General features: G+C 64.7%; 79 protein-coding genes and 2 pseudogenes (1 of these 81 only partly in view). 38 read left to right on the forward strand and 43 right to left on the reverse strand.

Annotation, left to right across the window (positions count from 1 at the left end; all coding sequences use genetic code 11):
* Positions 1-631, reverse strand: the 5' portion of a protein-coding gene (locus FAZ69_RS17145; protein ID WP_136896245.1) for an HAD hydrolase-like protein. 8 nt of this gene lie to the left of the window's left edge; only the first 631 of its 639 coding nucleotides appear in the window; it begins with the start codon at positions 629-631; its stop codon lies off the left edge, out of view.
* A gap of 103 nt (positions 632-734) precedes the next feature.
* On the opposite strand from FAZ69_RS17145, the gene FAZ69_RS17150 reads away from it, so the two are divergent.
* Positions 735-1,121 (forward strand): MAPEG family protein, encoded by a 387-nt coding sequence (locus FAZ69_RS17150; RefSeq protein WP_136896246.1) that lies wholly within the window; start codon positions 735-737, stop codon positions 1,119-1,121.
* A gap of 66 nt (positions 1,122-1,187) precedes the next feature.
* On the opposite strand, the gene FAZ69_RS17155 is transcribed toward FAZ69_RS17150, so the two are convergent.
* The gene (locus FAZ69_RS17155) at positions 1,188-4,802 is read right to left on the reverse strand and encodes an indolepyruvate ferredoxin oxidoreductase family protein (RefSeq protein ID WP_136896247.1); all 3,615 of its coding nucleotides are present in this window, start codon (positions 4,800-4,802) and stop codon (positions 1,188-1,190) included.
* A 99-nt stretch (positions 4,803-4,901) separates the two neighbouring features.
* On the opposite strand from FAZ69_RS17155, the gene FAZ69_RS17160 reads away from it, so the two are divergent.
* The 3 genes from FAZ69_RS17160 to FAZ69_RS17170 all read left to right on the forward strand — a co-directional run bounded on the left by FAZ69_RS17160 (position 4,902) and on the right by FAZ69_RS17170 (position 7,531).
* Positions 4,902-5,807, forward strand: a complete 906-nt coding sequence (locus FAZ69_RS17160) for a LysR family transcriptional regulator (RefSeq protein WP_136896248.1) — start codon at positions 4,902-4,904, stop codon at positions 5,805-5,807.
* Positions 5,808-5,921: 114 nt separating this feature from the next.
* The gene (locus FAZ69_RS17165) at positions 5,922-6,815 is read left to right on the forward strand and encodes an HpcH/HpaI aldolase/citrate lyase family protein (protein WP_240702280.1); all 894 of its coding nucleotides are present in this window, start codon (positions 5,922-5,924) and stop codon (positions 6,813-6,815) included.
* 275 nt (positions 6,816-7,090) lie between these two features.
* Entirely contained in the window at positions 7,091-7,531 is a 441-nt protein-coding gene (locus FAZ69_RS17170; RefSeq protein ID WP_136896250.1) for an IQM protein middle domain-containing protein, read from the forward strand.
* Positions 7,532-7,611: 80 nt separating this feature from the next.
* On the opposite strand, the gene FAZ69_RS17175 is transcribed toward FAZ69_RS17170, so the two are convergent.
* A complete protein-coding gene (locus FAZ69_RS17175) occupies positions 7,612-8,511 on the reverse strand; it encodes a LysR family transcriptional regulator (RefSeq protein ID WP_136896251.1) in 900 nt (299 codons plus the stop codon).
* Positions 8,512-8,627: 116 nt separating this feature from the next.
* Here FAZ69_RS17175 and FAZ69_RS17180 point away from each other — a divergent pair, with 116 nt between their 5' ends.
* Positions 8,628-8,813, forward strand: coding sequence for a 4-oxalocrotonate tautomerase (locus FAZ69_RS17180; RefSeq protein WP_136896252.1), 186 nt, complete (start codon positions 8,628-8,630; stop codon positions 8,811-8,813).
* A gap of 76 nt (positions 8,814-8,889) precedes the next feature.
* On the opposite strand, the gene FAZ69_RS17185 is transcribed toward FAZ69_RS17180, so the two are convergent.
* The 3 genes from FAZ69_RS17185 to FAZ69_RS17195 form a co-directional block, all read right to left on the reverse strand.
* Positions 8,890-10,068: a CaiB/BaiF CoA transferase family protein gene (locus FAZ69_RS17185; protein WP_136896253.1), complete on the reverse strand. Its 1,179-nt coding sequence runs from the start codon at positions 10,066-10,068 to the stop codon at positions 8,890-8,892.
* Positions 10,069-10,213: 145 nt separating this feature from the next.
* Complete coding sequence (locus FAZ69_RS17190; protein WP_136896254.1) at positions 10,214-11,386, reverse strand: acyl-CoA dehydrogenase family protein; 1,173 nt, start codon at positions 11,384-11,386, stop codon at positions 10,214-10,216.
* A 30-nt stretch (positions 11,387-11,416) separates the two neighbouring features.
* On the reverse strand, positions 11,417-12,262 hold the full coding sequence (locus tag FAZ69_RS17195; RefSeq protein ID WP_136896255.1) for an HTD2 family dehydratase: 846 nt from the start codon (positions 12,260-12,262) through the stop codon (positions 11,417-11,419).
* A 158-nt stretch (positions 12,263-12,420) separates the two neighbouring features.
* Here FAZ69_RS17195 and FAZ69_RS17200 point away from each other — a divergent pair, with 158 nt between their 5' ends.
* The 3 genes from FAZ69_RS17200 to FAZ69_RS17210 all read left to right on the forward strand — a co-directional run bounded on the left by FAZ69_RS17200 (position 12,421) and on the right by FAZ69_RS17210 (position 14,245).
* A complete protein-coding gene (locus FAZ69_RS17200; RefSeq protein ID WP_136896256.1) occupies positions 12,421-13,371 on the forward strand; it encodes a LysR substrate-binding domain-containing protein in 951 nt (316 codons plus the stop codon).
* 92 nt (positions 13,372-13,463) lie between these two features.
* Complete coding sequence (locus FAZ69_RS17205) at positions 13,464-13,967, forward strand: hypothetical protein (RefSeq protein WP_240702303.1); 504 nt, start codon at positions 13,464-13,466, stop codon at positions 13,965-13,967.
* Positions 13,964-14,245, forward strand: coding sequence for a hypothetical protein (locus tag FAZ69_RS17210; protein WP_240702282.1), 282 nt, complete (start codon positions 13,964-13,966; stop codon positions 14,243-14,245). The genes FAZ69_RS17205 and FAZ69_RS17210 overlap by 4 nt, the downstream gene beginning before the upstream one ends.
* A gap of 145 nt (positions 14,246-14,390) precedes the next feature.
* On the opposite strand, the gene FAZ69_RS17215 is transcribed toward FAZ69_RS17210, so the two are convergent.
* The 3 genes from FAZ69_RS17215 to FAZ69_RS17225 all read right to left on the reverse strand — a co-directional run bounded on the left by FAZ69_RS17215 (position 14,391) and on the right by FAZ69_RS17225 (position 16,932).
* A complete protein-coding gene (locus FAZ69_RS17215; RefSeq protein WP_136896257.1) occupies positions 14,391-15,101 on the reverse strand; it encodes a hypothetical protein in 711 nt (236 codons plus the stop codon).
* Between the two features lie 206 nt (positions 15,102-15,307).
* Positions 15,308-16,123 (reverse strand): DUF2182 domain-containing protein, encoded by an 816-nt coding sequence (locus tag FAZ69_RS17220; RefSeq protein WP_136896258.1) that lies wholly within the window; start codon positions 16,121-16,123, stop codon positions 15,308-15,310.
* A 41-nt stretch (positions 16,124-16,164) separates the two neighbouring features.
* The gene (locus FAZ69_RS17225; protein WP_136896259.1) at positions 16,165-16,932 is read right to left on the reverse strand and encodes a DUF899 domain-containing protein; all 768 of its coding nucleotides are present in this window, start codon (positions 16,930-16,932) and stop codon (positions 16,165-16,167) included.
* 137 nt (positions 16,933-17,069) lie between these two features.
* Between FAZ69_RS17225 and FAZ69_RS17230 the strand changes: the two genes are divergently transcribed.
* Entirely contained in the window at positions 17,070-18,290 is a 1,221-nt protein-coding gene (locus tag FAZ69_RS17230) for a helix-turn-helix domain-containing protein (RefSeq protein ID WP_136896260.1), read from the forward strand.
* A 46-nt stretch (positions 18,291-18,336) separates the two neighbouring features.
* A complete protein-coding gene (locus FAZ69_RS17235) occupies positions 18,337-18,978 on the forward strand; it encodes a Vgb family protein (RefSeq protein WP_136896261.1) in 642 nt (213 codons plus the stop codon).
* Between the two features lie 19 nt (positions 18,979-18,997).
* Here FAZ69_RS17235 and FAZ69_RS17240 read toward each other — a convergent pair whose 3' ends face one another.
* Positions 18,998-19,534, reverse strand: a complete 537-nt coding sequence (locus FAZ69_RS17240; RefSeq protein ID WP_136896262.1) for a hypothetical protein — start codon at positions 19,532-19,534, stop codon at positions 18,998-19,000.
* An 18-nt stretch (positions 19,535-19,552) separates the two neighbouring features.
* The gene (locus FAZ69_RS17245; RefSeq protein ID WP_136896263.1) at positions 19,553-20,194 is read right to left on the reverse strand and encodes a cysteine hydrolase family protein; all 642 of its coding nucleotides are present in this window, start codon (positions 20,192-20,194) and stop codon (positions 19,553-19,555) included.
* Between the two features lie 149 nt (positions 20,195-20,343).
* Here FAZ69_RS17245 and FAZ69_RS17250 point away from each other — a divergent pair, with 149 nt between their 5' ends.
* From FAZ69_RS17250 to FAZ69_RS17260, 3 genes are all read left to right on the forward strand, one after another.
* Positions 20,344-20,901, forward strand: coding sequence for a winged helix-turn-helix transcriptional regulator (locus FAZ69_RS17250; protein ID WP_136896264.1), 558 nt, complete (start codon positions 20,344-20,346; stop codon positions 20,899-20,901).
* Positions 20,902-20,965: 64 nt separating this feature from the next.
* Positions 20,966-23,293, forward strand: a complete 2,328-nt coding sequence (locus FAZ69_RS17255) for an nSTAND3 domain-containing NTPase (protein WP_136896265.1) — start codon at positions 20,966-20,968, stop codon at positions 23,291-23,293.
* Positions 23,294-23,424: 131 nt separating this feature from the next.
* A complete protein-coding gene (locus FAZ69_RS17260) occupies positions 23,425-23,973 on the forward strand; it encodes a hypothetical protein (protein ID WP_439654776.1) in 549 nt (182 codons plus the stop codon).
* A 35-nt stretch (positions 23,974-24,008) separates the two neighbouring features.
* Here the strand turns inward: FAZ69_RS17260 and FAZ69_RS17265 are convergent, their stop codons facing one another.
* Together FAZ69_RS17265 and gcvA are read right to left on the reverse strand one after the other, a co-directional pair.
* Positions 24,009-24,770 carry an SH3 domain-containing protein gene (locus tag FAZ69_RS17265; protein WP_136896266.1) on the reverse strand — a complete coding sequence of 254 codons (762 nt, stop codon included), beginning with the start codon at positions 24,768-24,770 and terminating at the stop codon, positions 24,009-24,011.
* A 189-nt stretch (positions 24,771-24,959) separates the two neighbouring features.
* A complete protein-coding gene (gcvA, locus tag FAZ69_RS17270; RefSeq protein ID WP_136896267.1) occupies positions 24,960-25,850 on the reverse strand; it encodes a transcriptional regulator GcvA in 891 nt (296 codons plus the stop codon).
* A 223-nt stretch (positions 25,851-26,073) separates the two neighbouring features.
* On the opposite strand from gcvA, the gene FAZ69_RS17275 reads away from it, so the two are divergent.
* From FAZ69_RS17275 to FAZ69_RS17310, 8 genes are all read left to right on the forward strand, one after another.
* A complete protein-coding gene (locus tag FAZ69_RS17275) occupies positions 26,074-26,922 on the forward strand; it encodes a transketolase (RefSeq protein WP_136896355.1) in 849 nt (282 codons plus the stop codon).
* A 127-nt stretch (positions 26,923-27,049) separates the two neighbouring features.
* A complete protein-coding gene (locus FAZ69_RS17280) occupies positions 27,050-28,051 on the forward strand; it encodes a transketolase family protein (RefSeq protein WP_136896268.1) in 1,002 nt (333 codons plus the stop codon).
* A gap of 72 nt (positions 28,052-28,123) precedes the next feature.
* The gene (locus FAZ69_RS17285; protein WP_136896269.1) at positions 28,124-28,888 is read left to right on the forward strand and encodes an SDR family NAD(P)-dependent oxidoreductase; all 765 of its coding nucleotides are present in this window, start codon (positions 28,124-28,126) and stop codon (positions 28,886-28,888) included.
* Between the two features lie 112 nt (positions 28,889-29,000).
* On the forward strand, positions 29,001-30,041 hold the full coding sequence (locus FAZ69_RS17290) for a TRAP transporter substrate-binding protein (RefSeq protein WP_136896270.1): 1,041 nt from the start codon (positions 29,001-29,003) through the stop codon (positions 30,039-30,041).
* Between the two features lie 10 nt (positions 30,042-30,051).
* On the forward strand, positions 30,052-31,914 hold the full coding sequence (locus tag FAZ69_RS17295) for a TRAP transporter large permease (RefSeq protein WP_136896271.1): 1,863 nt from the start codon (positions 30,052-30,054) through the stop codon (positions 31,912-31,914).
* Positions 31,915-32,031: 117 nt separating this feature from the next.
* Positions 32,032-34,011, forward strand: coding sequence for a transketolase (gene tkt / locus FAZ69_RS17300; RefSeq protein WP_136896272.1), 1,980 nt, complete (start codon positions 32,032-32,034; stop codon positions 34,009-34,011).
* Positions 34,012-34,053: 42 nt separating this feature from the next.
* On the forward strand, positions 34,054-35,019 hold the full coding sequence (locus FAZ69_RS17305; RefSeq protein ID WP_136896273.1) for a D-2-hydroxyacid dehydrogenase: 966 nt from the start codon (positions 34,054-34,056) through the stop codon (positions 35,017-35,019).
* A 186-nt stretch (positions 35,020-35,205) separates the two neighbouring features.
* Positions 35,206-36,042, forward strand: coding sequence for a c-type cytochrome (locus FAZ69_RS17310; protein ID WP_136896274.1), 837 nt, complete (start codon positions 35,206-35,208; stop codon positions 36,040-36,042).
* A 34-nt stretch (positions 36,043-36,076) separates the two neighbouring features.
* On the opposite strand, the gene FAZ69_RS17315 is transcribed toward FAZ69_RS17310, so the two are convergent.
* The 6 genes from FAZ69_RS17315 to pcaH form a co-directional block, all read right to left on the reverse strand.
* Positions 36,077-37,003 (reverse strand): LysR substrate-binding domain-containing protein, encoded by a 927-nt coding sequence (locus FAZ69_RS17315; RefSeq protein WP_169708676.1) that lies wholly within the window; start codon positions 37,001-37,003, stop codon positions 36,077-36,079.
* Positions 37,004-37,142: 139 nt separating this feature from the next.
* Positions 37,143-37,979 carry a transporter substrate-binding domain-containing protein gene (locus tag FAZ69_RS17320; protein WP_136896356.1) on the reverse strand — a complete coding sequence of 279 codons (837 nt, stop codon included), beginning with the start codon at positions 37,977-37,979 and terminating at the stop codon, positions 37,143-37,145.
* Positions 37,980-38,076: 97 nt separating this feature from the next.
* Entirely contained in the window at positions 38,077-39,639 is a 1,563-nt protein-coding gene (hutH, locus tag FAZ69_RS17325) for a histidine ammonia-lyase (RefSeq protein ID WP_369407751.1), read from the reverse strand.
* A gap of 421 nt (positions 39,640-40,060) precedes the next feature.
* The gene (locus FAZ69_RS17330) at positions 40,061-40,936 is read right to left on the reverse strand and encodes a LysR family transcriptional regulator (protein ID WP_136896277.1); all 876 of its coding nucleotides are present in this window, start codon (positions 40,934-40,936) and stop codon (positions 40,061-40,063) included.
* 375 nt (positions 40,937-41,311) lie between these two features.
* Positions 41,312-41,905, reverse strand: coding sequence for a protocatechuate 3,4-dioxygenase subunit alpha (gene pcaG / locus FAZ69_RS17335; RefSeq protein ID WP_136896278.1), 594 nt, complete (start codon positions 41,903-41,905; stop codon positions 41,312-41,314).
* A 3-nt stretch (positions 41,906-41,908) separates the two neighbouring features.
* Positions 41,909-42,616, reverse strand: a complete 708-nt coding sequence (gene pcaH, locus FAZ69_RS17340) for a protocatechuate 3,4-dioxygenase subunit beta (protein WP_136896279.1) — start codon at positions 42,614-42,616, stop codon at positions 41,909-41,911.
* Between the two features lie 146 nt (positions 42,617-42,762).
* Here pcaH and pcaQ point away from each other — a divergent pair, with 146 nt between their 5' ends.
* Both pcaQ and FAZ69_RS17350 read left to right on the forward strand, forming a co-directional pair.
* A complete protein-coding gene (gene pcaQ / locus FAZ69_RS17345) occupies positions 42,763-43,764 on the forward strand; it encodes a pca operon transcription factor PcaQ (RefSeq protein WP_136896280.1) in 1,002 nt (333 codons plus the stop codon).
* Between the two features lie 92 nt (positions 43,765-43,856).
* Entirely contained in the window at positions 43,857-46,718 is a 2,862-nt protein-coding gene (locus FAZ69_RS17350; RefSeq protein WP_136896281.1) for an EAL domain-containing protein, read from the forward strand.
* Positions 46,719-46,746: 28 nt separating this feature from the next.
* Here the strand turns inward: FAZ69_RS17350 and FAZ69_RS17355 are convergent, their stop codons facing one another.
* The 3 genes from FAZ69_RS17355 to FAZ69_RS17365 all read right to left on the reverse strand — a co-directional run bounded on the left by FAZ69_RS17355 (position 46,747) and on the right by FAZ69_RS17365 (position 49,120).
* Positions 46,747-47,457, reverse strand: coding sequence for a DUF899 family protein (locus tag FAZ69_RS17355; protein WP_136896282.1), 711 nt, complete (start codon positions 47,455-47,457; stop codon positions 46,747-46,749).
* Positions 47,458-47,504: 47 nt separating this feature from the next.
* Positions 47,505-48,164 carry a glutathione S-transferase family protein gene (locus FAZ69_RS17360; protein WP_136896283.1) on the reverse strand — a complete coding sequence of 220 codons (660 nt, stop codon included), beginning with the start codon at positions 48,162-48,164 and terminating at the stop codon, positions 47,505-47,507.
* Between the two features lie 113 nt (positions 48,165-48,277).
* Complete coding sequence (locus tag FAZ69_RS17365; protein WP_240702284.1) at positions 48,278-49,120, reverse strand: sigma-70 family RNA polymerase sigma factor; 843 nt, start codon at positions 49,118-49,120, stop codon at positions 48,278-48,280.
* Positions 49,121-49,364: 244 nt separating this feature from the next.
* Here FAZ69_RS17365 and FAZ69_RS17370 point away from each other — a divergent pair, with 244 nt between their 5' ends.
* Positions 49,365-49,679, forward strand: a complete 315-nt coding sequence (locus FAZ69_RS17370; protein ID WP_136896285.1) for a hypothetical protein — start codon at positions 49,365-49,367, stop codon at positions 49,677-49,679.
* A gap of 21 nt (positions 49,680-49,700) precedes the next feature.
* Entirely contained in the window at positions 49,701-49,886 is a 186-nt protein-coding gene (locus FAZ69_RS17375; RefSeq protein ID WP_136896286.1) for a type 2 periplasmic-binding domain-containing protein, read from the forward strand.
* A gap of 6 nt (positions 49,887-49,892) precedes the next feature.
* Here the strand turns inward: FAZ69_RS17375 and FAZ69_RS17380 are convergent, their stop codons facing one another.
* Entirely contained in the window at positions 49,893-50,621 is a 729-nt protein-coding gene (locus tag FAZ69_RS17380) for a response regulator (RefSeq protein ID WP_136896287.1), read from the reverse strand.
* Between the two features lie 431 nt (positions 50,622-51,052).
* Here FAZ69_RS17380 and FAZ69_RS17385 point away from each other — a divergent pair, with 431 nt between their 5' ends.
* Together FAZ69_RS17385 and FAZ69_RS17390 are read left to right on the forward strand one after the other, a co-directional pair.
* Positions 51,053-51,967: a prohibitin family protein gene (locus FAZ69_RS17385; RefSeq protein WP_136896288.1), complete on the forward strand. Its 915-nt coding sequence runs from the start codon at positions 51,053-51,055 to the stop codon at positions 51,965-51,967.
* 26 nt (positions 51,968-51,993) lie between these two features.
* Positions 51,994-52,260 (forward strand): hypothetical protein, encoded by a 267-nt coding sequence (locus FAZ69_RS17390; protein WP_136896289.1) that lies wholly within the window; start codon positions 51,994-51,996, stop codon positions 52,258-52,260.
* Here FAZ69_RS17390 and FAZ69_RS17395 read toward each other — a convergent pair.
* The 6 genes from FAZ69_RS17395 to FAZ69_RS17420 all read right to left on the reverse strand — a co-directional run bounded on the left by FAZ69_RS17395 (position 52,257) and on the right by FAZ69_RS17420 (position 58,803).
* Positions 52,257-53,225, reverse strand: a complete 969-nt coding sequence (locus FAZ69_RS17395; RefSeq protein ID WP_136896290.1) for an amidohydrolase family protein — start codon at positions 53,223-53,225, stop codon at positions 52,257-52,259. The genes FAZ69_RS17390 and FAZ69_RS17395 overlap by 4 nt on opposite strands.
* Complete coding sequence (locus FAZ69_RS17400) at positions 53,203-54,150, reverse strand: YncE family protein (protein ID WP_136896291.1); 948 nt, start codon at positions 54,148-54,150, stop codon at positions 53,203-53,205. The genes FAZ69_RS17395 and FAZ69_RS17400 overlap by 23 nt, the downstream gene beginning before the upstream one ends.
* A 29-nt stretch (positions 54,151-54,179) precedes the next feature.
* Complete coding sequence (locus FAZ69_RS17405; protein ID WP_136896292.1) at positions 54,180-55,520, reverse strand: MFS transporter; 1,341 nt, start codon at positions 55,518-55,520, stop codon at positions 54,180-54,182.
* A 113-nt stretch (positions 55,521-55,633) separates the two neighbouring features.
* Positions 55,634-56,551 carry a dihydrodipicolinate synthase family protein gene (locus tag FAZ69_RS17410; protein ID WP_136896293.1) on the reverse strand — a complete coding sequence of 306 codons (918 nt, stop codon included), beginning with the start codon at positions 56,549-56,551 and terminating at the stop codon, positions 55,634-55,636.
* 3 nt (positions 56,552-56,554) lie between these two features.
* A complete protein-coding gene (locus FAZ69_RS17415) occupies positions 56,555-57,727 on the reverse strand; it encodes an L-rhamnonate dehydratase (RefSeq protein WP_136896294.1) in 1,173 nt (390 codons plus the stop codon).
* A complete protein-coding gene (locus tag FAZ69_RS17420; protein ID WP_136896295.1) occupies positions 57,724-58,803 on the reverse strand; it encodes a 4-hydroxythreonine-4-phosphate dehydrogenase PdxA in 1,080 nt (359 codons plus the stop codon). Before FAZ69_RS17420 ends, FAZ69_RS17415 begins: the two co-directional genes overlap by 4 nt.
* A gap of 133 nt (positions 58,804-58,936) precedes the next feature.
* On the opposite strand from FAZ69_RS17420, the gene FAZ69_RS17425 reads away from it, so the two are divergent.
* From FAZ69_RS17425 to FAZ69_RS17445, 5 genes are all read left to right on the forward strand, one after another.
* Complete coding sequence (locus FAZ69_RS17425) at positions 58,937-59,878, forward strand: LysR family transcriptional regulator (RefSeq protein WP_136896296.1); 942 nt, start codon at positions 58,937-58,939, stop codon at positions 59,876-59,878.
* Between the two features lie 166 nt (positions 59,879-60,044).
* Positions 60,045-61,532 (forward strand): sugar ABC transporter ATP-binding protein, encoded by a 1,488-nt coding sequence (locus FAZ69_RS17430; protein WP_136896297.1) that lies wholly within the window; start codon positions 60,045-60,047, stop codon positions 61,530-61,532.
* 46 nt (positions 61,533-61,578) lie between these two features.
* Complete coding sequence (locus FAZ69_RS17435; RefSeq protein ID WP_240702286.1) at positions 61,579-62,652, forward strand: ABC transporter permease; 1,074 nt, start codon at positions 61,579-61,581, stop codon at positions 62,650-62,652.
* Positions 62,639-63,763: an ABC transporter substrate-binding protein gene (locus FAZ69_RS17440; protein WP_240702287.1), complete on the forward strand. Its 1,125-nt coding sequence runs from the start codon at positions 62,639-62,641 to the stop codon at positions 63,761-63,763. Before FAZ69_RS17435 ends, FAZ69_RS17440 begins: the two co-directional genes overlap by 14 nt.
* A 24-nt stretch (positions 63,764-63,787) precedes the next feature.
* Positions 63,788-64,744, forward strand: a complete 957-nt coding sequence (locus tag FAZ69_RS17445; protein ID WP_136896298.1) for an SMP-30/gluconolactonase/LRE family protein — start codon at positions 63,788-63,790, stop codon at positions 64,742-64,744.
* Between the two features lie 19 nt (positions 64,745-64,763).
* On the opposite strand, the pseudogene FAZ69_RS17450 reads toward FAZ69_RS17445, so the two are convergent.
* The 3 genes and pseudogenes from FAZ69_RS17450 to FAZ69_RS17460 form a co-directional block, all read right to left on the reverse strand.
* Positions 64,764-64,967, reverse strand: a pseudogene (locus tag FAZ69_RS17450) (helix-turn-helix domain-containing protein); the annotation flags it as partial.
* Between the two features lie 72 nt (positions 64,968-65,039).
* A complete protein-coding gene (locus FAZ69_RS17455; protein WP_136896299.1) occupies positions 65,040-69,521 on the reverse strand; it encodes a DEAD/DEAH box helicase in 4,482 nt (1,493 codons plus the stop codon).
* A gap of 162 nt (positions 69,522-69,683) precedes the next feature.
* Positions 69,684-70,190 (reverse strand): metal-dependent hydrolase, encoded by a 507-nt coding sequence (locus FAZ69_RS17460; RefSeq protein WP_136896300.1) that lies wholly within the window; start codon positions 70,188-70,190, stop codon positions 69,684-69,686.
* Positions 70,191-70,460: 270 nt separating this feature from the next.
* Here FAZ69_RS17460 and FAZ69_RS17465 point away from each other — a divergent pair, with 270 nt between their 5' ends.
* A complete protein-coding gene (locus FAZ69_RS17465) occupies positions 70,461-70,958 on the forward strand; it encodes a hypothetical protein (RefSeq protein ID WP_136896301.1) in 498 nt (165 codons plus the stop codon).
* Positions 70,959-70,994: 36 nt separating this feature from the next.
* Here FAZ69_RS17465 and FAZ69_RS17470 read toward each other — a convergent pair whose 3' ends face one another.
* The 3 genes from FAZ69_RS17470 to FAZ69_RS17480 all read right to left on the reverse strand — a co-directional run bounded on the left by FAZ69_RS17470 (position 70,995) and on the right by FAZ69_RS17480 (position 74,011).
* Positions 70,995-71,708, reverse strand: coding sequence for a BPSS1780 family membrane protein (locus tag FAZ69_RS17470; RefSeq protein ID WP_136896302.1), 714 nt, complete (start codon positions 71,706-71,708; stop codon positions 70,995-70,997).
* Positions 71,709-71,820: 112 nt separating this feature from the next.
* Entirely contained in the window at positions 71,821-72,825 is a 1,005-nt protein-coding gene (locus FAZ69_RS17475; RefSeq protein ID WP_169708678.1) for a lipase secretion chaperone, read from the reverse strand.
* Between the two features lie 4 nt (positions 72,826-72,829).
* Entirely contained in the window at positions 72,830-74,011 is a 1,182-nt protein-coding gene (locus FAZ69_RS17480; protein ID WP_136896304.1) for a lipase family alpha/beta hydrolase, read from the reverse strand.
* A 290-nt stretch (positions 74,012-74,301) separates the two neighbouring features.
* Here FAZ69_RS17480 and ggt point away from each other — a divergent pair, with 290 nt between their 5' ends.
* The gene (ggt, locus tag FAZ69_RS17485) at positions 74,302-76,011 is read left to right on the forward strand and encodes a gamma-glutamyltransferase (protein ID WP_169708686.1); all 1,710 of its coding nucleotides are present in this window, start codon (positions 74,302-74,304) and stop codon (positions 76,009-76,011) included.
* 117 nt (positions 76,012-76,128) lie between these two features.
* Here ggt and FAZ69_RS17490 read toward each other — a convergent pair whose 3' ends face one another.
* The 8 genes from FAZ69_RS17490 to tssK all read right to left on the reverse strand — a co-directional run bounded on the left by FAZ69_RS17490 (position 76,129) and on the right by tssK (position 87,525).
* A complete protein-coding gene (locus FAZ69_RS17490; protein WP_136896306.1) occupies positions 76,129-77,094 on the reverse strand; it encodes a hypothetical protein in 966 nt (321 codons plus the stop codon).
* An 11-nt stretch (positions 77,095-77,105) separates the two neighbouring features.
* Complete coding sequence (locus FAZ69_RS17495) at positions 77,106-79,772, reverse strand: hypothetical protein (RefSeq protein WP_136896307.1); 2,667 nt, start codon at positions 79,770-79,772, stop codon at positions 77,106-77,108.
* Between the two features lie 57 nt (positions 79,773-79,829).
* A complete protein-coding gene (gene tssE, locus FAZ69_RS17500) occupies positions 79,830-80,246 on the reverse strand; it encodes a type VI secretion system baseplate subunit TssE (RefSeq protein ID WP_136896308.1) in 417 nt (138 codons plus the stop codon).
* 33 nt (positions 80,247-80,279) lie between these two features.
* The gene (gene tssH, locus FAZ69_RS17505) at positions 80,280-83,036 is read right to left on the reverse strand and encodes a type VI secretion system ATPase TssH (RefSeq protein WP_136896309.1); all 2,757 of its coding nucleotides are present in this window, start codon (positions 83,034-83,036) and stop codon (positions 80,280-80,282) included.
* Between the two features lie 140 nt (positions 83,037-83,176).
* On the reverse strand, positions 83,177-83,662 hold the full coding sequence (locus tag FAZ69_RS17510; protein WP_136896310.1) for an Hcp family type VI secretion system effector: 486 nt from the start codon (positions 83,660-83,662) through the stop codon (positions 83,177-83,179).
* A 73-nt stretch (positions 83,663-83,735) separates the two neighbouring features.
* Positions 83,736-85,466, reverse strand: coding sequence for an OmpA family protein (locus FAZ69_RS17515; protein ID WP_136896311.1), 1,731 nt, complete (start codon positions 85,464-85,466; stop codon positions 83,736-83,738).
* Positions 85,466-86,179, reverse strand: a complete 714-nt coding sequence (locus FAZ69_RS17520; protein WP_240702288.1) for a DotU family type IV/VI secretion system protein — start codon at positions 86,177-86,179, stop codon at positions 85,466-85,468. Before FAZ69_RS17520 ends, FAZ69_RS17515 begins: the two co-directional genes overlap by 1 nt.
* Positions 86,176-87,525 carry a type VI secretion system baseplate subunit TssK gene (tssK, locus tag FAZ69_RS17525; RefSeq protein ID WP_136896312.1) on the reverse strand — a complete coding sequence of 450 codons (1,350 nt, stop codon included), beginning with the start codon at positions 87,523-87,525 and terminating at the stop codon, positions 86,176-86,178. The genes FAZ69_RS17520 and tssK overlap by 4 nt, the downstream gene beginning before the upstream one ends.
* Before the next feature lie 510 nt (positions 87,526-88,035).
* Between tssK and tssB the strand changes: the two genes are divergently transcribed.
* The 4 genes and pseudogenes from tssB to FAZ69_RS17545 all read left to right on the forward strand — a co-directional run.
* Positions 88,036-88,551 carry a type VI secretion system contractile sheath small subunit gene (gene tssB / locus FAZ69_RS17530; protein WP_136896313.1) on the forward strand — a complete coding sequence of 172 codons (516 nt, stop codon included), beginning with the start codon at positions 88,036-88,038 and terminating at the stop codon, positions 88,549-88,551.
* Between the two features lie 124 nt (positions 88,552-88,675).
* Positions 88,676-90,211: a type VI secretion system contractile sheath large subunit gene (tssC, locus tag FAZ69_RS17535; RefSeq protein ID WP_136896314.1), complete on the forward strand. Its 1,536-nt coding sequence runs from the start codon at positions 88,676-88,678 to the stop codon at positions 90,209-90,211.
* Between the two features lie 92 nt (positions 90,212-90,303).
* Positions 90,304-92,643, forward strand: a complete 2,340-nt coding sequence (locus FAZ69_RS17540; RefSeq protein WP_136896315.1) for a type VI secretion system Vgr family protein — start codon at positions 90,304-90,306, stop codon at positions 92,641-92,643.
* Positions 92,644-92,655: 12 nt separating this feature from the next.
* Positions 92,656-92,927, forward strand: a pseudogene (locus FAZ69_RS17545) (chitinase); the annotation flags it as partial.

The following is a 92,927-nucleotide window of genomic DNA, read 5'->3' on the forward strand; positions in this document are numbered from 1 at the left end:
TGCGGGCGGAGCCAAGTCGGAGCAGATCGGCCGGCGCATGAAAGACCTCGGCCGGATCGTGACGCAGCAGCGCATCGATGTGCGTATAGCCCCACGCCACGGCGCCGAACGACATGCCGGCCTGTTGCGCGGCTTGTGCGTCGCGGATTTCGTCGCCGATGTAGAGGGTGTCCGACGGCGGGATGTGGGTCGCCTGAAGGATCCGGCGCAGGCGATATTCCTTGCCGAACAGCGTCGAGCCGCATTCGAGCGCGATGAAGTGCTCGAGCAGCGAGGCGCCGACCACCGTGCGCACGTTGTCGATCGTGTTCGACGTGGCGACAGCGAGTGCGATGCGCGCCTCGGCCATCGTCCGCAAGGTGTCGACGATGTCCGGAAACGGCTTCACTTCGTCGATGCGCTCGCGCATCACCGCCCGGAAGTCGGAGATCACGGCAGGGACGCGCCACAGCGGAAGCTGCAGCTCGCGAAGGATATCGACGGCGCTCAGCTGGCGCAGCTTCTGCTCCTCTCCTTTTTCGACCCGGCGGAAACCGTGCCTGGCCGCCAAGGCGTTGATCGAGTCGATGAACACGGGATAGGTGTCGGCGAGCGTTCCGTCGAAATCGAAGATAGCGAGTTTTACGGCCATGAGTGGTTCAAGCGTTGCGCTGTGGGGGACAATCGCGGCTGGTGACACGGCGCGATTTGCGAAATCGCCGTCATGGTAAAGGAAAGCAAGGAGGCTCATTCAAATGAATAACGTTGCGCTCGCATGCGTGGCAGTGCTGGGGCTGCTCCTGTTCGGACTCGGATTTTCCGTTTCGGCTACGCGTTTTCGCGAAAACACCGGCTCCGGCTGCGAGACGGACCCCGCGAACCTGCTGCACAAGCTTGTCCGGGCTCATGCCAACACGGCCGAATACGCGCCGTTCCTCGCTGTGCTTTTTCTCTATCTCGGCGCGCGTTCTCCTTCGGCGGTGACAGTGTCGCTGATGGTTGCGGCAACCGTCTGCCGCTGCTTGCTCGTCGTCGGGCTGATCGCGTTGCCGACGATGGCGAAACCCAACCCTTTCCGCTTCGTCGGCGCGCTGGGCACTTACTTGGCCGGTATCGCGCTATGTGTGACGCTGCTGCGTTGAGATTCGATGGACAGCGGCGGCGAGCCGGAAAGCCCGGCCGCCGCCGCGTCGGCAGTCAGGTGCGGGTCAAGCGGCGGCGCTCAACGCGCGCGCCTGCCGGTACTCGCTCAGCAGCCGCTCACGCTCGGCCGACGCTCTCCGCACCGCACGCTCTTTCACGTGACCATAGCCGCGAATGTCGTCGGGCAGGTTCGCGAGCTTGATGGCGGCGTCGAGCTTCGGCGCATCCAAAGTGGCGCAGAACTCGTCGGCCAACGCGATGTAGTCCTCGATCATCGCGCGTTCGTTGCGCCGTTCCTCGGTCTTGCCGAACACGTCGAACGCGGTGCCGCGCAGGCCCTTCATCTTCGCTAGCGCACGGAATGCCGGCAGCATCCACGGCCCGTAGCGGTGCTTGACCAGATGCCCGTGCTCGTCGCGCTTTGCAAAGAGCGGCGGTGCGAGATAGAAGCTGAGGGTGTAGTCCTTGCCCGGCTCGCCCTCGAACTGCGCGCGCAGCTTGTCGAGATAGCCGGGGTCCGAATAAAGGCGCGCGACTTCGTATTCGTCCTTGTAGGCCATCAGCTTCGCGAGATTGCGCGCGACTGCCTGTGTGAGCGGCAGGTGCGCACGCTTGGCGTCCGTTGCGCCGGCGGCAAGCTGCATTTCCTTGGCCTGGACGCGCTCGACGACGCTACGGTAGCGCGCCGCATACGCTGCGTTCTGATAGGCCGTCAGCAGCTTTTCGCGCGAAGCGACGAGCTGGTCGAGCGACTCGGCGGTCTTGAACTCGATCACCTGCTGCGACGCCGACGCCTTGCGCGGCACGAACGCTTCGAGCGCCTGCGCCCCGTGCTGCGCCACAAAACGGCCCCAATCGAACGCCAGGCGATTCTTCTCGATCGCCACGCCGTTCAACTCGATGGCGCGCACGAGGCTCACAAATTCGAGAGGCAGCCAGCCCTTTTGCCATGCGAAGCCAAGCAGCAGGGGATTGGCGTAGATCGTGTCGCCGAGCAGCGTCAGGGCGAGCGCGTTGGCGTCGATGAACGCGCAGCCAACGCCTAAGCTCGCTCGCAGGTCCTGCTCGGTCTGCGCGCCGGGGAACGACCACTTCGCGTTGCGCACGAAGTCGGCGGTCGGCGTGGCGCCGCTGTTGATCGCCGCTTGCGTCACGCCGAACTGCGTGCGCGAGAGCACGTCGAGCGACGCCGATACGATTGCGTCGCAGCCGATCACGAGCCGCGCTTCGCCGGTGGCGATGCGCGTGGCGTGCAGCGCGTCCGGGGAGGCTGCGATCTGCACGTGGCTCAGCACCGCGCCACCCTTTTGCGCGAGGCCGGCCATGTCGAGCACCGTCACGCCCTTGCGCTCCAGATGCGCGGCCATGCCGATCAAGCCGCCGATCGTCACGACGCCGGTGCCGCCGACGCCCGTCACGAGAATCCCATACGGTTTGCTTAGCGCCGGCAGCGCGGGCGGCGGCAGCGTGGCGAAGTCGGGCAGGGCATCGCCGCCGGCCGCATCGATCACGGCCTTCGGCTTGCGTACCTGCGCGCCTTCGGCGGTCACGAAGCTCGGGCAAAAGCCCTTCACGCAGGAAAAATCCTTGTTGCACGACGACTGGTTGATCTTGCGCTTCGCGCCGAGCGGCGTCTCCAGCGGTTCGACCGACAGGCAGTTCGACTGCACCGAGCAATCGCCGCAGCCTTCGCAGACGGCGTCGTTGATGAAGGCGCGCCGCGCCGGGTCCGGGTACGCGCCGCGCTTGCGGCGGCGGCGCTTCTCGGTCGCGCAGGTCTGGTCGTAGATGAGCACGGTGGTGCCCGGCACGTCGCGCAACTCGCGCTGGATCGCGTCGAGGCGGTCGCGATGATGGACAGTCACGCCCTGCGGCAGCGACACGCCGGCATCGTATTTCTCGGGCTCGTCGGTGACGATGACGAGCTTCTTCGCGCCTTCCGCGTACACCTGATGCGCGATCTGCGGCACGCTCAGCACGCCGTCGACGGGCTGTCCGCCCGTCATCGCGACGGCGTCGTTATAGAGGATCTTGTAGGTGATGTTCGCGTTCGCGGCGATCGCCGCGCGAATCGCGAGCAGCCCCGAGTGGAAATACGTGCCGTCGCCGAGATTGACGAACACGTGCTTGTCGCCCGCGAAATGCATCTGGCCGATCCACGCGACGCCTTCGCCGCCCATCTGGCTGAAGGTCTCGGTCTTGCGGTCCATCCACATCGTCATGTAGTGGCAGCCGATGCCCGCGATCGCGCGCGAGCCTTCGGGCACGTTGGTCGAGGTGTTGTGCGGGCAGCCCGAGCAGAACCACGGCTTGCGCTCGACGGTCACGCGCGGCTTGGCCGCTTCGCGTTCCTTCGCCGCGATGATCGCGACGCGCGCGACGATGCGCTCGCGCACGTCCTCGGGCAAATCGGCCTTGCTCGTGAGCCGCCGCGCGATCGCCTTCGCGATCAGCGCCGGAGACAGCTCGTAGTGCGCCGGCAGCAGCCAGTTGCCGCGCGGCACGGACCATTCGCCGCCTTCGTTGTCGCGCTCGTCGAACTTGCCGTAGATCTTCGGACGCACGTCCTCGCGCCAGTTGTAGAGCTCTTCCTTGAGCGCGTATTCGAGGATCTGGCGCTTCTCTTCGACGACGAGAATTTCTTCGAGCCCGGTCGCGAACGCGCGCGCATCCTGCGCATCGAGCGGCCACACGCAGCCGACTTTGAGCACGCGCAGGCCGATGCGCGAGCAGGTGTCGTCGTCGAGGCCGAGGTCGACGAGCGCCTGGCGCACGTCGAGATACGCCTTGCCCGCGGTCATGATGCCGAAGCGCGGCGTGGGCGAATCGAGCACGATCCGGTTCAGCTTGTTCGCGCGCACGTAGGCGAGCGCGGCGTACCACTTGTAGTCGAGCAGACGCGCTTCCTGCGCGAGCGGCGGATCGGGCCAGCGGATGTTGAGGCCGCCCGGCGGCATCTGGTAATCGGTGGGCGTGACGATCTGCACGCGGTCCGGATCGAGGTCGATCGACGCCGTGGATTCGACGACGTCGGTCACGCATTTCATCGCGACCCACAGGCCGGAATAGCGGCTCATCGCCCAGCCGTGCAGGCCGAAGTCGAGATACTCCTGGACGTTGGCGGGATACAGCACCGGAATGCCGGCCGCGATGAACGCGTGATCGGACTGGTGCGCGACCGACGACGACTTCGCCGCATGGTCGTCGCCCGCGAGCACGAGCACGCCGCCCTTCGGATCGGTGCCCGCCGAGTTCGCGTGCTTGAAGACATCGCCCGTGCGGTCGACGCCCGGGCCCTTGCCGTACCACATGCCGAACACGCCGTCGCGCTGCGCATTGGGCCAGAGATTGAGCTGCTGCGTGCCCCACACGGAGGTGGCGGCGAGGTCTTCGTTGACGCCCGGCTGGAACACCACGTCATGCGCCTGCAGATGCTTCTTCGCCTTCCACAGCGCCTGGTCGACCCCGCCGAGCGGCGAGCCGCGATAGCCGGAGATGAAGCCCGCGGTATTGAGCCCCGCACGCCGGTCGCGCTCCTTTTGCAGCATCGGCAGCCGTACCAGCGCCTGTGTGCCGCTGATGTAGACGCGGCCTTTTTCGAGCGTGTACTTGTCGTCGAGGGTGACTTGGGGGAGGGACGCCAGCGCGTCGCGCTGTTCGGCAGATAGGGGGGCGTTCATGGCTTGAAGTCTCCGGTCAAGCGATTTTGGGACGGAGTATAGGAAGCCGATCCCCTATCGTAAAATCACAAATATATAACTCCAGTATTCGAAAATCAGATGGCTAAGGACGTCACGCTGCGCCAGTTGCGCTACTTCGCCGCCGCCGCCCGGACGGGCCAGTTCTCGATGGCCGCGACCGACGAGCACGTTTCGCAATCGGCGATCACGAATGCCGTGCTGGCGCTCGAAAGCACGCTCGGCACGCGCTTGTTCGAACGCTTGCCGCAGGGCGTGGAGCTGACGCCCGACGGCCAGGATTTCTATCACCACGCGCGGCACGTGCTCGATTCGGTGCGCGACGCGATCCACAAGCCGCGCTTTCGCGCGCACGATTTGCGCGGCACGGTGCGCATCGCGGCCTCGTATACGGTGCTCGGCTATTTCCTGCCGGAATTGTTCGCGCGCTTTAGGGCGAGCTATCCCGATGTCGAGATCGATCTGCGCGACGTCGACCGGCCGGGGATCGAAGCGGCGGTGCTCGACGGCGAAGTGGATCTCGGCGTGGCGCTGCTGTCGAACGTGGAGCGCATCTCGCGCTTCGGCCATCAGGTGCTGATCCGTTCCCGCCGTCAGCTATGGGTGGCGCCGACGCATCCGCTCGCGCAGCTGAGCACGCCGTCGCTGAAGGACATCGCCCAGCACCCTTACATCCTGCTGACCGTCGACGAGGGCGAGCAATCGACGCTGCGCTATTGGGCGAAGAAACGCATGACGCCGAACATCGCGTTTCGCACGAGCTCGCTGGAGGCGCTGCGCGGGCTCGTCGCGTACGGGTTCGGCGTGACGGTGCTGTCGGACATGGTGTTCCGGCCCTGGTCTCTGGAAGGCAAGCGGATCGAGGCGCGGCCGGTGCTCGATGCGATTCCTCAGATGGATGCGGGCATGCTCTGGCGCAAGGACGCACAGCTGAGCGCGCCGGCGCTGGCGATGCAGCAGTTCCTGATTCATGCGTGCGGGAGTTGAGAGCGGCGCAATAGGTGCAGGCTATGCCCGGCAGAGACAATCGATAGTGGCCGCGAATGGCGATTCCGCGTGTAATGCACGGCCATGTGTTCACCATCGTGCCGGAGATCGTCGATGCAGTTCAATAACGCCGTCTTCGCCGCCCAGTCGTATCTCTTCGTGCCGGGTACGCGTCCTGACCGCTTCGACAGTGCGCTATCGAGCGGCGCCGATGCCGTCGTCGTCGACCTCGAGGACGCCGTCGCGCCGGCCGCGAAGGAAGCCGCGCGCAATACGGTCGCAGCCTGGGTGTCGCGCGAGCGCCCGGTGCTGATCCGGATCAACGGACGCGGCACGCCGTGGTTAGAAGAGGACGCGAAGCTGGGCGCGCTCGAGGGCGTCGCCGGCATCGTGCTGCCCAAGGCCGAGCGGGCCGACGACGTCGTCGCCGTGGTATCCGCAGCGCACAGGAACATACCCGTGTTTCCGCTCATCGAAACCGCCGCCGGGATGTGGTCGGCGATGGAGATCGCCAAGGCCCCGCTCGTCAAGCGCCTGATGTTCGGGACGCTGGATTTCATCACGGAGATGGGCATTGGCGACGGCCGGGAAGCGTTGAATCCCTATCGCGCGCAATTGGCGCTGATTTCGCGCGTCGCGGGACTGGAATCTCCGGTCGATGGGGTGACGCCCGACATTCACGACGTCGAGCGAATCGCACAGGATGCGGCGAACGGCAAGACGCTCGGTTTCGGCGCGAAGCTCTGCATTCATCCGAAGCAGGTTCCTGTCGTCCACGCCTGCTACCGGCCCAGTGAACCGGAATTGGCGTGGGCGGCGCGCGTTCTCGATGCGGCGGCGCGGGCCGAGGCGGGGGCGATCACAGCCGACGGAAAAATGGTTGATCGTCCCGTCGTGTTGCGTGCGCAGAAGCTGCTGGCGTTCGCTGCGTCGGTGCAGGCCGGCGTGGCTTCGAAGTCATCCGGAAGCAAGCGGCGAGTAAGCGGAAATTCGCTGACGGAACGGTGAATTCGCTCGCACGGCGGCGCTTCAACCCGTGCATGGGAACAATGAGGGCGTTCGACGGATTTGTGGAGCCCGGATATGAGCCCATCGCGAATATTTCATTCGAGTGTGCGCCCTGAAGCGCAGCACGATGAGCGCGCTGAACAGTCGCCGGTCGACGGGGCGGCAAGGCGCGTCGCCCGACACTGCCGACATCGCCGCCGGATGACCGCTTTGCAACTGAGCGATTGCCGCCGGAACCGTTGCCTCCTGACGCGCGTTTTCCCATGACAGTGTCTTTGCTCAAGAAGTACGCGGGTGAGGAGGCCGGAACGAGTTACGGCACGCAGGTTGCGTTTCTCGACGGCGAACAGCGCAAAGCCTACGAACTGAAAATGGAGAATGGCCGGCTTATCGGCTCAGATGGCCGTCCGTTCGACACGCGCGGAGCCACGACCACGTTTCTGGAAACGCAAGGAACGGCAATCTTCGCCATGGATGCCGCAGGCAGACTGTACGCCGCATCTGAACGCGTGGCGGGGCAGTTCCAGCATTCGAGCTTTCTTGCGGGCGGGGCGGTTGCCGCTGCAGGGGAGATCGAGGTGCACGACGGGGTCGTCAAGTTTCTATCCGGTAAGAGCGGACATTACCGGCCCAGTCCCATGCAGATCGATCAGTTCGCGCAATTCCTCGTGGCAGGAGGGCAGTCAGCGTTTGTTCGCGATCAGACACAGTGGTAGCACAAACTCCGGAGCCGGCTATCTTGTGTTCGCATCGCTTGCGTGTATGTCTGGGCAGTTTGTGAAAATGCGAGCGGAGGCTAACGCTCGCTCCGCTCCCCGAATCTCGCCATCAGAAAATCGATCGCGCTGCGCAGCTTGGCGGTTGGGCGGCGGTCCTGCGCATAGACGAGATACATCGGCGATGGCGCCATCGACCACGACGGCAAGACCGGCGCGAGCCGGCCGGCGGCAAGGTCGGTGGCCAGCACGGTCTCCGGTTGCAGCACGATGCCAAGTCCTTGCAATGCGGCGACGCGCACGGCGTCGCCGTGGTTGGCCGTGAAGCTGCCGCGCACGGCGACCTCGCGGACCTCGCCGCGCGGCCCGACCAGCCGCCAGCGGTCGCTCCGCTGCCAGTACGACATGCCGAGGCACTCGTGCTCGCTCAATTGCTCCGGCCGCCGCGGCTTGCCATGCCGGGCCAGATAGGACGGCGCGGCTGCGAGCCGTCGCCGGTAAGGCTTGAGCGGACGCGCGACGAGACCGGGCTCGTCGACCTCGCCGATATGGATGCCCAGCTCGTAGTCGTCTTGCCATAGACTCGGCGCGCCGTTGTCGAGCGTGAGGTCGACGCGGACCTCAGGGTGCGCCTCCATGAATTCGGCCAGCGCCGGCACCAGACTGTAGCTGCCGAAGCTCACCGGCGCGACGACGCGCAGCACGCCGTGCGGCGTGGCCTGCAATTCGGCGGCGCTGTTTTCGGCCAGCTCGATCTCCGCCAGCGCGTGCCTGCAGCGCTCGTAGTAGAGCTGGCCGACGTCGGACAACTGCTGGCGGCGAGTGGTGCGGTGAAGCAGCCGGGCGCCCAGGCGCCGCTCGATGGCCTGAATGCGCTTGGCCACCATCGTGGCGGACACCTGGCTTGCTTCGGCGGCCGCTGCGAAGCTGCCGCATTCCACGACCCGCACGAACATTTCCATGTCGGCGAGGATATTCATGATTCACAACCTAACGGTTTGGAGTGTCGTGAATTGTCGCATGTTTATCAACATGGGCTTTTGGCCCATTCTGTCGACTCAGCCCCAATCCCTGGGGCTTCGATGAGAGACAAGCCATGCCGACCTTACATCTGGAAATGCATCCTGGCCGCACGCTGGAACAGAAGCGCGCGTTCGTGAGCGAAGTCACGCGCGTGACGGTGGAAACGTTGAAGTGCCCTGTGGAGTCCGTCGACATCGTCATCACCGAGGTGCCGCGCGAGGCATGGGCGAGGGCGGGGAAGCTGGTTGCGGATAAGTGAGGCCGGCGACGCCGTCGAGCACGGCTGGATGAATTCGCCGGCGACGGCCTTTCGTTGGCGTCGCCGGCGGACGGATTCAGACCGCGCCGGTTTCGCGCAACTCGCCAATCTCCCCATCGCCATACCCAAGCTCGCGCAATATCGCGTCCGTATGCTGCCCAAGCGCCGGCACCGGATCCCTGCGTGGATCGTCCGCCAGCGACACACCCGGCGGGCATAGCGCGGGAATGTCGCCCGCCGGGGTGCCGACTTTGGTCCACCGCTGCCGGGCCGCCAGCTGCTCGTGCGCCCAGACCGCGTGCATGTCGTTCATGCGCGCATTCGCGATGCCGGCTTCTTCCAGGCGCTCGATCACCTGCGCGGCGGTGAGCGCCGAGAACGCCTGCGCGATGATCTGCGCGAGCGTGTCGCGATTCTCGACTCGCCGGCTGTTCGAACTGAAGCGCTCATCCGCTGCCAGCTCCGGCGCGCGGATGACGGCGTCGCAAAAGCGCTTCCACTCGCGCTCGTTCTGCAGGCCGAGCATCACGGTCTTGCCGTCGCCTGCCTTGAACGGACCGTACGGGTAGATCGTCGCGTGCGCCGCGCCGCTCTGGCGCGGCGCGGTCTGGCCGTCGATGGCGTAGTAGAGCGGGTAGCTCATCCATTCGACCATGCTTTCGAGCATCGATACGTCGATGTGCTTGCCGTGCCCCGTGCGTCCCCGTTCGATGAGCGCCGCGAGGACATTGGTGTAGCCGTACATGCCCGCGGCGATGTCGGCGATCGAGCAGCCTGCCTTGGCCGGCTCGCCTTCGGAGCCCGTGATGCTCAGGAAACCCGATTCGCTCTGAATGAGCAGGTCGTACGCTTTCTTGTCGCGGAACGGCCCGTCGAGGCCATAGCCGGAGATATCGCAGACGATCAGCTTCGGATACTTCTCGCGCAGCGTTGCGTAGTCGAGCCCGAGCCGCTGCGTCGCGCCCGGTGCGAGGTTCTGCACGAACACGTCGGCATCGGCGAGCAGCCGGTGCACGACCTCGATGGCCTCCGGCCGCTTCACGTCGAGCGTCACGCTCTCTTTCGAACGATTGGTCCAGACGAAGTGAGACGCGAGCCCGGACACGCGCTCGTCGTAGTTGCGCGCGAAATCGCCGGTGCCGGGCCGCTCGATCTTGATGACGCGCGCGCCGAGATCCGCGAGTTGCCGTGTGCAGAACGGCGCCGCGATCGCATGCTCGAACGTGACGACTTTGATGCCTTCGAGAGGGCGCATGACGCGATGCTCCTTGTCAGTACGTGCCGGGCCGCCCCAAACGTACTGACACCCCCTCGGGGGGCAGCGTGTCGGCCGGAGTTAGTGCTTCAGCACTTACTCCGGCCCCATGCACAGCAAGCAGTGAGCGTGGGGGCCGTTTCATTCAGAACGAGCGGGGCAGTCCGAGGATATGTTCGGCGACGTACGAGAGGATCAGGTTCGTTGAAATCGGCGCGACCTGATACAGGCGCGTTTCGCGGAACTTGCGCTCGACGTCGTACTCGCAAGCGAAGCCGAATCCGCCGTGGAATTGCAGGCAGGCATTGGCCGCCTCCCACGACGCATCCGCTGCGAGCAGCTTCGCCATGTTCGCCTGCGCACCGCACGGCTCGTGCGCATCGAAGCGGCGCGCAGCCTCGAAGCGCATCAGGCTCGCCGCTTCGACGTTGATGAACGAGCGCGCAATCGGAAACTGCACGCCCTGGTTCTGTCCGATGGGGCGGCCGAATACGACGCGATCCTTCACGTATTGCGAGACCTTGTCGACGAACCAGTAGCCGTCACCGATGCATTCCGCGGCGATCAGCGTGCGTTCCGCGTTGAGCCCGTCGAGGATGTACCTGAAGCCCTGGCCTTCCTCGCCGATCAGGTTTTCCGCGGGGATTTCGAGGTTGTCGAAGAACAGCTCGCTGGTCTCGTGGTTGACCATGTTCGGGATCGGCTGGACCGTCATGCCGTGGCCGACTGCGTGGTGCAGGTCGACGATGAAGATCGACATCCCTTCGCTTTTCTTCTTCACGCCGGAAAGCGGCGTGGTGCGCGCGAGCAGGATCATCAGGTCCGAGTGCTGCACGCGCGAGATCCAGACTTTCTGGCCGTTGACGACGTAGCGGTCGCCGCGGCGCTCGGCGGTCGTCTTGATCCTGGTCGTATCGGTGCCGGTGGTCGGCTCGGTCACGCCCATCGATTGCAGGCGCAATTCGCCCGAGGCGATCTTCGGCAGATAGCGTGCTTTCTGCTCGGCGGAGCCGTGCCGCAGCAATGTGCCCATGTTGTACATCTGGCCGTGGCACGCGCCGGAGTTGCCGCCGCTGCGGTTGATCTCCTCCATGATGACCGACGCCTCCGTGAGTCCCAGCCCCGAGCCGCCGTATTCCTGCGGGATCAGCGCCGCGAGCCAGCCCGCCTTGGTGAGCGCGTCGACGAACGCTTCCGGGTAGCCGCGCTCCCCGTCGATCTTGCGGAAGTATTCGGCCGGGAACTGGCTGCACAGGTCGCGCATGGCTTCGCGGATGTCCTGATACGGATCGTCGGCTTGCGTCGTCAAATGCGTCATCGAATCGGTCTCGGTCCAGGTGTTGGAAAGTCAGGCAAGCACCGCGCGTGCCGACATCGTGAGCCATCCTTCATGGTCCTGCGCCCACAGCTCGACGGACTTGCCGTCGGCTAAAGGGCGTGCGCAGACGGAGAACGAATGCCCGAGGAACGTGGGGCGCACGGCCTTGTACGCGTACTCGCGCACGACGGCTTGCGGCAGGAAGCGCGCGACCATGTCGAGCAGCAAGGTCGCGATCAGCGGGCCGTGCACGACGAGGTCGGGATAGCCTTCGACGTCCCGTACATACGTCCTGTCGTAGTGGATGCGGTGGCCGTTGAACGTCAATGCCGAATAGCGGAACAGCAGCACCTCGGTCGGGTGGATTTCGCGTCGCCACTCGGCGCCGTGCGGGGCGCGCGTGGGTGCCGGTTGCGGCTGGCCGGGACGGGCCGGTTCGCGGTAGACGATGTCGTGCTCTTCGCGAATCGCCGTCTTGCCGCTGGTCTTGAACTCGTGCGTCACCGTGACGAAGCCGAGATGTCCGCTGCGGCCTTCCTTGCGTTCGACCGACGTGACGCGCGAGACGCGTTCCACTGTCGAGCCGACGATCAGCGGCGCGTCGAAGAGCAGCCGGCCGCCGGCCCACATGCGGCGGGGCAAGCCGAGGTCGGGTAAAAATCCGCCTTTTTTCGCGTGACCGTCGGCGCCGAGCCCGGATTGCGGCGTGGCCGCCCAGAAATACGCCCAGTGCCAGATCGGCGGGAGCGGTTCGCCGCTCCTGGGCGCTTCGTCGTAGTCGAGCGTGGCGGCCAGCGCGGCTGCGTGGGCGGGGGACAGGATGTCCGTGACTGTCTGGGTGTGCTGCGGGAATTGGCCGGGAAGGGAATCGCTCATTGCCGTCTCTGACGCCGCCGGATAGGCCGGCGTATTGGAGTGGATAGGGATGGATATGAGCCGACTGTATTCGAACCCGCGCCGCGCGAGAAATACCGATTGAATGTGCCGGTCATAAGCGTACCCTATGGCCCTTTCCCAGCAAGCCATCCGTTGCCATGGACGTCCGCCAGCTTCGCTACTTCGTCAACATCGTCGACTTCGGCAGCCTCGGCAAGGCGGCCGAGAAGCTCTATGTCGCGCAGCCGTCGCTGAGCCAGCAGATCGCCAAGCTCGAGGATGACCTCGGCGTGGCGCTGCTCGTGCGCAGTCCGCAGGGCGTGAAGCCGACCGCCGCGGGGCAGGCGTTGTACCGTCACGCGCGGCTCGTGCTGCATCAGATGGAGCAGCTGCGGCAGGAAGTGCGCGAGGGCGTCGGGGCGGAATCGGGAACCGTGGCGGTCGGTTTTCCGACGACGATGGCGTCGGTTCTCGCGATGCCGGTGTTCGAGCGCGTCACGGAGCGCTATCCGGGCATCCGGCTGCAGTTCTTCGAAAGCATGAGCGGCTACCTCAACGAGCTGCTGGCGAACGGCCGCCTCGATCTGGCGATCCTGTTTCGCGATTCGAACACCTCGGGCATCACCGCGATGCCGGTGCTCGACGAGGAGCTGTACCTGATGGGCGAGCCCGGCGCGGGCGTATCGCCGCGCTCCCGCAGCTGCGAGCTGGCCGCGCTCGGGGGCGTGCCGCTGGTCGCGCCGAGCGTGTCGAACGGATTGCGGCTGTTGCTCGAGCGCACGTTCGCTCGCGAGCAGGTGCCGCTCAATATCGTCGCGGATATCGATTCGCTGCCGACGCTGCTGTCGATCGCGCAATCGGGCGCTGCCTGCACGATCCTGCCTGCTTCGTCGCTCGCGCTGCGCGCCCCTGCGGACCGGCCGAAGATACGCCGCATCGTCGATCCGGTCATTCGCCGGCCTGCGAGCATTTGCTGGCCGAATGCGTTGCCGGTCAGCTCCGCGTCGCTCGCGGTGCGTCAGACCATGTGCGAGCTGATCGAGGAACTGTGCGCGCGCGGGGTGTGGACCGGAATCGAGCTGCGTGAATTGCCGACTCCCGTTGCTTGACCGGCGCGCTCATTCCCCGAGCCACCGCCCCGACGGCCACGCGCCGCGCTCCACCGTGACGCGCATCTCGTTGACGAGCGGCGTCCCGGTTGATGACTCAAGAAAGTTTGCCGTGCGCCGATATCGAAGGTGGACCATTTTCCTCTTCGATGCTGAGATTCATGAACACGCGATTAAAGTCTTGGCTGCTGGCGTTTGCACTGAGCTGCGCATGCGCCGGCGCCGTGGCAGGCCTCAATCTGATGCTCGCCGATCAGGCGAATTTGCAGCCAGCCTGGTTGACACGTTTCCACGTGGCTTGCGCTTTTGTCGGCGCGCTGGCGATGACCCGCTTCATCCAGGGTGCTCCGGCTGCGCTGAAGGGGGAGACGGCGGGAGCCATCGTCGCGCACGGCGTGGTGGCCGCGACGAGAGTGGGTGCGGTGAAATATGTCGTGCCTGGCAAGAGCGCGTTCTTCTCGACAGGCCGCTGCATGCTGATCATTTGCTTTGTGCTGTGCTTGATGGTGCAGTTCATTCAAGCGGGGAAGTCCGTCGACAACACGGGAGGATCTCCGGCCGGAGCGGGTTCGCAGCCGCGCCGGATGAACACGTGATGCCGCCCGGCAAATCGCGGCATGACGAGCCGTCGAGTGCCGCGGCCCAGATCGCGGAGCATGGATCTCGTGGCAGTTCCGCGCGGCAGACGTTCGCTGTTTTGTTGCTTCTGTCGGGCTTCGCATCCGTGTGCTTTGGCCTCTACAGCCTCATTCAAGCCTTCGACGTGTTCAATCTTTCGATGGCATTCAAGGTGTGGTTCGCGCGCGCCGTCGTTACGCTGGCGATTGGTGTAGTTGCGCTGCACACGGGTGGAAGGCGTCTCGAGAAGCTTTAAAAAGGCTATCGCTTCTCTTTACGTTCTAACGATTGCCCAAAGTCTTTAATCCAGAGTCCGTGCAGATCTTATCTATTCTGTAGCGGAAAACGCGTAATTTCTGCTTTCTGGTGTCTTTCTGTTTTAAGTCAACGCGCGGCTGCGGTTATCGCTGGAATACGCTACGCCCCGCGCTGCCGGTCGCCTCGCTTTCGAGTTGGGCTTGTTCGGTGGCGGCTCTGGCGAGCAGTGCTTGGATGTCAGGACGGTTGACGGCGTAGCCCTTCTTGAATGCTTTCTCAAGCAGGTTCGGCAAGTTTTCCTGAACGCGTTTCCAAATTTCGTGACCTTCTTCCCTTGGCCCTATGTAGTATTGGCGCGCCGCCTGGTTGTATTCACCGAGTCTCGATGAACTGGTGACGGCCGGCCGGCCGTCTGCGTCGGGGCCGGGGTCGTACCATGATTCGTGGCCGGCGAGCTCATCGAGCGTTCTTGCGTAGAGCCGCCGGTTACGCAGGCTGGCTCGTTCAAGACCTTCCTTTCCGTCCCTGTCGCCAAAGTTGTACTTCCGCTCAAGCGCTTCTTCTTCAGCTTCGGTGGGCTCGACGATATGCTGCTCGAGCCGATGCTCTTCCATCATCAATTGCGTCGGCGGCGCATTCGGCGCGACCGCGCCGCGGGCGAGTTCATCGATCTCGCGCAACCGAGCGACCCGGGGACTGTTGTTAATCGCCGCTTGCAACTGCCGCTGGGCGGCAGCCCGAGGCCGGTTATCCATGAATGGTGCGGAGGACAAACCGCGTGCTGGCGGACGGCCCGGGCGGTCGGCTTGCGCGGGTTGTTGCCGGGTTGGACTGATGTCTTCGCGTGCCTTCATCGATAGGATTCCGTTGGGCATTCGGCGCACATCATACGTGACCGAAGATTAGGCTCGCAACTGTCAATGCGCCCCGCGAATTGCCTGGATTTGCCCCCGTAGTTCCGGACACCGCCTCACACTCAGGTCGATGAATCGGTCCTGCATCGGAACTCGCGTGGCGAGCGATATTTCAACGCGCTGTTAGTGGATCTTCGGCTGTGATGTCACCCAAGTGCCACTATTCGCATGATCAACAGCAACCCGGCAGCGACGGTCACGCCTCCGATGCCGCGCGCAACGTGCTCCCCGCCTGGCGCGAGACGTTCGACGGTGATCGCTGCCATCACCATCGTCATCGCCCGCAGATCCATGACGCCGATGACGAGCAGGATCGCCGTCAGTCCAGCGCAGCTATAGCTGCAATGGAGGCCAAGGCGCAGCCCGAAGCGCCACGCTGTAGCGGCATCCGCAGGCAACGTCCGTCCATGCCCTGGCGCTTCCCGGCAGCTTGCAAGATGGCGCGCCTTCCACTCGGTGAACTGAAGCGCGCCCGCAATCAGTACGACCGCACCCGCCGAGACCGGAACGATCCGCGCCGCCACCGGCGCTTGCATCTCGAGCTCCGCAAGCGCGACACCCGCCGCATACACCGCCGCGCCAAGCGCCGTCCACACGCAGAAATACCCGATACCCGCGAGCGCCGTCAGCGGGGCAAGGCGCGTTTCGCTCGCGCAGCCCGCAGCCACAGCCCGGCGATAGCGCCACAGCATCGGCACGAGCGACGGCAGCATCATCGCCGCCATCATCACGTCCCACATGCCGATGAACGAGGCCGCGGCGCTCGTCCACGTCTGTCCGCACATCCGCACCCACGCCATCGACATCTCCCAGCCGCCGGGCATCGGCATCCGGTTCGCGGCCGACATCGACGCGCACCAGACGATCGTCGCCGCCGCGCTCGCCGCGAACAGCAGCGCCGAGACGACGAAGAACGCGCGCTGGGACCGGTATGCCGGCCTGGAAACAATGAGTGTGGACATGGCCCGCTCCCTCGATGTGCAGACAGCGATCACGGCTCGCCTCAGCGCTTGCCGTACTCGTCGTGGCGTTGCCACCAGATGCCCGTCTCGTTGCGGCCCTTCGGGGCGCGGTCGAGCCACTGGTACATGCCCCAGAGGCCATCGAGTCCGCGCGCGTAGGTGGAGTAGGTGTGATAAACCTCGCCGTCCTCGAGCACGAATGTGCTCATGCCGGGGCGGTCGCGCCGGTACGTCTCGGCGTCCGTTCCGCAGGTGGCGGCGAACTCGACGACGGGCGCGGGGGGCGGCGTCAGGTCCATCGCATGGCCGCCGCGCCGGAAGTTGTATTCGACGCTGCCTGCGCGCTGCTGCTCTTCAGTAAACGAAACGTTGAAGTCGAAGTTGAAATCGCTGCCGACCGAGGACGCCCACGGGAACCCCCAGCCCATGCGCTGCTTGTAGGCCTGCAGCTTGGCGAGCGGCGCGCGCGACACCGCCATCAGCGTGACGTCGTGATTCGCGAGGTGGATGACGAAGCCGTCGAAGCCGTCCGCGATCGACGAGCACGACGGGCACCCAGCCTTGTAGTCCGGCCCGAACATGAAGTGGTAGACGAGGAGCTGCGAGCGTCCTTTGAAGAGGTCCGCGAGCGAGGCGCCGCCGTCTTCGGTCTCGAAGCGGTAGTCCTTCTCCACGCGCACCCATGGCAGCGCCTGACGCTGCCGCGCGAGCTCGTCGCCGCGCCGCGTCAACTCCTTTTCTGCCTTGAGCAGATCGAGGCGCGCGGCCAGCCACTCGTCGCGGGTTCCGGTTGTGTGTGTCGTCTTCATGCTTCCCTCCTTGCGGGATTCGTTGCCGCTCGATCGGTTGAGCCTGGTTCTCGCGGCAACACGTTGGTGACCGATCGTGGTGCTAGATTAGTGGCCGATATCGACAGGGTGGGAGTGACAAGTGTGGCGGGATTCGAATGGACTCTCTGATCACGGCGGCGGCGCGCGCGCTTGCCGCGGGTGATCCGCTCGGCGCGCTGAACCGCGTCGCGTTGCGCGACGACGCGCCTGCGCTCGCGCTGCGCGGCATCGCGATGGCGCAGCTCGGCGACCTCGAGCGCGCGAAGGCGCTCGTGCGCAGCGCGGCGCGCGCCTTCGGCGCGAAAGAGGCCGTGGCGCGCGCAAGGTGCATCGTCGCCGAGGCCGAGATCGCGCTCGCCGCGCGTGACCTGGGCTGGCCCGCAAAGACGCTCGACGCCGCGCGCGCGACGCTCGAAGCGCACGGCGACAGGCTGAACGCCGCGTATGCGCGGTATCTGGAGATCCGGCGTTTGCTCCTGATCGGGCGTCTCGACGAGGCCGAGCGCAGGCTTGCCGAGCTCGATCCCGCGCCGTTTCCGCCGGCGTCGCGGGCTGCGCATGAGCTCGTCGTGGCCGGGATCGCGCTGCGGCGCCTGAAGACGCAACCGGCACGCGCCGCGCTTGCGCGGGCTGCGCACGCCGCGCGTTACGCGGGGATTCCCGCGCTGATGGCGGAAGTCGAAAGCGCATCTCAAGTTCTGGATTCGCCTGCGGCGCGCTTGATTTCGCGCCGCGAGGAACGGCTCCTGCTGCTCGAGGAAGTGGAAGCGTTGCTGGCGTCGAAGGCGCTCGTCGTGGACGCCTGCCGCCTGGTCGTGCGCGACGAGGACACGGTGGTCTCGCTGGCGCGGCGTCCGGTGCTGTTCACGCTTGCCCGCGCGCTCGCCGAAGCGTGGCCCGACGACGTGCCGCGCGATGCGCTGGTGGAGCGGGCCTTCCGGCTGAGGCTCGCCGACGAATCGCATCGCGCGCGCTTGCGCGTCGAGATGGGGCGGCTGCGCGCGGAGCTCGGGACGCTCGCCACCATCAGCGCGACGCCGCGGGGCTTTGCGCTCGCGCCGTGCGCGGCGAGCGAAGTCGTCGTGCTGGCGCAGCCTGTCGACGAGGCGCACGCGGCCGTGCTCGCCTGTCTCGGCGATGGCGAATCGTGGTCGAGCTCGGCTTTGGCGCTGGCGCTGGGCGCGAGCCAGCGCACCGTGCAGCGCTCGCTCGACGCGCTGGCGGCGGCCGGCAAGGTGCAGTGGTTCGGCCGCGGGCGGGCGCGCCGCTGGGTGACGCCGCCCGTGCCCGGATTCGCGACGACCTTGTTACTCCCTGCGCCGCTGCTGGATGAGTAGGATGGACGCGTGCGTTGCCAACCACCACCTCTGCGGGGACGGAATCATGAAACGATCAGCAGCCGAAATCATCCGCGAATATGGGCCTTTTCCTGGCGTCGAGCGCGTGGGTGGCGTCACCTACGACGGTCAGCAAGTCTGGTTTGCGTCAGGCGACAAGCTGAACGCCCTCGATCCGTCGAGCGGGAAGACGAAGCGCTCGATCGACGTCGCCGCGCACGCGGGCACGGCCTTCGACGGCCGACACCTGTTCCAGATCGCCGAGGATCGCATCCAGAAGATCGATCCGCAGACCGGCAGCGTGCTTGCCACGATTCCGGCGCCGGGCGGCGGCGGGGACTCGGGGCTCGCGTGGGCCGAAGGGACGCTTTGGGTCGGCGAGTATCGGGCGCGGAAGATTCATCAGATTGATCCGGAAACGGGGGCGGTGTTGAGGACCATCGAGTCCAATCGCTTCGTGACCGGTGTCACCTGGGTCGATTCGGAGCTGTGGCACGCCACTTGGGAAGGCGACGAGAGCGAGTTGAGGCGCGTCGATCCGAGCACGGGGGAGGTGCTGGAGAGCCTCAAGATGCCGGATGGAATCGGCGTGTCGGGGCTCGAGTCGGATGGCGAGGATCAGTTTTTCTGCGGGGGCGGGAATAGCGGGAAGGTGAGGGCGGTGCGGCGGCCTGGGCGGGGGGCGTGAGATCGCTCCAGGCGTTATTTCACCGCCACTGCATCGCACGCGCCTTGTGCTCGATATCCTTGGCGAACAGCGGCGTCTCTTCCGCGTTGTGGGCGGTCAGAGCCTGCTGCGCGAATTCGCTCGCCTTGGCGAAGGGCACGCCGCGCTTTTCAAGCGCCTCTAGATAGCCGGGCGCAGTGCGGACTTCTACGCTATTGATGAACCTCGTCGTGTCGGCATCGATAGCTTCTGCGGTGAAAGACCAGATCACGACGATCTTGACGCGGCTGCCAATGTCCGGACCGATTGAGTCCGACAACGACACGAGACGGCAACGGCTCCGCTCGGCGACGTCCTCGACATAGTGCTGAATCATCAGATTGCCAACGTGCTCCACATTGATGGACATACGCTTGCCCTCAGGGGTGAGCGTTGCCGCAGCCGCAATGTGATTCTTTGAACAGGCCTGATATTCGCTGTCGGTCAAAGTAAAGACCCACTCGGTCAAGTCGATGGACGCGAGCGGTGCGTGAATCGTGGCTTCGGCCGTCGATTCGGCGATGACTTCGTTGGTCATTGGATAACCTCCGGATCTTCAGACAGAGAGCTTTGCGATGATTTCGTCAGTCGAGACAATGGCGCACGCATAAGCCGGCATGTTGAACTGTAGCGAGGCGTCCATCTCGGCTTGACCGAAGCTGCCGACAGCATCTTTCACCAGCGTGACTTCGTAGCCGAGCTCGGCCGCAAAGCGAACGGTGGATTCGATGCATGTGTTGGCGCGCATGCCGATCACGATGACTTTGCGTAGACCATGCTTCTTGAGCTGCAAGTCAAGATCCGTGTTGGCGAACCCGCTCGAGAGCCAATGTTCCTGCGCGACGATCTCACCGGGGCGAGGTTCGAAATCGGGGTGAAAACTTCCGCCCCAAGTCCCGTCGGCAAAGACACGTCCCTTGTCGGCCGAGGCCCCGATGGGCGGTATCGTTTTCCAATGGTTGTGCAGATCGCATTCGCGCCAACGATGGTGAGGGGCGATGAAAACTTGCACGCCAGCCGTTCGAGCCGCGGCAAGGATCTGCCGCATATGCTCGACGACATTGTTCGCCTCCAGGGTCGAGCGGCAGAGTTCGTAAAGCTTGCCTCCCTCCGACAGGAAGTCGTTATAGGGATCGACTATGAGCAGCCCCGTCAGCTCGGGTTCATACGTCAGCCCGGAGGCAGATTGATTTGCCATTTCGAGGATCCCTTTGGCGCGTTGACTGTGTGACTACAATATTTGAAGTCACAAAACTTGTAAAGGGCAAAAGCTGGAGCGATGGACGTCAGCGATCTTGGTTCGCAGGGTGGACTGGTTCAGAATGCGGGGTTTAGTGAGAGATCGAGATGAAACAAGAGAATACTGGCGAGACGCTTTGTCCCCTCGCTCGTGCGGCAGCCGTCATTGCGGATCGCTGGACCATCTTGATTCTGCGCGAACTTAGAATGGGGAACGACCGCTTTGACGGCATTCGGGCACAGACCGAGATGTCGCCCAACCTGCTTACCCAGCGCCTTAAAACCATGGAGGACAACGGGCTCATCGAGCGTCGGCTCTATCAAGAGCGACCCAGCCGGTACGCCTACTGCATCACGGACAAGACGCGCGAGCTTGACGGAATGATGCTGACCCTTCGCCTGTGGGGAATGCGGCACTGCGGGCTCGATCAAGAGGCTGAGGGCGCAGTGACGATGACGCATCGTCGAACCGGCGCGATCATCGACGCCGACTGGCAACCCGAAGAAGCCGACCTGCCTTTCACCTTTAGCCAAGTCGAAACCCGGATAAATCCATCGTGGGCGGCCGAACGAGCTGCTCGCGCGGAAGCCTTTTCGGTAGAGCGGAAGAACCAGGTTTCCAAACGTGCTCCGCGAAAGCGCAATGCCGTTTCCGTCGCGGATTGACCTTTCGTGTCCAACTGCATACAGGCAATCACATCGGTTTTGCCGTCCATGATGTGTCGAGACCATGGTAGTTACGACCGCTGTCATGCACGGCGGAAGTTGCTCGCCGTGTCCTGTGATTCAGGGGGGCGCTCCAGTAGAATATGAGGCTCATATTAGCTATGAGCACAATAAATTGGCGGCCGATTACCCTCTCCACACTCTTGGATGGAAAGCATTCCAAGATCTATGTCTTGCGGTCGCTCAAGAATGCCTGCAGCGTCCCATACAGCGATTTTTGCCTTCTCACGATGGAGGCCGGGATGGGGCATTCATTGGAACTTGGGAAGATGATTCCGAGGTCGTATCATCAACGATACAATGTAAATTCACCTCGATCCCGAACAACAACCTAACACGGTCGCTTATAGCTGGTGAGCTAGAAAAGGTTCCGAAGCTTGCAGCGCGTGGATTGGCCCACGACTATATTCTAATCACGAACCATTCAGTTAGTGGTGTCGCGGAATCCGAAATTGTGTCGGCATTCGAGTCTGCCGGCGCTAAGCGTTGTCGCGTGTTGGGGGGCGACTGGCTCATTAGCCAAATCCAGGAATCAGCACGTCTTCGGATGCTTGTTCCACGCTTATATGGGCTTGGGGATCTGGGTAATATTCTCGACGAGCGAGCATATGAGCAGGCCAAGATGATACTTAGTTCGCTAGGTGATGATCTTAAGAAACTGGTTGTCACAGATGCCCATCGACGCAGCGTCGAAGCGATCAGCCGTCATGGGTTTGTGCTGCTACTCGGTGCACCTGCTACTGGGAAATCGACGATTGGCGCTAGCCTCGCTGTAGGTGCTGCGGATCTTTGGGGATGTCTCACGTTGAAACCGACATCTGCGATAGGACTTCAGGAGCGCATCAATCCGAGCGAGAAGCAGTTCTTCTGGATTGACGACGCGTGGGGGGCGACGCAGTACCAAAGGACGAACATAGATGCTTGGAATCAGGTGCTTCCACACATTGCGGCGGCAATTCAAAATGGCAGCAAGTTTCTCATTACTTCTCGCAGTTATATATGGGAGGCTGCAAAAAAGGATTTAAAAATGCAGGCATTTCCATTGCTTTCGCATAGTAATGTAACGATAGAGGTTGAGCATTTGACCGCTGATGAGAGGGCTCAGATATTATATAACCATTTGAAGCTGGGCGATCAAACTCATCAGTTTCGAGCGGGCGTGAAGTGGTTTCTTCCAATGGTAGTTGAGCGGGAGGACTTTCTTCCGGAATCTGCGCGACGTCTTGGTAGTCAGCTCTTATCGAAGGGGGTTTCGATATCCGAGCAGGGGATACGAGATTTTTTCGCAAGACCAGCTGATTTCCTCTTTGAGACAGTTCGTAATCTTGCGCCTGCACACAAGGCAGCGCTTGCGTTGCTCTTCGTAAATCTCGGACGTATTTCATCACCCGTCAGTGAAACCCCGGAGCTATTGCTTGTTGAGAATGCGTTTGGAGTGACGACTCCTGAAGTTCGGAGCTCACTCTCGGAAATGAACGAGTCGATGGTCCTTCTGGCCCACGATGAGAAAGGAAGATATTGGCGCTATAAGCATCCAACTATCTTGGAAGCGATAGCGAAACTGATTGCGCTCGATCCAGAACTCGTTGAGCTCTATTTGCGAGGGGCCAAGGCTGGGTCTTTGATCAGCGAAGTGGTCTGTCCTGGAGTTGAGCTTGCTGGTGCATTGGTTATTGTTCCACCCTTGCTCTATGATTTTCTAATTGAGAAGATTTCAAAGCTTTCTCTGCACCAACTCCGCTCCTTCGTTTCGCAGCGAGCCAACGCAGAGTTTGCATCCCGCTTAGTTGTTTCGCGTCCTGATCTAATTTCGACGGAAATCTATTTCTATAGCCCAATTTCAGAGGATCCTGATAGTGATTTTATGATAAAAATGCACCAATTTGGTCTCCTCCCGAGCGAAATGAGTCGTGATTTTGGTGTGGTTATACGCGAAAAGGCAATTGAGGAAGCGGATCCAAGCCTGTTTACCTCTCTTGAGTTACGTGAGTTTATCGATCCGGAAGAGTTTGAGTCCATTAAAGACGAGATCAGGGACCGGGTGTTGAATGAAATACAGAGCCATGTTAATCGAGTGCGTGATGAATGGGACGCAAGTAATGATCCTGGTTCTCATTTTGATGAGCTCGAGAGTGCAATCATTACCATTGTTGAGGAGATCTGCCCGGAAAGGAAGGAGGAAATTGTCGGAGAAATGCAATCGTGCATTTTTTGGGCCGTACAAGAGATGGAGGATGAATATCAGTCTCCGAACGAAGAGGATGCTCCCATCTCGACAGAGGCACCATCGGATAGTGAATTTGGATTGATCTTTTCTGATATTGACGAGTAACGATGATGCGTAGGGCGCACCTAATTCCGTTTGGGAAAGTAATGTTCGTGTCGTCGAGTCGTACGGGTACTAAATTTTCCGAAGTCCGCAGTGTCAAACTGTGATGCAGCTCATCACGTATGAGGTTCGTCATGACACAGCGAGGATTGCAGCATGATGGCCTGTATATGCATCGATTCGGCGCATTGCGCTTCGCGTTCGTATGCGCGTTGCCCTTCGTCTTGAGCGCCTGCGCGCAGCCTTGGGAGCGCTTCCAGCCAGGCGCGCCGGAATCCACCGTAACCGCCGCGCTCGGCCAGCCCAAGGAAGTCTACGACCTCCCGAACGGCGGCAAGCGCTTCATGTGGCCAACGCAACCGATGGGCGAAACCACCGTCACCGCCGATATCGATGCGAGCGGCAAGGTCGTCAACGTCCGGCAAGTGCTGCAGCCATCCGAGTTCTATCGCGCGGTGCCGGACCAGTGGACGCGCGCCGACGTGCTCACCCATTTCGGCCGGCCCGAGGAGACCATGTACCTGCCGATGGTCAAGCGCGAAGTCTGGACCTACCGCTATGAGGAAGACAACACGTGGTACGAGCTCTTCCACTTCTATTTCGACGACGCCGGCGTGCTGCGCAAGACGCAGAAGAGCCCCGACCCGCTTCACGAGCACCTCGATAACGACAACATGAATTGAGCGGCGTCGGCGTCAGGCCGGAAAGCATTCCGGCGCTAGTGATTGCTCGAACGGTCTCGATCTTCGTTCCCGCCGCGCACCTGTCCACCGCCGCGCTCGACGGGTGGAGCGGCCGGGCGAGGCGCAGCCTGCGGAGGCGGCGCATGCGCATACCCTTGCTGCGGCTGCTGAGGCGCATGGCCGTAGTCGGGCCGGGGCTGCGATTGCTGCTGAGGCGGCGCGTGCGCCATGCCCGGCGGTTCCTGCGGCGGCGCATGCGCAGTGCCTTGCGGCTGCTGGGGCGGTTCGTGGACGGTTCCCTGAGGCTGCGGCGGGCCACCGCGAATAACCGGCCTCGGATTCACCGTCGGCCCGCCGCCACCCCCCTGCGGTGGTCCGCCACGCGGCGGCGGATGATGCGACCAGCGATCCCGGTCGTGATACCACGGCCGGTCGCGGTAGTAGTGATCCCAATAGTTGCCGAACGAGAAGACCACAATGGGCACCCCGAACTGCGCGCCGTAAGTGATGATCGGCTCTTGCGAGCCGTCATACGGATAGCTCAGATATCCGCCGTAGACCCACCCGCGCAGACCGGGCGCCGCGACGTCGCACCAGCTGTAATCGGCCACGCAGCCCAGCACCTCGAGCTCCTGCCCCGGCGGCAATTGCGCGACGACTGGGTAGTCCGAAGCCGGTCCGGCGTAGACATCCACCGGCGCGCTCGTATATGCCTCGGACTGCGCGAACGCCGTGCCCGCGAGCGGCATCAGGCAGACGCTTGCGGCAACGGCCCGAATGAGAGTTTTCTTGTGCATGACGCCTCCCTGAAAGACGGCTGCCTGTACGTTTTACGTGTTCTTGAAAGGTTCCGCGCAAGGCCGGCAATCTCGACCGCGGCCCACATTCCTTTGACATCCATGGTAGCGCTCGAATTGCATGCTACCGGCGGCGCGATTACGGTTTGTCAATTTTCTTACCGCCCAGCAATCTTCATGCTTCGCCCGTTACGCTTCGAGCTGCTCGAACAGCCAGTCCTGGAAGCTGCGCAGCTTAGGTAAGTCCGCGCGCGATTTGAGCAGGTTCAGCGTGTAGCCGTGGACCTTGAGCCCTGCCATCCCCAGCGGCGCCACGAGCCGCCCCGTCTCCAGCTCGCGTTGCACGAGCAGCAGGCTTTCCAGACACACCCCCAGCCCATCCACCGCCGCGCTGATCGACATGAACGAGCGGTCGAAGCGCGGCCCGCGCGTGATGTCGAGGCGCGTCTTGCGATCCAGGCGCATCCAGTCGCGCCATCCGACGAGGCAGCTTTCGCTGTGGATCAGCGTGTGGTGCTGCAAGTCGGCGGTGGCGCGAATCGGGTGCTCGCCGTTCACAAGCTGCGGCGCACATAGCGGCACGATGGTCTCCGGCGGCAGCTCCAGCACGATCGTGCCGACCGGCTGGAGCTTGCGCGCGCCGTAGCGGATGTCGACGTCGACGGCGTCGGCCGTCAGGTCGGCTGGTGTCGACGACGCGTTCAGGCGCACGTCGATGTCGGGATTGAGCGCGGAGAAGCGCGCGAGCCGCGGCATCAGCCATTGCGTCGCGAAGCTCGGGGTTGCATGCACGGTGAGGATGTCGCTCTTCGCGGCACGGCCGATATGGCGCGTCGCCGCATCGATGCGCGCGAACGCGGCGGCGATTTCCTCTGCGTATTGGCGTCCGGAGTCGGTCAGCACGACCGCGCGGTGCACGCGATGAAAGAGCCGCACGCTCAATTGCTCTTCGAGCAGCTTGACCTGGTGGCTGATCGCGGAAGGCGTGACGAACAGCTCGTCCGCGGCAAGCGCGAACGACGAGAGCCGCGCCGCCGCCTCGAATGCCTGGATCGACTTGAGGGTAATCCGATTGTGCATCACAGCATTCCGATGAATTGAATTCAGCGATGCGGCCACTTTAATTCGTTTGAGCGCGAAACCTCAAGGCCCTACGCTATTCACAACTCGCTGCAGCCTGGTTCGAAGCCTTTTAAGCAGCGCCGAGAGAGACGAACGGAGCGCGTCCGTCGTTTCATTCGCAAATGGAGACTGGCCCGCACGCCACAAAGCGCACGGGCCTCACAAGGAGACTACGGTGACTATGAGCGAAGCCGTGCGGACGGCCCCGTCCGTGCAACTCGCGGAGCGCGCCTACCGCATCCGCCGCAATGCGCTGTTGATGGGCGAAGTGCAAGGGCAGGGCTACATCGGTCAGGCGCTGGACATCGCCGACGTGCTGGCCGTCGCCTATTTTCATGCGATGACATACCGGCCCGGCGATCCCGACTGGGAAGGCCGCGACCGTTTCCTGCTGTCCAACGGCCACTACGCGATTGCGCTTTACGCCGCGCTGATCGAAGCGGGCATCGTCCCCCAGGAAGAGCTGGAGACCTACGGCAGCGACGACAGCCGCCTGCCGATGTCCGGCATGGCGAGCTATACGCCCGGCATGGAGATGTCCGGCGGCTCGCTCGGCCAGGGCCTCACGATCGCCGTAGGCCGCTGCCTCGGCCTCAAGCGCAAGGGCTCGGGCTCGTTCGTCTACACCTTGTTCTCCGATGGCGAGCTCGACGAAGGCGCGGTGTGGGAAGCGATCATGTCCGCCGCGCACTGGAAGCTCGACAACCTGATCGGGATCGTCGACGTCAACAACCAGCAGGCCGACGGCCCTTCGACGCAGATCATGGCGTTCGAGCCGCTCGTCGAGAAGCTCGAAGCGTTCGGCTGGTTCGTGCAGCGCGTGAACGGCAACGATCTCGCTGCAGTCGTCGCGGCCTTCGACGCCGCGCGCAACCATCGCGCGCCGCAGCCGCGGATGATCGTCTGCGATACGAAGATGGGCTGCGGCGTGCCGTTCCTCGAAGCGCGCGAGAAGAACCACTTCATCCGTGTCGACGCGCACGAATGGCAACTCGCGCTGCAAGCGCTCGAAGACGGGAGGAAAAAATGAACGACCCCCACGCTCACTATCGTTCGCTGTCGACCGGAGTTGGCGCTTCAGCGCTTACTCCGGTCCCATGCAACGCTCCCCCCAAGGGGGCGGATGCCTCCCTTGGGGCGGCCCGGCGGGAGGCATCATGAGCCAGGCCACCGCACAGAAGCCGCGCCTGAAGACGTCGGCGATGATTGCGTCGATCGCGGGCGAAGGGCAGGCCACGCGTTCCGCGCCGTTCGGGCATGCGCTCGTCGAGCTGGCGAAGCAGCGTGCAGAAGTCGTCGGCATGACGGCCGATCTCGGCAAATACACCGACTTGCACATCTTCGCGAAGGCCTTTCCCGAGCGCTACTACCAGATGGGCATGGCCGAGCAGCTGCTGATGGGCGCGGCAGCCGGGATGGCCCACGAGGGCGCGCAGCCGTTCGTCACGACCTACGCCGTGTTCGCCTCGCGCCGCGCCTACGACTTCATCCATCAGACGATCGCCGAGGACAACCTGGACGTGAAGATCGTCTGCGCGCTGCCTGGCCTCACGACCGGCTACGGTCCGAGCCATCAGGCCGCCGAGGACCTTGCGCTGTTCCGCGCGATGCCTAACCTCACGGTGATCGATCCGTGCGATGCGCACGAGATCGAGCAGATCGTGCCGGCCATCGCCGACCATCGCGGCCCCGTCTATATGCGCTTGCTGCGCGGCAACGTTCCGCTCGTGCTCGATCAATACGGCTACCGCTTCGAGCTCGGCCGCGCCAAGCTGCTGCGCGACGGCGCCGAGGTGCTGATCATCTCGACGGGGATCATGACGATGCGCGCGCTCGACGTGGCGAAGGAACTCGAGCAGGACCGCGTGGACGTGGCCGTGCTGCACGTGCCGACGATCAAGCCGCTCGATACGGTGACGATCCTGCGCGAAGCGCGGCGTTCGGGCCGTCTCGTCGTGGTGGCGGAGAACCACACGACGATCGGCGGCCTGGGCGAAGCCGTCGCCACCACGCTGCTGTCCTCGGGCGTGACGCCGCCGTTCCGCCAGATCGCGCTGCCCGACGCGTTCCTCGACGCCGGCGCGCTGCCGACGCTGCACGACCGCTACGGCATCTCCACCAACGCGATGGTCGACACGATCAAGGGCTGGCTCAGCTGAGCCAGCACCGCAAGACCACTGAACGACACAATGCTCGACGCCTTCATGGCGTCCCTATCAGGAGAACTCATCATGTCAGAGTCGACACTTCTCGCCGGCAAGGTCGCCGTCATCTCGGGCGCCGCCTCGCCGCGCGGAATCGGCATGGCGACGGCGCGCATGTTCGCCGCGCACGGCGCGACGGTCGCGATCCTCGATCTCGACGAGCGCGCGGCCGCCGAGGCCGCGGCCTCGATCGGCCCGGCTCATCGCGGCTATGCCTGCAACGTGACAGACCGCCAGGCGTGCTACGCGGCGGCCGAGCGGATCGTCGCCGACCTCGGCAGGATCGACGTGCTGATCAACAACGCCGGCATCACGCAGCCGGCCAAGCTGCTCGACATCGATCCGGAAAGCTGGGACCGCATTCTCGACGTGAACCTGCGCGGCGTGCTGTATCTCTCGCAGGCGGTGGTGCCGCAGATGAAGAAGCAGGGCAAGGGGTCGATCGGCTGCATGTCGTCGGTGTCGGCGCAGCGCGGCGGCGGCATTCTCGGCGGGCCGCATTACTCGGCGGCGAAGGCGGGTGTGCTCGGGCTCGCGAAGGCGATGGCGCGCGAGCTCGGCGTCGACGGCATCCGCGTGAACTGCGTGACGCCCGGCCTGATCCAGACCGACATCAACGCCGGCAAGATCAGCGATGACAAGCGCGGCGAGATCCTGGCCGGCATTCCGCTGAACCGTCTCGGCGTGCCCGACGACGTGGCCGGCGCGTTCCTGTTCCTCGCGTCCGACATTTCGTCGTACATCACGGGCGCGGTGATCGACGTGAACGGCGGGATGCTGATCCACGGATGAACCGTGGACGCTCGAAGGGCGAGTTGGAGGAGACGCACGCCTCGCCTGCATGACGGATTCGAATCACACTACACACGAAAAACAATGAAAACCCATCTTGGAGGAGCACATCATGTCGACCCAGTCGAATGCTCGCAGCGGCATCGATCGCCGCACGTTTCTGAAGGCCGGCGCTTCGCTGACCGTGGCCGCGCCGTTCCTGAGCCTCGCGCGCCGCGCCTCGGCGGCCGAGTTCTCGTATAAGTTCGCGACCGGCCAGGACCCGACGCACCCGGTCAACGTGCGCGGCCAGGAGGCGCTCAACCGCATCCGCGAGGCGACCAGCGGGCGCGTGGACATCAAGCTGTTCCCGGCCAACCAGCTCGGCTCCGATACCGACCTGCTCTCACAGGTGCGCAATGGCGGCGTCGAGTTCTTCAACCAGGCGTCGTCGATTCTCGCGACGCTGACGCCGGCTGCCGGCATCGTCAACACCGGCTTCGCGTTCAAGGACTACGACACGGTCTGGCGTGCGATGGACGGCGATCTCGGCAACTACATCCGCGCGCAGATCACGAAGTCGGGCATCGTTTCCGTGTGCCCGGCGTGGGACAACGGCTTCCGTCAGATCAGCTCGTCGACGCGTCCGCTCAAGACGCCGACGGACCTCAAGGGCTTCAAGATCCGCGTGCCGCAGGCGCCGATGCTGACCTCGCTGTTCAAGGCGCTCGACGCCGGCCCGACGCCGATCAACTTCAACGAGCTGTACTCGGCGCTGCAGACGGGCGTGGTCGAAGGCCAGGAGAACCCGCTGCCGATCATCGCGACGGCCAAGCTCTACGAGGTGCAGAAGTACATCAGCCTCACCTCGCACGTGTGGGACGGCTACTGGATTCTCGGCAACACGGCGGCATGGAACAAGCTGCCGCCCGACCTGCGGGCGATCGTGCAGCGCGAGTTCGCGCGCGCGGGCGCGGACCAGCGCGCCGACATCGCCAAGCTGAGCCAGAGCTTGCGCAACGACCTGAAGGGCAAGGGCATCACGTTCATCGACGTCGACCGCGAAGCGTTCCGCGGCGCGCTCGCGAAGACGTCGTTCTATGGCGACTGGAAAGCGAAGTACGGCCCTGAGGCCTGGGGTCTCCTGGAAAAGTACGCCGGCAAGCTCGCCTGAAGGGGACGCCATGATCACGCTCTCTTACCCGCATCATTCGCCGCGGCGCTTCGCATGCGCGCTCGACGCGGCGCTCGGGCCGCTCATCGAGATTCCGGCCGCGCTGCTCGTGGTCGCGGAGATCGTCGTGCTGCTGGCCGGCGTGACGAGCCGCTACGTGTTGCGCTCGCCGCTCGTGTGGTCCGACGAGCTCGCCGAGATCCTGTTCCTGTGGCTCGCGATGTTGGGCGCCGTGGTGGCGCTGCGCCGCGGCGAGCACATGCGGATGACGGCCGTGGTGGGCATGTGTTCGCCCGGCGTGCGCGCGTTTCTCGACATGGTCGCGATCGCCGCGCCGCTCGCGTTCCTTGCGCTCGTCATGTGGCCGGCCGTGCAGTTCGCGCAGGACGCGGCGATCGTCACCACGCCGGCGCTGAGCCTGTCCGATTCCTGGCGCGCGGCGGCGTTCCCGGTGGGCTCGGGGCTCATGCTGCTGGTGACGGTGGTGCGGCTCATCCGCGAGGCCAACTGGCGTCTCGTGGCCGCCGCGCTGGCCGCCGTCTTCGCGATCGGCTGCGCGTTCGTCGCGCTCGGGCCGGTGCTCGCCGATCTCGGCAACTACAACCTGCTGATCTTCTTCGTCGGGCTCGTCGCGCTCGGCGTGCTGTCCGGCGTGCCGATCGCATTCTCGTTCGCGCTCGCCACCTTCGGCTATCTCGCGCTCACGACGAGCACGCCGATGACGGTTGTCGTTGGACGCATGGACGAGGGGATGTCGCACCTGATCCTGCTTTCCGTGCCGCTGTTCGTGTTCCTCGGCCAGCTGATCGAGATGACCGGCATGGCCGCCGCGATGATCGCGTTTCTCGCGAGCCTGCTCGGACACGTGCGCGGCGGGCTGTCGTATGTGCTCGTCGGCGCGATGTACCTGGTGTCGGGGATCTCGGGCTCGAAGGCCGCGGACATGGCGGCGGTCGCTCCCGTGCTGTTCCCCGAGATGCAGGCGCGCGGCGCGAAACCGGGCGAGCTCGTGGCGCTTCTCGCCGCCACAGGCGCGCAGACCGAGACGATTCCGCCGAGCCTCGTCCTCATCACGCTCGGCTCGGTGACGGGCGCCTCGATCTCGGCGCTCTTCACGGGAGGCATGCTGCCCGGCATCGTGCTCGCGGTGACGCTGTGCGCGCTCGTGTTCTGGCGCAACCGCCGCGAAGATCTCTCGCACGTGAAGCGCGCGAGCCGCGCGGAGATCTTTCGCAAGCTGCTCGTCGCGCTGCCCGCGCTCGCGTTGCCGTTCGTGATCCGCGCTGCGGTGGTTCGCGGGATCGCGACGGCCACCGAGGTCTCGACGATCGGCATCGTCTACGCCGTGCTCGCGGGCCTGCTGTTCTACCGGCGCTTCGAATGGGCGCGACTGAAGCCGATGCTGATCGAGACGGCGTCGCTCTCGGGCGCGATCCTGCTCATCATCGGCGCGGCGACGGGCATGGCCTGGGCGCTCACGCAGTCGGGCTTCTCGGGCGAGCTGGCGCAGACGCTCGCGGGCCTGCCGGGCGGAGCCGTGACCTTCATGGCGGCGTCGATCGTGGTGTTCATCGTGCTCGGCAGCGTGCTCGAAGGGATTCCCGCGATCGTGCTGTTCGGGCCGCTGATGTTCCCGATCGCGAAGCAGCTCGGCATCAGCGACATCCACTACGCGATGGTCGTGATCCTCTCGATGGGCGTCGGCCTCTTCGCGCCGCCGTTCGGCGTCGGCTACTACTCGGCCTGCGCCGTGAGCCGTGTCCATCCCGATCAAGGCATGAAGCCGATCGGCGGCTACATCGTCGCGCTCGTCATCGGGCTCGTCGTGGTGGCCGCGGTGCCCTGGATCTCGACGGGCTTTCTGCATCAGTAACCCCTCCGGCGTGCTTGGCTGCGGCGTTTGCTTTTGCCGCAGCAGCACGCGACGTTTCCGCCAAACCTTGTCATTGCCGCCGCTTCATCGGAAGCGGCGCGGAAGGAGCTTTTTGCCATGCCTACGCTAGACGCCCAGCCGCTCGCGAACGCCATCCGCTTCCTGTCGATCGACGCAATCCTGCGCGCGGGCGAAGGGCACCAGGGCGTGCCGCTCGGCATGGCCGAGATCGCCACTGCACTGTTCACGCGCCACCTCAAATTCAACCCGGCCGATCCCACGTGGCCCGACCGCGACCGCTTCGTGCTCTCGAACGGACACGGCTCGATGCTGCTGTATTCGCTGCTGTACCTGACGGGCTATGCGCGCATCGGCCTCGACCAGATCAAGACGTTCCGCGAGTTCGGCTCGCATTGCGCGGGGCATCCCGAGTACGACCCGGCATGCGGCATCGAAGTGACGACGGGCCCCTTGGGGCAGGGGATCGCGAACGCATTCGGGATGGCCGTGGCCGAGGCGTTTCTCAACGCGAAGTTCGGCAGCGGCCTCGTCGACCATTACACGTATTCGTTCGTCGGCGACGGGTGCCTTCAGGAGGGCATCGGTCAAGAGATGATCTCGCTCGCGGGCCATTTGCGCTTGGGCAAGCTGATCCTCTGCTGGGACGACAACCGTATCACCGACGACGGCAGCACCGACCTCTCGATCAGCGAGGACGTGCGCGAGCGTTTCCGCGTCGCGGGCTGGCACGTGATCGACGTCGACGGTCACGACATCGACGCGGTCTCCGCCGCGCTCGAACTGGCGCGCAAGGACCCGCGCCCGTCGATGCTCGCGTGCCGCTCGATCATCGGCCGCGGCATCGCGCGGCTGCAAGGGCAGCGCGGCGGCCATAGCGGCAAGCTGTTCGACGCGGACGCCGAAGCGGCGCGCAAGCTGCTCGGCTGGCCGCACAAGCCGTTTGAAGTGCCCGAGGAAATCTTGTCGGCATGGCGCAGCGCCGGGCAGCGCAGCGATGCCGAGTATCGAGCATGGCAAGCGCGTGTGGCGGCGCTGCCTTCGGAAGAGCGTGCCGAATTCGAGCGCATTCAAGCAGGCCGCCTGCCCGACGGCTGGCGCGAAGTGCTGGAGACGTATCGGCGGCGCGCAGCGGATCACGCCGAAGCGCAGCAGGGCATCATGGTCTCCGGCGAGATCAACGGCCTGCTCGCGCCCGTGCTGCCCGAGCGCATGGTCGGCTGCGCGGACCTCGAAGCGCCGACGAGCCACAAGCGCAGCCTGCACGCATTCACCGCCGAGGACCGCGGCGGTGCCTACGTCCATTGCGGCGTGCGCGAGCACGTGATGGGCGCGATGGCGAACGGCATGGCCGCGCACGGGGGCGTGTTCGCAACCTGTGTGACTTACTTGGCGTTCTCGGACTACGAGCGGCCCGCGATGCGGATGGCCGCGCTGATGGGCCTGCCCGTCAAGTTCGTGTTCAGCCACGATTCGATCGGCCTCGGCAGGAACGGGCCGACGCACCAGCCCGTCGAGATTCTGGCATCGCTGCGCGCGATGCCGAACATGCATGTGATGCGTCCGGCCGATGCGGTCGAGGCGGCGGAATGCTGGGAAGTCGCGCTCGAGCGCAGGAGCGGGCCGAGCACGATGGTGTTCGCGCGCCAGGCGCTGCCGCCGGTGCGGCGCACGCATGTCGGCGGCAACCTCTCGCGACGAGGCGCCTACGTGCTCGCCGAAGCCGAAGGCGGCAAGCGTCAGGTCACCTTGCTGGCGACCGGCTCCGAAGTGGCGATCGCGCTCGCGGCCCGCGCGCGCTTGCGAGCGGAGGGCGTGGCGACGGCGGTGGTCTCGATGCCGTGCTGGGAGCTTTTCGACGAGCAAAGCGCGGACTATCGCGCCGCCGTGCTCGGCTTAGGCACCGTGCGCGTTGCGGTGGAAGCGGCGATGCGCTTCGGCTGGGACCGCTACCTCGGCGAGAACGGCGGCTTCGTCGGTATGGAAAGTTTCGGCGCATCGGGTCCTGCCGAGGTGCTGTTCGAGCATTTCGGCATTACGGCGAGCCGCGTCGTCGAAGAAGCCCGCCGCCGCTTGTGAGTCTCATGCAGCAAATCGAACCCAACCCAAGGAACACCCGAGATGGAAAAGATCGTCTTTCTGGACCGCGCCACGCTTGCGCCGCAGATCCGCTTGCGCGCGCCGCGCTTCGAGCATGAGCTTGTCGAGCACGAGAAGACCGCCGCGGACGAAGTGACGGAGCGGCTCACCGACGCCACGATCGCGATTACGAACAAAGTGCCGCTCACGCAGGAGGTGCTGTACCGGCTGCCGAACCTCAAGCTCATCGCCGTCGCCGCGACCGGCACCGATTGCATCGACAAGGCCGCGTGCCAGCGGCGCGGCATCGCGGTGTCGAACATCCGCGGCTACGCGCTCAACACGGTGCCCGAGCACACGTTCGCGCTGATGCTGGCGCTGCGCCGCAATCTCGTCGCCTATCGCAACGACGTGCTCGCGGGCGTCTGGCAGAAGTCGGGACAGTTCTGCTTCTTCGATCATCCGATCCACGATCTCGGCGGCGCGCGGCTCGGCATCATCGGCGAGGGCGTGCTCGGCCAGCGCGTCGCCGAAATCGGCAAGGCGTTCGGCATGCTGCCGATGTTCGCCGCGCACAAGGGCAAGCAAGACATGGGGCCGCTTTACACGCCCTGGCCGGAGGTGCTGGCGACGAGCGACGTCATCAGCATCCACAGCCCGCTCACGCTGGAGACGCGCAACATGCTGGCCATGCCCGAGTTCCGCGCGATGAAGCGCAAGCCGCTCATCATCAACACCGCGCGCGGCGGACTCGTCGACGAAGGCGCGCTCGTGCGGGCGTTGGACGAGGGGCTGATCAGCGGCGCGGGCTTCGACGTCGCCGACGGCGAGCCACCGCATCCGGACAGCCCGCTCATGCGGATCGCGGGGCGGCCGAACGTGATCCTGACGCCGCATGTCGCGTGGGCTTCGGACGAGGCGCAGCAGGCGCTCGCGGATCAACTGATGGGCAACATCGAGAACTTCGTCGATGGCAAGCCGACGAATCTGGTGCAGAGCGCGTATTGACGAGGTGACGCGAAATAAATAGAGGGCTGGCGCTTCATGCATTCGGTAGCTCGCGCGCACGGCACATGCGAGCTACTGGCCGTTCTCCGCAACTGAGATAATCCGTGCTTCGTGCCGGACCGGTTGGCGTCTGATTTCCTGGCGGCTTCGGCGATTCTGTCGCGGACGGACCATGAAGGAGAGCGAATGTTGAAGCGCGCGTGGTTTGCGGTTTTGCTGCTGACGGTTGGCATGATCGGGCATTGTGCGGCAGCGCGGTCCACTATCGAACTCACGACAGGCGGCAAGACCCGCTCGTTTACCCCGCAGGCATTGCTGGCGCGTCCGGATGCGGCCGAGATCCACGTGCCGCGCGACATCGCCTACGGCACGCCGATGACCTTTCGCGCCGTGCCGCTGGCCGACCTGCTCGACGAAGCGGATCTGCCTGCGGACAGCGTGCTCGAAGCACGCGCGACCGACGGCTTCGCCGCGCAGCTGCCGATGGACCTCGTGCGCAACCGCAATCCTGAGGCCGCCGTTGCGTGGCTTGCGGTCGAGGACCCGGCGCAACCGTGGCCGAAGCTGAAGGGCAAGCCGGTCAGTGCAGGGCCGTTCTATCTGGTCTGGGTCGGCAAGGAAGCGGCGTCCGTGCGCAGCGAGCAGTGGCCTTACCAGATCGCGCATCTCGCGACGCAACCGTCCCCGTCCGCGCGATGGCCGGCGCTCGGCGTCGATCCGGCGCTGCCGGCAACCGATCCGATCCGCGCGGGGCAAACCCTGTTCGTCACGCAATGCCTCGCCTGCCATCGGCTGAACCACGCAGGTAGCGCGGCAGCCGGCCCGGACCTCAATGTGCCGATGAATCCGACCGAGTACTTTCAGCCCGCGGCGTTGCATCGCTATATTCGCAATCCGGCGTCGGTTCGGGATTGGCCCGGGCGGACCATGCCGGGCTTCCCGCCGGATCAGTTGAGCGACCGGGAGATCGATCTGATCGCGGCGTATCTGGCGCATATGGCGCAACGGAAGGTTGGGAGATGAGGAATGACCACCCCCTCCTGCAGGTGAAGGCAGGTCAGCCGAACATGGCTGTTATGTCGCGTCCCGTCTGCTCGGCTTCCTCGATTAGCCAGTCGAGAAATTGCCTGGCTGCAGGGGAGTCCGCTACAGATTGCTTCCAGCAAATAAAGTATGGGAATGGCATGGGCAGGGCGACCTTGAATGGCAGGACAAGATCGCGTCGCTTGATGCTGTCGATGGCGAAGAAGCCCTGTCCCAGCGAAATGCCTCTCCCCCTGATTGCCGAATCGATCGCCATGCCGGAAACGGAGTAAGTGAGTGGCGCCAACACCTCGGGTAAAGGGACTCCAACCGCATGAAACCAGTTTCTCCATGTTGGAGGTGACATCTTTCCCCATCCCCATTCAACGTGAATGAGCGGGTAGCGCAAGATATCCGCCGGTTGCGAAAGCGACTCTTCCGATCGCACCAGCGAGGGTGCGCATACGGGTGCGACTCTATCGGTAAAGACGATGTGATAAGGCGTTCCATCATCCGGAGGGGGCCCGTAAGTCAGCCGGATGTCGGCACTTCTCGCGCCGATATTGGTTTCGTGATCGACGACCTCGACATGAACCTGCACGTGGGGGCAAATGGCGTGCCACTTGTCCAATCTGGAGGCAAGCCAGTGGGTCGCAACCGACGGAAATGTCATCAGGGTGAGCCGGCGGCCCGTCTGCGCCTTGAGCGCAGCCTGGGCGTCATGGAAGCACTCGAATCCCCGGGAAATGTGCGAATGGTACAGCTCGCCGAGTGGCGTCGGTCGCAGGCCGGTATTCTCCCGGTCAAAAAGCGTGACCCCGAGAAAGTCTTCAAGGACGCGAATCTGCTGACTAATCGCCCCGGGCGTAACGTGAAGCGCCTCTGCGGCGGCCACGACGCCGCCGTAACGAATGACAGCATCGAATATCTGCAAGGCTCGAAGAGGAGGAAGGCGATTCATGTCGTTGACCTGGGGGCCGCCGGCATGGCGCCTCGGATGCACTGGCGGCGGGTACGCGACATCGAAGGTGCGGTTGGAACACATGCCGCCCGGCAGTTCGACCGTCGCGAAGCCAGTCTAGCAAAGACTGGCGCGTGATTTACGGTTGCACATCAGCCTTGAACCACTTTTCCGATAGCCGCTTGACGGTACCGTCTGCAAGGGCTTCCGCGATGGCCGTGTCAAATTTCGCTTTCAGATCCGTATCCTGTTTGCGAAATCCAAGACCTTCTCCCGGCCCCCAGATCGCGCCGCCGATCGCCGGTCCGGTGATCCGGATTCGGGCGGTGTCCTTGTTGTCGGCAATTCCGGCGTAGTAGGTTACGTCGTCGAATGCCATGTCGATGCGCCCATTGACCAAGTCGAGGTCACGTTCGGCCGAGGTCTTGTAGAGGCGTACGGAAGCGATGTCCTTGAAGTTGTCGGTGATGAACTTGGTGTAGACCGTGCCGGATTGAATACCGATCGTCTTTCCTCTCAGCTGATCGCGCAGCGGGGCGATCGTGGGTCTGTCGGTCTCGGGGGCGCCTGTCAGCTTAAGGAAAGCGGTTTTTCCGGCCGTATTCGTCAATCCATGCCCATCTACCGACGCAAACGCAGCCGGCGTAGCGGCGTAGGGCTTGGAGAAGGCAATGACCTTTTCGCGATCCGGTGTGATGGCAAGCGCGTCCATCACGACATCGAATTTGCCGGCCTGCAGGCCGGTAATCAGTCCGTCGAAGTCCTGGGCGACCGTCTCGCACCGCAGGTTGATGCGTTGGCACAGATTGTCGAGTAATTCCGGCTCGAATCCGGAAATTTTTCCGCTCGGCAACGTCAGGTTCCACGGAGCGTAACTTCCTTCCAGTGCGACCTTGACGGACTTCCATTCCTTCGCTTGAGCACCGTTGCCCGTCAATGCCAGTGTGCTGAGAATCGTGACGAAAGAGACCTTCAAAGCATTTGCGAAAACCGTTTTCACACCACACCTCCATATCGTTGAATCGAACGCCCTTGAGTCAGGAATCGTTGAAGCGTTGCCGGCGGTATCGGCTTCAGCCGTGCAACGCGCCCGCGATGTTCTCGACGATGTTCAGCAAGTCGCCCTGTTCGACGAGCTTGTGCACTTCCACCATGTCCGGATAGAAGAAACGGTCGCCTTCCGCGGTCGGGGCCACTTGCCGAATTCGCGAATAGACCGCCGCCGTTGCCGGCGACGCGTCGGCGGGATCGAAGAAGTCGAGCGCCTGGGCGGCGGTGAGCAACTCGATCGCCAGGACGTGCTGCAATTTCCGGGACGTGGCGTAGGCCTTCCGCGCGGCGTGATAGGCGAAGCTCACCGGGTCTTCCTGGTTGCCGCTCGTCGGTACGCTGTCGACGCTCGCGGGTTGAGCGAGATTGCGCATCTCGCCCAGCAATCCGGCCGCCGTGTACTGAATGATCATGTAGCCGCTGTTCAGCCCCGGATCTTTTGCAAGGAACGCCGGCAGTTCGCTGAAATACGGGTTGACGAGCCGATCGGTTCGGCGCTCGGAGATCTTCGCGAGCGTCGTCATGGCGATACAGAGGAGGTCGCAGGCAATGCCGACGAACGTGCCGTCGAAGTTGGCGCCGGAAATCGCAGTGCCGTCGTCGCCGTCCGGGTAGATGACGGGATTGTCGCCGCACGATCCCACCTCGTCGAGAATCGCGTCGCGTGCGTCATCGATCGCCCGCTTGGACGCCCCGTGCACCTGAGCAATGCCGCGAAGGCTGTAGGTGTCCTGCAGTCTGTAGTCGGCAAAGCGATCGCAGAGCGCGCTGCCTGCCAGCAGCCGCCGGATGTTGTCGGCGGTGTTGCGCTGATGGACGTGCTTCTTGACCGAGTGGTACCGGGCATCCAACGAGCGTGTGGTTGCCTTGAGCGGCTGCAGGGACATCGATGCCGCAACGTCGGCAATCTTCGAAAGCTCGATCGCGTTGTAAAGCGAGAGCATGCCGATCGCGGTCACCGACGTGGTGCCGTTGGTGAGCGCAAGCCCCTCCTTGCATCGCAGCGAGTGCGGCTCTAGCCCCGCGCGCTCCAATGCTTCTGCGCCGCTCATGCGCTCACCGCGGTAATAAGCCTCTCCTTCGCCGATCAGCACGAGAGCCATATGCGCCTCGGGCGCGAGATAGCCGACCGATCCGTCGCCCGGCGCGAATGGCGTGATGCCGTTATTCAACAGGCCGGCGATTTGCTGCAGCAATTCGATGCTTACGCCGGAATAGCCCTTGCCGAGGCTGATCAGCATCATGAGGAGCGTGGCGCGAACAATTTCGCGAGGCAGCGGCTCGCCGACCGAGACGGCATGGGAGCGCACGATATTTCGCTGAAGCTGTTCCGCGTCGTTCGGGCTGATGACACGAGTCGAATTCGCGCCAAAGCCGGACGTCACGCCATAGACAAGCCGATTCTCGCTGAGAAAAAGATCGACCAGGCGGTGCGAGTTCAACACGCGTTCGCGATAGGCGGGCGAAAATGAAATCTGTGCGTCGTGCCTGGCTACGGCTATGAATTGCTCGATCGAAATCTCGGGTTCCCCGAGTTGAACTGCGAAGATCTTATTTGGCCTCGTTTGCATGTGCGCCGATGGCATTTTGAATTTCCTCCGTTGAAAGCATGAAATCAAACGAGCGGCGGTACCGGTTTTAAAGCCGAGCGCGCGCTGTAGATCATTGCTGTTCAGAGTAGCGTCGGCTACCTTGGGGCACAAACTATTTGATTTGAGGCCGGAGTTTAGTTTTTCTAAAACACGACTCCTCGGTGATTTAAATTTGCTTGCATGGGTGAATGCTTTTTATACGCCTCAATAAAGTGATGTGCGTGGATTTTGGAAGGGGTAGTAATATTCGATATTTTAAATTTTTGCCTATGGAAATCCATTTTTATCTTGCATGTTTGTATAGCCTCTTATATGGCGAAGAGGAAAATTGGGGGTAAGGCGGATGGGGCTGCTGCACGCGCTCTGGCAGTCTTGGTGGGAATGAAGAACCAACGGTCGACGCCAAAAAGCCGAATCAGCCCTCTTTCAATGCAGCGCGCACGAACGCCACAAACTGCGCCGTAACCGGATTCCGTTGCGCTCCCGTCCATACGAGCCCGACGCGCCACTTCGCATGCTTCCCGCGAAGCGGCAAGACGGCAGCATCCCGAAGCAGATGTTCCGCCTGCGAGGGAATGAACGCGACACCGGCTCCGGCAGCAACCGACGCCAACACCGACTGCACATCGTCAGCCTGTTGCGTCACGTTGGGCACGAAGCCGTGTTCACGGCACCAACCGTCGATTTGAGCGGCGAGCCCCGGTCCGCGCGCGCGCCGCAAGGCCACGAAACCGATTTCGTTCAGTTTGCCGAAGTCCGCGGGAAGGCGCACGCGCGCGAGGTTCGGCGGTAGCGCCAGCGCCAGCTTTTCGTCGATCACGCCGAGCGACGAGAGGCCGCTGGCCGCGGGCATCCGCATGAAGCCCGCATCCAGCTTGCCCGCCAGAAGGCGGCGGGTTTGCTCGGAGGAAGACAGATCGCTCAATGAGACGGCAATGCCCGGATATTGCTGACGGAAGCGGGCAATGATTTGTGGCGCGAACGTCAGCACGGACAGGCAGATGCCGATCCGCAAATGGCCGCGTCTGCCGCCGCTGGCCTCCCGTGCACGCGCGAGAATTTCGTCCGCGTCGTAGACGAGCGCCTGCGCATCGGGCAGGAACATCTCCCCGAACCGCGTAAGCGCCGCGCCGTGCCGGCCCCGTTCGAACAGCTTCCCACCCAGGCTCGCCTCGAGCGCGCCGATCTGCTTGCTCAACGCGGGCTGGCTCATGTGCAGTGCGTCGGCCGCGCGCCCGAAATGACGCAGCTCGACAACCGTCAAGAATGTCTTCAGTAGCTTGATTTCCATTCCGTGCCGTTATCGTATCGATCGAATCATTCATTTTACTAATCGATGATCGGAGCGTTCAATACGGGCATGTTCTTCGGCACGCGACTCCCCCATGTCCTCCAGAAGCGCTATAGATCAGCCCCGCCGAGCAGGCCACGGAGATGCCGCTGGTGGCAGCCCCGAGCCTGCGCCGGATCCTGTCGCCGGACGAGAGCCCCGCCCTCGTCGTCCACGCTTTGCCGCCACGGCATCCTCATCAGAGGATGCGCGCGTGCGGACAGGCGCGATCGCGGTGAGCTTCGCCGTCGTTTCCCGCAAGCACTGGCCGTAAAAAAACGGGCCGGCATCGAGCCGGCCCTGACAACTTTTCGCTTGCGTGCGGTGCGCGAGACCTTACACGTCGAAGAACACCGTCTCGCCTTCGCCCTGCATGCGGATGTCGAAGCGATACACGGTCTTGCCCGCCTGCTGATCGCGCTTGGCGATCAAGGTTGCGCGGCGCGCCGCGGGCACGGCTTCGAGCACCGGGTCCGTGGCGTTCGCCGCGGCTTCATCCTCGAAGTAGAGGCGCGTGAACGCATGCAGCAGCATGCCGCGCATCAGCACCGTCACGTTCACGTGCGGGGCGCTGCCGTCGGCGGTCTTGCCCGGCTTGACCGTCTCGATCACGAAGCGATGCTGCGCATCGGTGCCCGTGCCCACGCGGCCGAAGCCCCGGAAACCCGTGGCCGCGATCTCGTCGCGCGACGCCGGATACCGCCCGGAGCCATCTGCTTGCGTCACTTCGATCAGCGCATCGGTGACGGGATTGCCTTCGCCGTCGAACACCTGCCCGATGATCGTGATGTGCTCGCCCGGCGTTTCGGGTCCGGCGAGCACCGGCGTGAACAGGCTCTTCAGATCGAAGTTGTATTGCTGCGGGACGAGGCCGTAAGCGAAGTACGGCCCGACCGTTTGCGATGGGGTTTGCTTGAGTGTCTGGGTCATGGCTTAGCGCTCCATCGGCGTTTCGTTGCGGCCGCGCAGCACGATGTCGAACTCGTAGGCGAGCGCGTAGCTGTCTTCGGTGCGGTCGATCGAGAAGCGCGAGATCAGGCGGTCGCGCGCTTGGCTTGGCGTGCCCTGGAAAATCGGGTCGTAGGCGAGCAGCGGGTCGCCCGGGAAATACATCTGCGTGACGAGCCGCGAGCCGAAGTATTCGCCGAACAGCGAGAAGTGGATGTGCTGCGGGCGCCAGGCGTTCGGATGGTTGCCCCACGGGTAGGCGCCGGGCTTGATCGTCAGGAAGCGGTAGCGGCCTTCGTTGTCGGTGATCGTGCGGCCCGCGCCGAGGAAGTTCGGGTCGAGCGGCGCGTCGTGCTGGTCGACCTTGTGGACATAGCGCCCGGCGGCGTTCGCCTGCCAGATCTCCACGAGCGTGTTGCGCACCGGACGGCCGCCTTCGTCGAGCACGCGGCCCTCGACGATGATGCGCTCGCCGAGCGGCTCGCCGTTCTTCACGGCGTTGCGCGTGAGGTCGTTGTCGAGCTTGCCGAGGTCGTCGGCGCCGTAGACGGGCGCGTGCTGGTCACGCAGCTTCTCCTTGAGCGGAATCAGCGGCAGCGTCGGGCCGCGCTTGACCGAGGAGCGGTAGGGCGGGTGGATGTAGGCCGGATGCGACGGGAAATCGCGGTCGGTCAGGATGATGGGACTTTCCATCGGGATGTCTCCTTCACATTGTGGGGTGTTGGGAGGCCGCCGGTGCGGTGTTTTGCCACTGCGGCGCGGCGTCGTGTACAGGACTTTATATAAAGCGGAAAGTTATGCAAAATGACCTTTTTTCGTGATTCGTATAACGGTTCGTTATGCAACGTCATCTCGCGGACAGCCGCGTCAAATTCCGCCATCTCCAGTGCTTCCTGGCCGTCGCGCAGTTCGGCGGCGTGCAGAAGGCGGCTCAGAGCCTGTCGATCACTCAGCCGGCCGTGTCGAAGACGGTCGCTGAGCTCGAGGAGATCCTCGGCGTGAAGCTCTTCGAGCGCGGCCGCCACGGCGCGGCGATCACGCGCGAGGGGCAGCTTTTCGTGCCGCACGCGAGCGCCTGCGTGAGCGCGCTGCGCCTGGGCGTCGACCTGCTCGCGCGCGAGGGCGGCGGCGCGCCGGCTTCGCTCGAAGTCGGGATGCTGCCGACCGTCGCGCCCGCCCTCGTGCCGCCGGTGCTCTCGCGCTTCGCCAAGGACTGGCCGCAGGTGGTCGTGCGGCTCGTCACGTCGTCGAATGTGGAGCTGCTCGAGCGGCTGAAAGCCGGGACGATCGAGTTCGCGATCGGCCGGCTGGCGGACCCGGAGAAGATGATCGGCTTGAATTTCGAACAGCTGTTCAACGAGCCGCTGGCCGTCGTGGTCCGTGCGGGGCATCCGCTGGCGGCCGGTGCGGGACCGCTTGCTGCGTTGCCGGCCGCGTTCGGCGAGCGGTTTCCCGTCGTGCTGCCGCCGTTCGGCACGCTGATCCGGCAGTCCGCGGAAAGCCTGCTGACGATGAGCGGCGTGGCGCCGCTGGCGTCGTTTGTCGAGGTGCTGTCGGTGTCGGTGGGGCGCGCGCTGGCGCTGGAAAACGACGCGGTCTGGTTCGTGCCGCTGTCGGCGGTCGAGCGCGATCTCGACGGCGGCGCGCTGATCCGTCTGCCGCTGCCCTATGCGGGGACCGAAGAGCCGGTGGGGCTCATCAGGCGCACCGATTCGGAGCCGTCGCCGGTCGCGCGCACGCTGATCGAGGCGGTGCGCGCGGTGGCGCGGCAGCGGCTCGAGGGGCAGGCGGCGCAAGGGAAACGCAAGCCCCGCCGCTCCGCTACCCCTCCGCGTTCATAACGGGAAACCCCTAATCAAGTCCCCCGCCGCTGCGTCGTAATCCCGTTTACGCCTCTCACCAAACAGTCGTCGATAAAGGCGCTCGAACAGCCATGAGACTGAGAGATCCAGGGTCGACCAGCAGCGAAACCCGCGCCGCAGGCGCGCGGCGCACTGCCGCCGCGCTCGTTCCGCTATGGCTCGTCGCCATCGTGATCACGGTGTTCGCCTCGCTCTCCATCGCGGTGATGTCGATTTTCCTGGCCTACGTGGCGGGCGAGAGCAATTGGTCCAAGGGCCAGAAGGATGCCGTGCATGCGCTCGAGCGCTTCGCGAGCACCGGCGCCGAAGCGGACTATCAGGAGTTCCAGGCGCACCTCGCCGTGCCGCTCGCCGACCGTGCCGCCAAGCTCGAAATGAACAAGGCGAGCCCGGATCACGATGTCATCGTGAACGCGTTCCTCAACGGGAAGATCGCGCTGGAAGACATCGACGGCATGATCTGGCTCTATCGCAACTTCAGGAACACGCCGTGGTTCCACCGCGCGGCCGGCTACTGGGATGTCGGCGATATTTATCTGTTGAGGCTCGACGAGATCGGCCGTCAGCTTCACGCGCTGGTAAAAGCAGGAAAAGCCACCGATAAGGCCGCGTTCCGGCTCGTTTCCGAGCTGCGGAGCATCGACGACCATCTCGCCCCCATCGAAGACGGCTTCTCGCGCTCGCTCGACGAAGTCGCCGATCAAACGCGCGACGCGCTGATCCTCACGCTCACCACGTCGGCGCTCCTCCTGCTCGGCGTCTTCACGACGTTCATCTGGCGTTCGTTCTCGCGCGGCGAGCGGCTGAACGCGCAGTTGCGGCAGAGCGAGGAGCGCCTGAACCTCGGCTTCGAAGGGATCAACGCGGGGCTGTGGGACTGGGATGTCGAACGCGATCTCATCTATTACTCTCGCTGGCTCTACGCGCAGCTTGGCTACAGCGCCGCGGACCTGTCCATCCATTCGTCGGCCTTCACCTCGCTCGTGCATCCCGAGGACCGCGAACGCGTGCAGCAGGCGATGCGCGACCATCTGGTGAGGGACGCGGTCTACGACGTCGAGTACCGCGTCAAGATGGGCAAGGGCGACTACATGTGGTGCCGCTCGCGCGGCAAGGCCATTCGCAACGAGGAAGGCCGGGCGGTGCGGATGGTGGGGTGTCTCTTCGACGTCTCCGATCGCAGGCGCGCCGAGGCCGACGCCCAAAGCGAGCGGGAGCTCGCCGAGGTCACGCTGGCGTCGATCGGCGATGCGGTCGTCAGGACCGACGACCAGGGTCGCGTCACCTATTGCAACCAGGTCGCCGAACGCATGCTCGGCCGCACCGCGGCGGACATGTGGATGAAGACGTTCGACTCGGTCTGCGTGCTTTTCGACGGCGCGACGGGCGAGCGCAACCCGACCGGCATCGACTATCTGCGGCAGCAGGAAGACGCGCCCGATACCGGGTTGCCGCGCAATCTCTGCATCGTCCGTCCCGACGGCCAGCGGCTCGCGGTCGACTACTCGGTGGCGACGATGCGCGACGCCGAAGGCAACGCGCTGGGCACGGTGATGGTGCTGCACGACGTCAGCGCCGAGCGCAAGCACGCCGCCGAGCTCGCGTATCAGGCGACGCACGACGAGCTGACCGATCTCCTCAATCGCCGCGAGTTCGAGCGGCGGCTCGCCCGCTTGCTCGAACCGTCGTGCTCGGGTGGCCATGCCGAGCATGCGGTGATGTTCCTCGATCTCGACCAGTTCAAGGTCGTCAACGACACCTGCGGGCATGCGGCGGGCGACGAGCTCATCAAGCACGTCGCGGCGACGCTGCGCTCGTGCCTGCGTTCGAGCGACATCCTCGCGCGCCTCGGCGGCGACGAGTTCGGCATCGTGCTGCCGCACTGCATGATCGCGAACGCGCTGCAGATCGCGGACACGCTGCGCCAGGCCGTCGCGAACATTCATCTGCCGTGGACGGAGCGCGTGCTGACGACGGGCGTGAGCATCGGCGTGGTGGGGGTCGGGGCGAACCTGACGTCGTCGAAGGAAGTGATGAAGGCGGCCGACGTTGCCTGCTATATGGCGAAGGAGAAGGGCCGCAATCGCGTGCATCACTTCCGTTTCGACGACCAGGAATTGTCGGCGACGCACACGCAGATGGAGTGGGTCTCGCGCGTCAAGGCGGCGCTCGATCAGGATCGCTTCTGTCTCTACGCGCAAAGGATCGTGCCTTTGCCGCGCGGCGGGCCGGGCCGCGCAAAACGCGGCATGCACGTCGAGCTGCTGCTGCGCATGAAGGACGAGACGGGCGCCATCGTGCCGCCGTCGTTCTTCATCGGCGCGGCCGAACGCTTCAACCTGATGCCGGCGATCGACCGCTGGGTCATCGCGCGCGCATTCTCCGCGATCGCCGCCGGCAAGGACGAGGTCGATACGTGGTCGATCAATCTGTCGGGCGCGTCGCTTGGCGACGAGCGTCTGCTCGACTACATCGTTCAAGCGCAGAAACGGCACGGCATCTCGTTCGGCAAGGTGTGCTTCGAGATCACCGAGACCGCCGCGATCACGAACCTGCAGAAGGGCGTGGCGCTGATCGGCAGCCTGCGCGAGCTGGGGTGCCGCTTCGCGCTCGACGATTTCGGCGCGGGCATGTCGTCGTTCAATTACCTGAAGCACCTGAACGTCGATTACCTGAAGATCGACGGCAGCTTCATTCGCGGCATCGTCAACAGCGCGCTCGATCGCGCGATCGTGCAGTCGATCAATCAAGTCGCCCACGCGACGGGCAAGCAGACGATCGCGGAGTTCGTCGAGAACGACGCGATCATCGAGTGCCTGAGCGAGATGGACGTCGACTATGCGCAGGGGTATGGCATCGGCATGCCGGAACCGCTCGTGTTGCCCGGGCGGGTTCCTGCGCCTCAGGACGTGCTCGTCGACGAGACGGATTGATGCGCGGCCCCCGCGCGGCGAGAGAGCTTCATTCCGGATAGTCGAGTTTCGGATACCAGTCCGTGCCGCGGCCTTCGGGCGTCATGTCGAGCACAGTCCAGAGCGGCATCAGGTCAGGCGCGCCGCGGGGGTCCTGGCCGGGGTCCGCCGTTTCGAAACCCATCTCCCCGCTCCAGAAGTGACGGATCGTGCCGTCGCGCCGCGTGAAGACGTTGAGCGCCGGATCGTCGCCGCCGTCCTTGGTGATGGCGTGATAGTCGCGGCTGTAGCGGCCGTTGACGTCGGAGTACAGCTTGAGGTCGCGCCATCCGCGTTCCTTCTTGAAGGCGGCGAGCTTCTCGATCGGCGAGCGCGCCACCACGGCGAGCGCAATGCGCTGGCCGATGTCGCGCGCCTCGCCATTCCATGCGGAGAGGAGCGACGTGCACATCGGACACGGACGCTCGCGCTGCGGGCCGAACATGTAGCTGTAGACGACGAGTGTCGCTTTGTCGCCGAACAGGCCGGCGAAATCGAGCGGGCCGTGTTCGCCCTGGAAGCGGTAGTCGCCCGTCACCGCGCCGCCCGGCGGCAGCGCGCGGCGCATCTCGGCGACGCGCTCGATATGGCGGCGCAGTTCGATCTCTGCGGCGAGCAGCGCATTGCGCGCGTGGCGGTACTCGTTGCTTTCGTTAGGGAGCGTCATGCGGTTGCGCTTGACGAGTTCGGCGGCGGGGATAAGGGTTGAAGCGGATGTCATCGTCTGGCTCCTATACGGTCGAAGATGAAGCGACGTCGATCAGAGGCTCAATCGCGATCGGGCGCGCCAAGCGGAAACCACGGGCGAAACGGACGGGCTTCGTCGACGGCGCGTGCGAACGACGGCCGTTTCAAGAGCCGCTGCCGGTACGCGATGACATGCGTGAACGCGGCGTCGATGCGATGCGTCCAGTCCGCGTAGAACAGCGACGGCGCGGCGGCGCAATCGGCGAGGCTGAAGCGCTCGCCGGCGGCCCATTCGCGCCCGGCCATGGTTTTGTCGAGCCATGCATAGGCGGTGTCGAGCATCGCGCGCGCGTCGGCGCAGCCGCGCGCGTCGCGCTCGGCCTCCGGGCGCAGGGCGTCGAACACGATCTTTTGCTGCGACGTCGAAACGTAGTTGTCGAAGAAGCGGTCCATCAGGCGGACTTCGAGCGCCGCGCGCGGATCGGCGGGCAGCAGCGAAACGGGCCCGGGATAGTGCAAGGCGAGATATTCGATGATGATGGTCGACTCCTGGATCGTCCGGCCTTCGTCGACGAGCACGGGGAAGCGCTTGATCGGCCACAGCGCCGCGAACTCCTCCATGATTTGCGGGTTGTCGGGCGAGAGCTGTCTCCATTCGAACGGCGTGCCGTTTTCGTAGAGCGCGATCAGGACCTTTTGGCAGTATGCGGAAAACGGGTGGGCGTAGAGCTTGAGCGTCATGACGGGGCACCTCTGAGTGGTCGGTTGGGCTGCTTTATCCAACGACGAACGAGCGCGCGGGAAATCGACACATCGCGCCCAGGATTTTTCAAGGCTTTCGTTCTGATTTCACTTCATACGCTTTGCACGGCGAGACTGTCCATCACATAGGGCGCGTAGCGGAAATCGCGGATGGCGGCGAGGCGGTCTTCCGCCCAGTCGAGCAGGATCACGTAGGCGACATCGGCCGTGGACACGCCCGGATCGCTCGCGAGCAGCACGAGACGTCCCTCCGCCTGACCGAGCCTGACCCGGCAAGCGGGGTTTTGTTCGTAGCGCGTGAAGTAGACCGATACGTCTTTTCGTCCGGCAAGACGCACCCGGTTGACGAGATCGAGCCGCACTTCCGCGGAGAGCATGTCGCGCAGCGCATCGAAGTCGCGCGCGTTGAAGTGTCCGGCGTAGGCATTCAGGCGTTCGCGATCTTCCCCGGTAAGGGTCGGCCGGGCGTCGTCCGGCGCGGCGGCGAGTTCCTGCAGCCGAGCGCGGCCGCGATGCAGCGCCGATTTCACGGCGGCAAGGCTGACGCCGAGCATCTCCGCCGTTTCCGCCAGCGAGTAGCCAAGGACATCCGCGAGCACGACGGTCGAGCGCTGGATCGTCGACAGATGCAGGAAGTTCGCGAGGCTCGCCGCCGCCGCGACCCGCTCGTCGGCCTGCGCGCCGTGATCGGGCAGATTCGACAGCACGTCGTCGCCGGATTCGGCGTAGCCCTGCCGCTTGCGGCGGCGCAGGGCGTCGAGCGCGGCGTTGTGGGCGATGCGCAGCAGCCAGCTTTCCGGATGCTGGATCTCGCCGGCGGCGGGAAAGGCCTGGATCGCGTTGGCGAGCGCATCCTGAACCACGTCCTCCCCGTCGAAGGCCGAGCCGACCATGCGCGTGCAGTAGCGGTGCAGCCGCGGGCGCAGGTCGCTCATCAAGCGTGCCAATCCATCGGAATCCACGGCGGAAGTCTCCTTGTCGTCTGTCGATCGGAGTTGGCGCTTCAGCGCCAACTCCGATCCCATGCAAAGCGGTCGAACCAATGCCGGTAGACGTTTCCGGCAGCGAAAAGGATTCGCCCATAAAAAAATAAATTTACCCGGAATCCTTTGACGCGTTCGCATCGTCTTTCGCGGTATCGACACCCCCCGGTGCCGGTACCATCGAATGGAGAACGTCATGCAACGCGTAACTTTTGTCCGCTATGCGGTGAAGCCGGAATGCGCCGCCGAGAACGAGGCGCTTTCGCGCACCGTGTTCGCCGAGCTGCGGGAGGCGAAGCCCGAGAACGTCGTCTATGCGCTGTTCAGGAGCGGCCTCGAGTTTGTCCATGTCTTCGTGAACCTGACCGGGGACGATTCCGCGGTCCTGACAGAGCTGCCGAGCTTCAAGGCTTATGCCAAGGACGTCTCGGCGCGTTGTGAGACGGAGCCGGAGGTGACGCGGTTGGGTGTCGAGCTTCTCGAGTCGTATGGGTTCAACACAAAGCGCTGACGGCAATTCGCGCCGCCGCGCATGTTCGTGCGCGAACTGCAGACGGGGCTCCTGGCTTGCCCGTTCGAGACATCGGTGAAGACGGGCAGCTATTGGCTCACTTGGCTGAAATCGCGGCGCGTGACACCGGCGATGCAACTGTTCCGCGACTGGGCTCTCGATGAGGCGGCGCGCGAAGCCGCCGGCCAAAGCGATGGCGTCTCGTGATGGGATTCAATGCGGCTTCGCGATCCGATCGCCGTCCGGCACGAACACATAGCCACGGCTGCGCACGGTCTGAATGAAGCGCGGCGAGGACGGATTGGTCTCCAGCACGCGGCGCAGGCGCCAGACCTGCACGTCGATGCCGCGATCGGTGCCGTCGTATTGCGGACCGTGCAGCAATTCCAGCAGCCGCTCTCGCGTAAGCGTGCGCATCGGGTGATTGACGAAAATCTTCAACAGCGCGAAATCGCTGCCCGATAGCGCGAGCGTTTCGCCGTCCAGCATCAGCGTGCGCGCCTGGAAATCGAGCGTGAAGCGGCCGAACGAATAGGGCTCGCGCAGCTCCGGCGCGGCGGCGATCGCCGATGCCGCACCGCGCCGCCGCAGGATCGCTCGCACGCGCGCGAGCAGCTCGCGCGGGTTGAACGGCTTGCCGAGGTAGTCGTCGGCGCCCATTTCGAGGCCGATGATGCGGTCGATGTCGTCGGTGCGCGCGGTCAGCATGATCACCGGAATGTCGTCGCCGGCGGCGCGCAGCTTGCCGAGCGCGGTCAGGCCGTCGCCGTCGGGCATCAACTGGTCGAGGACGATCAGGTCGGGGCGCTCGAGCTCCAGGCGGTGTGTGAGCGTGTTGGCGCCATGCAGCACGGAGACATCGATTCCTTCGCGGCGGAGAAAGTCGCTCAGCAGTTCGCGAAGTTCGAAGTCGTCGTCGACGACGAGGATTTGAGTGGTCATGACATGAAAATGAACGCGCAGGGGACGGGTTCGTTAAGCGGACGGCCGTATTGGCTTACAGCGCTGTCAGCAAAGGGCGGTTTGCCTGACTCTTGAACGGAGCAGAGGGGGAAACCCGTCGCGACGGGGTGATATTTTTGGGGTATGTTGGATTGGCGGTCGTACCGTTCACGTGCTTACGTGCTTGCAACGAGCCATCGTTGCGGACCGCCGCATCCGTACGAGGTAGAACATGGGCAAAGCGAAACTGACTGCTCAACTGCCGACGGTCGACATCGAGATCACCCGGCTCGAACTCCCGGAACAGAACGCGGAAGCGATGACCATCCAGATCACCGCGACGTAGCAAAATCGAAAAGCAGTCGTAACGCGCTTCGTGTAAGTCTTAACGATTCCGGCGAAGCGTAGAGGTGGACACAACGGAAAAGCCGATGGGCTGGCTCAGAGCGGGCACAATGGAACTTTCTTTTTGTTCAACAACGATTCGTAGCCGTTTCCAATACCTCAAAATAGAGAAAACAATAATGAACATACAAGTGAAGGTACAAAACAAGCCTCGAATTGCTGGCATCGCCATTGCCGTTTTTCTGGTTTTCACACTCATCACCGGCGGGTTCGTGACCGTCGGCCCAGGCCAACGCGGTGTGCTCATGACTTGGGGGGCCGTTCGGTCTGGCGTACTCGATCCTGGCTTGCACCTCAAGATCCCATTTGCACAGTCGGTCGCGAGGATGGATGTTCAGGTGCAGAATTCCCAAGCTGCGGAAACTGCCGCCAGTCTTGATCTGCAAGACGTGACGACGACCGTGGCCACGAATTGGCACATCCTGCCTCCCGACGCCGAGTGGGTCTATCAACATATCGGCAACGAAGCGGCCTTGGTGGACAAGATCATCAAGCCCGCAATCAGTAACTCGGTGAAAGCCGTTACTGCACACTACAACGCCGAGGATTTGATTACGCACCGCGACCAGGTGCGGGGGGAGATCGAGGCGCAGATCACCAGCGAACTCAAGCCATACCGGCTCGTGGTCGATTCGGTCAACATCACTGATTTCCACTTCAGCGCGGAATACGCGCGAGCGATCGAGCAGAAACAGGTCGCTCAGCAGCGTGCCCAACAGGCGCAATACGAACTTCAGCAGGCAAAGGTCGTTGCCGAGCAGAAGATTGTCGAGGCGCATGCGCAGGCGGAAGCGCAAAAGCTGCTGCAGGAGACGATAACGCCCGAGATCATTCAGCAACAGGCTGTCGCCAAGTGGGACGGCCATTTGCCTGAGGTGATAGGGACGGGTGGCGTCCTGCCGCTGCTTGGCAACCTTGGCGCCGGAAAGCTGGCGCGATAGGAAAGCAAGGTGGATCTCGACATCGTGTGGGACACCATCGAAAACGCTCTGCCGGTCATGCGTCGCGCATCGGCTCGCGTCTCTTTGTCGATCCGGTGGACTGGTACAAGCGTCCCGCCGCCGCCCCGCTCTTGCCGCGGCTCGCGCAGGCGGTGTGGGACGAAAAGCGGATCTCGATCGATTACGAGGGCTGGGCCGCGAGCGGCAAGCGCGCGCTGGAGCCCGCCGAGCTGCGCGAGCGGCTAAGGCAGGTCGCCGAGCAGATCGCCGCGTTGAACGCGCCGGCGGGTTAACCGCTGCGCGCCTCGATGCGGTACACGCGCATCGCGTTGTCGTGCCACACGGCGCGAGCCGCGATGTCGTCGAGGCCGGCAAGCGCCTCGGCGAACAGCCGGATCAACGCCGGATAGGCTACCCGCAGCCCCGCCACCGGGAAATTGCTCGCGAACATGCAACGCTGCCAGCCGAAGATCGCAAGCGCATCGCGGATGATGCGCGTGTTCCGGGCGTCGTCCCATGCGCTGTCGCGCAGCCCGAACTCGGAGAGCTTGACGAACACGCGCGGGTTTTCCGCCAGCGCCGCCATCCCTCGCCGCCATTGGGCCAGACCTTGTTCCGAACGATCCCACGGCAGCCCTGCGTGCTCGAGCACGACTGTCACGCCCGGCGCGTTGCAAAGCAGCGCCGCCGCCTCTTCGAGATGCCAGAACGGCACGCGCAGATCCCATGCCAGCCCATGCGAAGCGAGCCGCGCCAGCGCATCGCCCCACCGCGGATCGCGCAAGGTGCCGGGGCCGTCCGGCAGCGATTCGCCGGCGCGCGCGGCCGTGCGCGGCTTGAAGCGGATGCCGCGCACGAGCGGCCAGGCGGCCTGCTCGGCAAGTTGCTCGGACGCGTCGCCGGCCAGCAGATCGGCCCACGCCACGACGGCCGACGGCAGGCTGTGCCGAGCTGCGACGGCATGCAGCCACTCGGTCTCCGCGAGCGCCTGCGAGCGCGCGCATTCCGCCTCGATATGAACGCTGGCGACGACAGGCACGCCACGCGCTGCGCGCCGATAGTCGGGAACGCCGAAATCCGCGCACAGCGGCGCGTACGGACCGAGCATGAAACGCTCGGGATCATAGTCGTCCTGCAGCCACGGATAGCGGATTCCCGACGACGACAGCAGCCACAGATGATGATGCGCATCGACGACCGCCTCGGGCATCCTTGGCTCGTCCGGCACTGCGCGATCAGCCCGGATTGGCGAGCACATACGAGGCATCCGGCTCGCGCAGCGTGCGCAGTTCGCTGACGAATTTCAGGCTGTCGAGATCGAGCTCGCGCACGAAGTCGTCCTGGAACGACACGAACGCCGAGCGCCTCGCCGGATGGAACGACAGCGCGGTCGGATTGGCCGGCAGCGCGACGCGTTCGACCTCTTCGAGATGCGCGGCATCGAACACCGATATCGATTGCTCCCCCGAGTTCGTGAGCAGCAGCAGGTCGCGGCCGTCGACGGATTGGGTACGGTAGATCCGGTTCGGGTCGCTGCGGGTCTTCACGCGGCGTCCGCAGGCCATCGTGGCCGTATCGATCGCAACGAGCGTGTCGTCGCCGCGATTGGCGACGTAGAGCGTGCGCTCGTCGCTCGACAGCGCGTTGCCCTCGGGGCGCGGCCCCGGCATCACCGCGAGCGCAGGCACGGTCGCGTCGCGCGGATGGAACTTCGTCACCGTATTCGACAGCAGGTGCACGCCGTACGCGGTGCGCGCGTCGCGCGTGAGCGTCACGAGATGGGTCTTGATGCCGCCCGACGGGATGGCCATGTTCGGCACGTCCTGCCGCGTCGGGTGATCGAACACGAGCAGCAGGTTGTCCGCCTCGCTCATCGCATAGAGCCGGCCTTCGGCATCGGTCGCCATGCCGTGCGGCCGGTAGTAGGGCCACAGATCGAGCGTGCGTGCATGCGTGCGTTCGTGCAGGTCGATCACCGCGATCCGGTGGTCGCCCTGGTGCCCGCGCGACCACGCGGTCTCGATGCCGAAAATGCCGACATAGGCAAAGCGGCGGTGCGCATCCACCGCGAACTCGTGCGGGAAGTTCGGCAGCACGATGTGCGCGAGCGCGGCCTTCGATTCCAGATCGTAGAAGCTGAAGGTATGCGCGCACTTCTGCACGAGCAGCAGGATGTCGTTCATGAGCGGTTCTCTCCGTTATATCCGTTGATTCAATGCACGGCGCGCCGCCCCGGGGAAGGGGCAGCGCTGCCGTCCTGCCGTTCCGTTTGCCCGGCGGCCGGGCCTTCGCATCGCGCGGGCAGCGTCAGCGCGAGCAGTCCGGCCACCGCGAGCACGCCGGCGAGGCTGTACACGCCGGTGGCCGCGCTCGCATGCTGGGTCAGCACGCCGACCGCATACGGTCCGCAAAAGCCGCCGAGATTGCCGAGCGCGTTGATGAGGCCGCGCGCGTTGCCAGCCGTCTCGACGCTGCACAGCTTCGGCGGAATCGCCCAGAACACGCCGGCCGCCGCCTGCAGGAACACGCCGCTGCCGACGAGGAACGCGTACGACGCGAGCATCGACGTCTCGAAGCGCACCGACAGGAACAGGCACGCGGCGAAGCCCAGGAGCGGAATCACGATGAAGACGCGGCGCTTGCCGGTGCGGTCCGACAGCCACGCGGTCGCGATCATGCCGGCCATCGTGCCGACATACGGCAGGATCGCGAGCATCCCGACCTGTCCCATGCCGCCGTGCGTGAGGTTCTTGAGCAGCGTGGGCAGCCACAACGTATAGCCGTAGATGCCGGCCTGGTAGCAGAAATTGATCGCGATGAGCAGCCACACGGTGCCGTCGCGCAGGAGCGCGCCAAGCGACGCGGCGGCCGGCCCGGCATGGCGCGCGGCGTCGCGTTCGGCGCGCAGCGCATCGAGAATGTACGCCTTCTCTTGCGGCGACACCCAGCGCGCGGCCTGCGGACTGTCGTCGGCGAAGCGCCACCAGGCGAGCACGAACAGCGCCGACAGCAGCCCCGACGCAAAGAACAGATGCCGCCAGTCGTAGGCAGCGAGGATGAAGCCGGAGAGCGGGGCCGTCACCATGCCGGCGAGCGGCACGAACAGGATCACCATCGCATTGGCGCGTCCGCGCTCGCGGTCGGGGAACCAGTTGCCGACCATCGTCAGCACGACCGGCAGCATGCCGCCCTCGGCGACGCCGAGCAGGAAGCGCAGCACGAGCAACTGCCACGGCTGGGTGACGAGGCCGGTGAGCACCGACAGCACGGCCCAGCTCGCAAGCGAATACGCGATGAACTTCTTGCCGCCGCCGCGCGCCGCGAGCCGGCCTCCGGGAATCTGCAGGAACAGGTAGCCAAAGAAGAAGATGCCTGCCGCGAGCCCGACCATGCCCGCGCCGATGCCGAGGTCCGCGCTCATGCCGCCCGGCAGCGCGAACGCGATGTTCACGCGGTCCATGTAGGAAATGATGCAGGCCATCAGCAAAGGCGGCACGACGCGCAGCCAACGGCGTTGAGGGACGGCCGGCGCCGCCGAATCGAGAGTGTCCATGCTGTCCGTCTCCTGTCAAAGCTGTCGTAGGACTTCGGGCGCGGCTTCTTGTCGGCCGCGCGCCTTTCATGCATTCAGTGCCTGCTCGCTGGCATTGTCGGCGTGAACCGGTCTTAACGCCCCCACCGCAACACCAGCGGATCGAGCCGCCGCGCCGCGTCGAGCAGCCCTTCGCGCGTGGCCGGATGCAGCTCGGGCCACGGCGCGCGCGGCCGGTCGCAGGCGATCACGCCGCCTGCCTTCATCAGCGCCTTCGCGGCCAGAAAGCCGGCCTGCCGGTTCTCGTAGTTGATGAGCGGCAGCCACCGCGCGTAGGCGGCGCACGCTTCGTCGCGCCGTCCCGCGAAGTAGGGGTCCGTGATCTGGCGGATGCCGTCCGCGAAGCCGCCGCCTGCCATCGAGCCTTGCGCGCCCGCGTCGAGATCGGCGAGCAGCGTGATGCCTTCCTCGCCGTCCCACGGCCCTTCGATCGCATCGCCGCCGAGCCGGATCAGCTCGCGCAGCTTCGCCGCCGCGCCCGGCGTCTCGATCTTGAAGTACGACACCGCCTCGATCTCGCGCGCGAGCCGCGCGAGGAACGCGGCGGAAAGCGTCGTGCCGCTCGCGGGCGCGTCCTGGATCATCAGCGGAATCGACAGCCCCGCCGATACCTCGCGGAAGAACCGCTCCATGGCTTCCTCCGGCACGCGGAACGTCGCGCCGTGATAGGGCGGCATGACCATCGCCATCGACGCGCCCAGCGCCTGCGCGCGCCGGTTGCGCTCGGCGCAGATCCGCGCGCTGAAGTGCGACGTCGTGACGATCATGGGCACGCGGCCCGCGACGTGCTCGATCGCGGTGCGCGTGAGGAGGTCGCGCTCGTCGTCGGCGAGCGCGAACTGCTCCGAGTAGTTCGCGAGCACGCAGATGCCGTGCGAGCCGGCGTCGATCATGAAATCGAGCGCGCGGCGCTGGCCGTCGAGATCGAGTGTGCCGTCCTCGCGGAAGACCGTCGGCGCGACCGGAAACACCCCTTGAAAACGCGCTTTCATGAATCACTCCACGATGTCGAACTGATCGAGGAACTCCGTCTTCAGCGTCAGGCCGAGGCCGGGCGCGTCGTCGCGCAATTGCAGGAAGCCGTTCTCGGCGACGGGTTCGCCGTCGAAGATGTAATAGAACAGCTCGTTGCCGACTTCGACGTCGAACATCGGGAAGTACTCGCTCATCGGCGAGGCGAGCGTGCTCATCGTCAGATGGTAGTTGTGCATCTGCCCCGCGTGCGGAATCACGGGCACGCTATAGGCCTCGCAGAGCGCGTTGATCTTGTGCGCCATCGTGATGCCGCCGACGCGGTTCGTGTCGTACTGCACGACCGACACCGCCTTGCGGTCCAGCAACTGCTTGAAGCCGTACAGCGTGAACTCGTGCTCGCCGCCGGAGATGGGGATGCTGGTCAGGCGGTTCAGCTCGGCGTAGCCGTCGATGTCGTCGGCGATCACGGGCTCTTCGAGCCAGCGCGGCTGGTATTTCTCGAGCTTCGGCAGCATTCGCTTCGCGTACTCGAGGTTCCAGCCCATGTAGCACTCGAGCATCAGGTCGTTGTCGTAGCCGATCACTTCGCGGATCGCCTCCACCGACTTCAGGTTCTCGACGACGCCCTGCTGCCCGTTCGCCGGGCCATAGCCGAAGCGCATCTTGAACGCGCGAAAGCCCTGGTCGAGATAGCGCTGCGCCTCGGCCTGCATCTCCTTCAGATCGGTGCGATAGAGCTTCGAGTAGTAGCAGGGGATGCGCTCCTTGGTGCGTCCGCCGAGCAGCTTGAAGACGGGCTTGCCGACGCTCTTGCCGAGCACGTCCCAGATGGCGATGTCGACGGCGGAGATCGCCGCCATGCCGATGCCCTTGCGTCCCCACGCGTGCGTCGCGCGGTACATGCGTTGGCTCAGGTACTCGTAGTCCCATGGGTCCTGGCCGGTGACGAGCGGCGCGAGGTACTGGTCGACGATGAGCTTCGCGACCTGCGGCGCGAGCGCGACGTTGCCGAGGCCGACGATGCCGTCGTCGGTCTCGACTTCGACCACCGTCCACGAATGGAAGCGGAACGTGCTCATCGTTTCCTGCGGCGCGTAGAGCAGGTCCATGGCGTTGCTGCAGAAGTTGCCTTGCGGCGGCACGGTCTTGCCTTTCCACTGGAATACGCGTGCGCGTACGGATTTGATTTTCATGCGGATGTCTCTGTCGATTCGTTGTTGATACGTGCAATAGCGAGGTCGCGGCGGCGCGCCGTGCCCATCCGGCAGGCGATCTGGAACGCCTGCCAGGTCGCGCCGGCGTCCGCGCGGCCGAGGCCGGCGATGTCGTAGGCGGTGCCGTGCGCGGGCGTCGTGATCGGCACGGGCAGGCCGCCTTGCACCGTCACGCCGCGCGAGAAGCCGAGCAGCTTGATCGCGATCTGCCCCTGGTCGTGGTACATCGTGACGATCGCCTGATAGTCGCCCGCCTGGGCCTTCAGGAAGATCGTGTCGGCGGGGAAGGGGCCGTGGAACGGTGCGTCGGTCGGCCAGTCGCGCGCTTGCAGCGCCCGCACCGCGGGGGCGATCACATCGACTTCCTCGCGGCCGCACATGCCGCCGTCGCCGCCGTGCGGATTGAAGGCGGCGATCGCGACTTTCGGCGCGGCGACGCCGTTGGCGAGCAGCGACTCGTAGATCAGCTCGGCGGCCTGCGTGATGCGCTCGACGCTCAAGTAGTCCACTGCATCCTTGAGCGGAACGTGCGACGAGATGCGCGCGGTCCACAGCTCGCCGAGCGTGTTGAATTCGCAGAAATAGCCTTTCACGCCGAGGTATTCGGCGAAGTGATGCAGCTCGTCCTCATGCTTCAGGCCGCCGAGCTTCATCGCGTGCTTGTTGAGCGGCGCGAAGCAGATCGCGTCGACATCGCCCGCGAGCGTCGCGTCCATGCAGCGGTCGAGCACTTGCAGCACCGAGCGGCCGCCCGCAGGGCCGGCCTTGCCGCGTGCGACCTGCTCGCTGGTGATCGTGTCCACGGCGACGAACGCCGGCCGCTCGACCGATGCGCGGCCGCGCACCTGCGCCAGCGACGCGACCGGCTCGGCGTCGATGCGCAACCCGGCGACCCGCTGCCCGTCTTCCCAGAGCCAGGGATCGCCGACCAGCACGATGTTGGCGCGCTCGATCGCATCCGGCCGGGCAAGCAGCCGTGCGATCAGCTCGGGGCCGATGCCGGCCGGATCGCCGAGCGTCAGCGCGACGACGGGCGGGGCGGAGGTTGCAGTCATACGTTGTCTCCAACTGAACTGGTGCGGTTGCGGCCGAAGCCCGGTCTCTCGTGACTCGGGGTTCATGCTAGGTAGACGCGGGGTGCCGGTAAATTGAAAACTCCTGATAAATCGATAACTACAGGTAATCAGCGTGGGCTCAATCGACAAACGCGACTCGACGCCGCAACTGCTCAACCGCATCCGGATGCGGCAAATCGCGCTGCTGCTCGCGGTGGAGGAATGCACGACGCTGCGCGCGGCCGCCGAGCAGATGGGCCTGACGCAGCCCGCGGCGACCAAGATGCTGCGCGAGCTCGAAGACGCGCTCGGGCAGCCGCTCTTCGAGCGGGCGGGGCGCCGGCTGCATCTGAATCCGGCGGGCGAGCGCGTGCTCGACTACTTCCGCGGGATTCGCGGCAGCATGGAGGCGCTCAACCGCGAGCTCGCGGAGCTGACGTTCGGCAGCGCGGGGCGGCTCGCGATCGGCAGCATCATGGCGGCGTCGCCGGGGCGGCTCACGGAGGCGCTCTTGCAGTTGAAGGCGCGCTTCCCGCTATTGGCGATCGAGATCGCCGTCGACACGAGCGACCGGCTGATGCCGCAGCTGCACGAGGGCGTGCTCGAAGTGGTGATCGGGCGGCATGCGGGCGGCGGCAGCGGCGAGTACGAGTTCCGCTCGGTCGACGACGAAGCGCTCGCCATCGTGGCGGGCTGCGGCCATCCGCTCGCGCAGGCGCGGCGGGTCGAGTTCGCGGCGCTGCTCGACTATCCGTGGATCGTCCAGCCGGCGGGCAGCCCGGCGCGTGAGGTCGTCGAGCGCGTATTCCGCGAGCATCACCAGCCGATGCCGCGCGGGCTCATCGAAACGGGCTCGATCCTGACGACGATGAACCTCGCCGGCAGGTCGCAGATGCTCGGTGTGATTCCCGCGACGGTCGCGCAGCGCAATGCGGAGCATGGGCTCGTCGCGGTGATCGACTACACGCTGGGGCATAAGCTGCCGTCGTACGGCAGCCTCGTGCGGCGCGATCGGCCCTTGAGCGCGCCCGCGCGGCATTTTCTCGAACTCTTTCATACGTGGGCCGAGGCATAGCAGCGCATCGGCCGCATATAAACGCAGGTTATCGATTGTTGAAATCTTTTGATTAGCGCGGCATCTGCCACGCATTCACACTGAAAAAACCAACAACAAAGTGTCGGCCTTCGGGCCGGTCCAAACGGCAGGCGGCCTGCATGCGGCGCTTGCCTGGGAGACGAATGTGTCGCCATTGCTCTCGTTCAAGAACGTCAAGAAACGCTTTGGCGGCACGCTGGCCGTCGACGGCGTGAGCCTCGACATCGAAGCCGGCACCGTGCTCGCCCTGCTCGGCGAGAACGGCGCGGGGAAATCGACCTTGATCAAGCTGCTCGCCGGCGTCTATCCCATCGATTCGGGTTCGATCGAGTTTTGCGGCGCACCGCTCGACGGCGAGCCGCCGCGCGACGCCATCGCTTTCATCCACCAGGACCTCGGTCTCATCGACTGGATGAGCGCCGCGGAAAACGTCGCGTTCGGCTGCGGCTTCGCGCGGCGCGCCGGGCTGATCGACTGGCGGGCCGTGCGGCGGCGCGCGGTTCAGGTGCTGGCGCTCGTCGATGCCGGCATCGATCCGGACACGCCCGTTGCCGAGTTGAGCCGCGCCGAGAAATCGCTGCTTGCCATCGCGCGGGCGCTCGCCACCGACGCCCGCCTGATCGTGCTCGACGAGCCCACCGCGAGCCTGCCGCAGAGCGACGTGGAGCGGCTGTTCGCCGTGCTGGCGTCGCTGCGCGAGCGCGGCGTGGGCATGATCTACGTCTCGCATCGGCTCGACGAGATCTTTCGCGTGGCCGACCGCGTCGCCGTGATGCGCGACGGGCGGCTCGTCGGCGAGAAGCGCATCGGCGAGACGAATCCCGAGGACCTCGTGAACATGATCGTCGGGCGCAAGCCGCAGGCGATCCGCGTGAGCGCGGCGCATGCCGGAGACCGCATCGCGCTCGAGCTCGAGGATGCCGTCTTCGGCGAGGTCGGCCCCGTCTCGTTCGAGCTTCGCGCGGGCGAACTGCTGGCGCTCGCGGGGTTGCGCGGCGCCGGGCAGGACACCGTGGGCCGCGCGCTCTTCGGGCAGGCCGCGCTCGACGGCGGCCGGATCCTGCTCGGCGGCGCGCCGATTCGCCCGGAGTCGCCGAGGCGGGCGATGAAGCTGGGCATCGGCTTCGTCGCCGGCGACCGGACTGGCGAATCGCTCGCGATGCCGATGTCGGTGCTCGAAAATCTCTTTCTCAATCCGCTCGCCACGGGCCGCGGCTGGTTCCAGCTGAAGAGCGCGCGCAGCGAGCATCGCGAGGCGCTGGCGCTGACGGCGCAATTCGGCGTGCGTCCGAACGATCCCGCGAGCGCCGTCGAAAACCTGAGCGGCGGCAACCAGCAGAAAGTCGTGATGGCGCGCTGGCTGCAGATCGCCACGCGCCTGCTGATTCTCGAAGAGCCGACTGCCGGCGTCGACGTCGGCGCCCGCGCGGACATCTACGCGCTCGTGAACCAGGCGCTCGGGCGCGGCCTTGCGGTGCTCTTGATCTCGACCGATTTCGAGGAGGTCGCGAACATCGCGCACCGCGCCCTCATCTTCAATCGCGGCCAGGTCATCGACACGATCGCGCGCGAAACGCTCTCGATCGGGAGCCTGCTGCAACGGGCGTCGGCGAGCGAATGCGAGCCCGCGTGACGAACGCCGACGAACGTTGACGAACGCAACGGATAAAGGAGGACTTGTGAGTTCCTTGACCCACCCGAAGAACCATCCGGAGAAAACGGCGTCGCCGCACGGCGTGTCGCACGGCCTCTCCCAGCTCATCCCCGTGTACGGCATGCCGCTCCTGATGGCCGCGCTGATCCTGATCTTCTCGATCGCGCTGCCCGATACGTTCCCGACGCGCCTGAACCTCAACTCGATTCTCTCGGACAAGGCGATCATCGCGATGCTCGCGCTGGCCGCGATGATCCCGATGCTGACGAACAAGATCGACCTGACCGTCGGCTATGGGATCGTGCTCTGGCACATCCTCGCGATCACGCTGCAATCGCGCTTCGGCTTGCCGTGGCCGGCGGCGATTGCGATCGTGCTCGCGCTGGGCCTCGCGTTCGGGTTTCTGAACGGCGTGCTCGTGGAGATGGCGAAGATCGATTCCTTCATCGCGACGCTCGGCACGGGGACGATCGTCTATGCGGTCGCGCTCTGGCACACGGGCGGGCGCCAGGTGATCGCGACGCTGCCCGACGCGTTCTACCAGATCAACGCAGCGCAGTTCCTCGGGCTGCCCGCCGCGACATGGTATGTCGCGGCGATCGCAGTGGCGCTGTGGATCGTCACCGAATACCTGCCCGCGGGGCGCTTCCTCTATGCCATCGGCGCCAATCCGCGCGCGGCCCGGCTCAACGGCATCCCCGTGCGCCGCTATGTGATCGGCGCGTTCATGGCGTCGGGCTTGCTGACCGCGTTTGCGGGCGTCGTGCTCGCCTCGAAGCTCGGCATCGGGCAGGCGAGCGTCGGTCTCGAGTTCCTGCTGCCGGCGCTCGTCGGCGCATTCCTCGGCTCGACGACGATCCGCCCGGGGCGCGTCAACGTGTGGGGCACGCTCGTCGGCGTGGGGATTCTCGCGGTCGGCATTTCCGGCATCCAGCAGATGGGCGGCGCGTTCTTCGTCGAGCCGTTGTTCAACGGCGTGACGCTGCTGATCGCCATCGGCATCGCGGGATATGGGGCGCGCAGACGGTCGCGCGCGGTCAAGCGCCGGCCGGCCGCACCGAAAACGACAACCAGGGAGACACCCAGTGAAGCTCGTTGAATCCACCAAACGAAACGCACGCCGTGCGGCGTGCGCGATGGCGGCGCTTTCGCTCATCGCCATCAACGCGCATGCCGCCGACGACTATCTGGCGCGGGCACGCAGCGCGATTGCTGCGGCGGTGCGTCCGTCGCCGCCCTGGGACGGCCCGGCGACAGGTCCGCAAGCGCAGCCGGACAAGACCATCGTCTACGTGGCCTCCGACCTGCGCAACGGCGGGGTGCTCGGCGTGAGCGACGGCGTGACCGAGGCCGCGCGCGTGATGGGCTGGAAGCTGCGCGTGCTCGACGGGCAAGGCTCGGTGTCGGGGCGCACGGCCGCGATGAATCAGGCGCTGTCGCTGAATCCGTCGGGCATCGTCCTCGGCGGGTTCGATCCGAGCGAGCAGGGCGCCGTCATCCGCAAGGCCGCGAGCCTGAAGATTCCGGTCGTCGGCTGGCATGCCGGGCCGAAAGCGGGCCCCGATCCGTCGTCAGGCCTCTTCACCAACGTGAGCACGGACCCGCTGGCGGTCGCGCGCACCGCGGCCGACTACGCGGTCGTGAAATCGAACGGCACGGCGGGAGTCGTGGTGTTCACCGATTCCTTGTACAAGGTGGCGCTCGCCAAATCGACGGCGATGGCCGACGTCATCAAGCAATGCAAGGGCTGCACGCTGCTGTCCGTCGAGGACACGCCGCTCTCGGACACCTCGACGCGCATTCCGCAACTGACGACCTCGCTGCTGCAACGCTACGGCAAGAAGTGGGGCTACGCGCTCGGGATCAACGACCTCTATTTCGACTTCATGGGGCCGGCGCTCGTGAGCGCGGGCGTGAGCCCGTCGGGCCAGCTCGTCAACCTGTCGGCGGGCGACGGCAGCGAATCGGCGTTCCAGCGCATTCGCGCGAACCGCTACCAGGCCGGCACGATTCCGGAGCCGCTGTTCCTGCATGGCTGGCAACTGGTCGACGAGCTGAACCGCGCGTTCGCCGGCCAGCCGCCGAGCGGCTACAGCACGCCGGTGCATCTCGTGACGCCCGAGAACATCGCGTCCGACGTCGGTCCCAACAATGTCTACGATCCCGCCAACCGCTATCGCGATGCGTACCGCCGCATCTGGGGCAAGTGACGGAACTCGAGGAGAAGCACGCTGATGAAAACGCAGGCGGACAACGAGATTCAACTGCTGGAAGGCGCGGTCGACGTTTATGACGCGCGGGCGACGGCGCTCTTTCCCGCCGATGCCGCGCTGGAGCGGCTTTGCACCGGCGCTGTGTGGGGCGAAGGGCCGGTGTGGCTGCGCGAGGACGCGTCCCTGCTATGGAGCGACATCCCCAACAACCGGATGCTGCGTTGGACCGAGCGCGACGGCATGACGGTCTGGCGCGCGGGCGTCGAGTTCACCAACGGCCATACGCGGGAGCCGGACGGCTCCATCCTGCACTGCTCGCACGGGCAGCGGGCGATTGTCCGCACGCGCTTCGGTGCGGCGCTGTCGAATCCCGTCGATGAGATCGTCGTCGATCGCTATCGGGGCAAGCGGCTCAACTCGCCGAACGATATCGTGGTCAAGCGCGACGGCACGATCTGGTTCAGCGATCCGCCGTACGGGATCGTGTCCGATCGGGAGGGGCACAAGGGCGACTCCGAGCTCGGCGACAACTACGTGTTCCGCTACGACCCGCGCACGCGCGAGCTCAGCATCGCGACGGACTTCGTGGAGGAGCCGAACGGGCTGGCGTTTTCGCCGGACGAATCGGTGTTGTACGTGTCCGATACGTCGGCTGCGCTGCGCACCGACGGCAGCGGCAATCACCATATCGTGGCCTTCGATGTGCTCGATGGCGAGCGGCTTGCGAACCCGCGGATTTTCGCGGTGGTGGAGCCAGGGCTTGCGGATGGATTTCGCATCGACCGGCAAGGGTGGGTCTTTACGAGCAGCGCGGACAGCGTGCAGGTCTATCACCCGGATGGCACCCGGCTCGCGCGCATCGCCGTGCCGGAGAAGGTCGCGAATCTCACGTTCGGCGGGGACGAGGGCGACGAGCTCTATATCTGCGCATCTTCGTCGCTTTATCGCATTCGCGTGAACACGAGAGGGGCGGCGTAGAGGCGTCGCTCGACGGTCGCTATGCCGCCGCGGTCTTCAATGTCGCTATGTCGCGCCGGGGCGGCGCACCGGACATGCGCGCGTATTCGCGGCTGAACTGCGATGGGCTTTCATATCCCACCGGGTAGGCGGCCGCTTCGGCGGTGGCCGCTCCCGTCACCATCAAGTGGCGCGCTTCGAGCAGGCGAAGCTGCTTCTGGTATTGCAGCGGCGTCATCGACGTTGGGAATGGCTTCGGGCGTATCGAGGTCTCGGGCGGCATGGCGATCTAGTGGCCTGGCCGCTACGCCGCGATTCAATACCGCCGCGCGAGCCGCAGCCGCGCGTCTTCCTTCGCGTGCGCGTCGAGCTCCGGCGCGTACGCGAATTTGCCGGCGATGAGCGTCGCGACCGGCGCGCCGTCGCGAAACAGCACGCGGTTGCCCGCGAGCGCGGGGACCTTGTCGCCGGGCAGCAGCGTGCCGACGAGATTGAGCGGATCGGCGCCGCAGACGCAGATCATCTGTCCGTGCGTCTGTCCGCTTTGATATTGCTTGCGCGCCTCGCGCAGCAGCGGGATCGCCTCGGGCAGCGCGAACTGCTCGCCTGAGATGCCGTTGACGAAGCGCCCGCCGCGCACCTGGCCGCGCGCTTCGAGCCGCTGCAGCACGCGCAGCAGGTCTCGCCAGCGCGGCAGCCATTCGGCCTCGCGTTCGAGCAGCAGCCAGCAGACGACGCCGTAGCGGCGCAGCAGTGTCGTCGCGATGTGTTCGAGGACCTCGGGCTCGGCGTGGCGTGCAGCGGGAGCAGGGGGGCGCGGCGTTGAGCCTTTTGTGTCCGCGTTGATGCTCGTGGCTGTTTCCTCTGCACCCGATTCCGCACGTGCCGGCCGGCGCACGAGCGCCCAGCGGCCCGCGTCGTCCATCCCGCCGATCAGCGGGCCAGCGCTGCGAGAGGGGCGGCCGCTGCGGCGTCTGGGTGCGCCGTGGCGTCCGGCGGTGGGCGTCAGCAATGCGCGCAAGCCCGCGAAGCTGTCCGCATTCACGAGCCCGGCAGCGACGAGCTCGCCGAGCGCCGTCTCGAGCTCGACGCGCAGCAAGTGCGTGTCGCCGAGCAGCTCGTCGAAGAACATCGCGCCATGCTGCGTCAGCGCATCGCGGACGCGCTGCGCGCGCGGCGACAGCTCCGGCTCGTCCGACGCATCGGCGAGCGCGTGCCATGCCGCGAGCTCGCGGCGCGGCAGCAGCACGATCGGCGTCGTGCGCACGGGCGCGCTCGCGCCGTGCGCCGAGAAGCGTCCGCCGAGGCGCGTCCACACGACCTTGCCCGAGCGGCACAACTCGTCGATCCCGGTGACCGTGTAGTCCTTGAGGCGAGCCGGCAGAATCTCCTCTTCCCAAGCCGACGCAGCCGCCTCGAAGCCTTCGAGTTGATCGGCGACGGCCGCCAGCGCCTCGCGTCCCGCGCCGCGCGTCTCTGGCGTGAGGTGTTGCCACTGGAACAGGAAGCGCATGAAGTCCGCGCGCTCGACCGGCTCGATCTCGCGCCGCAGGCGCCGCACCGTGTAGCGATGGATGCGCGCGAGCAGATGCCGCTCGCACCACTCCTCTTGCGCGGCGCCGGGCGTGAAGCGTCCGCGCATCGCATAGCCTTCGCTTTCGAGCCGCACCAGCGCCGCCGCGACCGTCGAGGCGGGCAGGGCGAGCGCGCGCGCAATCGCGGGCACCGGCTGCGGACCCAAGCCGGTCAGCCGCGCGCGCACGATGTCGACGACGGCATCGTCTTCGTTCCACGCGTCGGCAAAGCCTTTGGGCGGCGCGAGGCGCGGTTCGAGCTTCGCCTCCGGGTAGATCGCGCGCAGGCACGTGACCCGCTCCGCGGGCAGCCACAGCGCGTCGTGCTGCGCCACGAAAAGACGCGCGGCGCGCCCCGAGGCCGCGAGCGCTTCGAGCCACGCCAGCCAGCCGTCGTTGTCGCGCGCTTCCGCGCCGGTGATGCAGGCGAGGCCGGTCAGCGCCTCATGCATTTCATCGGCGTTCGTCACTTGCGGCCACGCCTCTTCTCGCACGCCCGCAATCGCGTCGGCATCGAGCGCGCCGAGGTCGTCGGCGCTTTGCGGATCGCTCCAGCGCCGCGAGAGCACCGCCTGCGTGCGGCGTTCTTCGAGCGGCGCATCGTCGAGAAACGCGTAGGGCTTCGCGTTCAGGATCTCGGCCGCGAGCGGCGACGGCGCGGGGAGCTCGCGCGTCACGAGCTCGATCTCGCCGCCTTCGATCCGGCGCAGCAGCGCGAGCCAGCCTTCGGTGTCCATCGCCTCGTGCAGGCAGTCGTCGACGGTCTGGTCGACGAGCGGATGCGACGGCAGCTCGCGCTCGCCGACCACGTTCTCCAGGCACGCGACCTGATCGGGAAACACCGCCGCGAGCAGGTCTTCGCTCTTCATCCGCTGCAATTGCGGCGCGGTCTTGCGGCCGCCCGCATAGCGCGGCAAGGCGAGCGAGGTGGTGGCGTTCCAGCGCCAGCGCACGTTGAAAAGCGGAGCGTCGAGCAGCGCCTGGATCAGGATGTGCTCGGCGCTGTTCGAGCGCAGATAGCGCCAGACCTCGTCGAGCACGAAGCTGTGACTGCCGGTGAGCGAGAGCACGATCGCGTCCTCGGTCGCCGCGGCCTGCAGCTCGAAGTTGAAAGTGCGGCAGAAGCGCTTCCTGAGCGCGAGGCCCCAGGCGCGATTGATGCGGCTGCCGAACGGCGCGTGGATCACGAGCTGCGTGCCGCCCGATTCGTCGAAGAAACGCTCCATGACGAGCGTGTCTTGGGTCGGCAGCACGGTGAGCGCGGCGCGCGCCCGTCCGAGGTAGTCGGCGATTTGCTGCGCGGCGGGCTCGGCGAGGCCGAGTTCGCCTGCCAGGAAGTCGATGGCGGGTTGCAGCGTTTGCGGTTGCTGCTGTGCCGTCGATTGCGTCCGCGCCTTCGTTTTCGTCAGCGTGCCGCCGCTCAGCAATCGATCGATCTTTCCGCGCAAGCGCGCAACCGCCGCCGACAGCTCGTCGCTGCGCCCCGGCGCCTCGCCGAGCCAGAACGGAATGTTGGGCGACTGCCCCTCGGCGTCCGCGACGCGCATGCGCCCCGGCTCCACGCGCAGAATGCGGTACGACGTGTTGCCCAGTTGGAAGACGTCGCCCGCGAGGCTTTCGATCGCGAAGTCTTCGTTGACGGTGCCGATGTTCATGCCTTGCGGCTCGAGCAGCACGGCGTAGTCCGCGTTGTCGGGGATCGTGCCGCCCGAGGTGACGGCCGTCAGCTTGCCGCCGCGCCGCCCGCGCAGGGTGCCGCTGACGGCGTCGCGATGGATATACGCGCCGCGCGGCCCGTGCCGGCTCGTGTAGCCCTCGGCGAGCATGCGCAGCACCGCGTCGTACTGCTCGCGCGTGAGCGCCGCATAGGGCGACGCGTGCTTGAAGCACTCAAAGAGCGCATCCTCGCTCCACTCCTCGCAGGCGGCTTCGGCGACGATCTGCTGCGCGAGCACGTCGAGCGGCGCGCGCGGGACGGCGAGCGCATCGAGCTCGCCGCGATTCACGCAATCGATGAGCGTCGCGCACTCGATCAGGTCGTCGCGCGAGGTCGGAAAGAGCCGCCCCTTCGGCATGCCGCCGACCTTGTGCCCCGAGCGCCCGACGCGCTGCAGGAACGGCGCGATCGCGCGCGGCGAGCCGATCTGGCAGACGAGGTCGACATCGCCGATATCGATGCCGAGCTCCAGCGACGCCGTCGCGATCAGCACGCGCAACTCGCCGCGCTTCAAGCGCGTCTCGGCGTCGAGCCGGTGCTCCTTCGACATGCTGCCGTGGTGCGCGGCGACCGCGAGCTTGCCGAGCCGGTCGGTCAGATGGCGGGCGGCGCGCTCGGCCATGCGGCGCGTGTTGACGAACACGAGCGTCGTCGTGTGTGCGGCGGCGAGCTCGGCGAGGCGGTCATAGACACGCTCCCACACGTCGTTGGCCATGACCGCTTCGAGCGGAACGGGCGGCAGTTCCAGCGCGAGATCGCGCTGGCGGATGTGGCCCGTATCGACGATTTCGCACGGCTCGCCCCGAGCATCCGTGCCGCCGACCAGAAATCGCGCGACCGTTTCGATCGGCTTTTGCGTCGCCGACAGCCCGATGCGCGGCAAGCGCCGCTTGGCGAGCGCATCGAGCCGCTCGAGACTTAGCGCGAGGTGGCTGCCGCGCTTGCTGCCCGCCATCGCGTGAATCTCGTCGACGATGACCGTGCGCGCGGTCGCGAGCATGCGCCGCCCGGAATCCGACGACAGCAGCACGTACAGCGATTCGGGCGTCGTCACGAGAATGTGGGGCGGGCGCTTCTTGAGCGCGTTGCGCTCGGCCTGCGTGGTGTCGCCGGTGCGCACGGCGGTGCGGATCTCGACGGCCGGCAGGCCGCGCCGCTCGAGCTCCGCTGCGATGCCTGCGAGCGGCACCTCGAGATTGGCGTGGATATCGTTCGACAGCGCCTTTAACGGCGAGACGTAGACGACCATCGTCTCGTCGGGCAGCGCGCCGCCGCGGGCGAGCCCTTCGCGGACCAGCTCGTCGAGCGCGGAGAGGAAGGCGGTGAGCGTCTTGCCGGAGCCGGTCGGTGCGGCGACGAGCGTGGAGCGGCCGCGCAGGATGTGCGGCCACGCGAGCGCCTGGGCGCTGGTGGGGGCGGGGAACGTGCGCGCGAACCATGCCGCGGTGGCGGGATGGAAATCGGCCAACGGTTTGGCGGACGGGGAAGGGCGCGGTTGACTGCTCATCGGCGCGACGCGGGGGCACGGCTCGCGCTTTCGATTCGCGCGCCGCTCCCGGCCTTTCGACTGGATAAATGAAGAGTTTGCCAGAGAGATGGGCTGCGCGCCTGCGGTGTTCCTGGCGGCTTTATCGTCGGCCGAAAGTGGACGCGAAGGCTTCGGTCGGCGCTACAGACGCCGCGGAAAATGCGGCACGTCGATGCCGCTCACCCACACGTGACGGCAAACGAAAAACGCGATGCCCCAGGCGGCGGCGACGATCAACAAGTCGCAATGCCCGCTGTTCCACCAATTCAGCGAATGCCTGCGCGCGATCCACGGCACGCCGAGCGGATTGGGCCAATCGGCGGCGAGATGCATGAGCCCGCCGCACGCGAAGCCGAAGGCGAGCGCGGCGACATGATGATGTCGAAGGGCCAGGTATGACCAGGCCAGCAGCGCGACCCAGGCGACGCCCCAGTGCGTGAGCGTGCGATGCGTGATCCACAAGCGGCGCTTCGCGGACCACCACGCCACTTCCAGCCAGTCCGGCGCCGTGCCGCCGGCGATGCCCGCCAGGCAGCTCAGCACGCCCCACACATGGGCGGGCCCGCCCGCGCCGGCTCGAGTGACGACGGCCGCGGCGATGACGCCGGCGGCCCATCCGGTTGCGTGGTGTGCTTTGTTGGAGGCCATGATTGCGAGCGGGAAAGGCGAACGGCGCGAAGCGGCGCGCAGAGACGAAGACGGGCGCGTATCTTCGCAGATCGCCGCGCGTGAGGGTACAAGCGTTACACCTCGATACGGACTGGCTCGGGCGGCGGTCCGCCCGGCCTTGGCCGGATGGCATAGGGCGCGCAGGCGCGCGCCGGAACGCGGGTAGAATTCATCGCTCGCGCTTGAAGCCCTCGCCATACCTTCGCACCTGAAACTCTGCCGAACGCCACTGCCATGAACGAAGTCCCGATGCCCGATTCCGCCCTTGACGGCGGCCAGCCCGATCAGTCCGATATTCGCGAGCCGCGCCTCTGGCGCTGCGACGGCTGGACCGCGCGCGTGATCAAGAACGAGGACGACGAGGGCTGGGCCGTCGAGATGATTCACGACGGCGAGGCGGAGCCGGCGCTCGTCGGCCCGTGGACGATGGGCCGCGACAAGAAGAACCCGAAGCCGCTCGACCAGGCGGCGTTCACGACGCTCGTCAAGACGGCGTCGGAAGTGCTGCGCCGGCACGAGCAGCAACTGCACGCGATGTTGCACAAGAGCGTGACGGTGTCGTCGGAATCGGGCGACATCACGGTCACGCTCGACATCGTCCCCGACGAGTACGAACCGCATGCGATCCTCGCCGCCGTCGACGAGGCCGGCGACGAGCTCGCGCGCGTCAAGGCCGCGCCGAACTTCAAGCTGACGCAGGCGAGCGCGGCCAAGTGGATCGAGAACGAATTCGCGCGGCCGGGCTGAGCGCCGCGATGGCGCGATGGCGTGACGTGCCGTCCGTCAGGACGATTCAGGGGATTCGAGCGTGAAGAGCTCGCGGCACGCGGCGAAAGACGACAGGTAGAGCAGCGGGACGATCACCAGCAAGCCGAGCCCGAGCGTGACGAGCGACGCGATGGCGAGTCCCGCGACGATCAGGCCGTATATCAGCGTCGGCCATACGTTGCGGCAGGCGGCGGCGAAGCTTGCCTTGAGCGCGTCGACGGGCGCGGCATCCGCGAGCACGATGAGGGTCGGCGCAAGCCACAGCGCCATCGTGCCGCCGACGGCGGCGACCAGGTAGACGAGGAGAGAGAGCCACGGCACGTCGTGCCAGACGCCGGCGACCTGCTGGCTCGGCACCGTCTTCAGCAGCAGCGAAAAGCTGTCCTCCACGCGGCTGCCCGACAGGTCGCAGACGATCGTCACCAGCAAGGCAAACAGGGCGGCCGCGAACAGCGGCTGGAGCTTGGCGCGCATCCCGTCGGCCACGTCGGCGATGCGCACGAATCCCGTCGTGCGGCAGCGCTCGGCGGCGGCGGCCATGCCGCCCGTCCACAGCACCGCGAACACCGAGGTCAGCGCGCTTGCGTACGGGATCGAATCGAGGATCAGGCTGACGAGCAGATCGATCACGCCCAGCGCGATCCAGATCCACGGATGCAGCCGGAACAGCGCCCATCCGTCGGCAATCCACTGTGCGCCTTGCCGGGCAGGTACGGTGCGCATGAGCATGTGTAAGGGCTCCGCAAGGGTATGAGGGTCTGATGCTCGAATGTAACCAGCGCAGGGGGCGCGTGCAAGTGAACTCCGTTGGCAAGCGTGGTCTGGCGCAGGTTCGCGTGCTTCAGGAACCGTCGAACGCGGCGGCGCGCCGCGCGTTGGCCGGATCGCTGAAGTATTGCTGGCGCAACTGGGTCAGCTGGCGCTCGCGATCTTCCGGCGCGAGGCTCTGCGCGTCGATTTGCTTGCGCTGCCCGGCGTACTGCGCGTAGCGATCGCGGAAGTCGCGCTCCTCTTGCGCAAAGTGCGCGGCCCGCTCGGCGGCTTGCGGGCCGAACTGCGCCGCTGCCGCGCGCGCCGCTTCCGGCGAATCGCCCTGCTGCAGCGCTTGCTGGATGCCTTGCCGCACGGCGTCGTCGCGGCGCTCGCGCGCCAGCGCTTCGCGCCTGGCGGCGGGCAGGCTCTGCTCGAGCGCTTCGAGCCGGCTCACCTTCTCGGCGGCGGAGAGCGACGTATCCGCCATGATGCGTGCGCGAGCGAGGGCATAGCGCTGCTCGGCGAGGTCATCCTTGAAGAACACGTCGGCCCATTCGCCCAGCTTTTCCGACGCAAGCTGCGCGCGCTGATCGATCGAGCGTGCGATCGCGTCGAAATCGAGAGTGGCGGCGGCTGGCGGCTCGGTCTTGTCGTTGGTCTTCAGCTTGTCGAGCGCGGACAGATACGCGTCATACCGCGCCCAGAGCTGCGTGGCCTCGGCTTCGGCGGGCTTGCGCGCCAGCTGCGTGTGGATGGCGGCCTTCACTCGCGCATCGAGGGCGGTGTCGCTGAGCTGGCTGCGCGCGGTCAGGAAGTAGTCGAAGAAGTCGCGCACGCCGCGCACGTGTGCGAGGTGCCCTTCTGCATCGAGCGGCAGCCGCGGCGCCGTGGCGCCTTCCAGTGCCGCGGCTCCGGTTGCCACCGCGGCGTTCGCGACGGCGGGCGGCGTTACGCCCGCTGTCGCCGCGACGCCCGTGCTTGCCGCCGGCGGCGTCTGCGCCGGCGGGTTGCTGAACCGCTGATAGATGCCGAATGCGGCCGCGGCTCCCACGGCGGCCGTGGCAATGCCCGATGTCAACGAGCGCAGATTCACGATTTCACACTCCGTCGTTCTTCAGGCGGTTCAGGTGCGTGCGCATCACGGCCACCGGATCTTCCGCATTGCCGCCGCGAATGCCGAGGAGCTGATTGATCTCGTCGAGATGGTTCCACTTATACGTGCCGATCACCTGGCCGTACATCGCGCTGCAAGTGGTCACGAAACCGTCGTTCGCGCCCGATGCGAGGTTCGAGAGCAGCAGGCCGGACGCTTCCAGCGGCAGCGTCGACGGGTCGGTCCAGAGCGCGGAATCGAGGAACCAGCTCAGGCTCTTGTCGGTGATGATTTTGTAGCCGGCCCAGCTCCAGGCCGGCTGCATCGCGGCGCCGGTCCACGAGTACATGCGCTGGACGTTGCCGTCCACGCTGGCGGTTGCCGCGCCCGTTTGGCAATTGGCGGTGGAAAGGCCCTGGCTCGGGAAGGTCTGGTTGAAGCTGGCCGCGCCGGACGTGGTCATTTGCTGGAGCATGGCCTTGGCGTTCTGGAACGGCGTGTAGAGGTTGGCCGTGCCGTTCGCCGCGCTGATGCCCATGCCTGCCAGGTTCAGCGCGGTCAGCGTCGCATCGGCTGCCTTGGGGTCGTTGTTGATCAGGTTGACAGCCTGGTCCAGCAGCTCGGTGCCCTTGTTCGGCGTGCCGATCGTCGTGACCGACGCGACCAGCGACGGCGCGACGGAGGCGACGTAACGGGCCGTCATCCCGCCTTGGTCGTGACCGATCAGATTGACCTTCGCCGCGCCGGTTTGCGTCATCACGCTCCGCACGTAGGCCAGCAACTGCTCGCCGCGTCCGACTCTCGGCTCGATAAGACCGGGGATGATGACTTGCTTCGCGTTGTCGCTGTTGAAGCTCTCGAGGTTGGCGACGTAGACCTTCGCGCCGTCGCGCTCGAGTTGATCCTTGAAGCCGTAAAAGTAGTCGACGCTTTGATCCGGCAGCGTGATCGAGATGCCGACCTGCTTCAAGAGCGCGTTGAGCGCAACCTGCACCGTGGACAACGCGCCGCCGGAGAACGAGCCGGCGCCGCCGACGCCGGGCACCAGGATCACCGGGTACTTCGTTTGCGCATATTGCGACGTGGAAGAGACGGGGGCGTTGGCCGCGAACGAAGGCTTGGAAAGCATGATCGCGCCGACGCATGCAGCGAGTGCTGCTGCCTGGATCACCTTGCTGTACGCCAATTTACGACTCCATAGTCTGAATGAATGGCGCGATTATCGGATCACGCTTAGTCTCAAAATAGCCCTTGCGACTTCATTTCGGAAAAGTCTTAGCGCACGTGGTGTTAAATCAATATTTCCGGATCTTTAACGAGATACGCACGTAGGCATGCTGCGATGCGCCACGTATGGGAGGCTGCGGCTCGCAAACAATTTGACCGTGGCCGTGGTATACAAGTACGAGCCCTTTTCCGAGGCTAAAATCGGATTTTTATAGGAGACACCGCTTGAGTACCCTCGATCGATTCAAGATGACCGGCGCTGCGTTGGCAGTGGTTGCGTGCGCAACCATCTCGACGGGCTTCATCGAAAGCGCACCCGCGTACGCCAAGGCGCCCGCGGCGCAGACGCCAGTCCTGACCGCGTCGGCCATTGCCGCTGCCGACAAATTCAGCGCGGACGCGGCCGAGCAGATCTTCAAGGAGGGCGGCAACGCCGTCGATGCGGCCGTGGCAATCGCGTTCACGCTCGCGGTGACCTACCCCGAGGCGGGCAACATCGGCGGCGGCGGATTCATGACGCTCTATGTCGACGGCAAGCCCTACTTCATCGACTATCGCGAGAAGGCCCCGCTCGAGGCCACCAAGACCATGTACCTCGACAAGGACGGCAACGTCGTCAAGGGCATGAGCCTCGTCGGCGCCAAGGCGGCCGGCGTGCCGGGCACGGTGGAAGGCATGTGGGAGGCGCAGCGGCGCTTCGGCAAGCTCAAGTGGAAGCAGGTGCTGGCCCCGGCCATCCGCTACGCGAGCGACGGCTTCGAAGTCAGCGAGCAATTGCAGCAGCGCCGCGACGCCGCCGCCAAGGATTTCGGCGACAAGACCAACTTCAATCAATACTTCGGCTCGATGAAGGCAGGCGAGGTGTTCAAGCAGCCCGAACTCGCGGCGACGCTCACCCGGATCGCCAACCAGGGCGCGAAGGGCTTTTACACCGGCAAGACCGCGGACCTCATTGCCGCCGCGATGCGAAAGGATGGCGGCCTCATCAGCAAGCGTGACCTGCTGGAGTACAAGGCCGTCTGGCGCCAGCCAGTCGAGGCGAACTGGAACGGCTATCGGGTGATTACCGCGCCGCCGCCGAGCTCGGGCGGCATCGGGCTCGTGCAGCTGCTGAAGATGAAGGCCCTCCTGAAGGATGACTTCAAAGGCGTCGCGCTCGATTCGCCGCAATACCTCCACCTGACCGCGGAAATCGAAAAACGCGTGTTCGCGGACCGAGCGCAATATCTCGGCGACCCGGATTTCTACAAGGTGCCGGTCGCGCAGCTGATCGACGATCCCTATCTCGCGATGCGTGCGTCGGAGGTCAATCCGGCCAAGCCGAGCGATACCAAGAGCGTGCTGGCGGGCCTCGGCACCTCGATGCCGGAGAAGGCCGAGACGACGCATTTCTCGGTGGTCGACAAGTGGGGCAACGCGGTATCGAACACGTACACGATCAACGGCTACTTCGGCTCGGGCGTCGTGGCGGAGGGCACCGGCGTCGTGCTGAACGACGAGATGGACGACTTCTCGGCGAAGCCGGGCGTGGCGAACATGTTCGGCGTGGTGGGCAGCGATGCGAACGCGATCGAGCCGGGCAAGCGTCCGCTCTCGTCGATGACGCCGACGATCCTCACGAAGGACGGCAAGGTCTCCCTCGTGATCGGCACGCCGGGCGGCTCGCGGATCTTCACGTCGATCTTCCAGGTGATCAACAACATCTATGACTTCGACATGCCGCTGCCGGCCGCCGTCGCCGCGATGCGCTTCCATCACCAGCTGCTGCCGCCGAACACGATTTTCTGGGAGCCGTACAAGCCGATCGACGGCGAGCTGGCCCAGAAGGTCGGGGCGATGGGCTATGTGCTGAAGCCGCAAGCGTTCAACGGCGATATCCAGGCGATCAAGATCAACGGCGATGCGCCTGAGCCTGCGGCCGACCCGCGCGGGCGCGGGGTGACGCGGGTGATTCAGTGAGGTAATAAGGTGTGCTGGGGGGAGTGGCGGAGATTCATCTATCTTGCTCGGCCCCCAGCTATAGCGTTATGTTGCCAAGTTACGTCCAACAACAATTGCCAGAAAAGTAGCAATGTTTTAATTCAGCGATTTTGCAGAAATCCATTTTTCAATGACAATGCGATTTTTTCCCGTGTACTGAATTTTCGCCCATTCGGTGTCGCGAGTCTCCAATAACTTCACGACATCTCCCTTGATCAAATAGGTCTTGGTTCGACTTGTCAAATCAGGTTTATCGAACAAAAAAGCTCTTGGCACCACAACCCTCCGCTCCTCTACGCGACCATGGATGCTTGTGGTGCTGTGAAGTTTTTTCTCGATATATTCAGCATCATCGAGATCTCTCTTGCTCCGCAATTCCATTAATATATTTTTATAAGAATCGACGTTGCTTTCCTTTGGGGAGTCGCATGCAACCAAATTGGCAACTCCTAAGTTCGACGATAGTGCATCCTTGAGCGAATAGCCGAACGATTTACCTCTTGCAGCCACGTACTCTTTCCACAGTGTGTTCGCGTCTTTAAATTGATATTTCAGCATGACAAGGTCTGTATCTCCCGCACCTCCTGGCACAATCCAACGATCGCCGTGTACTTGCCACTGCCCTCCACAAATTTCACCCGATTGATTACTTATTACGCATCCAGTCTTAGTTTCCAGTACGGGGCAATATTGCCTGCTTTGAACCTCTGGTTTCCCGGATGGCCCTGGATCGACGATTCCGGCCTTTAGTATATCCAATACTGCATATTTTCCAGTGGGGGATATTTGAGGTGAATACGAGTCTTCAAATATTACCACCCCGCCATCAGCTTGGGTTTCGGCTGGGAAGAGGTTGAATTCTTCTCCTTCTGCATTCGTGTATGTCGCGACTTTCCAGCCAGGACCAAAAAGCGCTCGCTCTTTTTTTGATAAGGGTGACGAAAAATCTACCGCTGCTCCACTAGGAAAGGCGATATGATTCGATTTGGCAAAACACGTCAGCGCAGTAAGCATTAACGTAGCTAACAAGCATTGCATAAAATGAAATCGAATATAAATCAATTGCAACTCCGTTAGGCAAGGCTGTTTTTTAGTGATGAATATCTCGTGGGGGCCACGCTAACTCCGTTCACTTTCGCCATTTCTCGATTTTTCCCATATATCTCCAGGATCTCCGTTTCATAAGTAGCATGATTCTCGGCCCATTCGCTCGGATTTCTGGAGAGTGATGGGTGATCTGCAAAAAAATTGTCTAGCGCCTTACCAATATCTCGGCCAACGTAAGCAGGCCGATTCACACTCTGATCCAATGCGGTAGCCCGGCCAAGGTCGGAAAGAAAGTAGGCACTGACAGGGTGAGAGTAGTGTTTGGGCACAGCAGGTAATACTTCATTTCTCAATCGATTAATAAAATCCATTAACTGTAGCCTTTCGTAGGACTTATGGGTGATTGCGTGAACAATTGCAGCTAACGGCGCGCTCGTTATCATGGACCTGAAATTCTCCGCAGAACACCCATTGCGGATAATCTTCTTTAGGCTGTCCCCAGTGATTCTCTCGCCCCCAGTAAGTTTTGGATGAGCGTAGTACATTGTGGCGGTCAAGCCAGTTCCATCTACCGACCAACCACATTTTTCGAATAACTCTATATAATCCGACTCATTGGATATCTTGAACTGTGCAACTTGAGCCGGAAATTCGCCATTTCCTAATGAGTTGATTGTTTTTTGCATAGCTCCGGCGGTTGCAATTTCGCTATCGTATGACTGCACGGAGTCAAGTTTTCCCTCATTTTCTGACATAGCAACAAGTATTCGCCGTTCGCTTTCCGATATATCACCGGCACTTAACATATCGACAAGCACCGTCGCCTTTTCCATTGCCCGCGATCCCCAATAGATGGGACCATAGTTGGATCCCAATCGCGTCACTTGAAACTTACGTTCGTAACAGCATCCACAGCGGCATTCGTCGGCCTTTCGCCCAAAGTTGGAAACTAGCCCTACCGGGTGAATATGGAACACATTAGGACTAGCCGGAAATGGCTGCTTCGCCTCTTTCAGCTTTTTCTGAACCTCGTCCCACCACACCAGCCGCTTGATCCGCTCAATCTCCGCATCGTGATACGGCTCTTTCGCCACACGCTGCAGGACCTTCTCGAAGAAGCTCTGATATTCGCTCTGGCTCGCCCACTCGCTGCGATGCTTTGGCATCAGCCGCGATGCTCGAAACCGCAACCACTTGTTCTGTCGGAGCGCGCGCAGCTCGTCGGCTGCCTGTGCTTCATTACGTCTCGGCGACAGTTGGCGATATACGCTGCATGCCAGTGGCTTGAGCTTGCCCACATCGCTCGTCGCCGGCTTGTCTTCGCACAGTACGTGGTCCAGCCATGCGTCCACCGTGCTGAAGATCGTCGGGTTGTCTGCATCCGCACCCGTCACGGTCTCGAAGTCCTTCCACGCGTGCGGCGATTCGCGCGTCACCCGCCCTGCGGGCGTCTGCCGGTTGCGGACCCAGCCCGTAATGTCCGCGTAGCGGCTGTCGGCGCCGGTGATTTTCCACCACGGTTCACCCTTGCCGTGGTTAAAAGGATCGTTATCCACAGGCCCCTTGCAATCGGCGGGCAACGCGTCGAGTGCGGCCTGGCCGTAGATCTGGGTCATCCCCGTCGCGGGTGCGTGCGCCCCCTCTTCATCAACTGAATGACCCATATACAGCTTGGTGCCGCGTTCGATGCGCAGCAGGGACAGCTTGTCAAAGTCGGTGATCTTCTCGGCAGCCTTGATGCTCTCCGACAGGAATCGCGGCAGCGTGTCGTCACAGAACACTTCGATATGCACCATGCGGTGCTCGCGCGCGGGATCGGCGGGCAACCAGTACCGCCCCAGGTGGCCGATCAGCTCGCCGGCTCCGATCTTGATGGGCTCTTGGGGCACGATGACCCGGCCGCAGTGGGCTTCGGATACGTCCTCTGTCAGCAGGTAGTGACCGTGCTCTTTGCCGAGGAACACCCACCCCGTTTCCGCGCCGGGCCGCACTGCGCTGTTCACACGTGGCGGGATCAGCGGGCCAGACTCGATTGCTTCGAGCTTGCCCCACTTCTCGTCGCGGCTTCGCTCGCCGATGCGCACTCGCGCCCCGCGTGGCAGGATGCCCAGGTAGTCCCGGTCGCTGGGTTTCGTATGGATGTTCAGTCCCACTTGGTCGGATGTCGGCTCGCCGTGGTGAATGTCTGACTTAGGCTTGTCGTTAGCGTCATTCGTGATCTTGTAAGAGCGCGTCCAATAGGCGGGCTCCTTCAACCCTTTCTGCCGATATTCCGCCACGCTCTGCAAGTGCATGTACAAGCTGAAGAAGGTCAGCGTGTTGTTTGCAGGGAATTCCAGCGTATGACGCACCAAAGTGAACGCCGAGCTGTAATGGCCGGTCAGTGCCGATTTGCCATCGCCCGCCGCGATCTGACTGACGACCGGCGAGCGATTCATCAGATACGCCACGATCCAGCCATCGGCGATGCAGCGCACGCCGTGCACGAGATCCAGATGCTTTCCCGCCCCCTCGGCCGACACGTGAATACCACCATGCCACATGCCGGTACTGCTGACCGCAAAGTTTCCGGTGTCTTCGTCCGCCAGCCAGTCATAGAACACGTGTTCGTCTACGATGTCTTTCCCGTGTGCGTCACGAAATGGAAAAGCGAAGTTGAGCGCGTTCGGCTCAGAGGGCGATTGCGTTGTCACGATTACTCTCCATATCGATAGCAGAAAAAACTCAACATGCGTTGCTGAACAGAAGCATCAACGCCGCTCCCACCGCAGCCTCGTAAGCCCCGACGGCTCGAAATGCGTTCCGTAGCGCACAAGGCCGGCTTTCTTCAAGCGGCAGGTCATCACATAGCTGATCGTCAGTCCGGGATCGACCCTGGCCGCCACTTCCACATCGATCGAGCGGATGCGCGGCTCGTAGGCGAGCAGCGTTTTTTCCATCTGCGCCTTGAGCTGATGGGCGGACGCGGGCAGTGCCTCGTAGATGTTCGTCATGTCGGGCAGCCCGTAGTCCGGCAGGTGTTTCAACGCGCCCGCGCGCGTGTTCAGGATGCGCCGCAGGTTCTCCATCACGCTCAGGATTTCCTGCGTTTTCTCGTCGAGGACGTCGATCGGCATGTCGCCGATATGTCCCAGCAGCATGTCGTAGAGGGAAGGGCCGGCCGGCATCGTCGTGTGTCAGGTGCTTATCGGGTTCGTGCATCAAGCCGTGGGACCGGCGGCGGCTTCGGCATCGAGCGCCTCGGTCTGCCCGTCGGCGTCGAGAAAATCGATCGCGAGAGTGCCGTCGCCGGATGCGGAGAGCCGGATCGACGAAGGCATCGCGCCGGCCGACATCCGCGCCAGCAGCTCGCGCGAGACCGACGGCAGGATTTGCTGATTCAATAGCGCGTCGATGTTGCGCGCGCCCGATTCGCGTACGAGGCAAGCGTGAGCGAGCGCGGCGCCTAGCGAGGCGTCGCAACTGAGCGCGATGCCGTACTGCCGCCGCAGCCGCTCGCCGATCTTCGCCAGCTTCATCTGCACGATCGCGGCCAAGGCGGCGGCATCGAGCGGGCGGTAGGCAAGCGTCTGGAAGCGCGCGAGCAAGGCGGGCTGGAAATGCTGCGACAAGAGTGGATGAATCGCATCGAGCAATTCGGCGTGCGTGAGCCCGGGATCTTCGGCGCAGAAATCGATGATCTGTTGGCTGCCGAGATTCGACGTCATCAGGATCACGCAGTTGCGGAAGTCGATCTCGCGGCCCTCGCCGTCGCGCATCGTGCCGCGGTCGAAGACCTGGTAGAACATGTCGAGCACGTCGCGATGCGCCTTCTCGACTTCGTCGAGCAGCACCACGCTGTACGGACGCTGACGCACTGCTTCGGTCAGTACGCCGCCGCGTCCGTAGCCGACGTAGCCCGGCGGCGAGCCCTTCAGCTGCGAGACCGTGTGCGCTTCCTGGTACTCCGACATGTTGATCGTCGTCAGCGCTGCCGAGCCGCCGAACAGCAGGTCGGCGAGCGCGATGGCGGTTTCGGTCTTGCCGACGCCCGACGGCCCGGCCAGCAGGAACACGCCGAGCGGCGCGTGCTCGCTCTTCAGGCCAGCCTTGGCGGTGCGCAGGCTTTGCGCGAGCGCGGCGAGCGCATGGTCTTGCGCGACGACGCGCGTCGCGAGCTGAGTCTCGAGCGCGAGCAGGCTCGCGAGTTCGTCTTCGACGAGATCGCCGGCCGGCACGCCAGTCCATTCGGCGACCACGCGGGCGATCGCTTGCGCGTCGACGTCGGCGAAGACGAGCGGCGTCTTGCCTTGCACGGCGGCGAGCTCGGCGCGGGCGGCGTCGAGCGCTTGGCGCGCCGTTTCGCGCTCGACTGGGCCAGCTGCGTTCCGGAAGCGTTCGCGGCACTCGAGCAGTGTGCTCACGCAGCCCTGTTCGTGCTCGTAGCGCTGCTGTAGTGCTGCCAGTTCGGCGCGCGTGTTGTCGAGATCGGTATGCAGCGTATCGCGGCGCGTATCGGCGCCGGCCAAGCCGGCAGCGAGGTCCTCATCGAGCTTGCTCAATTCGATTTCGAGCGCGGCCGTGCGGGCGCGCGCACGTTCGAGCTCGGCAGGCGGCGATTCCAGGCCGATGCGCACGCGCGCGGCGGCCGTGTCGATCAGATCGACGGCCTTGTCCGGCAACTGCCTGCCCGTGATGTAGCGGCGCGACAGCTTCACTGCGGCGGCGAGCGCCTCGTCGCGGATGTGTACGCGGTGATAGGCGGCATACCGTTCGGCGAGGCCGCGCAGCATCAGGCAGGCGTTCTCGTCGTCGGGCTCGTCGACCTTGATGATTTGAAAGCGCCGCTCGAGTGCCGCGTCGCGCTCGAAGTATTCCTTGTATTCGGACCACGTGGTCGCGGCGATCGTGCGCAGCTCCCCGCGCGCGAGCGCGGGCTTGAGGAGATTCGCTGCATCGGCGCCGCCGGCCGCGTTGCCCGCGCCGATCAGCGTATGGGCCTCGTCGATGAACAGCAGGACCGGCACGGGCGATTGCTGGACCTCGTCGATCACGTTCTTCAGGCGCTGCTCGAATTCGCCCTTCACGCCCGCGCCCGCTTGCAGCAGGCCGAGATCGAGCGTCAGGATGCGCACGTCGCGAATCGCGTTCGGCACGCCGCCCTCGGCGACGCGCAGCGCCAGCCCTTCGACGAGCGCCGTCTTGCCGACGCCCGGCTCGCCGACGAGGATCGGATTGTTCTTGCGCCGCCGCGCGAGCACATCGACCATCTGCTGGATCTCACGGTCGCGGCCGAACACGGGATCGATCTCGCCACGCTGCGCTCTGGCGGTCAAGTCGATCGCGAAGCGGGTGAGCGCGTCGGCGCCGGCGGGCTGATCGGGCGTGCGGAGCGCGGTGGGTTTTGGAAACGGCGTCACTCGTGCGCTCGAATCGGCTGCGGCATCCGTCGAGGGCGATGCCTCGGCGGCGGCCGAGTCTTGCACCGGCCTGGCGTCACCCGGGCGCTCGGCCGAAAGCCTGTCGAGCACCGGCATCAAGCGCCGGATCTGCACGGCGCTGACCGACAGCAGCGGCCTGGTGTCCGTCGCTCGCAGCGCGTGCGGCGCTTCGACGAGCGCCTGCAGCAAGTGCGCCGAGCGGACCGGCTGCGCGGCGTCGCCGGCCGACGCCCATAGCCACGCGCCTTCGAGCACCGCGGCGAGCGTGTGCGACAGCACGGGCTTGCCGCGCATCTCGTGCGGCAGGCGATCGATCGACGTCATCAGCGCGTCCCACAGCATGTCGACGTCGATCTCGTAGTGCGCGAGGATCACCGGGAGATCGCCGTCGCCACGCTCGATCAGCTTGAGCAGCCAATGCTCTAGCGTGATCTCCGCATGCAGCCGCGCGTGGCACAGGCTCGCGGCGGCTTCGAGCGCCTCGGCGCAGTGCGGGTTGAGCCGGCGCAGCAGATGGGACGAATCGCGAAGAGTCATGGTGAACGCTCGATGGCCCCCTCGATGCGCGGCATCCATGGGGCGGAGGAAGGGAGGGCTGGCAGGCGCGGGCCGCCCGGAAGAGGGCCGGGGCCGTGCGAGGCGAACATGCCCCGCGGCCCCGGCCCGTTGCGCGCCGCTTACGAGCGCTCGTTCCAGCTATCGGAGTGGATGATGTTGCCGTCCTTGTACGACCACGTGATCTTCTCGTAGCGCAGCTCGACGTCTTCGAGGTGGTTGTGCTTCTCGAACGCGGGGTTCTTGATGTCGAGCATCTTCGGCCGCACCGCGACGACCTTCACGTTGTCGAGCTTGGTGTTGAAGTATTCCTTCTCCTTGCCCGCGTCGTCGATCTTGTACCACTTGATCTCGACCGACTTGAGCGTCTGGCCGCTCGTCACGGCTTTGTAGAGGTACGGCGTGGACGCGTCGGTTTCCTTCGTCAGCGTGATCGGCTTGTGCACGCGCGCGCCTGTCAGCTTGCCCGTGTTCGCGTCGGTCGGAATGTCGATGCCGTGATCGAACGCGACCACTTCGACGCTGCCCTCGCGGCCTTGCACCGTCACCGAGCCCTTGATGTCGGCGCCGCCGTCGTCCTTGATCCACACGTAGGCAGGAATTGCCATATTGATCTCCTTGGTTGGTACTGCAAAGGTTTCCGGAAAATGCTGCTCCCGGGGGATGCTCGAAGCAGCGGCGTCAGGCGCCGGGCGAATCGGGAATCAGCGTGATCTCGACGCGCCGGTTGCGCGCGCGGCCCTCGGCTCCGGCGTTGTCCGCGATCGGGCGCGCCGCGCCGTAGCCCTGAATCGCAAAGCGCGACTCCGGCATGGCGGACGCCTCCATCAGCCAGTCGCGCACGGCGGCGGCGCGCGCGACCGAGAGGCGCTGATTGCTCGCGGCGCCGCCGACGTTGTCCGTATGGCCCGCGATCAGGATGCGCTTGTCCGGATTGGTCTTGATCATCTCGAGCGCGCCGACCATCGCGCGCGTCGAGCCGGGCTTGAGCCTGGCCTTGCCGGTGTCGAACAGCGACATGCTGTCGAGCGTGACGATCGCGGGCGGCGGAGGCGGCGGCTGGTAGGACGCGATGGCTTCGTTCAACGCAGGCAGCAGCGCCGCGCCGCGATACATGCCGAACCCGAGCCGCAGGGGCACGCCGGTGCGCTGATAGCGGTCGAGCTGGTCGCGTTGCGCGGTGAGCGCGCGCAGGGCGTCGCGGCGAGCAGCGTCGTGATCGGCGGGGATCGACGCGAACCGCTGCAGGTTCGCGCCGGCTTGCGCAAGCAGCGTTTCGTTGTTTCGTGCCGCGCCCCAGAACGCCATGGCGGCGGCGATGCCGACGATGGCGAGCGCATGCGACAGCGCCTTGATTCTGGGCGAGATCCAGGCGCGCCCGGGCAAAGCGTCGATGAGCGGCTGCGGCAGCGGCCATGGCGCAGGCGTCGCTGCGAATAGGGGCGTGGCGAGCCGCGTGCGCTCGGTGACGGCGGCGCCCCAAGGCGTGAGCGCGCTGGCGGCCGGGCCGCAATCGATCCAGGCGAGACCATGAAGCGGCCATGGCGCGGCGGGCTGACGCCGGTCGTGCAGCGCCGCAACGACCACGCGCTGCGTCCAGCCGGCCAGTGCGGCGAGACTTGCGGCGCGCCACGCGTCGGCCGGGTTTGCCGTGCCGCGCGCTTCCGTCTCGACGGCGCGCAGGACGGTTTCGAGGCAGCTCGCATCGTGAAGCGGTTTGTCTGCGGATACGCCATACCACGCGGGCGCGTCGGCGGGCGTAGCCGGCGTGAGCCGCTGAAAGACGGCGAGGTAGCCCGGCAGCCGCTCGCCGAGCAGGCGCGAGGCATCGCTCGACGCCTGGCGGATCAGGCGCAAGCCTTGCGCGAGCGCATCTTCGTCCCGATAGCAGGCCGGCGCGAGCGCCAGCACGACGCCATCGGGCGCTCGGCCGTCGCGCCATTCGCGCACGGCGGCCGCGAGTGGCGGCAGATCCTGCGAGCGGTCGACGCGCAGCCAGATCGCGCCATCGCCGACATGCGCGAGGCGTTCCTCTGTTTCAGCGCGATTGAATAGATTCGCGAGACCGTCACCCACCACCATCACGAGCGGCATCCGCGTGCGCAGGCTCACCGGCAAATCGGACGTGGTTGCGCCGAGCGCGGTCAGCACGGCGGCGCTTTGAGTCCGGACGCGCCGGTCGCGAAGTGAATACCAGACGATCAGCGCCGCGCCGATGGCAAATGCGAGCGCGGAGATAGACCCGGCAGTGCCGCGTCCGACCGGCAGCACGCCGAGTGCCAGCGCGATCGCGAGCGCTGCCGCAAGCGCGACGATCGACCGTCTGGGATAGCCGAGCGGCCCGAGCCCGGACGCCGTAGCGGCGTCTTGCGGAGCGTGGCCGTCCGGCGAGTGAGAGCGAGCGTCGTCCATTACATCTTCCGGGCGATCACGTAAGCGAGCTGCGCGTCGAGCCCGTGACTGCACACCACGTAGACGAGCCCCGCGACGACCAGCGCCATTCCCGCGACGGCCCACGGCGAGAGCCGATACAGCCGGCTCCATCCGCTCGCCGCGCCCCGCTCGACGATGAACGCGCGGTCGCGCGCAGGCTGCGCCCGGACCAGCAGCTCAGTGAGCGAAGCGGCCAACGCAGCGTGCTTGCCTTCGCCGTCGAGCGCATAGCGTCCCTTGAAGCCAAGGCCGAGAATCGCCGCGTAGCATTCGAGCAACTCGAGATTCGGCGGCGTTTCGCGCATGCGCGACTCGAGTTGTTCATAGATGCGCTCGCCCGCATGGTGATTGCCGAAGCGCTCGACCTGCAGCGGATGAGCGTCCCATTCCGGCTTGCTTTCGGACGGCAGGTACGTGAGCGCCGTTTCGTCGAGCCAGCCGCACAGCGCGTAGACGGCTTCGTCCTTGACGGCGGGAGCCACGCGCCGCGCCTCCAGGGCCGAGTCGAATTCGTGCACGAGCTGCCGGCAGTGCTTGCGCAGGTCCGCCACCGAATAGGCCGGGACGCCGCCTTGCGCGAGCGTCGCCACGAGCAGCGCCGCGTCGCGCAGCATGTCGCGCATCGATGCATGACCGCCACGCGCGGCCGATCCGCCGCCTTCGATGAAGCTGTTCTTCATGACGTCGCTCATGTTGTCAGCACCGCGTACAGTTCGAGCGATACGTCCGGCACCGATGCGGGCAAATAGATCTGGCACGCACGCGCCTCGCGCATGCGGGCATGCGCAGCGGCGCTCGCGTCGAGCGCGAAATACTGGTTCTCCAGTCGCACCGGAATGGCCGCGGGCACGCGCTGCACCGCCTTGAGCGGAATGCCCGCGAGCGCCGAATTGACGATGTGCCCGATGTCGTCGGGCGCGCCGATCTTGCAGAGCTGCGGAATCTGCTCGATCAACTGCGCGGCGGGCAGCCTGGCGTTGACCGAGAGGTAGTAGTCGGCGCCGGCCGTCAGGCGGTCGTCCATGAACTGGCCGGTCCACGTCGTCGGGCTCTTCTGCGTGAGGCCGATCGGAATCACGCGCGACGGGATGACCGAGTCGAGCAGATCGCGGATCAGTGTTTCGAGCTGCGCGAAGATTTCATCCTGCCGCGCATGCTCGTACATCGGCAGGGCCGCGAGCGTCGTTCCCGTGGAGAACGTCATCAAGGCGCCCGCGAGCGAGGCGAGCACGTCGTAGAGCTGCTCGGGCGGCTGTTGCGGATGCTTGGCGAGGAACGCGAGCCTGGGCCAGTGCGTGTGAATGCAATGCAGCAGCCAGAACAGCGAGACGTCCGCGACGCCAAATTCGGCGACCTGCTCGATGCGCTCGCCGCGCCGTGCCGCTAGCGCATTGCTTTTGGAAAGCAGGATCTCCGAGAGGCGCTCGATGCGCTCCCGGTGCCGAAGGTGTCCCGACAACGCAAGACACGGCGGAACGAACGCGGGATCGAGCTGGAACACGTCTGGTGCGGTGCGCGTGATGCGGGCGATCGCGCATACGGCGTCGTCGGCATGCGGCTCGTAGTCGAACAGCAGATGCAGCGCGTGACGCTCGACCGATAGCTCCTCGGCTTGCGTGCCGTGCAAGTCGGGCACCTCGACGAACTCGCGGAAATAGCGGCGCGGACGGGCGAGCGACGTTTCGTCGAAGCGGCAGTTGCCGCCGTCCGCGTTGACGAGCGGGAGCGCGGCGAAGACGGTCAGGCTTTTGCGGTTGGCCGGAATGTCGCGTGTGAGATCGCGCGCGGGCGGCAACACGTCGGCAACGGCGGTATCGATCGGCGTGCCGTCCGGCAGGCGCAGCTTCAGGCGTGTGAGTTTCAGCCGGCCGGCCGCGAGCGCTTCTTCGTCGATTTCGACATCGAGCACGCCCCAAGGCTCGGCGGCGGTCATCGACGCGAGCTGCCGATGCGCGAACTGTAACCACTGTTCCTGCTGCTGAAAGTGCTGCGGCGTAAGGATCAAGCCTTCGTGCCAAAGCGGTTTGAACGTCCGCATACGATTATCGTTTGAATGGGTGGCAATCGAGAGAGTGCGGATTTTAAACACGATTTGCGGTGATTCGTCTATATGAAATTAATTGCCGTATTTTGGATTATTTTTAAGATATAGGTGAATTATTCGGATTGGGTTTAATTTGGGATTGTGTTGGTGTAAACCATTTGTTTATGGGGGCTTGGGGCGGAGATGTGTTTGTGTGCACGGTTATATGAATCTCTTAAAAATTGCCTTGATATCGGTCAATTAATGAGAGGCGGTTGTTGTCGGGTTTAACGGTTTTTCACGATTTCATGTGATTTCCAGTTTGACGAGTGGACCGATTAAAAGGTTTAATTCGCGTTCGCTTTATCGGTGCGGATGAAAAGCGGGCAGCCGGAGCGGCATGCCGGGGCGTCTCCCGCGGGTGCGCCGCCGTCATTCAGCGGCGGTTCGGACGGGACGAGCGAATACGACAGACCGCTCTTCGGCAATCGTCATTGGTAGAACTAATTTAGAGAGGAGCCATTCATGGCGGACAGTTTTCAGCGCGAGATCCCGAAAGCTCGCGTCAACATCAGCCTCGACCTGCACACCGGCGGCGCGCAGAAGCGCATCGAGCTGCCCCTCAAGCTGCTCGTGATGGGCGACTACAGCGCGGGCAAGGAGCACGCGCCGCTCGCCGAGCGCAAGAAGATCGACATCAACAAGAACAACTTCGACGCCGTGCTCGCCGAGTTCAACCCGCAGGCCACCATCGCCGTGCCGAACACGCTCGCGGGCGGCGGCTCGGACACGAGCGTGGCGCTTCGCTTCAAGTCGATGAAGGACTTCGAGCCCGAGGCCGTGGCGCGCCAGATCCCGGAACTGCAGGCGCTTCTCGCGATGCGCAATCTGCTGCGCGACCTCAAGTCGAACCTGCTCGACAACGCGACGTTCCGCCGAGAGCTCGAGAAGATCCTCAAGGATCAGGCGCTCTCGGCAAGCCTGCGCGCGGACCTCGAACGCATCGCCACGGAATCGGCTCCGCGCCCGCAGGACGCCTGACGCCGGAACGATGCTAGAGGAAAACCTCTACCCGATACGCAAAACAGTTCGCAGCAAGTTCCTCCGTCCGGCAAGACGCGCGCCGCTTCGACCCGCGTTGGAGGACCGCAACCCAGGACAGCTCATGACCCAGAACGAAACCCAGCAAGCCGGCACGACCGAGACGATCGTGCTTGAGAACGCCAGCGTCTACGAGTCGCTGTGCGAGAAGATCAACCTCAAGCCGGTGCGATCCGCTCGCCCGCTCGAGGCGTTCCAGGATAGCGACCTGCTTTCCGAATCCCCTGCCGATGAGCGCCTCGCGCGCGCGGTGAGCGTATTCCTGAAGATGGTGGGCGAGGCGAGCAAGCCCGTCGACCGCCTCGACAAGACGCTGCTCGATTTCCACATCGACTGCCTCGACCAGAAGATCAGCCGCCAGCTCGACGCGGTCATGCACTCGCCGCAGTTCCAGAGAATCGAAGCCGCGTGGCGCGGGTTGAAGTTCCTCGTCGACCGCACCGATTTCCGCAAGAACGTACGCGTCGAAGTGCTCGACGTCTCGAAGGAAGCGCTGCAGCAGGACTTCGAAGACACGCCCGAGATCATCCAGAGCGGCCTCTACCGCCACACGTACATCCAGGAGTACGACACGCCGGGGGGCGAGCCGATCGGCTCGATCATCTCGAACTACGAGTTCACGAACTCGCCGCAGGACGTGGCGCTCCTGCGCAACATCTCGAAGGTGGCGGCCAGCGCGCACATGCCGTTCGTCGGCGCGGTGGGGCCGAAGTTCTTCGGCAAGGAGACGATGGAGGAGGTCGCCGCGATCCAGGACATCGGCAACTACTTCGATCGCGCCGAGTACATCAAGTGGAAGAGCTTCCGCGATACCGACGACGCGCGCTACATCGGCCTGACGATGCCGCGCGTGCTGGGCCGGCTGCCGTATGGCCCCGATACGAAGCCGGTGCGCAGCTTCAACTACCAGGAAGCGGTGACGGGCCCGGATCACGACCGCTACCTGTGGGTGAATGCGTCGTTTGCGTTCGCGGCGAACATGGTGCAGAGCTTCATCAAGAACGGCTGGTGCGTGCAGATCCGCGGCCCGCAGGCGGGCGGCAAGGTCGAAGACCTGCCGGTGCACTTGTACGACCTCGGCACCGGCTACCAGGCCAAGATTCCGACCGAAGTGCTGATCCCCGAAACGCGCGAGTTCGAGTTCGCGAACCTGGGCTTCATCCCGCTCTCGTTCTACAAGAACCACGATTTCGCGTGCTTCTTCTCGGCGAACTCGACGCAGAAACCGGCCCTGTACGACACCAAGGAAGCGACTGCCAACAGCCGCATCAACGGGCGCCTGCCGTACATCTTCCTGCTGTCGCGCATCGCGCATTACCTGAAGCTGATCCAGCGCGAGAACATCGGCACGACCAAGGACCGGCGCCTGCTCGAGCTCGAGCTCAACAACTGGATCAAGAACCTCGTGACCGAGATGACCGATCCGGGCGACGACCTGCAGGCCTCTCACCCGCTGCGCGAGGCGAAGGTGACTGTCGAGGACATCGACGACAACCCTGGCTTCTTCCGCATCAAGCTCTTCATCGTGCCGCACTTCCAGGTGGAGGGGATGGATATCGGGCTGTCGCTGGTGTCGCAGATGCCGAAGGCCAAGGGCTGACAGGCGTTTGCTGATGTGGGGCGCCGGGGCGGTGCGATGGCCGTCACGGCGCTGTCGGCGATGACACGATGCGTGCTTGAGGGGATATTCGCATGTCGATGGTTTTGCCTTCCCAGGCTTATGAGCTGAAGCTGGCGCCGCACCCGGCGCCGTTCTCGGTATCGAAGTTCACCGCGCGAGACGCGCTGTGCGAGCTGTATCGCTACGAGATAGAGTTCACGAGCCCTGTGGCGGGCATTCCGATGGATCAGGTGCTCGGACGGCAGGCGAAGTTCATCGTCGACCCGATCGATCCGAACCTGGCGTACCTGCGCAAGATGTTCGGGGAGAACGCGGAGCAGTTCAGCACGATGCCGCCGGCGCGTACGGTCCACGGGGTTGTCACGCAGTTCGACGAGGTCGGGGCTTCGGCTGACGAGACGCGGTATCGCGTGGTGCTCGAGCCGAAGCTGGCCGATCTGGACCGGACGGTGACGAGCCGGTTGTTTCAGCAGCAGCCGGTGGACGAGATCATCGATAGCGTGCTGCGGCACTATGAATTCCGCGCGGGCGTCGACTTTCAGTTCAAGCTGCGCCACACGTACAAGCGGCGCGAGTATGTCACGCAGTATCACGAAACGACGTTTGCTTTCATTCGGCGCATTGCCGCCGAGGAAGGGATCTGGTTTCGCTTCGAGCAGAAAGAAGACGGCGCGGTGATCGTTTTTGGCGACGATCTGGATGCTTACGCACGCAACCAGCGCACGGTGCCGTTCAGGCGTGATTCCGGGCTTGAGAGCTCAGGCGCCGAAGCGATCAAGACGCTCGAGAAGCGCACCCGGCGCGTGCCCGAGGCGGTGCGGCTCAATGACTACAACCACCGGCAGGCGGATGTGTCGCTGCTGGTGGAGGAGAACGCCGCGCGCGGCGACAAGACCACGAACGCGGTCGATTACCGCTGGGGCGAGCACTACGAGACGCCGGAGGAAGGACAGCGGATCGCCAGGCTGCGGCATGAGGCGTATCTCGCGGAGCAGATCGGCTACAAGGGCACGGGCAACCCGTTTTCGCTCGAAGCGGGCGAGGTGATGAGGCTCGATGTGAATCCGGCAGATGCGCCGCATGGGCTCTTGATCACGTCGGTGGAGTCGAGCGGCGGGCGCGGCGAGACGTACTGGTGCACGTTCGAGGCGATTCCTTCAGATCGCGTTTGGCGGCCGAAGGTCGATCCGGCGGCGCGGCCTTCAATCGAAGGGATCCTACCGGCGCGTATTACGTCGCCGGGTAACTACACGTATGCGTATCTGACCAAAGAAGGCTGGTACGTCGTCAAGCTGCCGTTCGATCTGGACGAATGGAGCCCGGGCGGGACGAGCCGGCCGGTGCGGCTCGCGAAGCCGTACAGCGGCGACGATTACGGCCACCACTTTCCGTTCATCGACGGGGCCGAGGTGGCGCTCGTCTTCACGCAGGGGAATCCAGATCGGCCCGTGATCATCGGTGCGATGCACGACAGCCGGCATCAGGATCTGGTCAACAACCTCAATCACACGCGCAACCTGATCCGCACCGCCGCGCAGAACGAAATGCGGATGGAGGATAAGCGGGGCGTCGAGCATATTCATCTGACGACGCCTTATCAGACCAGTGAGCTCAATCTTGGGCATATGGTCGATGGGGAGCGTAATGAGCGCGGGCGGGGGGCGGAGTTGCGCACGGATGGGCCTCTGGCCGCAAGGGGGGCCGGCGGTGTGCTGCTCAGCGCGGAGGCCCAGGCTGCGGCTGCTGGTCAACAGCTTGCGATGCCGGATGCGGATACGACGCTCCAGCAAGCCGAAGAGATCCTGCGCTCGCTCAACGATTCCGCGGACGCTGCTAAAGCGTGGCTGGCCGAGGTCGATCAGCAGCGCACGCTTATCGAGCAGAAGCTAAAACAACTCAAGAGGCCGGTCATTGTGGCTAGCGCGCCGGAAGGAATCGGCATCGTTAGCGGGCAGCACATGCAAATGGCGGCTCGCAAGCAGATGTTTGTCACCGCGGGTGGGGGACTCGATATCGGTGTGGTGAAGCGCATCACGATGGCCGCGGGCGAAGCGATTTCGTTTTTTGCGGCGAAGCTTGGTGTCCGGCTCTTTGCGGCAAAAGGCAAGGTGCAGATTCAGGCGCAAGGGGATGGGATGGAGCTGATGTCGATGCAGGACATGGTGGTGAGTTCGTCTGAGGGGGAGGTCACGATCACAGGCCGCAAAGCCGTCATGATCGGCGATGGGTCGGGGGCTTATATCAAGTTGTCGGGCGGCAAGGTCGTTCTTGGGAGTCCGGCGGGGGAGATCGAGCTGAGGGGCAATTTGACGGTGAATGGGGCGGATGGCGGGAGCTTTGTTTTTCCGCAGTGGGGGAGCGCTCCGCTCAAGGAACTCCAGCAACGTATCAAAGGTGGCTTTTCGAGCTAACAGGACCCAAGCATGACGACACAATCGAATCCTGAACCACCGTTGATCAATTTCGCCTTCCCGTTCCGCGACGCGAAGGGCAAGGAGATCGTCGACGAGCACGTGTTCTACGAGTGGCTTGCCGACGAGGAAAGCGGAAGCTTTGCGGTGAGCAGCTCGGGGATGTGGCATGGCGGCATTCACGTGTCAGCGGAGGGGGCCGGCAAGCACCTGGATTTGCCGTACGGCGTGCGTTGCATCGCGGCTGGCGAAGTGATCGCATACCAAACGAATCGCCTCGCGCT

The organism is Trinickia terrae, from assembly GCF_005144415.1.
In the GTDB taxonomy this organism is placed as follows: domain Bacteria; phylum Pseudomonadota; class Gammaproteobacteria; order Burkholderiales; family Burkholderiaceae; genus Trinickia_A; species Trinickia_A terrae.

Bases quoted from the DNA above. Each gene is read 5' to 3' on its own strand.
- FAZ69_RS17150 (WP_136896246.1), top strand. From the start codon at position 735: ATGAATAACGTTGCGCTCGCATGCGTGGCAGTGCTGGGGCTGCTCCTG.
- FAZ69_RS17155 (WP_136896247.1), bottom strand. From the start codon at position 4,802: ATGAACGCCCCCCTATCTGCCGAACAGCGCGACGCGCTGGCGTCCCTC.
- FAZ69_RS17160 (WP_136896248.1), top strand. From the start codon at position 4,902: ATGGCTAAGGACGTCACGCTGCGCCAGTTGCGCTACTTCGCCGCCGCC.
- FAZ69_RS17165 (WP_240702280.1), top strand. From the start codon at position 5,922: ATGCAGTTCAATAACGCCGTCTTCGCCGCCCAGTCGTATCTCTTCGTG.
- FAZ69_RS17175 (WP_136896251.1), bottom strand. From the start codon at position 8,511: ATGAATATCCTCGCCGACATGGAAATGTTCGTGCGGGTCGTGGAATGC.
- FAZ69_RS17180 (WP_136896252.1), top strand. From the start codon at position 8,628: ATGCCGACCTTACATCTGGAAATGCATCCTGGCCGCACGCTGGAACAG.
- FAZ69_RS17185 (WP_136896253.1), bottom strand. From the start codon at position 10,068: ATGCGCCCTCTCGAAGGCATCAAAGTCGTCACGTTCGAGCATGCGATC.
- FAZ69_RS17190 (WP_136896254.1), bottom strand. From the start codon at position 11,386: ATGACGCATTTGACGACGCAAGCCGACGATCCGTATCAGGACATCCGC.
- FAZ69_RS17195 (WP_136896255.1), bottom strand. From the start codon at position 12,262: ATGAGCGATTCCCTTCCCGGCCAATTCCCGCAGCACACCCAGACAGTC.
- FAZ69_RS17200 (WP_136896256.1), top strand. From the start codon at position 12,421: ATGGACGTCCGCCAGCTTCGCTACTTCGTCAACATCGTCGACTTCGGC.
- FAZ69_RS17205 (WP_240702303.1), top strand. From the start codon at position 13,464: ATGACTCAAGAAAGTTTGCCGTGCGCCGATATCGAAGGTGGACCATTT.
- FAZ69_RS17215 (WP_136896257.1), bottom strand. From the start codon at position 15,101: ATGAAGGCACGCGAAGACATCAGTCCAACCCGGCAACAACCCGCGCAA.
- FAZ69_RS17220 (WP_136896258.1), bottom strand. From the start codon at position 16,123: ATGTCCACACTCATTGTTTCCAGGCCGGCATACCGGTCCCAGCGCGCG.
- FAZ69_RS17225 (WP_136896259.1), bottom strand. From the start codon at position 16,932: ATGAAGACGACACACACAACCGGAACCCGCGACGAGTGGCTGGCCGCG.
- FAZ69_RS17230 (WP_136896260.1), top strand. From the start codon at position 17,070: ATGGACTCTCTGATCACGGCGGCGGCGCGCGCGCTTGCCGCGGGTGAT.
- FAZ69_RS17235 (WP_136896261.1), top strand. From the start codon at position 18,337: ATGAAACGATCAGCAGCCGAAATCATCCGCGAATATGGGCCTTTTCCT.
- FAZ69_RS17240 (WP_136896262.1), bottom strand. From the start codon at position 19,534: ATGACCAACGAAGTCATCGCCGAATCGACGGCCGAAGCCACGATTCAC.
- FAZ69_RS17245 (WP_136896263.1), bottom strand. From the start codon at position 20,194: ATGGCAAATCAATCTGCCTCCGGGCTGACGTATGAACCCGAGCTGACG.
- FAZ69_RS17250 (WP_136896264.1), top strand. From the start codon at position 20,344: ATGAAACAAGAGAATACTGGCGAGACGCTTTGTCCCCTCGCTCGTGCG.
- FAZ69_RS17255 (WP_136896265.1), top strand. From the start codon at position 20,966: ATGGTAGTTACGACCGCTGTCATGCACGGCGGAAGTTGCTCGCCGTGT.
- FAZ69_RS17260 (WP_439654776.1), top strand. From the start codon at position 23,425: ATGACACAGCGAGGATTGCAGCATGATGGCCTGTATATGCATCGATTC.
- FAZ69_RS17265 (WP_136896266.1), bottom strand. From the start codon at position 24,770: ATGCACAAGAAAACTCTCATTCGGGCCGTTGCCGCAAGCGTCTGCCTG.
- gcvA (WP_136896267.1), bottom strand. From the start codon at position 25,850: ATGCACAATCGGATTACCCTCAAGTCGATCCAGGCATTCGAGGCGGCG.
- FAZ69_RS17275 (WP_136896355.1), top strand. From the start codon at position 26,074: ATGAGCGAAGCCGTGCGGACGGCCCCGTCCGTGCAACTCGCGGAGCGC.
- FAZ69_RS17280 (WP_136896268.1), top strand. From the start codon at position 27,050: ATGAGCCAGGCCACCGCACAGAAGCCGCGCCTGAAGACGTCGGCGATG.
- FAZ69_RS17285 (WP_136896269.1), top strand. From the start codon at position 28,124: ATGTCAGAGTCGACACTTCTCGCCGGCAAGGTCGCCGTCATCTCGGGC.
- FAZ69_RS17290 (WP_136896270.1), top strand. From the start codon at position 29,001: ATGTCGACCCAGTCGAATGCTCGCAGCGGCATCGATCGCCGCACGTTT.
- FAZ69_RS17295 (WP_136896271.1), top strand. From the start codon at position 30,052: ATGATCACGCTCTCTTACCCGCATCATTCGCCGCGGCGCTTCGCATGC.
- tkt (WP_136896272.1), top strand. From the start codon at position 32,032: ATGCCTACGCTAGACGCCCAGCCGCTCGCGAACGCCATCCGCTTCCTG.
- FAZ69_RS17305 (WP_136896273.1), top strand. From the start codon at position 34,054: ATGGAAAAGATCGTCTTTCTGGACCGCGCCACGCTTGCGCCGCAGATC.
- FAZ69_RS17310 (WP_136896274.1), top strand. From the start codon at position 35,206: ATGTTGAAGCGCGCGTGGTTTGCGGTTTTGCTGCTGACGGTTGGCATG.
- FAZ69_RS17315 (WP_169708676.1), bottom strand. From the start codon at position 37,003: ATGAATCGCCTTCCTCCTCTTCGAGCCTTGCAGATATTCGATGCTGTC.
- hutH (WP_369407751.1), bottom strand. From the start codon at position 39,639: ATGCCATCGGCGCACATGCAAACGAGGCCAAATAAGATCTTCGCAGTT.
- FAZ69_RS17330 (WP_136896277.1), bottom strand. From the start codon at position 40,936: ATGGAAATCAAGCTACTGAAGACATTCTTGACGGTTGTCGAGCTGCGT.
- pcaG (WP_136896278.1), bottom strand. From the start codon at position 41,905: ATGACCCAGACACTCAAGCAAACCCCATCGCAAACGGTCGGGCCGTAC.
- pcaH (WP_136896279.1), bottom strand. From the start codon at position 42,616: ATGGAAAGTCCCATCATCCTGACCGACCGCGATTTCCCGTCGCATCCG.
- pcaQ (WP_136896280.1), top strand. From the start codon at position 42,763: ATGCAACGTCATCTCGCGGACAGCCGCGTCAAATTCCGCCATCTCCAG.
- FAZ69_RS17350 (WP_136896281.1), top strand. From the start codon at position 43,857: ATGAGACTGAGAGATCCAGGGTCGACCAGCAGCGAAACCCGCGCCGCA.
- FAZ69_RS17355 (WP_136896282.1), bottom strand. From the start codon at position 47,457: ATGACATCCGCTTCAACCCTTATCCCCGCCGCCGAACTCGTCAAGCGC.
- FAZ69_RS17360 (WP_136896283.1), bottom strand. From the start codon at position 48,164: ATGACGCTCAAGCTCTACGCCCACCCGTTTTCCGCATACTGCCAAAAG.
- FAZ69_RS17365 (WP_240702284.1), bottom strand. From the start codon at position 49,120: ATGAGCGACCTGCGCCCGCGGCTGCACCGCTACTGCACGCGCATGGTC.
- FAZ69_RS17370 (WP_136896285.1), top strand. From the start codon at position 49,365: ATGCAACGCGTAACTTTTGTCCGCTATGCGGTGAAGCCGGAATGCGCC.
- FAZ69_RS17375 (WP_136896286.1), top strand. From the start codon at position 49,701: ATGTTCGTGCGCGAACTGCAGACGGGGCTCCTGGCTTGCCCGTTCGAG.
- FAZ69_RS17380 (WP_136896287.1), bottom strand. From the start codon at position 50,621: ATGACCACTCAAATCCTCGTCGTCGACGACGACTTCGAACTTCGCGAA.
- FAZ69_RS17385 (WP_136896288.1), top strand. From the start codon at position 51,053: ATGGGCTGGCTCAGAGCGGGCACAATGGAACTTTCTTTTTGTTCAACA.
- FAZ69_RS17395 (WP_136896290.1), bottom strand. From the start codon at position 53,225: ATGTGCTCGCCAATCCGGGCTGATCGCGCAGTGCCGGACGAGCCAAGG.
- FAZ69_RS17400 (WP_136896291.1), bottom strand. From the start codon at position 54,150: ATGAACGACATCCTGCTGCTCGTGCAGAAGTGCGCGCATACCTTCAGC.
- FAZ69_RS17405 (WP_136896292.1), bottom strand. From the start codon at position 55,520: ATGGACACTCTCGATTCGGCGGCGCCGGCCGTCCCTCAACGCCGTTGG.
- FAZ69_RS17410 (WP_136896293.1), bottom strand. From the start codon at position 56,551: ATGAAAGCGCGTTTTCAAGGGGTGTTTCCGGTCGCGCCGACGGTCTTC.
- FAZ69_RS17415 (WP_136896294.1), bottom strand. From the start codon at position 57,727: ATGAAAATCAAATCCGTACGCGCACGCGTATTCCAGTGGAAAGGCAAG.
- FAZ69_RS17420 (WP_136896295.1), bottom strand. From the start codon at position 58,803: ATGACTGCAACCTCCGCCCCGCCCGTCGTCGCGCTGACGCTCGGCGAT.
- FAZ69_RS17445 (WP_136896298.1), top strand. From the start codon at position 63,788: ATGAAAACGCAGGCGGACAACGAGATTCAACTGCTGGAAGGCGCGGTC.
- FAZ69_RS17455 (WP_136896299.1), bottom strand. From the start codon at position 69,521: ATGAGCAGTCAACCGCGCCCTTCCCCGTCCGCCAAACCGTTGGCCGAT.
- FAZ69_RS17460 (WP_136896300.1), bottom strand. From the start codon at position 70,190: ATGGCCTCCAACAAAGCACACCACGCAACCGGATGGGCCGCCGGCGTC.
- FAZ69_RS17465 (WP_136896301.1), top strand. From the start codon at position 70,461: ATGCCCGATTCCGCCCTTGACGGCGGCCAGCCCGATCAGTCCGATATT.
- FAZ69_RS17470 (WP_136896302.1), bottom strand. From the start codon at position 71,708: ATGCTCATGCGCACCGTACCTGCCCGGCAAGGCGCACAGTGGATTGCC.
- ggt (WP_169708686.1), top strand. From the start codon at position 74,302: ATGACCGGCGCTGCGTTGGCAGTGGTTGCGTGCGCAACCATCTCGACG.
- tssE (WP_136896308.1), bottom strand. From the start codon at position 80,246: ATGCCGGCCGGCCCTTCCCTCTACGACATGCTGCTGGGACATATCGGC.
- tssH (WP_136896309.1), bottom strand. From the start codon at position 83,036: ATGACTCTTCGCGATTCGTCCCATCTGCTGCGCCGGCTCAACCCGCAC.
- FAZ69_RS17510 (WP_136896310.1), bottom strand. From the start codon at position 83,662: ATGGCAATTCCTGCCTACGTGTGGATCAAGGACGACGGCGGCGCCGAC.
- FAZ69_RS17515 (WP_136896311.1), bottom strand. From the start codon at position 85,466: ATGGACGACGCTCGCTCTCACTCGCCGGACGGCCACGCTCCGCAAGAC.
- FAZ69_RS17520 (WP_240702288.1), bottom strand. From the start codon at position 86,179: ATGAGCGACGTCATGAAGAACAGCTTCATCGAAGGCGGCGGATCGGCC.
- tssK (WP_136896312.1), bottom strand. From the start codon at position 87,525: ATGCGGACGTTCAAACCGCTTTGGCACGAAGGCTTGATCCTTACGCCG.
- tssB (WP_136896313.1), top strand. From the start codon at position 88,036: ATGGCGGACAGTTTTCAGCGCGAGATCCCGAAAGCTCGCGTCAACATC.
- tssC (WP_136896314.1), top strand. From the start codon at position 88,676: ATGACCCAGAACGAAACCCAGCAAGCCGGCACGACCGAGACGATCGTG.
- FAZ69_RS17540 (WP_136896315.1), top strand. From the start codon at position 90,304: ATGTCGATGGTTTTGCCTTCCCAGGCTTATGAGCTGAAGCTGGCGCCG.